145 protein-coding genes and 2 other annotated features (2 of these 147 running past the window's edge) are annotated in these 109,617 nt (G+C 43.1%); of the genes, 49 read left to right on the top strand and 96 right to left on the bottom strand.

Annotated elements, in window-relative coordinates; translation table 11 throughout:
- The 4 genes from JOD21_RS07025 to JOD21_RS19625 all read right to left on the bottom strand — a co-directional run.
- Nucleotides 1-138: the 5' end (the start) of a nucleoside/nucleotide kinase family protein gene (locus JOD21_RS07025; protein WP_204728926.1), read on the bottom strand. It extends 414 nt beyond the left edge of the window; only the first 138 of its 552 coding nucleotides appear in the window; its start codon is at nt 136-138; its stop codon lies off the left edge, out of view.
- 108 nt (nt 139-246) lie between these two features.
- Nucleotides 247-600 carry a nuclear transport factor 2 family protein gene (locus JOD21_RS07020; RefSeq protein ID WP_204728925.1) on the bottom strand — a complete coding sequence of 118 codons (354 nt, stop codon included), beginning with the start codon at nt 598-600 and terminating at the stop codon, nt 247-249.
- A 77-nt stretch (nt 601-677) separates the two neighbouring features.
- Nucleotides 678-2,531, bottom strand: a complete 1,854-nt coding sequence (abc-f, locus tag JOD21_RS07015) for a ribosomal protection-like ABC-F family protein (protein ID WP_204728924.1) — start codon at nt 2,529-2,531, stop codon at nt 678-680.
- 106 nt (nt 2,532-2,637) lie between these two features.
- On the bottom strand, nt 2,638-2,754 hold the full coding sequence (locus JOD21_RS19625) for an RAxF-45 family protein (protein WP_380269510.1): 117 nt from the start codon (nt 2,752-2,754) through the stop codon (nt 2,638-2,640).
- 177 nt (nt 2,755-2,931) lie between these two features.
- Here JOD21_RS19625 and JOD21_RS07010 point away from each other — a divergent pair, with 177 nt between their 5' ends.
- Nucleotides 2,932-3,336 (top strand): DUF4279 domain-containing protein, encoded by a 405-nt coding sequence (locus JOD21_RS07010; protein WP_204728923.1) that lies wholly within the window; start codon nt 2,932-2,934, stop codon nt 3,334-3,336.
- Nucleotides 3,337-3,436: 100 nt separating this feature from the next.
- On the opposite strand, the gene JOD21_RS19435 is transcribed toward JOD21_RS07010, so the two are convergent.
- From JOD21_RS19435 to JOD21_RS06990, 5 genes are all read right to left on the bottom strand, one after another.
- Nucleotides 3,437-3,562, bottom strand: a complete 126-nt coding sequence (locus tag JOD21_RS19435) for a hypothetical protein (protein WP_275579574.1) — start codon at nt 3,560-3,562, stop codon at nt 3,437-3,439.
- Nucleotides 3,563-4,819 (bottom strand): MFS transporter, encoded by a 1,257-nt coding sequence (locus tag JOD21_RS07005; RefSeq protein WP_204728922.1) that lies wholly within the window; start codon nt 4,817-4,819, stop codon nt 3,563-3,565.
- Nucleotides 4,820-4,940: 121 nt separating this feature from the next.
- A complete protein-coding gene (locus tag JOD21_RS07000; RefSeq protein ID WP_041121612.1) occupies nt 4,941-5,156 on the bottom strand; it encodes a helix-turn-helix domain-containing protein in 216 nt (71 codons plus the stop codon).
- Between the two features lie 11 nt (nt 5,157-5,167).
- A complete protein-coding gene (locus JOD21_RS06995) occupies nt 5,168-5,647 on the bottom strand; it encodes a DUF2975 domain-containing protein (protein WP_041121613.1) in 480 nt (159 codons plus the stop codon).
- 159 nt (nt 5,648-5,806) lie between these two features.
- Nucleotides 5,807-6,133: a hypothetical protein gene (locus JOD21_RS06990; protein ID WP_204728921.1), complete on the bottom strand. Its 327-nt coding sequence runs from the start codon at nt 6,131-6,133 to the stop codon at nt 5,807-5,809.
- 137 nt (nt 6,134-6,270) lie between these two features.
- On the opposite strand from JOD21_RS06990, the gene JOD21_RS06985 reads away from it, so the two are divergent.
- Complete coding sequence (locus JOD21_RS06985; protein WP_204728920.1) at nt 6,271-6,507, top strand: DUF3953 domain-containing protein; 237 nt, start codon at nt 6,271-6,273, stop codon at nt 6,505-6,507.
- Between the two features lie 20 nt (nt 6,508-6,527).
- Here the strand turns inward: JOD21_RS06985 and JOD21_RS06980 are convergent, their stop codons facing one another.
- Genes JOD21_RS06980 through JOD21_RS06970 form a run of 3 tightly spaced genes read right to left on the bottom strand, consistent with a single transcriptional unit; the run spans nt 6,528 to nt 7,981 of the window.
- Complete coding sequence (locus tag JOD21_RS06980) at nt 6,528-6,719, bottom strand: hypothetical protein (protein ID WP_204728919.1); 192 nt, start codon at nt 6,717-6,719, stop codon at nt 6,528-6,530.
- Between the two features lie 18 nt (nt 6,720-6,737).
- Nucleotides 6,738-7,529: a phosphotransferase family protein gene (locus JOD21_RS06975; protein ID WP_239581461.1), complete on the bottom strand. Its 792-nt coding sequence runs from the start codon at nt 7,527-7,529 to the stop codon at nt 6,738-6,740.
- Nucleotides 7,526-7,981, bottom strand: coding sequence for a GNAT family N-acetyltransferase (locus JOD21_RS06970; RefSeq protein ID WP_204728917.1), 456 nt, complete (start codon nt 7,979-7,981; stop codon nt 7,526-7,528). The genes JOD21_RS06975 and JOD21_RS06970 overlap by 4 nt, the downstream gene beginning before the upstream one ends.
- Nucleotides 7,982-8,091: 110 nt before the next feature.
- Here JOD21_RS06970 and JOD21_RS06965 point away from each other — a divergent pair, with 110 nt between their 5' ends.
- The 4 genes from JOD21_RS06965 to JOD21_RS06950 all read left to right on the top strand — a co-directional run bounded on the left by JOD21_RS06965 (nt 8,092) and on the right by JOD21_RS06950 (nt 11,170).
- Nucleotides 8,092-8,430 (top strand): NIPSNAP family protein, encoded by a 339-nt coding sequence (locus JOD21_RS06965; RefSeq protein ID WP_204728916.1) that lies wholly within the window; start codon nt 8,092-8,094, stop codon nt 8,428-8,430.
- Between the two features lie 129 nt (nt 8,431-8,559).
- Nucleotides 8,560-9,783 (top strand): dicarboxylate/amino acid:cation symporter, encoded by a 1,224-nt coding sequence (locus JOD21_RS06960; RefSeq protein WP_204728915.1) that lies wholly within the window; start codon nt 8,560-8,562, stop codon nt 9,781-9,783.
- Nucleotides 9,784-9,906: 123 nt separating this feature from the next.
- Nucleotides 9,907-10,734 (top strand): metallophosphoesterase, encoded by an 828-nt coding sequence (locus tag JOD21_RS06955; RefSeq protein WP_204728914.1) that lies wholly within the window; start codon nt 9,907-9,909, stop codon nt 10,732-10,734.
- 13 nt (nt 10,735-10,747) lie between these two features.
- A complete protein-coding gene (locus JOD21_RS06950; protein ID WP_204728913.1) occupies nt 10,748-11,170 on the top strand; it encodes an NUDIX hydrolase in 423 nt (140 codons plus the stop codon).
- A gap of 27 nt (nt 11,171-11,197) precedes the next feature.
- Here the strand turns inward: JOD21_RS06950 and JOD21_RS06945 are convergent, their stop codons facing one another.
- Nucleotides 11,198-11,758 (bottom strand): hypothetical protein, encoded by a 561-nt coding sequence (locus JOD21_RS06945; RefSeq protein WP_204728912.1) that lies wholly within the window; start codon nt 11,756-11,758, stop codon nt 11,198-11,200.
- Between the two features lie 186 nt (nt 11,759-11,944).
- Here JOD21_RS06945 and JOD21_RS06940 point away from each other — a divergent pair, with 186 nt between their 5' ends.
- On the top strand, nt 11,945-13,237 hold the full coding sequence (locus tag JOD21_RS06940) for an APC family permease (protein ID WP_204728911.1): 1,293 nt from the start codon (nt 11,945-11,947) through the stop codon (nt 13,235-13,237).
- Nucleotides 13,238-13,283: 46 nt separating this feature from the next.
- Here JOD21_RS06940 and JOD21_RS06935 read toward each other — a convergent pair whose 3' ends face one another.
- The 3 genes from JOD21_RS06935 to JOD21_RS06925 form a co-directional block, all read right to left on the bottom strand.
- Nucleotides 13,284-13,598 carry a type II toxin-antitoxin system RelE/ParE family toxin gene (locus JOD21_RS06935; protein WP_041121623.1) on the bottom strand — a complete coding sequence of 105 codons (315 nt, stop codon included), beginning with the start codon at nt 13,596-13,598 and terminating at the stop codon, nt 13,284-13,286.
- The gene (locus JOD21_RS06930) at nt 13,595-13,849 is read right to left on the bottom strand and encodes a type II toxin-antitoxin system prevent-host-death family antitoxin (protein ID WP_041121624.1); all 255 of its coding nucleotides are present in this window, start codon (nt 13,847-13,849) and stop codon (nt 13,595-13,597) included. Before JOD21_RS06930 ends, JOD21_RS06935 begins: the two co-directional genes overlap by 4 nt.
- Nucleotides 13,850-13,977: 128 nt before the next feature.
- On the bottom strand, nt 13,978-14,304 hold the full coding sequence (locus tag JOD21_RS06925; RefSeq protein ID WP_041121625.1) for a four-helix bundle copper-binding protein: 327 nt from the start codon (nt 14,302-14,304) through the stop codon (nt 13,978-13,980).
- A 152-nt stretch (nt 14,305-14,456) separates the two neighbouring features.
- On the opposite strand from JOD21_RS06925, the gene JOD21_RS06920 reads away from it, so the two are divergent.
- Nucleotides 14,457-15,770: a sensor histidine kinase gene (locus JOD21_RS06920; protein WP_204728910.1), complete on the top strand. Its 1,314-nt coding sequence runs from the start codon at nt 14,457-14,459 to the stop codon at nt 15,768-15,770.
- Nucleotides 15,767-16,441: a response regulator transcription factor gene (locus JOD21_RS06915; protein WP_041121627.1), complete on the top strand. Its 675-nt coding sequence runs from the start codon at nt 15,767-15,769 to the stop codon at nt 16,439-16,441. The genes JOD21_RS06920 and JOD21_RS06915 overlap by 4 nt, the downstream gene beginning before the upstream one ends.
- Nucleotides 16,442-16,487: 46 nt before the next feature.
- On the opposite strand, the gene JOD21_RS06910 is transcribed toward JOD21_RS06915, so the two are convergent.
- Entirely contained in the window at nt 16,488-17,099 is a 612-nt protein-coding gene (locus JOD21_RS06910; protein ID WP_041121628.1) for a YdhK family protein, read from the bottom strand.
- 298 nt (nt 17,100-17,397) lie between these two features.
- Between JOD21_RS06910 and JOD21_RS06905 the strand changes: the two genes are divergently transcribed.
- Nucleotides 17,398-17,649 (top strand): hypothetical protein, encoded by a 252-nt coding sequence (locus JOD21_RS06905; protein ID WP_204728909.1) that lies wholly within the window; start codon nt 17,398-17,400, stop codon nt 17,647-17,649.
- Nucleotides 17,650-17,699: 50 nt separating this feature from the next.
- Here JOD21_RS06905 and JOD21_RS06900 read toward each other — a convergent pair whose 3' ends face one another.
- From JOD21_RS06900 to JOD21_RS06875, 6 genes are all read right to left on the bottom strand, one after another.
- Nucleotides 17,700-18,212, bottom strand: coding sequence for a GNAT family N-acetyltransferase (locus tag JOD21_RS06900; RefSeq protein ID WP_204728908.1), 513 nt, complete (start codon nt 18,210-18,212; stop codon nt 17,700-17,702).
- A 10-nt stretch (nt 18,213-18,222) separates the two neighbouring features.
- Nucleotides 18,223-18,627, bottom strand: a complete 405-nt coding sequence (locus tag JOD21_RS06895; RefSeq protein ID WP_204728907.1) for a hypothetical protein — start codon at nt 18,625-18,627, stop codon at nt 18,223-18,225.
- Nucleotides 18,624-19,370, bottom strand: coding sequence for an AAA family ATPase (locus JOD21_RS06890; RefSeq protein WP_204728906.1), 747 nt, complete (start codon nt 19,368-19,370; stop codon nt 18,624-18,626). Before JOD21_RS06890 ends, JOD21_RS06895 begins: the two co-directional genes overlap by 4 nt.
- A 43-nt stretch (nt 19,371-19,413) precedes the next feature.
- The gene (locus JOD21_RS06885) at nt 19,414-19,779 is read right to left on the bottom strand and encodes a YybH family protein (RefSeq protein ID WP_204728905.1); all 366 of its coding nucleotides are present in this window, start codon (nt 19,777-19,779) and stop codon (nt 19,414-19,416) included.
- A gap of 9 nt (nt 19,780-19,788) precedes the next feature.
- Nucleotides 19,789-20,508: a hypothetical protein gene (locus JOD21_RS06880; protein WP_204728904.1), complete on the bottom strand. Its 720-nt coding sequence runs from the start codon at nt 20,506-20,508 to the stop codon at nt 19,789-19,791.
- A 170-nt stretch (nt 20,509-20,678) separates the two neighbouring features.
- On the bottom strand, nt 20,679-21,335 hold the full coding sequence (locus tag JOD21_RS06875; RefSeq protein ID WP_204728903.1) for a uridine kinase family protein: 657 nt from the start codon (nt 21,333-21,335) through the stop codon (nt 20,679-20,681).
- Nucleotides 21,336-21,485: 150 nt separating this feature from the next.
- Between JOD21_RS06875 and JOD21_RS06870 the strand changes: the two genes are divergently transcribed.
- The 8 genes from JOD21_RS06870 to JOD21_RS06835 all read left to right on the top strand — a co-directional run bounded on the left by JOD21_RS06870 (nt 21,486) and on the right by JOD21_RS06835 (nt 29,747).
- The gene (locus JOD21_RS06870; RefSeq protein ID WP_204728902.1) at nt 21,486-22,433 is read left to right on the top strand and encodes a hypothetical protein; all 948 of its coding nucleotides are present in this window, start codon (nt 21,486-21,488) and stop codon (nt 22,431-22,433) included.
- A 23-nt stretch (nt 22,434-22,456) separates the two neighbouring features.
- Complete coding sequence (locus JOD21_RS06865) at nt 22,457-23,548, top strand: serine hydrolase (protein ID WP_204728901.1); 1,092 nt, start codon at nt 22,457-22,459, stop codon at nt 23,546-23,548.
- Between the two features lie 101 nt (nt 23,549-23,649).
- On the top strand, nt 23,650-25,260 hold the full coding sequence (locus JOD21_RS06860; protein ID WP_204728900.1) for an ATP-binding protein: 1,611 nt from the start codon (nt 23,650-23,652) through the stop codon (nt 25,258-25,260).
- Between the two features lie 12 nt (nt 25,261-25,272).
- Nucleotides 25,273-25,947, top strand: a complete 675-nt coding sequence (locus tag JOD21_RS06855; RefSeq protein WP_041121639.1) for a response regulator — start codon at nt 25,273-25,275, stop codon at nt 25,945-25,947.
- Nucleotides 25,948-26,118: 171 nt separating this feature from the next.
- A complete protein-coding gene (locus tag JOD21_RS06850) occupies nt 26,119-27,126 on the top strand; it encodes a tripartite tricarboxylate transporter substrate binding protein (protein WP_041121640.1) in 1,008 nt (335 codons plus the stop codon).
- Between the two features lie 69 nt (nt 27,127-27,195).
- Complete coding sequence (locus tag JOD21_RS06845) at nt 27,196-27,654, top strand: tripartite tricarboxylate transporter TctB family protein (protein WP_204728899.1); 459 nt, start codon at nt 27,196-27,198, stop codon at nt 27,652-27,654.
- Between the two features lie 15 nt (nt 27,655-27,669).
- Nucleotides 27,670-29,160, top strand: a complete 1,491-nt coding sequence (locus JOD21_RS06840; protein ID WP_041121642.1) for a tripartite tricarboxylate transporter permease — start codon at nt 27,670-27,672, stop codon at nt 29,158-29,160.
- A 221-nt stretch (nt 29,161-29,381) separates the two neighbouring features.
- Entirely contained in the window at nt 29,382-29,747 is a 366-nt protein-coding gene (locus JOD21_RS06835) for a GNAT family N-acetyltransferase (protein WP_204728963.1), read from the top strand.
- A 40-nt stretch (nt 29,748-29,787) separates the two neighbouring features.
- Here JOD21_RS06835 and JOD21_RS06830 read toward each other — a convergent pair whose 3' ends face one another.
- Entirely contained in the window at nt 29,788-30,312 is a 525-nt protein-coding gene (locus tag JOD21_RS06830; protein WP_204728898.1) for a dihydrofolate reductase family protein, read from the bottom strand.
- Between the two features lie 77 nt (nt 30,313-30,389).
- Between JOD21_RS06830 and JOD21_RS06825 the strand changes: the two genes are divergently transcribed.
- Complete coding sequence (locus tag JOD21_RS06825) at nt 30,390-31,289, top strand: helix-turn-helix transcriptional regulator (protein WP_204728897.1); 900 nt, start codon at nt 30,390-30,392, stop codon at nt 31,287-31,289.
- 37 nt (nt 31,290-31,326) lie between these two features.
- On the opposite strand, the gene JOD21_RS06820 is transcribed toward JOD21_RS06825, so the two are convergent.
- Nucleotides 31,327-31,977, bottom strand: a complete 651-nt coding sequence (locus JOD21_RS06820) for an SDR family NAD(P)-dependent oxidoreductase (RefSeq protein WP_239581460.1) — start codon at nt 31,975-31,977, stop codon at nt 31,327-31,329.
- 106 nt (nt 31,978-32,083) lie between these two features.
- Entirely contained in the window at nt 32,084-32,455 is a 372-nt protein-coding gene (locus JOD21_RS06815; RefSeq protein ID WP_204728895.1) for an iron chaperone, read from the bottom strand.
- Nucleotides 32,456-32,661: 206 nt separating this feature from the next.
- Here JOD21_RS06815 and JOD21_RS06810 point away from each other — a divergent pair, with 206 nt between their 5' ends.
- Complete coding sequence (locus JOD21_RS06810; RefSeq protein ID WP_338032881.1) at nt 32,662-33,117, top strand: HIT family protein; 456 nt, start codon at nt 32,662-32,664, stop codon at nt 33,115-33,117.
- Nucleotides 33,118-33,285: 168 nt separating this feature from the next.
- Nucleotides 33,286-33,918, top strand: a complete 633-nt coding sequence (locus JOD21_RS06805) for a PP2C family serine/threonine-protein phosphatase (protein ID WP_476733795.1) — start codon at nt 33,286-33,288, stop codon at nt 33,916-33,918.
- Between the two features lie 64 nt (nt 33,919-33,982).
- Here JOD21_RS06805 and JOD21_RS06800 read toward each other — a convergent pair whose 3' ends face one another.
- From JOD21_RS06800 to JOD21_RS06790, 3 genes are read right to left on the bottom strand one after another with little or no spacing between them, the layout of a single operon-like run.
- A complete protein-coding gene (locus JOD21_RS06800; RefSeq protein ID WP_041121649.1) occupies nt 33,983-34,279 on the bottom strand; it encodes a hypothetical protein in 297 nt (98 codons plus the stop codon).
- The gene (locus JOD21_RS06795; protein ID WP_204728894.1) at nt 34,267-35,340 is read right to left on the bottom strand and encodes an anti-sigma factor; all 1,074 of its coding nucleotides are present in this window, start codon (nt 35,338-35,340) and stop codon (nt 34,267-34,269) included. The genes JOD21_RS06800 and JOD21_RS06795 overlap by 13 nt, the downstream gene beginning before the upstream one ends.
- Nucleotides 35,333-35,830, bottom strand: a complete 498-nt coding sequence (locus tag JOD21_RS06790) for a sigma-70 family RNA polymerase sigma factor (protein WP_204728893.1) — start codon at nt 35,828-35,830, stop codon at nt 35,333-35,335. Before JOD21_RS06790 ends, JOD21_RS06795 begins: the two co-directional genes overlap by 8 nt.
- 211 nt (nt 35,831-36,041) lie before the next feature.
- Between JOD21_RS06790 and JOD21_RS06785 the strand changes: the two genes are divergently transcribed.
- Nucleotides 36,042-37,241 carry an EAL and HDOD domain-containing protein gene (locus JOD21_RS06785; protein ID WP_204728892.1) on the top strand — a complete coding sequence of 400 codons (1,200 nt, stop codon included), beginning with the start codon at nt 36,042-36,044 and terminating at the stop codon, nt 37,239-37,241.
- A gap of 32 nt (nt 37,242-37,273) precedes the next feature.
- Here the strand turns inward: JOD21_RS06785 and JOD21_RS06780 are convergent, their stop codons facing one another.
- On the bottom strand, nt 37,274-38,491 hold the full coding sequence (locus JOD21_RS06780) for an MFS transporter (RefSeq protein WP_204728891.1): 1,218 nt from the start codon (nt 38,489-38,491) through the stop codon (nt 37,274-37,276).
- On the bottom strand, nt 38,488-39,387 hold the full coding sequence (locus tag JOD21_RS06775) for a hypothetical protein (protein WP_204728890.1): 900 nt from the start codon (nt 39,385-39,387) through the stop codon (nt 38,488-38,490). The genes JOD21_RS06780 and JOD21_RS06775 overlap by 4 nt, the downstream gene beginning before the upstream one ends.
- Nucleotides 39,388-39,712: 325 nt before the next feature.
- Between JOD21_RS06775 and JOD21_RS06770 the strand changes: the two genes are divergently transcribed.
- The gene (locus JOD21_RS06770; protein WP_204728889.1) at nt 39,713-40,141 is read left to right on the top strand and encodes an NUDIX hydrolase; all 429 of its coding nucleotides are present in this window, start codon (nt 39,713-39,715) and stop codon (nt 40,139-40,141) included.
- A 25-nt stretch (nt 40,142-40,166) separates the two neighbouring features.
- Nucleotides 40,167-40,358, top strand: coding sequence for a hypothetical protein (locus tag JOD21_RS06765; protein ID WP_204728888.1), 192 nt, complete (start codon nt 40,167-40,169; stop codon nt 40,356-40,358).
- Nucleotides 40,359-40,459: 101 nt separating this feature from the next.
- Here JOD21_RS06765 and JOD21_RS06760 read toward each other — a convergent pair whose 3' ends face one another.
- The 6 genes from JOD21_RS06760 to JOD21_RS06735 form a co-directional block, all read right to left on the bottom strand.
- Nucleotides 40,460-40,834 carry a hypothetical protein gene (locus JOD21_RS06760; RefSeq protein ID WP_204728887.1) on the bottom strand — a complete coding sequence of 125 codons (375 nt, stop codon included), beginning with the start codon at nt 40,832-40,834 and terminating at the stop codon, nt 40,460-40,462.
- Nucleotides 40,835-40,918: 84 nt separating this feature from the next.
- Nucleotides 40,919-41,359, bottom strand: a complete 441-nt coding sequence (locus JOD21_RS06755; RefSeq protein ID WP_204728886.1) for a GNAT family N-acetyltransferase — start codon at nt 41,357-41,359, stop codon at nt 40,919-40,921.
- Between the two features lie 48 nt (nt 41,360-41,407).
- Entirely contained in the window at nt 41,408-41,641 is a 234-nt protein-coding gene (locus JOD21_RS06750) for a hypothetical protein (protein WP_204728885.1), read from the bottom strand.
- An 11-nt stretch (nt 41,642-41,652) separates the two neighbouring features.
- Entirely contained in the window at nt 41,653-41,808 is a 156-nt protein-coding gene (locus tag JOD21_RS06745) for a hypothetical protein (RefSeq protein ID WP_204728884.1), read from the bottom strand.
- A gap of 124 nt (nt 41,809-41,932) precedes the next feature.
- Nucleotides 41,933-42,160, bottom strand: a complete 228-nt coding sequence (locus tag JOD21_RS06740) for a hypothetical protein (protein ID WP_204728883.1) — start codon at nt 42,158-42,160, stop codon at nt 41,933-41,935.
- A 41-nt stretch (nt 42,161-42,201) separates the two neighbouring features.
- Nucleotides 42,202-43,704, bottom strand: a complete 1,503-nt coding sequence (locus JOD21_RS06735; protein ID WP_204728882.1) for a S41 family peptidase — start codon at nt 43,702-43,704, stop codon at nt 42,202-42,204.
- Between the two features lie 370 nt (nt 43,705-44,074).
- Between JOD21_RS06735 and JOD21_RS06730 the strand changes: the two genes are divergently transcribed.
- Nucleotides 44,075-45,292, top strand: coding sequence for an MFS transporter (locus JOD21_RS06730; protein ID WP_204728881.1), 1,218 nt, complete (start codon nt 44,075-44,077; stop codon nt 45,290-45,292).
- 69 nt (nt 45,293-45,361) lie between these two features.
- Here JOD21_RS06730 and JOD21_RS06725 read toward each other — a convergent pair whose 3' ends face one another.
- Entirely contained in the window at nt 45,362-45,931 is a 570-nt protein-coding gene (locus JOD21_RS06725; RefSeq protein ID WP_204728880.1) for a hypothetical protein, read from the bottom strand.
- A 458-nt stretch (nt 45,932-46,389) separates the two neighbouring features.
- Here JOD21_RS06725 and JOD21_RS06720 point away from each other — a divergent pair, with 458 nt between their 5' ends.
- The 3 genes from JOD21_RS06720 (at nt 46,390) to JOD21_RS06710 (ending at nt 52,442) form a co-directional block, all read left to right on the top strand.
- A complete protein-coding gene (locus JOD21_RS06720) occupies nt 46,390-47,763 on the top strand; it encodes a vWA domain-containing protein (RefSeq protein ID WP_204728879.1) in 1,374 nt (457 codons plus the stop codon).
- A gap of 247 nt (nt 47,764-48,010) precedes the next feature.
- Nucleotides 48,011-48,249: a binding site (T-box leader), on the top strand.
- Between the two features lie 60 nt (nt 48,250-48,309).
- A complete protein-coding gene (locus tag JOD21_RS06715; RefSeq protein WP_204728878.1) occupies nt 48,310-49,533 on the top strand; it encodes an MFS transporter in 1,224 nt (407 codons plus the stop codon).
- Between the two features lie 119 nt (nt 49,534-49,652).
- On the top strand, nt 49,653-52,442 hold the full coding sequence (locus JOD21_RS06710) for a sensor domain-containing phosphodiesterase (RefSeq protein WP_204728877.1): 2,790 nt from the start codon (nt 49,653-49,655) through the stop codon (nt 52,440-52,442).
- Nucleotides 52,443-52,597: 155 nt separating this feature from the next.
- Here JOD21_RS06710 and JOD21_RS06705 read toward each other — a convergent pair whose 3' ends face one another.
- The 3 genes from JOD21_RS06705 to JOD21_RS06695 all read right to left on the bottom strand — a co-directional run bounded on the left by JOD21_RS06705 (nt 52,598) and on the right by JOD21_RS06695 (nt 57,522).
- Nucleotides 52,598-53,083 carry a GNAT family N-acetyltransferase gene (locus JOD21_RS06705; RefSeq protein WP_204728876.1) on the bottom strand — a complete coding sequence of 162 codons (486 nt, stop codon included), beginning with the start codon at nt 53,081-53,083 and terminating at the stop codon, nt 52,598-52,600.
- A 687-nt stretch (nt 53,084-53,770) separates the two neighbouring features.
- Nucleotides 53,771-56,845 (bottom strand): isoleucine--tRNA ligase, encoded by a 3,075-nt coding sequence (ileS, locus tag JOD21_RS06700; RefSeq protein ID WP_204728875.1) that lies wholly within the window; start codon nt 56,843-56,845, stop codon nt 53,771-53,773.
- Between the two features lie 48 nt (nt 56,846-56,893).
- Nucleotides 56,894-57,134 (bottom strand) — a binding site (T-box leader).
- 139 nt (nt 57,135-57,273) lie between these two features.
- Nucleotides 57,274-57,522, bottom strand: coding sequence for a hypothetical protein (locus tag JOD21_RS06695; RefSeq protein ID WP_204728874.1), 249 nt, complete (start codon nt 57,520-57,522; stop codon nt 57,274-57,276).
- A gap of 156 nt (nt 57,523-57,678) precedes the next feature.
- Here JOD21_RS06695 and JOD21_RS06690 point away from each other — a divergent pair, with 156 nt between their 5' ends.
- The 3 genes from JOD21_RS06690 to JOD21_RS06680 are packed head-to-tail and all read left to right on the top strand — an operon-like array spanning nt 57,679 to nt 59,479.
- On the top strand, nt 57,679-58,233 hold the full coding sequence (locus JOD21_RS06690) for a DUF4256 domain-containing protein (RefSeq protein WP_204728873.1): 555 nt from the start codon (nt 57,679-57,681) through the stop codon (nt 58,231-58,233).
- 40 nt (nt 58,234-58,273) lie between these two features.
- Nucleotides 58,274-58,933, top strand: a complete 660-nt coding sequence (locus JOD21_RS06685; RefSeq protein ID WP_204728872.1) for an alpha/beta hydrolase — start codon at nt 58,274-58,276, stop codon at nt 58,931-58,933.
- Nucleotides 58,934-59,479 (top strand): GNAT family N-acetyltransferase, encoded by a 546-nt coding sequence (locus JOD21_RS06680; RefSeq protein WP_204728871.1) that lies wholly within the window; start codon nt 58,934-58,936, stop codon nt 59,477-59,479. It abuts the gene before it with no gap.
- A gap of 41 nt (nt 59,480-59,520) precedes the next feature.
- Here the strand turns inward: JOD21_RS06680 and JOD21_RS06675 are convergent, their stop codons facing one another.
- The 5 genes from JOD21_RS06675 to JOD21_RS06655 form a co-directional block, all read right to left on the bottom strand.
- Nucleotides 59,521-60,435, bottom strand: coding sequence for a methyl-accepting chemotaxis protein (locus tag JOD21_RS06675; protein WP_204728870.1), 915 nt, complete (start codon nt 60,433-60,435; stop codon nt 59,521-59,523).
- A 222-nt stretch (nt 60,436-60,657) separates the two neighbouring features.
- The gene (locus JOD21_RS06670; protein WP_204728869.1) at nt 60,658-61,209 is read right to left on the bottom strand and encodes a DJ-1/PfpI family protein; all 552 of its coding nucleotides are present in this window, start codon (nt 61,207-61,209) and stop codon (nt 60,658-60,660) included.
- 54 nt (nt 61,210-61,263) lie between these two features.
- On the bottom strand, nt 61,264-62,139 hold the full coding sequence (locus tag JOD21_RS06665; protein WP_204728868.1) for a hypothetical protein: 876 nt from the start codon (nt 62,137-62,139) through the stop codon (nt 61,264-61,266).
- 34 nt (nt 62,140-62,173) lie between these two features.
- The gene (locus tag JOD21_RS06660) at nt 62,174-62,704 is read right to left on the bottom strand and encodes a GNAT family N-acetyltransferase (RefSeq protein ID WP_204728867.1); all 531 of its coding nucleotides are present in this window, start codon (nt 62,702-62,704) and stop codon (nt 62,174-62,176) included.
- Nucleotides 62,701-63,114, bottom strand: coding sequence for an NUDIX domain-containing protein (locus JOD21_RS06655; RefSeq protein WP_204728866.1), 414 nt, complete (start codon nt 63,112-63,114; stop codon nt 62,701-62,703). Before JOD21_RS06655 ends, JOD21_RS06660 begins: the two co-directional genes overlap by 4 nt.
- Before the next feature lie 80 nt (nt 63,115-63,194).
- On the opposite strand from JOD21_RS06655, the gene JOD21_RS06650 reads away from it, so the two are divergent.
- Nucleotides 63,195-63,893: an aspartate/glutamate racemase family protein gene (locus JOD21_RS06650; RefSeq protein ID WP_204728865.1), complete on the top strand. Its 699-nt coding sequence runs from the start codon at nt 63,195-63,197 to the stop codon at nt 63,891-63,893.
- Nucleotides 63,890-64,297 (top strand): hypothetical protein, encoded by a 408-nt coding sequence (locus tag JOD21_RS06645; protein ID WP_204728864.1) that lies wholly within the window; start codon nt 63,890-63,892, stop codon nt 64,295-64,297. Before JOD21_RS06650 ends, JOD21_RS06645 begins: the two co-directional genes overlap by 4 nt.
- 2 nt (nt 64,298-64,299) lie before the next feature.
- On the opposite strand, the gene JOD21_RS06640 is transcribed toward JOD21_RS06645, so the two are convergent.
- The 9 genes from JOD21_RS06640 to JOD21_RS06600 all read right to left on the bottom strand — a co-directional run bounded on the left by JOD21_RS06640 (nt 64,300) and on the right by JOD21_RS06600 (nt 69,875).
- Entirely contained in the window at nt 64,300-64,584 is a 285-nt protein-coding gene (locus JOD21_RS06640; RefSeq protein WP_204728863.1) for a hypothetical protein, read from the bottom strand.
- 16 nt (nt 64,585-64,600) lie between these two features.
- The gene (locus tag JOD21_RS06635; RefSeq protein WP_204728862.1) at nt 64,601-65,062 is read right to left on the bottom strand and encodes a DUF4181 domain-containing protein; all 462 of its coding nucleotides are present in this window, start codon (nt 65,060-65,062) and stop codon (nt 64,601-64,603) included.
- Nucleotides 65,063-65,074: 12 nt separating this feature from the next.
- Nucleotides 65,075-65,524 carry a DUF4181 domain-containing protein gene (locus tag JOD21_RS06630; RefSeq protein ID WP_204728861.1) on the bottom strand — a complete coding sequence of 150 codons (450 nt, stop codon included), beginning with the start codon at nt 65,522-65,524 and terminating at the stop codon, nt 65,075-65,077.
- 11 nt (nt 65,525-65,535) lie between these two features.
- A complete protein-coding gene (locus tag JOD21_RS06625) occupies nt 65,536-66,141 on the bottom strand; it encodes a histidine phosphatase family protein (RefSeq protein ID WP_204728860.1) in 606 nt (201 codons plus the stop codon).
- A gap of 304 nt (nt 66,142-66,445) precedes the next feature.
- Nucleotides 66,446-66,598 (bottom strand): DUF3934 domain-containing protein, encoded by a 153-nt coding sequence (locus JOD21_RS06620; protein WP_204728859.1) that lies wholly within the window; start codon nt 66,596-66,598, stop codon nt 66,446-66,448.
- Nucleotides 66,599-66,663: 65 nt separating this feature from the next.
- On the bottom strand, nt 66,664-67,107 hold the full coding sequence (locus JOD21_RS06615) for a MarR family winged helix-turn-helix transcriptional regulator (RefSeq protein ID WP_204728858.1): 444 nt from the start codon (nt 67,105-67,107) through the stop codon (nt 66,664-66,666).
- Nucleotides 67,108-67,117: 10 nt separating this feature from the next.
- Nucleotides 67,118-67,591: a glutathione peroxidase gene (locus tag JOD21_RS06610; RefSeq protein ID WP_204728857.1), complete on the bottom strand. Its 474-nt coding sequence runs from the start codon at nt 67,589-67,591 to the stop codon at nt 67,118-67,120.
- Nucleotides 67,592-67,672: 81 nt separating this feature from the next.
- Nucleotides 67,673-68,872, bottom strand: coding sequence for an MFS transporter (locus JOD21_RS06605; protein WP_204728856.1), 1,200 nt, complete (start codon nt 68,870-68,872; stop codon nt 67,673-67,675).
- A 1-nt stretch (nt 68,873) separates the two neighbouring features.
- Nucleotides 68,874-69,875 (bottom strand): ROK family protein, encoded by a 1,002-nt coding sequence (locus JOD21_RS06600; RefSeq protein WP_204728855.1) that lies wholly within the window; start codon nt 69,873-69,875, stop codon nt 68,874-68,876.
- A gap of 158 nt (nt 69,876-70,033) precedes the next feature.
- Between JOD21_RS06600 and JOD21_RS06595 the strand changes: the two genes are divergently transcribed.
- A complete protein-coding gene (locus JOD21_RS06595; RefSeq protein WP_204728854.1) occupies nt 70,034-70,438 on the top strand; it encodes a hypothetical protein in 405 nt (134 codons plus the stop codon).
- 26 nt (nt 70,439-70,464) lie between these two features.
- A complete protein-coding gene (locus tag JOD21_RS06590; RefSeq protein ID WP_204728853.1) occupies nt 70,465-70,980 on the top strand; it encodes a hypothetical protein in 516 nt (171 codons plus the stop codon).
- A 24-nt stretch (nt 70,981-71,004) separates the two neighbouring features.
- Here JOD21_RS06590 and JOD21_RS06585 read toward each other — a convergent pair whose 3' ends face one another.
- From JOD21_RS06585 to JOD21_RS06575, 3 genes are all read right to left on the bottom strand, one after another.
- Nucleotides 71,005-71,712: an ABC transporter permease gene (locus tag JOD21_RS06585; protein ID WP_204728852.1), complete on the bottom strand. Its 708-nt coding sequence runs from the start codon at nt 71,710-71,712 to the stop codon at nt 71,005-71,007.
- Nucleotides 71,709-72,560 carry an ABC transporter ATP-binding protein gene (locus tag JOD21_RS06580; protein WP_204728851.1) on the bottom strand — a complete coding sequence of 284 codons (852 nt, stop codon included), beginning with the start codon at nt 72,558-72,560 and terminating at the stop codon, nt 71,709-71,711. The genes JOD21_RS06585 and JOD21_RS06580 overlap by 4 nt, the downstream gene beginning before the upstream one ends.
- Before the next feature lie 144 nt (nt 72,561-72,704).
- Nucleotides 72,705-73,628 (bottom strand): LytTR family transcriptional regulator DNA-binding domain-containing protein, encoded by a 924-nt coding sequence (locus tag JOD21_RS06575; protein ID WP_204728850.1) that lies wholly within the window; start codon nt 73,626-73,628, stop codon nt 72,705-72,707.
- Between the two features lie 275 nt (nt 73,629-73,903).
- On the opposite strand from JOD21_RS06575, the gene JOD21_RS06570 reads away from it, so the two are divergent.
- Nucleotides 73,904-74,110, top strand: a complete 207-nt coding sequence (locus JOD21_RS06570; protein WP_204728849.1) for a helix-turn-helix transcriptional regulator — start codon at nt 73,904-73,906, stop codon at nt 74,108-74,110.
- A gap of 18 nt (nt 74,111-74,128) precedes the next feature.
- Complete coding sequence (locus tag JOD21_RS06565) at nt 74,129-74,518, top strand: hypothetical protein (protein WP_204728848.1); 390 nt, start codon at nt 74,129-74,131, stop codon at nt 74,516-74,518.
- 206 nt (nt 74,519-74,724) lie between these two features.
- Here the strand turns inward: JOD21_RS06565 and JOD21_RS19300 are convergent, their stop codons facing one another.
- The 4 genes from JOD21_RS19300 to JOD21_RS06550 all read right to left on the bottom strand — a co-directional run bounded on the left by JOD21_RS19300 (nt 74,725) and on the right by JOD21_RS06550 (nt 78,508).
- Nucleotides 74,725-74,835, bottom strand: coding sequence for a putative holin-like toxin (locus tag JOD21_RS19300; RefSeq protein ID WP_239581459.1), 111 nt, complete (start codon nt 74,833-74,835; stop codon nt 74,725-74,727).
- Between the two features lie 143 nt (nt 74,836-74,978).
- Nucleotides 74,979-75,596: a hypothetical protein gene (locus JOD21_RS06560; protein ID WP_204728847.1), complete on the bottom strand. Its 618-nt coding sequence runs from the start codon at nt 75,594-75,596 to the stop codon at nt 74,979-74,981.
- An 18-nt stretch (nt 75,597-75,614) separates the two neighbouring features.
- On the bottom strand, nt 75,615-76,223 hold the full coding sequence (locus JOD21_RS06555; RefSeq protein WP_204728846.1) for a DedA family protein: 609 nt from the start codon (nt 76,221-76,223) through the stop codon (nt 75,615-75,617).
- A gap of 242 nt (nt 76,224-76,465) precedes the next feature.
- The gene (locus JOD21_RS06550) at nt 76,466-78,508 is read right to left on the bottom strand and encodes a S9 family peptidase (protein WP_204728845.1); all 2,043 of its coding nucleotides are present in this window, start codon (nt 78,506-78,508) and stop codon (nt 76,466-76,468) included.
- A 170-nt stretch (nt 78,509-78,678) separates the two neighbouring features.
- Between JOD21_RS06550 and JOD21_RS06545 the strand changes: the two genes are divergently transcribed.
- Nucleotides 78,679-78,810, top strand: a complete 132-nt coding sequence (locus JOD21_RS06545) for a lipoprotein (RefSeq protein WP_204728844.1) — start codon at nt 78,679-78,681, stop codon at nt 78,808-78,810.
- 169 nt (nt 78,811-78,979) lie between these two features.
- Complete coding sequence (locus JOD21_RS06540; RefSeq protein ID WP_204728843.1) at nt 78,980-79,591, top strand: hypothetical protein; 612 nt, start codon at nt 78,980-78,982, stop codon at nt 79,589-79,591.
- Nucleotides 79,592-79,729: 138 nt separating this feature from the next.
- Here JOD21_RS06540 and JOD21_RS06535 read toward each other — a convergent pair whose 3' ends face one another.
- Together JOD21_RS06535 and JOD21_RS06530 are read right to left on the bottom strand one after the other, a co-directional pair.
- Nucleotides 79,730-80,170: a hypothetical protein gene (locus tag JOD21_RS06535; protein ID WP_204728842.1), complete on the bottom strand. Its 441-nt coding sequence runs from the start codon at nt 80,168-80,170 to the stop codon at nt 79,730-79,732.
- Entirely contained in the window at nt 80,170-81,537 is a 1,368-nt protein-coding gene (locus JOD21_RS06530) for a PepSY-associated TM helix domain-containing protein (protein WP_204728841.1), read from the bottom strand. The genes JOD21_RS06535 and JOD21_RS06530 overlap by 1 nt, the downstream gene beginning before the upstream one ends.
- 130 nt (nt 81,538-81,667) lie before the next feature.
- On the opposite strand from JOD21_RS06530, the gene JOD21_RS06525 reads away from it, so the two are divergent.
- Nucleotides 81,668-81,907, top strand: coding sequence for a hypothetical protein (locus JOD21_RS06525; protein ID WP_204728840.1), 240 nt, complete (start codon nt 81,668-81,670; stop codon nt 81,905-81,907).
- 88 nt (nt 81,908-81,995) lie between these two features.
- The gene (locus tag JOD21_RS06520; RefSeq protein WP_204728839.1) at nt 81,996-83,000 is read left to right on the top strand and encodes an NADP-dependent oxidoreductase; all 1,005 of its coding nucleotides are present in this window, start codon (nt 81,996-81,998) and stop codon (nt 82,998-83,000) included.
- Nucleotides 83,001-83,060: 60 nt separating this feature from the next.
- On the opposite strand, the gene JOD21_RS06515 is transcribed toward JOD21_RS06520, so the two are convergent.
- From JOD21_RS06515 to JOD21_RS06505, 3 genes are read right to left on the bottom strand one after another with little or no spacing between them, the layout of a single operon-like run.
- Complete coding sequence (locus tag JOD21_RS06515; RefSeq protein ID WP_204728838.1) at nt 83,061-84,197, bottom strand: YjzC family protein; 1,137 nt, start codon at nt 84,195-84,197, stop codon at nt 83,061-83,063.
- On the bottom strand, nt 84,194-84,334 hold the full coding sequence (locus tag JOD21_RS06510; protein ID WP_204728837.1) for a hypothetical protein: 141 nt from the start codon (nt 84,332-84,334) through the stop codon (nt 84,194-84,196). The genes JOD21_RS06515 and JOD21_RS06510 overlap by 4 nt, the downstream gene beginning before the upstream one ends.
- Nucleotides 84,335-84,357: 23 nt before the next feature.
- Nucleotides 84,358-84,618, bottom strand: coding sequence for a hypothetical protein (locus JOD21_RS06505; protein WP_204728836.1), 261 nt, complete (start codon nt 84,616-84,618; stop codon nt 84,358-84,360).
- 155 nt (nt 84,619-84,773) lie between these two features.
- Between JOD21_RS06505 and JOD21_RS06500 the strand changes: the two genes are divergently transcribed.
- Nucleotides 84,774-84,962 (top strand): YfhD family protein, encoded by a 189-nt coding sequence (locus tag JOD21_RS06500; protein ID WP_204728835.1) that lies wholly within the window; start codon nt 84,774-84,776, stop codon nt 84,960-84,962.
- Nucleotides 84,963-85,375: 413 nt separating this feature from the next.
- Here JOD21_RS06500 and JOD21_RS19555 read toward each other — a convergent pair whose 3' ends face one another.
- The 9 genes from JOD21_RS19555 to JOD21_RS06455 form a co-directional block, all read right to left on the bottom strand.
- On the bottom strand, nt 85,376-86,218 hold the full coding sequence (locus JOD21_RS19555) for a DUF2268 domain-containing putative Zn-dependent protease (RefSeq protein WP_204728834.1): 843 nt from the start codon (nt 86,216-86,218) through the stop codon (nt 85,376-85,378).
- Between the two features lie 217 nt (nt 86,219-86,435).
- On the bottom strand, nt 86,436-86,723 hold the full coding sequence (locus JOD21_RS19290) for a GNAT family N-acetyltransferase (protein ID WP_239581458.1): 288 nt from the start codon (nt 86,721-86,723) through the stop codon (nt 86,436-86,438).
- Nucleotides 86,716-87,426 carry a class I SAM-dependent methyltransferase gene (locus tag JOD21_RS06485; RefSeq protein WP_204728833.1) on the bottom strand — a complete coding sequence of 237 codons (711 nt, stop codon included), beginning with the start codon at nt 87,424-87,426 and terminating at the stop codon, nt 86,716-86,718. The genes JOD21_RS19290 and JOD21_RS06485 overlap by 8 nt, the downstream gene beginning before the upstream one ends.
- 57 nt (nt 87,427-87,483) lie before the next feature.
- The gene (locus JOD21_RS06480; RefSeq protein ID WP_204728832.1) at nt 87,484-87,870 is read right to left on the bottom strand and encodes a group-specific protein; all 387 of its coding nucleotides are present in this window, start codon (nt 87,868-87,870) and stop codon (nt 87,484-87,486) included.
- Between the two features lie 19 nt (nt 87,871-87,889).
- Nucleotides 87,890-88,423, bottom strand: a complete 534-nt coding sequence (locus JOD21_RS06475; protein WP_204728831.1) for a GNAT family N-acetyltransferase — start codon at nt 88,421-88,423, stop codon at nt 87,890-87,892.
- A gap of 48 nt (nt 88,424-88,471) precedes the next feature.
- On the bottom strand, nt 88,472-88,906 hold the full coding sequence (locus JOD21_RS06470; RefSeq protein WP_204728830.1) for an 8-oxo-dGTP diphosphatase: 435 nt from the start codon (nt 88,904-88,906) through the stop codon (nt 88,472-88,474).
- Between the two features lie 81 nt (nt 88,907-88,987).
- Nucleotides 88,988-89,914 carry an NUDIX domain-containing protein gene (locus tag JOD21_RS19550; protein WP_204728829.1) on the bottom strand — a complete coding sequence of 309 codons (927 nt, stop codon included), beginning with the start codon at nt 89,912-89,914 and terminating at the stop codon, nt 88,988-88,990.
- 13 nt (nt 89,915-89,927) lie between these two features.
- On the bottom strand, nt 89,928-90,941 hold the full coding sequence (locus tag JOD21_RS06460) for a S66 family peptidase (protein ID WP_204728828.1): 1,014 nt from the start codon (nt 90,939-90,941) through the stop codon (nt 89,928-89,930).
- 13 nt (nt 90,942-90,954) lie between these two features.
- Complete coding sequence (locus tag JOD21_RS06455; RefSeq protein ID WP_204728827.1) at nt 90,955-91,455, bottom strand: GNAT family N-acetyltransferase; 501 nt, start codon at nt 91,453-91,455, stop codon at nt 90,955-90,957.
- 91 nt (nt 91,456-91,546) lie between these two features.
- Between JOD21_RS06455 and JOD21_RS06450 the strand changes: the two genes are divergently transcribed.
- Nucleotides 91,547-91,984, top strand: coding sequence for a PH domain-containing protein (locus JOD21_RS06450; RefSeq protein ID WP_204728826.1), 438 nt, complete (start codon nt 91,547-91,549; stop codon nt 91,982-91,984).
- 9 nt (nt 91,985-91,993) lie between these two features.
- Here the strand turns inward: JOD21_RS06450 and JOD21_RS06445 are convergent, their stop codons facing one another.
- Genes JOD21_RS06445 through JOD21_RS06425 form a run of 5 tightly spaced genes read right to left on the bottom strand, consistent with a single transcriptional unit; the run spans nt 91,994 to nt 93,976 of the window.
- Nucleotides 91,994-92,317, bottom strand: coding sequence for a hypothetical protein (locus JOD21_RS06445; protein ID WP_204728825.1), 324 nt, complete (start codon nt 92,315-92,317; stop codon nt 91,994-91,996).
- Nucleotides 92,318-92,345: 28 nt separating this feature from the next.
- Nucleotides 92,346-92,846, bottom strand: coding sequence for a GNAT family N-acetyltransferase (locus JOD21_RS06440; RefSeq protein ID WP_204728824.1), 501 nt, complete (start codon nt 92,844-92,846; stop codon nt 92,346-92,348).
- Nucleotides 92,839-93,312, bottom strand: a complete 474-nt coding sequence (locus JOD21_RS06435; protein WP_204728823.1) for a site-2 protease family protein — start codon at nt 93,310-93,312, stop codon at nt 92,839-92,841. Before JOD21_RS06435 ends, JOD21_RS06440 begins: the two co-directional genes overlap by 8 nt.
- Nucleotides 93,313-93,357: 45 nt before the next feature.
- On the bottom strand, nt 93,358-93,681 hold the full coding sequence (locus JOD21_RS06430) for a DUF3784 domain-containing protein (RefSeq protein ID WP_204728822.1): 324 nt from the start codon (nt 93,679-93,681) through the stop codon (nt 93,358-93,360).
- A 28-nt stretch (nt 93,682-93,709) separates the two neighbouring features.
- Complete coding sequence (locus JOD21_RS06425; RefSeq protein WP_204728821.1) at nt 93,710-93,976, bottom strand: hypothetical protein; 267 nt, start codon at nt 93,974-93,976, stop codon at nt 93,710-93,712.
- Between the two features lie 343 nt (nt 93,977-94,319).
- On the opposite strand from JOD21_RS06425, the gene JOD21_RS06420 reads away from it, so the two are divergent.
- The 5 genes from JOD21_RS06420 to JOD21_RS06400 all read left to right on the top strand — a co-directional run bounded on the left by JOD21_RS06420 (nt 94,320) and on the right by JOD21_RS06400 (nt 96,286).
- Nucleotides 94,320-94,589 carry a hypothetical protein gene (locus JOD21_RS06420; RefSeq protein ID WP_204728820.1) on the top strand — a complete coding sequence of 90 codons (270 nt, stop codon included), beginning with the start codon at nt 94,320-94,322 and terminating at the stop codon, nt 94,587-94,589.
- A gap of 14 nt (nt 94,590-94,603) precedes the next feature.
- Nucleotides 94,604-95,230: a nucleotidyltransferase domain-containing protein gene (locus tag JOD21_RS06415; protein ID WP_239581457.1), complete on the top strand. Its 627-nt coding sequence runs from the start codon at nt 94,604-94,606 to the stop codon at nt 95,228-95,230.
- A 69-nt stretch (nt 95,231-95,299) separates the two neighbouring features.
- Nucleotides 95,300-95,842, top strand: coding sequence for a ribonuclease FAU-1 family protein (locus JOD21_RS06410; RefSeq protein ID WP_204728818.1), 543 nt, complete (start codon nt 95,300-95,302; stop codon nt 95,840-95,842).
- 13 nt (nt 95,843-95,855) lie between these two features.
- Entirely contained in the window at nt 95,856-96,062 is a 207-nt protein-coding gene (locus JOD21_RS06405; RefSeq protein ID WP_204728817.1) for a hypothetical protein, read from the top strand.
- A 41-nt stretch (nt 96,063-96,103) separates the two neighbouring features.
- On the top strand, nt 96,104-96,286 hold the full coding sequence (locus JOD21_RS06400; RefSeq protein ID WP_204728816.1) for a hypothetical protein: 183 nt from the start codon (nt 96,104-96,106) through the stop codon (nt 96,284-96,286).
- Between the two features lie 101 nt (nt 96,287-96,387).
- Here the strand turns inward: JOD21_RS06400 and JOD21_RS06395 are convergent, their stop codons facing one another.
- The 9 genes from JOD21_RS06395 to JOD21_RS06355 form a co-directional block, all read right to left on the bottom strand.
- Nucleotides 96,388-97,608 (bottom strand): MFS transporter, encoded by a 1,221-nt coding sequence (locus tag JOD21_RS06395; protein WP_204728815.1) that lies wholly within the window; start codon nt 97,606-97,608, stop codon nt 96,388-96,390.
- Between the two features lie 58 nt (nt 97,609-97,666).
- Nucleotides 97,667-98,239: a metalloregulator ArsR/SmtB family transcription factor gene (locus JOD21_RS06390; protein WP_204728961.1), complete on the bottom strand. Its 573-nt coding sequence runs from the start codon at nt 98,237-98,239 to the stop codon at nt 97,667-97,669.
- Nucleotides 98,240-98,514: 275 nt separating this feature from the next.
- Complete coding sequence (locus JOD21_RS06385; RefSeq protein ID WP_239581456.1) at nt 98,515-99,264, bottom strand: class I SAM-dependent methyltransferase; 750 nt, start codon at nt 99,262-99,264, stop codon at nt 98,515-98,517.
- 153 nt (nt 99,265-99,417) lie between these two features.
- Nucleotides 99,418-99,768 (bottom strand): DUF2200 domain-containing protein, encoded by a 351-nt coding sequence (locus JOD21_RS06380; protein WP_204728812.1) that lies wholly within the window; start codon nt 99,766-99,768, stop codon nt 99,418-99,420.
- 25 nt (nt 99,769-99,793) lie between these two features.
- Entirely contained in the window at nt 99,794-100,333 is a 540-nt protein-coding gene (locus JOD21_RS06375; RefSeq protein WP_204728811.1) for an AAA family ATPase, read from the bottom strand.
- A gap of 55 nt (nt 100,334-100,388) precedes the next feature.
- Complete coding sequence (locus tag JOD21_RS06370; protein WP_204728810.1) at nt 100,389-100,616, bottom strand: type II toxin-antitoxin system Phd/YefM family antitoxin; 228 nt, start codon at nt 100,614-100,616, stop codon at nt 100,389-100,391.
- Between the two features lie 215 nt (nt 100,617-100,831).
- Nucleotides 100,832-101,698, bottom strand: coding sequence for an AraC family transcriptional regulator (locus tag JOD21_RS06365; RefSeq protein WP_204728809.1), 867 nt, complete (start codon nt 101,696-101,698; stop codon nt 100,832-100,834).
- Between the two features lie 92 nt (nt 101,699-101,790).
- Nucleotides 101,791-103,743, bottom strand: a complete 1,953-nt coding sequence (locus tag JOD21_RS06360; protein WP_204728808.1) for an ABC transporter permease — start codon at nt 103,741-103,743, stop codon at nt 101,791-101,793.
- Nucleotides 103,733-104,497 (bottom strand): ABC transporter ATP-binding protein, encoded by a 765-nt coding sequence (locus tag JOD21_RS06355; protein WP_204728807.1) that lies wholly within the window; start codon nt 104,495-104,497, stop codon nt 103,733-103,735. Before JOD21_RS06355 ends, JOD21_RS06360 begins: the two co-directional genes overlap by 11 nt.
- A gap of 246 nt (nt 104,498-104,743) precedes the next feature.
- Between JOD21_RS06355 and JOD21_RS06350 the strand changes: the two genes are divergently transcribed.
- The gene (locus JOD21_RS06350) at nt 104,744-105,622 is read left to right on the top strand and encodes a helix-turn-helix transcriptional regulator (RefSeq protein WP_204728806.1); all 879 of its coding nucleotides are present in this window, start codon (nt 104,744-104,746) and stop codon (nt 105,620-105,622) included.
- Nucleotides 105,623-105,733: 111 nt separating this feature from the next.
- On the opposite strand, the gene JOD21_RS06345 is transcribed toward JOD21_RS06350, so the two are convergent.
- The 6 genes from JOD21_RS06345 to JOD21_RS06320 all read right to left on the bottom strand — a co-directional run.
- Nucleotides 105,734-106,294 (bottom strand): PepSY domain-containing protein, encoded by a 561-nt coding sequence (locus JOD21_RS06345; RefSeq protein WP_204728805.1) that lies wholly within the window; start codon nt 106,292-106,294, stop codon nt 105,734-105,736.
- 121 nt (nt 106,295-106,415) lie between these two features.
- The gene (locus JOD21_RS06340) at nt 106,416-107,159 is read right to left on the bottom strand and encodes an ABC transporter permease (RefSeq protein ID WP_204728804.1); all 744 of its coding nucleotides are present in this window, start codon (nt 107,157-107,159) and stop codon (nt 106,416-106,418) included.
- Nucleotides 107,160-107,172: 13 nt separating this feature from the next.
- Complete coding sequence (locus tag JOD21_RS06335; RefSeq protein ID WP_204728803.1) at nt 107,173-108,087, bottom strand: ABC transporter ATP-binding protein; 915 nt, start codon at nt 108,085-108,087, stop codon at nt 107,173-107,175.
- A gap of 23 nt (nt 108,088-108,110) precedes the next feature.
- Nucleotides 108,111-108,521 (bottom strand): DUF3021 domain-containing protein, encoded by a 411-nt coding sequence (locus tag JOD21_RS06330; RefSeq protein ID WP_204728802.1) that lies wholly within the window; start codon nt 108,519-108,521, stop codon nt 108,111-108,113.
- Entirely contained in the window at nt 108,514-109,011 is a 498-nt protein-coding gene (locus JOD21_RS06325; RefSeq protein ID WP_204728801.1) for a LytTR family DNA-binding domain-containing protein, read from the bottom strand. The genes JOD21_RS06330 and JOD21_RS06325 overlap by 8 nt, the downstream gene beginning before the upstream one ends.
- Nucleotides 109,012-109,311: 300 nt before the next feature.
- On the bottom strand, nt 109,312-109,617 hold the 3' portion of the coding sequence (locus JOD21_RS06320; RefSeq protein ID WP_204728800.1) for a PepSY domain-containing protein. 282 nt of this gene lie beyond the right edge of the window; the window shows 306 of its 588 coding nt (coding positions 283-588); the start codon falls outside the window, past its right edge; it ends in the stop codon at nt 109,312-109,314.

Below are 109,617 nucleotides of genomic sequence, written 5' to 3'. Positions count from 1 at the left end.
TAAATCTTCAGGTGCTTTTTGAAAATCTATTTTGTCAAAATATAAGGCAGCTGAGTCCGATAAAGATTGCAGCAGACCGTTTGTAAGGGTGGTTTTCCCTCCTCCGGATACTGCTGCAATTGAGATAACGATTGTCATGATTGATTCTCCTTTATCGATTCGTCTTGTTTGTGGGCTGCGGCGACCATTTCTTCAATTTTGAAGTCACTCCTTCAGACCGCGCTCACCACCATATTTCACCCCGGTTCAACTCGAAGCAGCCACTGTCCCCTGATGAAAAATCATCTGCCAGCCTGCCTTCTCTTTCTTCCAGATCGAACAGCGGTTAGCAACCTCTCCAGTCACTTGATAACAGGTCTGAAAGAGAGCCTGAACAGTGTCTTCTGACAGCAATCGGATATCGTAATCAAGGATCTCCACATCAATCGTTCCTGCCCCGCCTTCTGTCATCAGATCTGCTTTCATGAACCTGCCGCCTGATTTACCAAATTCAATGAACTCGTCATGAATAAGACGATCAAGATCCTCAAGTGATAACCGCTTTGTATTGTCCAGCAGCTCTTTTTCATGAAACAATATGATTTCTTTCAAATAATCCATTTCTCTCCCTCCAATCATAAAACGCACTGCCATTTCAATTAATTGTAAATGACAGTGCGCTCATATGCTATCTATTGTTACGATTCCTGCATCAACCATTCCTCATACAGCTGATCAAGCTCAGTTTGCAGATTTAGCCTTCCGTTATTAAGCCTTTCATAAGCCTCCCAGTCCTCACCAACTGACTCGATTTCAAGATCCATAGCTTCAATTTGTTTTTCAAGCATGGCAATCTGCTCTTCGGTATCAGGCGCCTGTTGTTCTTTTACAACAGGTTTTGCTGCTGAAACAGGCTTTTCTTTTTTCTTTTCCACAACAGGCTGCGGCCGCTTTCCTCTTGCCCAGTCATAAGCACCTTCATATACCGTGAGCTTCCCATTTTCAATCCAGGCGGTCCGGTCAAAGATTGCGTTCAGGAAGTAGCGGTCATGAGATACAGCAATGATCGTACCTTCAAACTGCTGCAGTGTTTCTTCAAGTACTTCGCGCGATTCGATATCCAGATGGTTTGTCGGCTCATCCAGCACCAGCAGATTAATCTCATCATGCATAAGCTGCGCCAGACGCAGGCGCATCCGCTCTCCACCGCTTAAGTTCTCCACTTTTTTAAAGACGTCGTATCCATAGAATAAAAATCTTGCCAGCACATGACGGGCATCTCCTTCAGTCATTGAGACATGCTCCCTGAATACATCAATAACGCGCAGACCAGGGTCGCTGTATGAAAATAACTGAGACAGATAACCGACTTTTACATTGCTGCCAATGCGGCAGACACCTTCGTCAGGCTGTATATCTCCTGTGATCATTTTAATTAACGTGGACTTACCGGCACCGTTTCCGCCTACAATCCCTATATGGTCCTGCCATCTGACAGACAGGTTCACACCTCTGAACAGCCATTGATCATACCGCTTTCCAACCGCTTCATAAGTGACTGCATCTTTCCCGCTACGGTCAGCTGCATCAAGCGTTAGCGACATCTTCTTAACAGTCACAGGTTTTTTCACACGCTCCATCCGCTCAAGTGCTTTTTCCATGCTTTTCGCTTTCTTAAAAAGCTTTTCATTAGGCGGGTTCGCTTCATTCGCCCATTGTCTCAGCCTGCGGATCGCTTCCTTCATCTTTTTAATCTTCTTCTGCTGCTCTTCGTACTGGTGAAATTCCTGCATAATCCGCTCTTCTTTTGCTTTAACAAACGCATCGTAATTCCCTTTATAGCTGTAAGGCTCGCCGTCCTCAATTTCCACAATGCGGGTCGCTGTCTGATTAAGAAAATGACGGTCGTGCGACACCATAAGAACAGCGCCTTTATGTGATTTGATAAACGTTTCAAGCCACTCAATCGCGTCCATATCCAGGTGATTCGTCGGTTCATCGAGCACCAGCAGATCAGGATTTGTCAGCAGAATGGTCCCAAGCATAACCTTTGTCTGCTCACCACCGCTCAGGTTTTTAAAGGGCATCGCGACAAGTCTGGTGAGCTGAAGTCCATTGATTACAGCCTGAACTTTCGCATCACGCTCATAGCCTTCAAGCAGTGCAAACTGCTCCTGCAAATCACCATACTGACTCAGTAAGCGGTCGAGTGTCTCCGGTGAAGCAGCAGCCATCTCCTCCTCCATTGCCTTCATTTTCATTTCAACCGCCATCACTTCTTCAAAAGCCGTCAGCAGGACATCGTTTCCTGTCCAGCCTTCAGGAAAGGATGGAATCTGGTGAAGATACCCAAGTGTAAGACCCTTTTTCTTAATGATTCTTCCTGTATCCACTGGTTCTTTTTCAGTCAACAGCTTGAGCAGCGTTGTTTTTCCGCATCCATTCGGTCCTACAAGCCCGATGATTTCCGAATCCTTCACTTCAATTGTCATATGTTCAAATATCGTATTACCGCCCATCATTTTGGCGATACTCTCTGCTTTTAATAACATATTCCGTTCCTCCAGGTTATCAGCTGTGGGAACATCTTTTTAGACACAAAAAAGACTGCCTGATCAACAGACAGTCTCCCCGCGCATAGCGAAAAAGAATGGTTCATCAGCTGGTGTATTTTTGATTTTTACTAAAAATGGACAGACTTCTCCCGTATTTGGCAAAATCAAAAATTAGCGCACGTGAAAAATACAGACAGCTGATTCGCTTTTCACATGCCATTCCAGCAGATTGATTCATTCCCTTTCACCTCCGATCAGATTAGTTGTCGTAATTGTAGCACAATTCAAAGCTGATTTGAATAGAGATTTTTATTAGATTATAAAAATTTCCATCATAAAAAGGAATATAAGGTTAACACAGTGAAGTAACTATTAAGGCATATCTAGGAGGATTAAATTGGATAAAACTAAAACAATGATTTACTTTGAAATCACTGCACCAGACCTGGACACGGAAGCTGTCACAAAGCAGCTTAATATGACACCATCAGAAAGTTACCATAAAGGGGACTGGGTTGAAGACTCCTTTTATCACTACAGAAAGCGCGGTTCCTGGAGCATCAGCAGCGGTTATCAGGAGGATCTATTCATGGACGAAAGCTACAAAAAAGTCATTGACCCGCTGCGTGAAAAAACTGCCCTGATCAATCAATTACGCACAGCGTATGATGCCACCTGCCGCATTGTGGTCGTCAGCGAAATGTTTAACGGCCAGGCACCTGCGCTCTTCTTCCCTGCTGATGTTGTGCAATTCGCAGCTGCCGTTCATGCTGAAATTGATCTCGATTTATACCCCTGGTAATATCAGACGTGAGAAAAGGCACTGCCGCTTGAGCAGTGCCTTTTCCTATTCAAGCTCTTCTTCATACAGATCAGGCAGTCTGAAAACAAAGTCTCCATTATTACTGCCGCTCCTCGGTGTCCTGCTTTCGATAAGTTCTGGTCACTAAAATCACCAGTACAATCCAGGCCAGCAGGTTAGTGATGATACTGATCACATTCCAATCAACATTAAAGTTCACATTCATTTATTTTTCTCCTCCGCCGATATTGATGGGCTCCAGGCTCTCTACAGCAGCCCCCCGTTTTTTGAAGAAACTCATATAGATTGCAGGCAGCAAAAGGACTGCCGAACCCATCCCCAATGCGACTGCAGTATTTGACAGCTCAGGAATAAACCCTGCTAAAAATGTTCCTGCAAGACCGGATAATCCGCCGATCACATAAGCGGCACTGCGAATCCGTGTCAACACATCATCCGGCGTAATACCCTGATGAGCCGCCCCCTGTATAACAAATGCCATTGATAATGCGCCATCAAATATCAGCACGCCAAGAAATGCCATCCAAAATGAATCTGATAGGAATACGATCAGCACGCCAATTCCGGACAGTCCGAGCAGTACACTTAACAACAGAATCCAATTCGTCTGCTGGAAGTATTTTAATAACAAAACGCCGATGATGTTGCCAACTCCCGCTGCCGACAATAACAATCCTATTTGAGCGGCGGATAGATTCATTACTGTCTCGCCATGAATGACGACAAGCAGCATAATATAAACCGTTGAAAAGCTTAATACAGAGATTGCGAGTGCATGAATGCGCTGCGGAACACTTGAGAAAAGATAAGAGAAGCCTACAGATGCTTCTTTGAAAAATCTGTTTTTATGTATTTGATTTGTCTGGTCAGATAAATCCGTTGCAGACTTAAAGCTATATTCACTTTTCAACCTGAACAGGAAAAGTGACGAAATACATGACAGGCAGGCACAAACAACCAGCGTGGCAAATGACCCTGTATATGTATATAACAATCCTCCTATCACCGGTCCCGCTAACGTGGTCACTGCGTCTGCAGCCTCAAGACTCGTATGGGCTGGCATCAGGTTTTTACGTCCGGCAACAGCCGGAATCATCGTGTTAAATGCCGTCCGGCTGATCAGTGCAAGCAGTCCCATCACAAATAAAGTGAAAGCGACCAATACACTGCTTTCAAAAAGGATGAAAAAAGCGAGAAACAATAGACCAATCGCATACAAAAAGTTTGCCACAGCCGCAATCAAAGGTTTATTTCTTTTTTCTACCCAGACGCCAACCGGCACAGCAAATAATAGTGCACCGAGCTGCTGCGACATCACGACAAGCGCTGTAATGAGCGGGGAACCTGAAAGTCCCAATACGATTAACGGAATCACAATCTCCCTGAATCTGTCGCCCAGAATGGAAGCGGCATTTGAATACCACATTTTTGCAAAATGTCTATTAATGAACATTGCTTTCATACGCTTCTCCTTAACATGTATGCTTTCAATCACCTAATGATTAACAGTATGAATCAACTTCCTTTTTTTATCAAATCAATCAAAAAAGCTGACACTGCCATTTGCAGTCTCAGCTTTTCCATCAGGTGTTTTCATCCGGTACATACTCAATGATATCTCCAGGCTGGCAGTCCAGCGCTTTACAGATCGCTTCCAGTGTCGAAAAGCGGATCGCTTTTGCTTTTCCGTTTTTCAAAATAGAAAGGTTTGCCATGGTAATGCCGACTTTTTCAGTCAGCTCTGTCACACTCATCTTCCGCTTTGCCAGCATGACATCAATATGAATCACGATCGCCATCTATATTCACCTCAGACCGTTAAATCATTTTCGATTTTAATATCGATTGCATTTTTTAATAATTTTTGAAGAACGTATGCGAATACAGCAACTACGAAAGATGCAAAAATGATCGCCATTCCAATAACAATCACACCTGGCGCATCATCATATTCCCCAATCATAAAGAAGAAGGGCATCGTTGCTGTATAGATCCCGCTGACTGCAAGCGCAGCGAACTTAATCATTCGTAATGCGACGACAGCTTTATCTGAAAAAGCATTGTTCCGGTCAATCAGATTCAACAGCTTGAATGACTGATACAGTGCGAAGTAAAAAGGAATCCCTGATACATACATCCCTATAATAATACCACGTACCCAGTCAGCAAACATCTCATCCCCTGCCACGCCTCTCCAAAGTGCCGGCAGTAAAAACACACAAACTGCAAGTGCAGCCAGAGCAAGCACGACTAAAACAAATTTCAAAAACATCGTTGAACTTTTACTCATATCAGACACCTCTCACATTTCAATACTCGATTGTTAATGAAATTCTAGCATGTTATATATTGAAAAACAATAAATTTTTACTGTTTATTAAATAAAAATAGTTCTGATGAACCTTTCCTTAAGAATAGGCTCATCAGAACGCTTAAATACAATAATTGCTCAAACCATACTTCTGCGCTTTTCAGTTAATCCCTTTATCCACCAGCCCAGCAGCATACAATACCCTGCAACTGAAAAAATCGTCCAGGCAGCTCCTGTCTGCAATTGTGCCAGAAAGAATTCAAATTCATTCTGCTCAATCGGCCTGTCGGAGTCAAAACTGAATAGAAAGCCGACGATTGGGATAGCAAACACAAAGAATAGAACCAATATTTCTATTATGAATTTCTTCTTTCTTGCTAATCTGACTACCGCTGTGATGAAAATGATTGTTAAAAAACTATAGTATATCCCCCAAAACAATATAGGCAAGGTCTCCCAGTACATATATATCCTCCTTCATCTAAACCGTTGAGTTTTTAGCAGTTAGACTGATGTGAGAAGAAAAGGTTTCAGAAGAAAATGGAATTTTTTATGTGGTATAATAAATGTAGAAAAATAGCTAAATGAACGGGGTTGAATACATGACGCTAAAAATCCTGAGTATGGGCTCGGCCTTGCTGACTTTTGCATTTGCCATGCACGGTCTTATCACAGACAGCAATATGTTTCTGGGCTGGATGATGCTGTCTTTTGCTATGATGATTCTGTTAATGGGAATTGAAGAAATTCAAAAAGATAAGAAGTGGATTGGTTATATAAGCTTTGGCGCTTCTATTCTGATTAGTATCTCTGCATTTCAGGAAATACTCAGACTATAAAATAAAAAGCAAAACCCATGCTATGCCAGCCATGTGTTTTGCTTTTTTGATGTTCTCGCTTCAACAATTTGCCGTCTTTTTTCCCGATAAGTCCACCACAGCCCAAACCCTGTCACTGCTGTAAATAAAGGAATTGTGATGAAGTCACTAATTGGTGTAACAGCTCCAAAAACAAAGATTGCAAAGCCTAAAATTACAAAAAAGACACCCATTAATTTCGCCCCTTTTCATCAAAAAAACTCATACAATCCGTTCTCAAAATAATTAAACTCTCTCGAACTCAGACGAAACAGTCCGTACCCTTCATAAAAAGCCTCCGTCAGTTCACTGTCAGCCATTACTTTTCTAATCGCGAGCGCCACATCATAGCGGGGATCTCCAACTGTCATTCCGGCTACATCAATAAACAGTCTCACTTCTCCGTCCCTGACCATGACGTTGTCTGTTGTACAATCTCCATGAATAACCGTCTGTTTAACTTCAGCAAGTCGATTCGCCTTCAGTTTTTCAAGCAGTTCCCTGTCCCCGTCGCACTCCCCTGCCTCAAGATAACGCTCTGCCCTTTTCAATTCTTCTTCAAGCCAATCACCGGTAAGTTCAAAGTGAGCAGTTTCTGTTTCATGAAGCCAGTACAGCAGCTGACCGAAGCTTTTCATCAGCTGTTTTTTCTCATCATGACTGACAGCTTCCCTTAACGCTTTTGTCAGTGTCATCCCCTCTTCATAACTCATTAGTAAGTGGTTTCGTCCCGTTTCTTCTATGTAATGCACATACTCCGGCACAGGAATCTCCTGCTGACTTTTAAGTTTCTTAAGCACCTCTGCTTCTGTCTTCAGCCATTCACGGTATTTTTCTTTAAATGAACTCTTTAATATATAGGTTCCGTTTACTGCTGAGATCTTATGGACTGCTGATGTCCACCCCTGTTCATCAATCATGTGAGCACGATGAATGCTGCCTGTAATGACCTCAAGCTTATCAAGTAAATCTTTATCTAAGTTAAACTTTAATCCCCTTGTCAACGATGTCCCTCTTCCCTTGCTTTCATATATCCATAATAAGCACATGTCCCATTTTGAGACAGGTCCTTCACTTCAAAGCCGCACTTTTGATAAAACGGAAAGTTATCCGCTGAGGTATGAGCAAACCAGTCGCCGTGGGGCAGTTTTTGCACACAGAGCTCTACTAATTTTCTGGCCAGTCCCCTGCCGCGATAATCACCCGAGACAACCAGATCCATGATGTTAGCTGCCATCACCTGATCTGAAATTACTCTGATCATGCCAACCATGTTGTCTTCATCCCATACTGTAAACGCCCATGTCGAATGTTCGAACATCAGCGTGTATTTCTCTTTTTGCCAGTCTGGAATCCTGCGGGCCCATCCTGCTTCCTGAAACAGCTTTTCCACTTCAGATGCCGGTATTCCTCCCGTTCCTTCCCTGATCACCAGACCATTAAAATACTGATACATTGTCATCCCCCCCTGTTTCAATTCATCTTATTCTCTATTCATGCAGGAATCTCCTTGTTTTTAACAGAAAGAATCATAGAGTCTATTTCTAAAAATTGGAGTGAACGCATTTGTTTTACAGAAGAAAGCATTATATCGTCAAAAATTCATTTATCGAAACGTTTAATGATCATTTCAACCAGACCAATCTGCCTAATCAGCTGAAGCATGGCACACGCCTTATCGGACGGTGGATGCGCGATCAGAAGGATGGGACGACTGAAGTGTTTGCGATCTGGGAGTATGACAGCTACGAAGATTATGTGGAAATCGAAACCAGAATTAAAGGTGACCGTGAGCATGTAGCACGGATTCAGGAATGGTATAAGAAACAAGGTGGAAGAGATCGAGTATTCAGCGAGTATATTCTTGAGGTGAAAAATGAAGCGCTGGAGGATACAGTGGGATGATTCGGCTTTGATGAAATTTCATCAGGCAACTCCTTTGACAATCTCTTTCTATTATATTACCTTTAATCCCGACCTGATTAATGAGACTTTAAGGTGTTAAAATATAAATTAATTACAGGAGGGATTCCATTGAAAAAGATCTGGAAAGGGTATTTGGATGCTTCGCTCATCTTAAAAGTAACGATTGCCCTGATCATTGGTGCATTGGTCGGATTTATTTTCGGAGAAGACGCATCTGTGCTGACACCACTTGGCGATCTGCTGATGAATCTGTTGAACTTCTTAATTCTGCCGTTGATCTTGTTCACATTAATTGTAGGTGTGAACCAGACAAAGCTGAATTCACTTGGCCGCATGGGCGGGAAGGTATTTCTTTATTATGCGGGAACGTCAGCACTTGCAATTGTTGTCGGACTGACTGTAGCTTCGCTGTTTTCACCCGGTACAGGCATGGTACTCGATACAAGTGAAACATTTGAAGCGCCGGAAAACCCGGGAATCGTCAGTGTGCTGCTCAGTATTGTACCATCGAATATCGTGACAGCATTCTCAGAATTCAATCTGCTCGGCATTATATTTACAGCGATTGTCTTCGGTATTGCAATTTCCTATCTTCGCTCTAAAGAAGAGACACAGTTACTTGGTGAGCAGGTATACAATGTTGCGAATGGAATGAACGAAGCAACGATGTTCGTTGTGCGCGGTGTGCTGCAATATGTCCCAATTGGTGTATTTGCTATCGTTGCGAACACAGTCGGAACGCAGGGTACAGGAATCCTGCTTGAGCTTTGGAACGTTGTGATGGTGCTGTATGTGGGAATCGCTGTACAGATCTCACTCTATATTTTAGTCTTGTTACTTTTTAAAATCAGCCCTGCTGCGTTCTTTAAGGAAGCCAGAACACCGATGCTGACTGCATTTGCCACCCAAAGCAGTTCAGGTACGCTCCCACTGACGCTGAATGCAGCCAAAAATCTTGGACTGTCTAAAAGCTTATACGGCTTCAGCCTGCCGCTTGGCGCAACGATCAATATGGATGGTGCTGCGATCCGGATTGCAGTCTCTGCAGTGTTTGCTGCTAACGTAATTGGTGAGCCGCTCAGCATCACTGAAATGCTGATGGTCGTACTTGTCGGAACGCTTGCTTCAATCGGAACAGCAGGTGTACCTGGTGCCGGCATCGTCATGATCGCTACAGTATTTGCCCAGATCGGTCTGCCGATGGAAGCTGTCGCACTGCTTGCAGCGATTGATGTACTGGTCGGAATGGGTGCAACGATGCTGAATGTCACAGGTGACCTTGTAGGCTCCAGCGTGATTAATAAGACAGAGGAAAAGAAGAAAGCTGCTTGATGCAGGAAGCTGCCTTATAGATGGGGCAGCTTTTTTTTATTCGCTAAGCCTATCCCTCAATTTGAAACTTATTCAGCTGTTTTTCGTATACTTCACTATGTAACTCTTAATCAGGAGGGCCAAATGAAAAACAAAAAATGGCTGATTATCTTGCTGACTGTACCGATATTGGTTGTCTTTTTTAATTACCAGAATAACGCACTCACCACCAGCTCATATACAATCACTTCTGAAAAATTACCCGAAAGCTTTGAAAACTATAAGATCATTCAGCTGTCAGATCTCCACAACAAGTCTTTTGGAGAAAATCAGGAGAAGCTGGTTGATCAAGTCAAGCAGGCAAAACCGGATATCATCGTCATTACTGGTGACATCATTGATTCCAGGCGGTACAATGAAGAACCTGCCCTGACACTTGCTGAAGAAATGGTTCAGCTTGCTCCTGTGTATTATGTGTCAGGTAATCATGAAGAGCGGTCCGGCAAGTATGATGGCTTAAGAGAAAAGCTGATTGCGACTGGAGTGAAGGTGCTGACGAATGAGACAGTGACGATTACATACGAAGAAGATTCCTTCCTATTAACCGGCGTTGAAGACCCAGTTATTTCTGATGCTACAGCAGCTGAAGAAAATCTGCAGCAGACATTCAGTGAGAGGGATACTGAACAATTTACGATCTTGCTGGCTCACAGACCTGAATTGTTTTCACTTTACCGTGAATACGAATCAGACCTGATTCTCTCAGGCCATGCTCACGGAGGACAGTTCAGAATTCCATTTCTTGGCGGAGTCGTTGCACCAGATCAGGGGTTGTTCCCTGAGTACACTTCAGGTATCTATGAAATGGATGGATCCACCCTACTCGTCAGCCACGGTCTTGGCAACAGCATCATTCCATTCCGGATCTTCAACCGGCCTGAAGTAGTGGAAATCACGTTACAAACTAATTAACTGGAGGCTTACAATGAAAAGAATCGATGTTGTATATTCACTCATTTTTGACGAAACGAACGAAAAAGTATTGATGGTTCATAATAAAAAGTACGATAACTGGTCACTGCCTGGCGGGTCTGTTGAGCCCGGTGAAACACTTCATGACGCAGCAGTCCGTGAAGCCGAGGAAGAAACCGGCCTGAAAGTTGAGCTCGGCCGGATCCTGACAGTCAATGAAGCGTTCATGACGAAAGAACAGCACCATGCCATTTTCATCACTTTTTCCGCAAGCATAGCAGGTGGGGAAATCGCTATTCAGGACACTGAAACCATAGCAGATGTGAAATGGATGACTTTCAGGGAAGCTGATCGCTGGGTGCCTTATTACAGAGACGGCTTAGAACAGTTAGCGAAGTCGTCCGCTCCTTATGTATTTCAAGGGGATGTGAACTGAAGACACAGAACTCTAAGCTTTGTGAGGTCACCTCACTTTTATCTTCAGTTCTTCTATTTCTTTTTTCCCGTCCATCATGCTCAGTTCAACAATCCCTTTTTCCTTAAATGCGTAACGTGCAGCGCGATATATATCTTTTATTCCATACCGGTCACGCAATCCTGATATGGAAGCTGATGCTAATGAGGTTAAATCAGCTGTCCATATCTCTTCTTTTCCTGACGGATACTGAACAATGATTTCCGCTCCATTCAGATCCTCTTCCTCCCAGGAGACAATATGTAATTCAGTTTCTTTGCCCTGATAAATTAAATTACTGGTGTAATAACCCATATCCCCGATATCACCAAAGATCGTATACTGCTGACCTCCCAACTGAACATCCAGAAAAGGCGGCTGATTGGTCACTTCGTAGTAAATGCCATACGATAGTGCCAGAACCATTGCTGTTGAGAGGATCGTAATAAGTTTTTTAAACGACCCTTCTTTAAAATCATTCATGAACTCTGAATAAGGTTGAAATTTGCTGATCAGTAACAGCAGGACAATGATGATAAAAGCCATTCCTCCAAGAACGATATAGAACAATTGAATCGACTCCTTTAATAGGTATTTACGGATGAAAAGTCCATCGGTTTCCTATTTAAGGAATATATCTTATATCAACGCCAAATATGTCCCGCTAATCTTATACAAAAACCATTTCAATTTCTCCACACTCTGCATCTATTCTGCAAACTTTGAGGGTAAAGACACTACAAAGGAGTTGATCACATGAGTGAGTATAAGAAAAATAGTATTACACTAACCGGGGCAGTTGGCCTTGGAACCGGTGTGATGATCAGCGCCGGTATTTTTGCCTTACTTGGTCAGGTTGCTGCACTATCAGGAGCATGGTTTCCACTGATGTTTATCGCAGGAGGGATCGCAACAGCATTCAGTGCCTATTCCTATATCAAGATGAGTAATGAATACCCTTCTGCCGGCGGAATCGGCATGTTTCTCGTGAAAGCATACGGCGAAACGACTGTTACTGCCGGGGCAGCCTTATTAATGGCATTATCCATGGTGATTAATCAGAGCCTGGTTGCTAGAACGTTTGGTACATACACACTTCAGTTATTCGGTACGGATTCGGGAAGCTGGCTTGTACCGGCATTGGGTGTAGGCTTACTAACCACTGCCTTTCTCATCAATATTGCAGGTAATTCGTTTATCCAGACGTTTACTTCCATCATGTCACTGTTAAAAATCGCAGGTCTGGCTATCTTTGCAATTGCAGGTTTGTGGGCAGCAGGCTTCTCTTTTGAAGCAGCCGAACCAGGTGGCAATCCGCCTGACCTTTCCCCTGCAAGCTACATCGCAGCCATTGCACTAACGATTCTTGCATTCAAAGGATTTACAACGATTACAAACAGCGGTTCTGAAATTAAAGAACCGAAGAAAAATGTAGGCCGGGCGATTATGATTTCAATTGCTATCAGCCTGTCTGTCTATGTGCTACTGGCATGGGCTGTATCAGGGAGCCTGTCAATTACTGAAATCATTGAAGCAAAAGATTATGCGCTGGCTGAAGCAGCAAGACCTGCTTTTGGAAACGCAGGCGTCTGGTTTACAGTCATCATCGCCATCCTTGCGACTGTTTCAGGAATTATCGCCAGCGTCTTTGCCGTATCAAGAATGCTTGCCATGCTGACTGATATGAAACTGATTCCTCACAGACACTTTGGCATGCCGGGTGATATTCAAAAACATACGCTTGTATACACCATTGTGTTTGCAATGGCCCTGACGATCTTATTTGATTTAAGCAGGATCGCAGCGATTGGCGTCATTCTTTATCTCATTATGGATATGATTATTCATTGGGGCGTGTTGAAAAAGCTGAAAGGAAAAGTTGAAGCAAACCGCAGTATTGTCACAGGCGCACTGATCATAGATGCAATTGTGCTAACAGCTTTTGTTTGGGTGAAGTTGCAGCAGGATTGGCTGATTGTAGCTGTTGCTGTGGGGATTACAGTGTTTACTTTTGTTGGGGAGAAGTTGTTTTTGAAATCAGCAGAATAGAATTGAATTTGAGGAAAGTGCTGTAAAGATTTGTTGATTTTATCAGTCATTCTTTCTCAAACAGAATTCTGATGAAATCTCTTTTTGAGGCAATAATACGATAAATGAATATAAAGTGATGGTCATACTTATAGAAGACCAGATAATCATTGCATATTAAATATCGATAATCTGTTGGTATAGAAATTTTTAAGGCGAGTTCCATCCCCGCTAAGTGATATGACTTTAACGTTTCGTAGCATTGAATGATATCTGACAGGAGTTTTTGAGCAGCTTCGGGGTGGTCAAACTCAGAAATAATGTAATTCTTAATTTCTAATAAGTCATTTTTAGCAATGGGGCTGATTTTAATGTTTCTCATTCGTTCAGCCCCAGTTCTTTTTTAATCTCCTCATCCGATAACCAACTGTTATTTTTCTCCACTGACTTTTCCGCCTTTAACAATTCAGTTAAAAGTTTAATGGTAGCCTGACTTTTTTCATATTCATTAATATCTACAATTGCAAATCTCCCCCGTCCATTTTTAGTTAAAAAAACCGGAGCCCCTTCACTTATATCTTTCAATACCTCGTTGTAATTTCTTAAGTCTGAAACTGGTTTAATGTTAGGCATACTGACTTCCTCCTTTTGAAAAATTATATCACAATCCTACATAAGATATTACTTAATATATTACTTCATTTATTGCGCATAGTAAAAAGCCGGTGCAATATACATGCACCGGCTTTCTATTCTTTATATTACACCGCCATCTTACGGCATTCCTCCGCACATTTACGGCACGCTTCTGCACATTGCTGACAGTGATCATGGTCATGCTTGGCGCATTCATCTGCACACGATTCACAAATCTCTGCGCACAGTCCACAAATCTCACGTACATGTGGGCTGTTTGACTGCATGGCAGTGATAGCAAGTGCACACACATCTGCACACTCACGGTCTGAGCGGATACAATCCGCCATCATCTTCACATCTTCTTCACTCAGGCAGGCATCAAAACAATGGTTACAGGCTTCCAGACACTTCTTGCAAGCCTCAAGACAATCCTGATATTGCTGATTCATTTGGAACTCCTCCTTTATGTAGGTTCTATTATTATCTTTCCCGATCACATTTCTGCCAAACAAATTTAACCATATTCATTAAAAAACCTGGAATTCTGCATATTTTCTGCACAAAATGGTCTTATACTCGTTATATGAGATGAGGTGCGGACATGAGTAAGTTATCTTTAAAGATCAATCTTTTTTACCTAACCGGCATTGCCATTATTCTGGTGGTGTCATTATTCGTGATGCATAACCGGCTTGTAGATCAGCAGGTGCAAAATGAACTTAAAAGTCTGCATCAGCGCGGCGATAGTCATCGTGATGTATTGTCTGAGAATATTGACCAGCGGACGATCGAGCATGTTGTGATGATGGAAGAAAAGGCGATAACTGATGTTGTCATTCTTGATGAAAGCGGTCAGGTTGCAGGAGCTTCCAACCAGGCAGATGAACATGTATCCCAAGACTGGCTGGACGCGAATGAAGGAATTGCAGAAGATGATTGGCGCAACGAACCCTTTCTTGCAAGTATCAGTCTGATCGATGGCGGTGGCAGGGTGATCATGCTTGAACCGACAGAACAAATACAGTCACTGATCAGCGACTTAAACCGCCATTTTTTGATTGCAGCATTGCTGACTGGTATTTTTTTAGTTTTGAGCCTTTATTTCCTGAGTCACCTCATTACCAGACCGCTGCTCTCGATCAGACAGGCCGCCGGCAAGTTAAGTGAAGGTGCTGTGATTACTGTTCCCGAAACAAAACGGAATGATGAGATAGGGGAGCTTGCACTGGCTATTACGAAAATATCCGGTGATCTGCATCAGATACAGAAATCACGCAAAGCATTTTTAACCTCCATTGCCCATGAATTAAGAACACCTATCACCTACATCAAAGGGTACGCAGGCCTGTTAAGAAAAGAAGAGTCTGCATATGGTGAAATTATTTATGAAGAATCAGAGCGCCTCCATAAGCTGATTGAAGATCTATTCGAACTTGCAAGAATGGAGGAACACAGCTTTACAATCGAACCGGAACGAACGGAAATGACAGCATTTATAAAAGGGATCATTGACCGGCTGCAGTTTGTGTTTGATGAAAAACAAATCACACTGCTGTTCACTACACCCCATACTTTTACGAAAAAGATTGACCGTAATCGATTCGAGCAAGTCATCATTAATCTGATGGACAATGCGTTGAAATACACACCTGAAGGGCAAACAGTTCAAATCACTGTCAATCAAGACCGCATAGTGGTTATTGATGAAGGGCCAGGCGTCAGTGAAGAAGCCCTTCCATTCCTATTTGACCGTCTTTACAGAGTTGACACATCAAGGAATAGAGAAACCGGTGGCACGGGACTGGGTCTGACTATTGCAAAAGAAATCGTTGAAGCTCACAACGGAAAGATCACAGCTGAAAATACGTCTTCCGGCTTAAGCATCATCATTGATTTGAAAGGAGTCGCCTCATGAAAAAAATCGCACTTGTAGATGATGAAAAGCGAATGCTTGATTTATTGGAACTTTATTTGAAGCCACTCGGCTATGAATGTATAAAATTGCGCAGCGGAGAAGAAGTTGTGGCACTTGTAAGAAATGAAGAACCTGATTTAATCATTTTAGATGTGATGATGCCAGTAATGGATGGGTTTGAAACGTGCAGAATGGTACGCAGATTCTCAGATGTGCCAATCATTTTGCTGACAGCACTTCATGAAAAAGAAGATATTGTGAAAGGCCTGCAAGCCGGGGCAGACGATTATATTATAAAACCGTTTGATGAGGATGAACTAGTGGCCAGAATTCATGCAGTCTTCAGAAGAACATCAGATGATTTTGCCAGAAGAATAGAATGCGAGGGACTCATATGGGATGAATTTTCTCACGAGCTTTCCTTTGACGGGAAACGAATAAAAGTGACACCAAAGGAATTCTCGATCCTTGGTCAGTTTTTGAAAAATCCGGGGCGCGCCTATTCAAGAGAACAACTCGTAACAATCATCTGGGGATATGAAGCCTGGACTGATGGCCGGACAGTTGATTCCCATGTGAGAAACCTCAGGGACAAGCTGCGAAAAACAGGCTTCCCTTTAGATAACCACCTGCAGACCGTCTGGGGCGTCGGGTATAAGTGGGTCAACTGATAGACGAAAAAAGCTGAAGGAGATTATATACTCCCTCAGCTTTTACTTATTCTGCAGATAATTCTTCTTCTGTTACCCACTTATGATTCGTTACTTCTTCACCTGATTCCAGCGTGAAATCAATCATATAGACTGTTGTTTCTTCCGCTGAATCAATCGTAGCTGTGGCACCGTTCATTCCTTCCATATGTTCAGCCTCAACCTGTACTTCATCACCTTCAGTATACGGTTCCTCTGAAGCTTCTGTAATCTCTTCGTGAATGATCCACTTGTGGTCTTCAACGCGTTCTCCTCCATTGGCAGGATCATAGGAAATGCTGTAAGCTACTGTGTCGTATGCACCTACGATCGTTGCCTCTGCTCCTTCCATCCCCTCCATGTGCGCTTCAGTAATAATCGCTGTATCGCCTGCTTCAAAAGCTGGATTTTCTGCTTCTTCCAACCCTTCAGGCACTTCGCCCGAGCCAGACATGTCCATGCCTGAGTGATCCATACCGTCCATTTGTTCATCCATGTTTTCTTCCATATCTTCCATTTGTTCATCCATGTTTTCTTCCATGTCCTCATTCATGTTGTCATCCATTTCGTTGCCGCCACAAGCTGCCAGTCCAGCACTAAGCGTAAGTGCGATCGTTCCCATCATTAGTTTGTTTCTCATCTGTTTTATCCCTCCAAATGTATGATTCTTATTTAATCTACCCAAAGAATGTGCAGAACTTTTGCAGAAAAACAGTTTTTGCTTGTTGTCACAGAATGTTATTAATGTTGGAGGGTGAAGATGATTATGACAGAGGTTTGTTAGAGGCGGAAGGCCGGGCTTGGCACAACGACCGAATGATTCCATCAATGTTAAGACTAATTCCTTCACCAGCCCATCCACCGAACCCGCTTTTTTACTTCCCCCACCACGTCCACTACAATAAGAGCAACAAGCCTCATCTCAGGGAGTGATTCCATTGAATGAAAAGACCTCACCACTGATCGTGATCGGGGCCAATATAGCAGCTGCGATCGTTTTCATTTCTCTTATTCTCAGGTCACAGGATGGCTACGTATTAACAGATTTAATCATCATGCTCCTCATGCTGGCAGTCATTATGTATATTAAAAAACTTGAACAGGATACACTGTCTAAAAAAATGAAACGATATGCAAATACCGGTTACTATATTGCAGCATTGGTTGCTGTCATTGTTTTTTATTGGTAAACGCACCAAAAAACCAGGAGCATTCACTCCTGGTTTTTACTAGGCCTATTTCAAAGAAATTTCCCCATCAAAAGCTCATCTACATAACGATCCGGTCCAAGCTTCACATGCCGCACCTTACGTCCTTCCTCAACAAACCCCATCTTTTTATATAAATGAATCGCGCGATCATTATCCGCAAATACCTCAAGTGAAATTTTCTCCACTCTGTCGTCCTGTTTTGCCCAGTCAAACAACTGTTCAAGCAATCTACGTCCGATCCCCTGATTCGTATAGGCTTCCTGAATGCTCATACCGAACAACCCCTGATGACTGAATTTTTCAAGTGAAGATAACCGGAACTTAATCATTCCAATAATCATTCCATCAATTTCTGCTGCAAATATTACACCCTGTTTTTCATGTGATCGGATCCATTCTATTTCTTCTTCAATCGTTACATTAAATTCATTCAGTGAAGTTCCCATCCTGTCAGCATTCTCAATCAGTACTTTTCTGGCATGGTCTCTTAACTGCTCTGCATCAGCTGTAGTTACGCGTCTGATGATTATTTTATGATCCATGTTTTCTCCCCTATTCCATGACGCCTCTCGCTTCTTCATCATAAGTCACCTCAAAAGACTCCTGCTGTCCATCCCACTCAACTTCAAACTGCAGAACATCATCTTCTTTCAGTGTCTCACAGTCACTGCAGCCCCCGCCGGCTCTGATTACATCAGTGTGACTCAGATCAGCAGATCCTGCAGACGTTGCACCTGAACCTAAGTCGATGCTGTATGAAACCTCCCCTGGATTTTCGTCTCCGATATAATAAATCCAGTAATCGTTTTCTACTCTGTCTTCTTCTGACTTCGCAGATATATAGTTCACACGCCAGTTTTCCGATTCGCCTGTAAAAACAAAAACATCCGATTGTTTACCTATACCTGCACAACCGGTGAGTATCATCATTGCTACGATCAAAAACCATTTCTTCATTCCTCATCCTCCTCCGCAAACAACTGTTCAAGCATCCGCTCCCTGTGCTGTAAAAAGTAACTTGTGATCTGGTAATGATCGGTCATTTCGTATGCCATAGACTGAATCTTTCCTTCATCAAAGCTTAATATATCAGCATCCGGGTATCCGAGAAGAATGGGCGAATGAGTCGCAATGATGAACTGACAGCTTCCCTGTTTTTCAAGGTCATGCATGATTTTTAACAGAGCAAGCTGGCGCTGGGGAGACAGTGCGGCCTCAGGCTCATCAAGCAGGTAGATCGCTTTTTGCTGAAAACGGTTTGCAAACAGTGACAAAAATGATTCTCCATGGGACTGCTCATGAAGAGACTTTCCGCCATAGGACTGATAGGTAAGTCCCTCCAGATCATCCTGATCCAGTTCATCTAAATGAGTTGCAAACTGATAGAACGATTCCGCGCGCAGAAAAAATCCATTTGTCACTTTAGGCATCCACGACAACCTGAGGTAAGGTCCAAGCGCCGACTCTGAGGCATGAAGGTTATATGTATTATTTCTGCCGCCACCAGCAGGATTGAACCCGCACTGGTCAGCAATAGCTTCTAAAAGCGTTGATTTTCCCGAACCGTTTTCCCCCACGAAAAACGTGACATTCTTATTGAAGTTTATTTCGCTGAATGATCTGATCGCAGGAATATGAAATGGGTACTCACGTTGGTCATTGATCTCTTCCCGTTTTAGCGTGACTCTTTTCAGAAACATTCTCTTCACCTCTTTGTATAGGTACGGTTCAGTCTGGGAAATGTTACGTCAATTTGCTCAGGTGCTCGTGAATGAGCTTCCATCCGGCGTCTGTCTTCTTAAAAACATTTGTTGCACGGCCGCTTCCTGACACCAGCTGCCCTTCATAGTAACCTTCGTATTGATAGACGTACACACAGGAAGCGGAAGTGTCATCAGCATGCAGCCATCTGATATCAATGGCAGAGTAGGCCTCTTCTTTAATCACTGCCCACGTACTTTCAAAATACACCTGAATTTCGCTATGTGTCCTGCAGGTCTGATTGGTAAACCAGAACAATGCGTCATCATGGAGTACCTGCCTTACGTTTTCAAAGTCATGCGTGTTTGTTGCTTCTATGTAAGCTTGAAGCGTGTCCTGAGCGTTCATGCTATCCCCTCACTTTTTTAAAATCGTCTCACTGATGATCGTGCTCAGCTTTAACCGGGTAAACCATATTTCCGCTTCCTCTTCAGACTTGTTCGGAGCGTTAATTGACTCATGATATTCAAGACCATTTACCTGAGTAGCACTAATATGAGCACCTGCTTTATTTTTCGCGATCATCATCCATTCCGCGTCTGTCATTTTCGCTTCTGAATGTTCAGCGAGCAATCTGGCGATGTTTTTAGAAAAGGCACATGATCCCGCTGTAATATCTATTTCCTGTTCCAGTGCGAGTGAACAAATTTTATTTGTAATCTTCTCCGTTTCAATCCAGCTTTCAGGATGAGTAGCCATCGCACGTTCTGTCCGGCCAATCACTGTATAATCCTGACCGGGAATTTTTTTAACAAGCAACTCAAGCTCTTCCGGGTAATGGTTCATCCACGTCAAGAGCCGGTCCAGATCACAATAATGGTAATGTGAACACGCTGACTCCCGCCCGAATGACACGACCTCTCTCCTGGCGTTGGCTGCACCACTTTTTGGAATCACCACAGCATTAAAAGGACTATCCTGAATTAAATAATGAATCAGCGCTTCAGATGATTCATCGCTCACTGTGATCCAGCATTCATTGTAAAGGCTGGTCAGAGCGTTTTCATGCTTTTTCAAATAGGGTAACAACTTAGCCTTCGGATCATGTGTCACTGATAATAAGTCAACTTTGCTCATGATAGGGTCTCCTTGTGATGTAGTCTTCCTCCGATTTCATCTCTATCCGCACACTTCTACAAAAAATCCTATATTCCCTTTATATCTATGTGATTAAATGAAATACATTGATGGGAGTGGAAATATTAGACTGGTCCGGCAGCAGTCACATTCCATCTCATTACACTTCTTCAATCCTCACCGCCAAACCCCTCATTCTTTTCAACCACAAACCCATCCCCAGACGTATTCACCACAACATCAAACGATTCACTGTGCGCATGCATAAATACCTCGTATTGCACCCGCCGCTCATCATGTGACTGTTTCAGATATGCAAGCTCCATACCACGCTCTTTAATATCACGGCCGGATCTTCTTAAAAACTCCGTCTCCCCGTCTGTATAAAAATAAATACTCAGATCAAATAACGACTGATCCAGAAAAGCAACGCTCATGCCTTCTGCGATCGTCACTTTCTTACTCTCTGAAAGCAGTTCACTGGGCAGCCAGCCGGTATCAAGGGTATATAAATCCATCCCTTTTTTCAGCATCTTCATATCTCTTTCAAGTGACGGCATATGATGTGCAGCTGGATGACAGGCAGTCATTTTGAACGTATGCTCCTTACCATTCCAGTCATATGTAATCATTGTGTTTTTTCTGACTGCAGAGTCCGTAATATAAGGGTCTGTATTCAGGACATTCACCCTGTCAGACCCAATCCGCCCGGCAAGCTTTTGTGTAAATGTCGTTTTTCCTGCTGCACCGTGTCCGGATACACCAATCAGGAATCTTTTATCTTTCTGATTAATTAATACCAATAAGTCTTCTATGAACCGATCCATCTTCCCACCCCCCTTTACTATTTTCAGGAAACTTCATCATACCTTTTACAAGAAAAGAATGGTACTCAAGCATCCAATTTTTTAAAATTCCCCGGAACTTCCAGGCCGATTCATCCGTATGCATAGTAACAAAACATTGGAGGGGTTCACGTGGAAAAGACACTTGAGAGAAAACAGCTGGATTTACGAAAAAAACTGGATGAAAAACGAAAGCTTGAAAAACGGTTAGTGAATGTACGTTCACAGCTTGTTGAGCATGAACAGAAAAAGAAGGAGCTTGAACAAAGCCTGTCAGAAGAGCAGCTTGATCTGCATAAAATGGACCGTTTCTCTTTGGTGAACGTCGTACGAAAATGGAAAGGTACACATGAGGAGCTTCGTGAAAAAGAGTATGACGAAGCGGCAAAGGCTGAACTGAAACTGAATGAACATGAAAAGATGCTGAAAGATCTGAAAGGCGATAAAACAGAACTTGAACATGCCCTGTCTGCTTATACAACCGTTGAAGATGACTGGGAGAGCTTTCTCAAAGAAAAGGAACGCTGGATTAAACAGAATGATGGAGAAACGGCACAGGAAATTAACCTTCATTTAGATCATTATGCAGACCTGGGTGCATTGCTCACTGAAATTGATGAAGCGATTTACGCGGGTCGCAGTGCAGAATCTGCTTTAGAAACTGCACTGTCAAAACTGAGATCTGCATACGGGATGTCCACCTGGGATACATTTCTTGGAGGCGGTATGATTGTAACCGCAATGAAGCACAGTGACCTTGACCAGTCACAGGATGCCCTTCATCGTGCCCAGCGGAACCTGCGCAAATTCGAATCGGAACTGAAGGATGTGAAAGAAGGGTCTGCTGAAACGATGAATGTAGAGCGAGGGTCATTTATCACATTTGCCGATTATTTTCTTGATGACATTTTCTCCGAGTGGACGATTCACAGCCGCATCAACGAATCAATCAGTAAAGTGGAAGACACGAAATATAAAGTTGCGCGTGCAGTCGGCAACCTGCAAAAAGAACGCGGTCAGATTCTGCACCAGCAGGAAGAAGTATGGGATCGCTATCAGCAATGTATAGAACACAGATGATTTTGTAATCGGGAGTGACGATCGTGAACTGGATTTTGATTGGCTCTTTACTAATTGCACTACTAATTGGAGGCGGAGCAGCCTTCTTTGCTTATAAAACAAGAAAAATAAAGCCTCATGGTTTTATAGAATTGATCAGACAGCATCCTGATTCCACTGCACTCAAGGTGGAGCGCAATGGAGAAGTGCTTGCTGCGCATCAGGAAGATCTCATGCTGCCGCTTGCGAGTACGGCAAAGCTGGTTATTGCTGTCGAGTACGCAAAACAGGCTGCTGCGGGTACGCTTGACCCTCAGGAAAAGGTCTCTCTTTCAGAACTTGAGCCCTTTTACTTCAAACGGACAGATGGCGGTGCACATGCAGCATGGCTGAAGGAAATTAATCATCAGGACCCTGTCACCCTGGCTCAGGTGGCAGAAGGTATGATGAATTACAGTTCCAATGCCAATACAGATTACCTGATACACAGACTTGGACTGGACAGGATCAATGAAAGCTTGGAAGAAATCGGGCTCATGGATCATGAGCCAATCTTTCCTTTTGTATCAGCGCTTGCGGTACCTTATACGCTTATGACAGAACAGAACCTGACGCATGAAGGTGCAAATGCTGAAGTACGTGAACTGTCAAAAGAAGAATATCGAAATATGACTGTCATGATAATGAACCGGTGGCTCAAACTGCCTCTGACAGACGCCGAAAAGCAGCAGGTATTGAAAACCCTGAACGCTCCTGCGCAGAGAAACTGGTCTGATCATCTGACACGCTCTAATGCCAAAACGTATACCGCATTTATGGAAAAGTTGAACAGCAAAACGTTCTTTTCAACAGGCGTTCACAGCCATCTTGATCCACTGCTTGAACCGCTTATGGAAAGTCCTCATAACCAGGAATGGCTTAAGCACGCCGGACAAAAAGGCGGTTCAACGCCGCACGTGCTGACTTTTTCACTGTATGCAACTGACCTGGAAGGAAACCGGACTGAAATCTCGTTCTTTGCAGATAACCTTGTGCTGCTTGATCAGATGAGACTCTCAAAATCAATGAATGATTTTCAGAAAGCAATATTAAGAGATGAATCATTTCGGCGTGATTTGACTGAATCTCTGCGTTAAAACCTCTGCCAAACAGGCAGGGGTTTTTTATTTACTGATAACCTTCCAAAAATACTGGATCCCATTTAGAATAGAAAAAAGCGCTTTCTTAAGGAGCACCTATGAAAACTAAACGGAGAAGATTATCACTTGCAGCGAAAATCATCAGTCTGAATATTGTCAGCATTCTTTTAGTGATGCTCGTTTTTCTCGTTATCTCTCTAGTAATTGAATACAAACAGATCGAGCGGCAGATGGGGACCCAGGCAATGCAGCTTGCGGTAACTGTATCTGCAATGCCCACTGTTATTAATGCCTTTGAAGAAGATGAACCCTCCACCGTGTTACAGCCGTTGATCAATCGGATTCGTGAGGAAACCGGTACTGCATTCATTGTGATTGGGAATACAAAAGGTGAGCGCTATGCCCACCCCGATGCAGAAAAGCTTGGGAAGTTAATGGTTGGGGATGATAATGCGCGCGCCCTTGAAAACGGTGAATTTTATATTTCCAAGTCTGAAGGCACACTTGGTCCGTCTATCCGCGGGAAAGGTCCGATCCGGAACGCTGAAGGTGACATTGTCGGCATCGTGTCTGTTGGTTACCTCACCTCATCTATTATTGACAACGCAATTGAACGTGGTTCAGTCATTACGATGATCTCACTGATTGTCATCATTTTTGGCATTCTTTCAAGCTATCTGCTTGCCAGGAATATCAGAAAAATGACGCTGGGCCTAGAGCCTGATGAGATGACTTCCCTTTACCAGGAGCGTCAGGCGATCCTTCATTCCATTAAAGAGGCGATTATTTCTGTAGATGAAGATGGCTATATTAAGATTTTGAATCAGTCCGCTATGGATCTTCTTAATGTTGATGAGCGTGTGCTGAATCAAAAAGTTGAATCCATTCTCCCTAATACAGGCGTCTATGAAGTGCTCGAAAGCGGTTCTCCGCAACGTGATGTGGAGACTACTTTGCGTAATCGACATGTGATTATTAACCGGACGCCCATCATCAAAAATGGAAAAGTAACAGGTGTAGTATCCACTTTTCGTGACAAAACTGAAATGAATAAAATGATCGAAACACTCTCTGAAGTAAAGAGATACTCAGAGGATCTAAGAGCTCAGACACACGAGTTTTCCAATAAGCTTTATATTCTGTCAGGACTTCTTCAGCTTGGAAAATACGATGAAGCAATTGAGATGATTCAGGCGGAATCTGATGCCCAGGATCTTCAGAATAAAGTTATTTTTGAGCAGATCGAAGACCCAAGGATTCAGGCATTACTGTTAGGTAAGGCCGGAAAAGCTTCTGAAAAGAAAATTGTTTTTAACATAGAAGAAAATAGCAGTCTTCACATATTATCAGGAAAAGCTGTCAGTGAAGTTGCGTCTATTATCAGCAATCTTGTTGATAATGCCTTCGATGCTGCAGAAAGAAAAACTGAGCCTGTGGTGAACTTTTTTCTGACGGATCTAGGAAACGATATTGTGATTGAGGTTGAAGATAACGGAGAAGGCATTCCTGAGGCGAATCTGGACCTTGTTTTTACAACAGGCTATTCAACAAAAGGTGAGACTGACAGAGGCTATGGACTTTCGATTGTAAAGCAGGCTGCTGAAAACCTTGGCGGCAGTATTGAAGTACATTCCGATCACGGTCGTGGTACAACATTCTCAGTTTACCTGCCTAAAAACATGACATACAGACAGAAAAAAACATCCTGATGGGAGGAAAACCTGATGAAAGTTGCAATCGCAGAGGATGACTTCCGTGTCGCCTCCATTCATGAACAATTCTTAGAAAAGCTTGACCACATAAAAGTAACAGGCAAAGCACTGAACGCGAAAGAAGCACTGGAACTGCTTGAGCAAGAAGAAACAGATCTCCTGCTTCTCGATAATTACCTTCCTGACCGGACAGGTCTTTCCCTTTTACCGGAAATCCGTGAAAGATGGCCCGGAACTGACGTTATATTAATTACCGCTTCTACTGAAAAAGAAGTCGTGGAGCCAGCCGTCCGTTACGGTGCCGCTGATTATATTGTGAAGCCAGTTACATTTGAACGCTTTAAGAGTGCGATTGAAAAGGTACGAAAAAGAAAGCAGCTGATTGATTCCAATCATGAACTCACACAGGCGGTCATTGATCAGATGTTTTCGAACCAGCGGCCTTCAGAGACTATGCCAACCCTGTTGCCAAAAGGGATTGATCCGCTGACGCTGCAAAAAGTAAAAGACATGATGCGTACACTGGACAAAGGAATAAATGCTGAAGAGCTTGGCCAGAATATGGGCGCTTCGAGAACAACTGCCAGACGTTACCTTGAATACATGATTTCATCAGGGGAAGCAAAAGCAGAACTTGAATATGGGATCGTCGGCAGACCTGAACGGAAATATTATTTAGCATAAATGTATAACACCTCCCTTCATTGCGGAGGTGTTTTTTCGTGAACAAAATGAACAATATCCCCTAAAAGTTCTTTATGAAGGTTAAATTGTAAACGGTTACATTTTGAATATTCTCATTTAACATAACGCCAAAGGATACAATCATTCAATCACAAACAAGGGGGAAATATCATGAAAAAACTATTCGGAACAGCAGCTGCTTCACTTCTATTGGTTACAGCAGCCGGATGCGGAAACAGTTCTTCCGGTGCAACGGACGAAGACGGCAACTGGACACCTACTCAACCTATTGAGATCACAGCACCTGCAGGACCAGGAGGCGGCTGGGATACTACTGCCAGAATGGTGTCTCAGGTATTTGAAGAAGAAGAGATTATTGATCAGCGCCTGCCTGTCGTGAATAAAGCCGGCGGCGGCGGTGCCATTGGCTGGGCGTATATTGCAGGTCAGGAAGAAAGTCCGCACCATATGTTTGTAGGCTCTCCACCTCTCATTCTGGTTCCATTGAACGGCCAGTCAGAATACAGTCATGAAGACTTCACTCCACTTGCCAATGTGATTGCTGATTATGGGGCATTTGTTGTAAAAGCAGACGCTGAGTGGGATAACCTGAATGATTTATTTGATGATATGAAAGAAGACCCTCAAAGTGTCAGTATTGTCGGCACCTCTTCACCTGGAAGCATGGATCATATGCAATTCGTTAAAATTGCAAAAGCTGCGGGTGTTGATGTGACTAACCTTAAATATATCTCTGATCCGGAGTCAGGTGGACTGACTTCAGTGCTGAATGGCAGTGTAGATGTTTTCACAACCGGTGTAGCAGAAACGATTGAGCAGGTACGTGCCGGAAAAGTTAAAGTACTTGGCATTACAGCTGAGGAACGTCTGGAAGGTGAAGTACTGTCAGACTTCCCTACCGCAATTGAACAGGGAATTGATGAAACATTTATTAACTGGAGAGGCTTCTTTGGGCCCCCTGGTATGGACGAAGCAGCAGTCACTTATTATGAAGAGAAGTTCAAAGAGCTGAATGATTCGGAAGCATGGATTGAGATTCGCGAAAAGTACGGCTGGGGTGAAATGTACATGGACAGCGAAGAATATGCTGCATTCCTTGAGGAAGAAGCAGAATCAATGCAGGCATTACTGGATGAGCTTGGATTGGCGAGAGAATAAATGTTCAGAGGGATAGCATGACGTGTGTACTGCTATCTCCCTTAAATAGAAATGAGGTGAACAACGGCTATGCTGGCAAAAACAAACCAAAAAGCGGCACTTGTAGTCGCAGTCATCGCAATCGTATATCTGCTCTTAAGCTTTAACCTGCCGGGTTATTCCAATGCGCTGATCGATGCAGACGTTATTCCAAAAGGACTCGGATTCCTTCTGCTGTTCTTTGCATTATTGCTTTATCTAGATAAGAAAAATGAAACAGAAGCTGATAAGGAAAAAAGAAAAATCTCCAAACAGCATGTGATAAATCTTCTCGTTGTTGCCGGGATGATTCTCATTTATATTTTCCTGCTCGAAATGATAGGTTTTGTAGTCATGACAACCGTTTTTATTTTTGTCTGTTCCCTTTACCTTGATTATAAGCACCATGTTACAAACGTGATCACTTCTGTCGTATTCTCACTGGCCATTTACGGACTGTTTAACTACTTACTCAAAATCAATCTGCCTGCGGGCATACTTCCATTTTAGAAAAGAGGTGACAGTATGGATGCATTCTCCGGTCTAATGTCAGGATTTCAGGTAGCCTTCAGTCTTGAAGGATTGTTATTTGTATTTATCGGTGTATTTGTCGGTACTTTTATTGGAATGATGCCAGGGCTCGGACCGATCAGTGCGATTGCCATTATGATACCGATCACTTATTCAATGGACCCTTCGATTGCCCTTGTCATGATGGCAGGTGTCTACTACGGTGCAATTTTTGGCGGTTCAAGCTCCTCTATTTTATTAAATGCACCAGGTGTAGCAGGAACAGTCGCAACAGCCTTTGATGGTTATCCAATGGCCAAGCAGGGAAAAGCCGGCAAGGCACTTGCGATTGCAGCGATCGCTTCATTTACAGGGGGAACAGTGAGTGTTGTATTACTGATGCTCTTCACCCCGCTTCTCTCAGCAGTAGCCATTTCATTCGGCCCCGCTGAATACTTTGCACTAATGTTTCTTGGATTGACCGCCATTGCGAGTCTTGCTGATGGGTCAGCCATTAAAGCTTTTATTTCAGCAACACTCGGCTTTATGGTTGTCACAATCGGAATTGATGCACAGACAGGGACAAGCCGCTTTACTTTTGGCAATCCAAACCTTTTAGAAGGGATCGATTTCCTTGTTGTTGCACTTGGACTGTTTGCACTTGCTGAAGTGTGTACGCTTGTTCTGAACAGAAATGAGAAAGATGATGGACAGAGTAAAAATATCGGCAGTCTGCGTCTTTCTAAGCAGGATATAAAAGAAATGAGTGGACCCGTCTCCAGACAGTCATTCCTCGGCTTTATTATCGGGGTGTTACCTGGTGCAGGTGCAACCATTGCGTCATTTATTGCTTACATCACGGAAAAGAAAATTGCAAAGAATCCCGAGGAATTTGGCAAGGGGTCTATCAAAGGTCTTGCTGCACCTGAAACAGCCAATAATGCTGCAACGAGCGGCGCGTTTGTTCCATTACTCAGTCTTGGAATTCCAGGGTCAGGTACAACAGCTGTTTTACTCGGAGCCTTTCTCGTCTTAGGGGTTCAGCCAGGCCCTCTGCTAGTGCAGGATCGCCCGGAGATTTTCTGGGGAATTATTGCGAGTATGTATGTAGGGAACATCATTCTGCTGGTCTTGAACCTGCCACTGATTCCATATATCTCAAAGATCCTGAAAATCCCACGCCCTCTTTTGATTTCACTTGTCATCATCTTCAGCTTAATTGGTGTATATGCGATCAGCTTTAATACTTTTGATCTTTACCTGCTTTTAGCTTTTGGTGTCATTGGGTTCTTCATGAGGATGTTCTCATTCCCGGCTGCCCCTTTCATTCTGGCATTCATACTTGGTGGTATGATGGAGCAGTCACTCAGACAGACGCTGACCATTTCAAATGGAAGTTTTGGCATTTTCCTTGATAAACCTATTGCGCTCTCGCTTATCGCAGTGGGGCTGCTAACGATTCTTTTCCCTCTTTTAAAAGGTCGGAGAAAGTATAAGGTGAGCTAATAAAAATCCGGATCGCATCAAACAGCGATTCGGATTCTTTGTTTTATCAATTGTAATGAAGGAATATTGCATTTTATGAAGAATGGTATCTATAACCCTGCGTCTGGAGGTCTTGATTTTGCTACTCTATAATTGATTTTTCAGCTTCTCCTATCCAATGACTAAAAAAGGAGCTGACTGAATTGAATTTTTATTATGACACAAACGGCATTACACCAAATATGCTCGAAGGATTTTTTGACGGATGGCCTGATCCACCGTCACCACAGAAACATCTGGAGCTTTTAGCAAAAAGCAGTCACATCGTGGTTGCAACTGACGATGCGAAGCAACAGGTCATCGGTTTTATCACGGCAATCAGTGATGGCGTCCTGTCTGCTTATATTCCACTTCTAGAAGTGCTGCCTGCTTACAAACATGAAGGTGTCGGCAGCGAACTCGTTCGTCTGATGCTTGAACAATTAAAAGATTTTTACATGGTTGATCTCTGTTGTGATGACGAACTGGTTCCTTATTATGAACGGTTTGGTATGCACAAAACGAATGGAATGATTGTGAGACACTATACAAAGCAGTCCGGCATTTAACAAAAATTGAACGCTTAGAACAAAGCGGAATGATTAATCCTCATTCCGCTTGTTTTTTCACATAATGCAGCATCACAATCTGATTATAGATTTCGGTTCCTTTTAACTTTAATTCCGTATACTTTGTCCCCTCAGGAAATAGCGGAATACCTTCACCCAACACCACAGGAATGACCGCGATATAATATTCATCAATACTTTCAGACGCCATGCACGCCTTAATTACCTCTCCACCGCCAACGACCCAGACCGGGCCATCGTGCTTTTTTTGGAGTTCAGGCAACAGTGTTTCTACCGGCTCTGAAGTAAATGTCGCATAACCATCCTCCTTCACCGTTCTTGATAGCACGTACACAGGTCGATCCTGATAAGGCGGTTCGTCCATCATTTTCAACACTTCCTGATAGGTCCGGTTCCCCATGACCACCGAAGAAATTCCGCTGTAAAAGTGATTATAGCCGTTATCCTCCTCACCTTCAGCTTTCAACAGCCAATCAAGAGAATGATCCGATTTTGCGATCATACCATCGAGACTCATTGCGATGTATAAAATGTTTTTACTCATGTGATTCATCTCCTTTCACCATTAAGTTTATAATAGAACTATGACAATATACGTCGTAATTGAACGGAGAAATAATCATGAATAAAAGACAGCTGACTTTAATGCGCATACTTGAACCCAACAGGAAATTTTCTGCTTCAGAACTGGCCACACGTTTTAACGTTTCTACCAGAACCATTCAACGTGATCTCGACAAGCTGCAGAAGATTGGTTTCCCTCTCTATTCTGAACCAGGGAGATATGGTGGGTACAGAGTGCTGCCGAATAGATTACTGCCACCTCTTCAGTTAAATGAAAACGAAGCGATAGGTCTTTATTTGATGCTTCACTACCTTGAGCAGGTTCCTGACCTCCCCTTTGGTGAAATCAGAAGCCACCTTGCTGAACATTACTTTGCAGAGTTGCCGGAGTCAACGAAAGAGAGAATCAGATCTGTAGAAAGTAAAGTCGCCTTCCATGCGTCATATGCTTCAGGCAACAGCCAGTGGACCACAGTGATTTTGCAGGCGGCGCTCGAACAGAGGGAGTTAGTGATGACGTATGAATCTTCACGGGGGATAAGAAAGGTAAATGTGTTCCCTATAGGTCTGTACTTTGATCAGACTTGGTATATGCCTGCCTTATACAAACGAAAGATTCTACTATATCGCGCTGACAGAATTCATGCTGGAACAATTGGCGAAGAACGGCTTGAACAGCTTCCCTCACTATCCGAATGGCTCAGGCAGCCTGAGGAACGACCATCAGTCCGGACAGTTCTGGCTTTTACTGCTGAAGGAGAACGGCGGGCAAAAGCAGATCCATTTTTCAAAGATGTATCAGATGGGGTATGGAAAGGAGATATTCCTTATGAAGAATTATCATATACAGCATCACAGCTTCTTTCTTATGGCACTCACGTAAAAGTGTTGGAGCCTGAAGAACTAATTAAAAAGGTAAAAGGACATTATCAGGAGAGTTTGAATCAATACGAATAACATAACCGGAGACGGTATATGCCGCTCCGGTTTCTTTTCATTTCCGATCAAACGTCCACTCCACACCATCCCGTGCCACTGCCATCTCATACATCTTCTCAGCAATATTATCAGGCGAAAAATACGTATCCGGTTTCACAAACCCATTAATCGTCAAAGTGCCGACATAAATTCCTTTTGACTTCAACTCCTGATGAAGCGTCATCGCAAGAATCCGCATCGCAGCCTTCCCAACAGATACAGACGCAAAGTTCTTCATCGGCTTCACACCAAGTACACCGCCTGTCAGAAGAATCGTGCACCCTTCTTCCATAAAGGGAAGTGCAGCCTGAACACTAGCAAGCGCACCGACAGCATCCACCTGAAGGTCATTCAACAGATCAGCCGGATCGAGTTCAGTTGGCGGGCCCTGCCGGAATGTATAGGCGTTATACATCAGAATATCAATCCGTCCGTAAAGGTCATGCACATATTTGATTGCGGCTTTCAGACTCTCATTGGAGAACGCATTTGCATAAAACGATTCAGCTTCAATGTCCAGTTCCTCCAGCCCATCCACTGCTTCAAGCAGCCTGTCCTCATCTCTTGCGACCAGCGCAATCGTATAGCCTTCTTTTCCAAATCTTTTCGCTGTGCTCAATCCAATCCCCGGTCCGGCACCAATAATGACCATCACTTTATCCGCCATCAACTTCCCTCTCCTTTTACATGAAAATAGAATCGCACCTTTGCTCTTAAACTAGCACGCTTGAAACAATCGATTCAATTTTCAATATTCAGGAAAGTTTTTCAGATTATTTACGCCAGAAAGTCGTACATTCTGCTTTGTCCTTTAAATTAAACTCAATCATCTTTCCAAGCAGCTCATAATCAACCTGCTGATTCCACGGAAAACGCACTAGCATTTTACTGTGATCATGTCCTCTATCTTTGATTTCATCCATAAAATAATCAATGCCTGCTTTTTCAGGAGAGACTGCAAGGTGCTTTTTTGATGTACTAAACGCAATGATAAAAGTTCCGTGATGCGTAAACATCGGCTGATTCCAGGCTACTTTTTGAGCCAGCTCAGGATATTTTTCTTCCACCCAATCCAGTACTTCTTTTGTTTGTGCTCTGTGCTCTTCATTGTCAATCGTATCGAGAAATTCCTGAAAGGTTTCCATTATGATCCTCCTTGGTTGGTCGTTCGTTCTAATAGTGATTATTCTTACATTCTGCTTCTTCAATCATCCCGACATTTCCTGCGAGTTCCGATTATATAATTGAAAATTTCTAAGCGGCATCTGACATGAAGTTTGTTTTTAGAAAAATGTACCATTTAATGACCCACTGTATTATAATAATTGGAATCTAAGAAGCTGAGGTGTTGATGATGGGAGACTGTTTTATATGCGACAAGCATGCGGGAATAATGAAGACGGCTGGCAGTACTATTTTTGAGGATGACTTTATATCGATTGGTCATATAGATGGAAATGGCAATCCCGTCTATCTCGGGCACCTTGTAATTGACCTTAAAAGACATGCGCCCGGGCTTGGTGATATGAACCCGGCCGAGGCATCAGCTTTTGGTGTGGCGATGTCAAAAGTAAGCAGAGCTCTGATGGAAGTTGAAAAAGCTGAGCACATTTATTCTTTTGTGACTGGTCACGCTGTCCCGCACCTCCATATGCATATTGTCCCCCGCTATCCCGGTACACCTGAAAAATACTGGGGACCAAGTGCAGTGTATGATTGGGAAGAGGCTCCCATGAGAAACATCAGTGACGTGCAATCACTTTGCGACCGCTTGAAAAAATATATGGACACGCATCAGCATGCCTGAGGAATTCAAGTGGGCCGGCAGTGAAACAACCTTTATTGATCAGCCCTTTATAAGAAAGCTAAACATCTGACCATTGGCCTCTACGGTGGCAATTCAGATGCCGGACAGACTAAAAATGAAGATGGCTGTCTGATCTGGTCTGACCCTGAAGGCGATTGGGAATTTGTCATGTTACTTGACGCCCATCATACTGCTGAAAGCACAGACCTTGTGTTAAAAGAAATACTGAATGCCAAGCAAAAGTTGATTACAATGTTAACTACTCAATTAACTCAGGACACATTTACAAATTTAGAAAAAACCATTATCTCTATCTTCTCTGACGACAGCTTTCTCTCTGCCTGTCAAACGATTAATGGGGAAACGGCCTGCTTAATCACTGTAAGGAAACATCAATATATCTGGTGGTTTTCAGTCGGGGATTGTCTGCTTTACTTATTTCACGGGGAATTGATGAATATGGGACAGGTTCAGTTGAATCAGAGACAGTTTTTTGAGTGGATCGGTAAAGCGAACACTTTTGATCAATTGGTGTCATGCTACAGCACTGGCAGAAGAGAGTTAAGATCAGGAAACAACCGTCTCTTTCTTACAACTGATGGATTAATTGAATGCCCCGGAGAACCTTACGCTGACTCATTAGATATATATCGGGCATTTAACGATTCAGCAGATCAGACTGCTGTTGAGGGAATGTTAAACCATATCAGATCTCATAGTGTAAAAGACAGTACCACACTCGTTACCTGGGAAGTATGGAATAATCGCACTGCCACCCGGCCTGATGACACGAACAAATAAAGGCAGAAGAACCTCAGCCGTCCGGTCGGGTTCTTCTGCCTTTAAGTGCATTCTGCCTATCCTATTACGGCTTCGGATAAATCGTAAACGCACTAAAAAAGATCACTACAATCGAAACGAAAATAAACGCATAGATCAGCACGCCCCACCAGCCAAATGTACGGCTGTAGCCTTTTTGAAAAAAACTGGCGATAAACAAAATCAAGCTGATGAAAGGAAGGAGCATATAGAAAAAGCTGAATCCGTTGAGGCTCTCCTGAGTCAGTAAAAAGATATTCAAATGCGCCAGTGAGATCAGAGAGATGATAAAAGCCGCAGCGCTGAGTCTTGACTCACCCTTCTTCTTTTTTACCAGTTCCATAACCTCACCTCCCCTGTCCTGATTGCTCTGACATCATCGTTGTCCCTCAGCTTTAATAATTCCTTAGCCGGACCCGTGACCACACCGCCATACGCATTCAATCCATTCTCCTCCAGAAAGGCAATCCGTTCATCCAGCTCAAGCCATTTTGCTCTTGCAATCATGGTAGCCTGTTCCTCATATTCAGCTAAAAATTTCAGACTCTCCATGAACTGCTCATCATTTGGCGCCTGAAAGTTATAAGGCGACCAATTGTTTCCTGTCTGCGCTGGATAACCGATTGGCGGTAGGTATCCGGTGTGTTCTCCACTCGCCTCTGCATCGAGCCCCGTATCAATGGCATACCAGAGCCACTTGGCATCGATATCATTGATCACACGATTTAACTCATCTACAGGAACAGTTCTTTCAAGGGACACATATACCTCTGCCACAGTGCCCTCCGGTAAGTTTTCAAGTGTATCCCATCCCCCATTCTGTGAATTACTTAACCCCGCATCCGGATGGTATAACAGTCGCTGATCAGGCTGAGGGATTTCCTCAGGCGGCTGATCGATCGTATAGTTTCTCTCAGGGAAATCCGGCTGATTATAACGGAAAGGCACCACCCATTCACCCTGCTTAATAGTTGCGTTACCTACCTGTTTGTATATATCCATATAGACATCAAACGTAAAGAGTCCCAACTCATATTCAATATTGAATTCATCCACACTTGCATTTGGCTCAGTGATATAGACAGTTGAATATGCAACATCTATCAGATTATTAGCTCGTTCGATAAAACCATAGTAGACATAACTCCCAATCATTAGAACCGGATAGATCATCAGAAGAATCATCACTACATATCCGATAACCGTCAGCCTCGCTCTGCGCGAACTTCTCTTTAAGATCTCTCCAACCTTCCCGGGTGGCAGTTCATCATGTTCAAAGGTTTCATTCATTACATCCTGATACGCTTCTGCCTGTTGAATTTCCTGTTCAACCTTTGCTGCTTCCTGATCTGAAAGCTCACCGGCATAATATTTTTTCAGCCTTTGCTTGAATTCATCACTCAATTTGTCCACGTCCTTTCCTGATCAGCATTTTCAATTTTCCTCTGCCGCGAAACAAATATGACTTTAATGTATTAACCTTAATCTCCATCTCGAGCGCAGCTTCTTTTAAGGAGTACCCTTTTAAATCACAAAGCACAATCGCCTGCTTCTGTTCATTTTTTAGTAACGCCAGATGCTCATACAGATAAGCTGTCTCTTCCTTTCGAACAAATGACTCTTCCGCTGAAGCCTCAGATTCCATATTGTTGATGACCTCCGGAGGGGCTGACTGTGTATGTTTGTTTTTTCTCAAATAATCGATGAATGTATGATAGGCAACCTTGAATAGCCAGGCTTTTATAGAGTCGGGCGGGTTATAATCAAAGGCCCCGAATACCTTAATAAATGTCTCCTGCGTTAAATCTTCAGCCAGTTCACGGTCCTTTGATAGCGAGAGAAGGTAACGGTATACATCATTCACATATCGCTGATAAATCTCTTGAATATCCACTACCTTTCCCCCTCTCGTGTAAGTAACGGATAAGTATGGAATAAAGTTGCAGTTCCCAGAAAATTTTTTTCATCATTCTACAGATATTTGGTTTTATAAATGATTATCAGACTATTATGGAATGTTAAAAGATTAACTTTATTTCTTGCATTGTCATCATTAGGTAAAATATACTAAAAGTAAGTATAGTATGATTTTAGGAGAGATCGCTATGTTCATTGCCAGACAGCCTATTTTCAAACGGGATTTGGATACTTATGGCTACGAGTTATTGTACCGTTCTTCTCAGCATGCGGCCGGTTATGACGGAACAGATGCCAATCTGTCTACTACTGCAGTTTTGCAGGGACTACTCGAAACCGGCGTCGGGAAGATCAGTGACTATTCCCGCGTCTTTGTTAACTTTACAAGAGACATGCTGCTCAGTGATTTTTTAGAGGTGATTCCTCCGGAGCATATGGTGATTGAAATTCTGGAAGGAACTATACTCGATGACACATTGATTCAGCGTGTACAGGAATTGAAGAAAATGGGTTATAAAATTGCACTGGATGACTTTGACTCTGACCTTAGTAAATACGAATTAATGAATGACTCAGACATCATAAAATTTGATATCCGCTCTACTCCCCTGGACGCTATCACTACACAGGTGGCAGAAGCTCATTTCAGAAAAAAGACGATACTTGCAGAAAAGGTGGAAACACTTGAGGAATTTGAACATGCGAAGCAAATGGGCTTTCACCTGTTTCAGGGGTACTTTTTCAGCAGGCCGAACATCATTACAAGAGCTACATATAAACGGCAGTACAAACATACTTATTTACGGGTCTTACAAGAATTAAAAACACCCGAACCTTCCTATCAGAAACTAACTGAGATTATTGAAACGGACGCTTCACTCAGCTACCGTCTGATGAAAATTATCAGCCATAGCAATAAAGATCAGCTATCTTTTTCCATTAAGCGCGCACTCGTGCAAATGGGGATCAGAAACTTTGAGAGATGGATCAATATTCTGATGCTGCAGGATCTTGCTGAAGATAAACCTGATGAACTGCTGAAAATTTCCCTTGTGCGCTCTAAATTTGCAGAGCAGCTTTGCGGAGCAAGTCACCTGCAGGAAAGAAAGATTGATGCAGCCGTCATGGCGCTATTCAGTACGATTGACGCGATTCTTGATGATCACATGGAAACCGTCTTAGCAAGCGTACCTCTGTCCACTGAAATCAAAGCAGCTTTGATCAACGGGGACAGCTTACTTGCCCCTATTTACCACGCAGTGCTTTGTTATGAAAAAGGTGACTGGGCGTGTGTGGAGAAATGGGCTGGCGAATTGAATATTGATACGGCGATTTTGCATGATATGTATGTTCGGGCAGTGGAATGGGCGAATGAGGTTTATCAATAAAAAGAGGCGGAGAAAATTATTTCTTCGCTTTTTTATGATTCCTCAGCAAAAGTCTCTTCCCTACCCGGCTTCCACAGAAATGCACAGAAAATGCATGATAAGATCAGCATAAGCAGTGCAGCCGTCACAATCGCCTCTCTCAATGAAAAGAAATCAGCTGCCGCTCCAAGCAGCAGAACAAATAATACCTGAAAAGCACTCTGACCAAGTTCAAATACACTTGTCACACGTCCCATCAGCTCCACCGGGATATTATTTTGATAGAAAGTGGACATACCGGTATTTAAAAATGAGTTAAAAAAGCCAAGCAGGATGAAGCCTCCAGCAATACTTGCAAAGGACCAGGAGAATGCATAGATTACATAACCGACTGCCATCAGCAGCAGACCCGTTGTGGTCATCATCCTGATAGACAGTCTTTCGGATAATACGGATAATACGAGCGCTCCTGCGATTGATCCAATCCCGGTAATACTGATCAATAAGCTGTATTCAAGCTCCGATAAACCTACAACCTCTCTTGCAAACACCACTTCCTGCGCATCCATCGCAAATGTAAACAATAAAATCGCGATAAAAACGCTGTACACAACTACTACATATGATGATTTTTTCGCAAAGTCAAATACAACTGTAAAATCCTTTTTCACCTGCTGAATGGTCAGCTTTGGAATAGAAGCCTTTTCTATCTTTTCGATTTCAGGCAGGAACAGCATTGCAGCTGCGGCAGCCACAAAGAAGAAAGCATTAACCCAAAGCGCCCAGTCAATAGATGTCAGCAGAATCAATGTACCCGCCGCTGCGGGTCCGGCAATAAAAGCCCCTGACGATGTAAAAGACCTGATTGCATTAAACCTTTTCCTCATCGGCTGCGGCACGATCATTGTGATGTATGTAACAGAAGAAGGGTTAAAAAACGATTTTGCCACACTGAGCAATATAAGAATGGCATAGATCAGCCAAACGTTTGGCGCGAATGGAATGAATGCAATTAAAACAGCTCTTGCAAGATAGGTCGCCATCATGACCTTTCTTTTACTTCTGTAATCAATGAAGCTCCTTGTCCAGAATTTCATCACAATATTTGTGATTGGTGCGACAATCCAAAGACCCGCAACCGCAGCCGCAGAGCCTGTCATATTCAGCACGATCAGATTAATCGCAACAAGGTAAATAAAGTCCCCGATCGATGCGATACCTGTTGAAGCCAGCAAAATGCCCGGGTCCTTCCAATGTTTAAGTTTTTTCATTTTGGGTCTCCTTTATGAAAACTCAGTTGATATGTATTCAGGGCAGGCTCCTTTTTCAGATCAGTCAGACTGAACAGTGACATAGCAAAATGAGATGTTGTATCCACTTCAGGTGTGACCTTAGAAAAGCCCCTGGTTTTCAACTCTATGAGCTGCTTTTTCATGATTTGTTGTAACAAACCGAGATCCTGTGACTCCCCAACGCCGGCCCACCCCACTTCTACTTCCTGTTCACTAACCGGGTGGAGCATCACGTATCCTGTAACCCGGTCAGTAAATTGAATATAACTGCGCTTCAGATCAGGACTATCATCAAGCAGCGTCTTTTCCCATACTGCAAGTGGCTCTTCAGCGACCGGGCTGTCCAGGTGGGTAGCTGTATAATTTTCTTTGATCAGCTGGAATAATGCCCGTTTTAGTTCAGGCTGCGTGATGACTTCTTCTAAAGGGATCAGATTTTCCGCTTCGTCAACCTTATTCAAATCCTCTAAAACACTTTCTATTTGAAGCACAGGCATATATGTTATTCGTACGAGTTTAAAATGGTTATGTACGGCGACTTTATTGAGTATGTCGTTATCTCCATTGAATGACCACATTGCATGAGCGTAGCGCTCAGTTTGAAGGTGCCGTTTTAGTTTATGAAACAGGGATTCTGTGAGCTCTTTCTGTTGCGTAATGTGTGGGTCAGTTATGATCGCTATTCTCTCACCGTGGGGGTGGAACTCGTTGCCCCAGCTGATTCCGATTCCAACAATCGTTTGTTTGAAAGTTGCCGTGCAAAGATGATGATATGATTTCTGTCTGAGTAAACCTGACACTGGTGATAATGCTTCACGAAGTGCGTGATTGAGCTTATCTATGTTCAGGGTCTCTGGATGCTCGATTTGGAACATGGTTCACCTCGGTTTTGATGTTTTTGTATGGAGCAGTTTTGGTTTCAGGTGCGGGGAGCGAGCTGGTGTGGTCTGCCAGGGGGCGGGCGACGGGAAAATGCAATTCCATCATTTCAATAAACTTTCCCTTCAATGATCGTGGCAATTCCCTCAGAGTGAGAGTTGATTCCAATAATCTGAAAATCATTCCTTCAGCACTAAAGATCACGCTTACTGATGGTTTACCCCTATTTCTGCCAAATTTTTTGACCTTACCCCTACCAATACCATTTTATGTTAACATATTAATAATTGAATTTTTCAAAAACAGAAAGGAGACACCAATTTGACACAACCAACTGCTCAATATACCGTACCAAAGCACATCATTTCAGCTGCAACCATTGTAGTGAACGAGAAGAACGAATTGCTATTAATTAAAGGTCCAAGAAGAGGATGGGAGATGCCTGGAGGCCAGGTGGAAGAAGGAGAATCTCTTGAAGCTGCCGCAATCAGAGAAACAAAAGAGGAATCAGGGATAGACATTGAGATCGTACGGTTCTGTGGGGTTTTCCAAAACGTGGAACGGTCGATATGCAATACATTGTTTCTTGCAAAACCTGTAGGCGGTGTATGCACGACGTCACCTGAAAGCCTGGAAGTCGGGTTCTTTCCAATTGAAGATGCACTGGAGAAAGTGACAGTGAGTAACTTCAGAGAGCGGATCGAGCGCTGTCTTGATCATGATAACAAAGCATTCTACGTGGCTTTCTAATACAAGATATAAAGGAGTCGACGCAATGTACCCTTACGACAGCTTCATAGATATATTGTTAAATGTATCTGTCTGGTGGTTGATCCTGTTCATACTTAAAAGAGTGTCTAACCGCTATCCTGAGCCTAATCCATTGAAAAAAGACCTGGTGATCACTCTACTGCAGAGTATAGGAATCATCGCTTTATTTCCTGTTATTGCTTACTTCCTGCCATAAGTGCAGCTCAATTTTATACATATAGTCAGGTCTTAAGGGGAATTCATCTGCTGAGCAGTAAATTTGATAAGAATTAGCTTAAAAGCCAACAGGGACAGATCTCATTCAATACGAATAAGATCTGTCCCTGTTTGATCTCCCCCCTGATTTGCCGAAGGAGGCAGTGAAATCGTAAGCGACTCTATATTAATAGAATAGGCCGGTGCTGATGTTCCATTAGAAGTGGCAGACATAACAATCTGTGTTTTCAGGTCATCGATTTGTGCCTGAATATCTGACAGTGTCTGCTGTAATTCATTCTGCCTCTTTTGATCTTCAAGATTACTGATTTCTTCTTCCCGAACCGCTTTGACAGCTGCAATTGTTCCTATGGCATCGGCAACTGTGGTAAGTGCTGCCGCAACAACTGCAAGTCTCGAAGCCGAAATTCCGCTTCCGTTTCGATTTTGGCCAGCGTATACATACGGATCAGCCATAAGCTTCGCCCTCCCTATTCATCCGGACAAAACTGTAGTGATTAATGTAGTAAATGCAATAGAGAGAAAATATGTGACATTGACTTAGATGCTCAATTCATAATGTAAAAACGTTTCATCCTGCTTGTAACCATTCCGCTCATACAGGCGCTGCGCATTCACATTATCAGGTGCAGTACTCAGGCTGACACTGGCTGCATCCGTCTCTTCTGCAAACGCTTTGACTCTCTGCAGAAGCAGTTCACCCACTCCTCTTTTTCTTGCAGTTTCGTTTACAAACAAATCATTTAATACCCATGCCCGCTTCATTGAAATAGATGAAAACACTGGATATAGCTGAGTGAAGCCAAGTAGCTGATCACTTTCCCTGACAAAAAAGATCACTGACTCTTCTTTTGACAGCCTTTCAAATATATATTGCTCTGCACCCTCTAAGTCAGGTGCCTGTTTGTAAAACTGACGGTACGCATTAAATAATGATGCTATTGCAGCGCTGTCTTTTGCCGTGGCCTGAATGATATTCACATCGTTTCCTCATTTCTGTTAGTAAGTCTTATCTTCAAATCAAACCTTCTATCCTTCTATCCTTCTCATCCATTCTCCTGCAAATGGAAAAGCGATCACCAGCACAACCGTAACCAGCCCCAACTGCATCAATGAAACTTTATAGTCGTCTGTCTCAAGCATTTTCCACTCAAGAAAAATTTGAATCAGCTGCCCGGTATAGAACATCGGGACTAACATAAGCGCCGGCGTGAACGATGAACCTGAGAGTGCTGCGATCACCATGTAAATAATTGCACTCAAACATATAAAGATCAGGTTGAAAGCTGTATGGTAGCCATTAATTGTCTGACCACGATTTTTCTTGTTTTTAGATTAAATGATTTGATGATGACTGCAGCTGAGATTTTATCGAGTACTAAGAGCGTAATAATGAATAGAATTGCAATCAGTGTAAGCGCTAAAAACATGCTTTCCCCCTTTGTCTATTTACGGAGCACCATATAATATACTTCTCTATTGACTATAAAAAAGCCTGTCGATTATCTCGAATCCTCCGAGAGACTTAATCGACAGACTGGGCAGAACAAAATGTTATGAACCCTCCGCTTTAGTATCAGCTTTTTTTATATAGCTTTGGAAATAAATAAACAAAAGGATAAAAAACAATAATTGTATCACTCTGGTGAACAGACTGATCGTGATATGGGTATCTATACCGAAGATCATCATATTCTGTTTAATATTAAAGTCGAAAATGATATGCAGTAAGCAATAAATACCTGTCAGCCAGACCATGCTGAGTAGAACTTTCTTCTTCATATTTTCTTCGTCCTTTCTCTGCAACAAGAACTGCACTGATTTTATTCTACATGCCTCTCCTCAATCCATTCAGCCGCCCGCTCCATCGCACCACTCCCTGACAGCCAGATATCCGGTTCAATTCCAATTGCTTCGCGCTCAAAAGAATAGGGACTGACATAGAAACTGCCGGGCATATGAATACTGATTCCGGAATTCGGCAGGTAAAAAAGCGAACCTGCATCACTAGTGAAAACACCACGTGTAGCCGTACCCATCAAAGTCGTCTGATCGTATTCAAGTAAATCAGAAATGAGAATTTCAGAGGCCGAACCTGAATTTTCATTCATCAAAATATAGAGTGGTGTCTCAAGAGAAGGTGATTCTGAGATGTCCACACCAGTATCTGTCCACTTTGTTTCAAACGTCTCAACCCCTGCATCAGGTTCATCAGGCAACTGGAATTCTTCATTTGGGTCGGGCAGAAAAAGGCCATAGTCCTCGTAAAATGTTTTATAAACCTTTCCTTCCTCTATACCCTCTTTAACCTTTTCAGCCATTAAAAGATTGATTGTCTTTGTATCAAGCCAGACACTCTCAGTACTGGATGGCGGGGATCCTGTCAGGTCATGAACAAAACGTGTACCAAATCCGCCCAGGCCACCCCCATTATCACGCAAATCCAGAATCGCTGCTGGCGCATCTTCAATCGCATCAACCGCCTCAAACATATCATCAAAAGTAAAATCAAGATCATCAGTGAGCGCAAAGGTACCAAACCGGATCACAGGAATCCCTTCATCCGTTTCGCTAATGTCAAAAAGCGAATCTGCTTCATCCGGTTTTACTGTCATTTGAAAAGAAAATGCCGTGTACGTATCATCAGCAGTCTCAAGCGTCCACTGACCTGCCCCGTCTTCTGACATGCTGACAGCGCGGTAGATTTCCTCCCCGCCCTCTCCTAATGATGGTTGCATAAACGCTTCTGCATCTTCACCATTAACCGATACAACCTCTTCACCTTCGTAAAAGTATGTATCTCCCTCTTTGGTGAATATCCAGTCTTCAACACTGTGAGGGATCACTTCTTTCATGTATGGCTGAACACCCGCGATCCCAAAATGCTGATCTTTAATAAACGAATAAGCATCGCTCAACTTTCCGTTGAATGTAACCGTACTGACAGACTGGTCCTGCGAATCAATCCATTCATTCAATTCACGCTCAGCCGCAAGGAACGCCTCATCCCCACCATAAGCTTCATAAGGACCGTACCCATAGCGCATCGCACGCAAAAACGTATCCACATCCTCACGCATCTCATCTGCAGTAACAGTCTCAGACATCGGCCGCTCTACTGCCAGTTCTTCAAGCGTCTCAACAGGCAGTTCCTCTATATCAGTAGCCGTAAAATCCGGCACGTAACCTGACGTCGCAGGCGGATCGGCATACTCTTTCTCTTCAATCACAAATCCAGCCGGCTCACGCTCTGTCTCAACAGCCTGTTCGTCGTCCATGCAGGCTGTTAATAGTAAAAACGGTAATAGACATACATATTTTTTCATATTTTCCACCCCTCATAGTGGGTATACGGGTGGAGGATCAGGAAAGTTTCGGCTGTATGTGTAAATGGCACCAGAGTGATGATGGGCAAGATCTAGTTTGAGCCCCGTGTGGCCGGGATTTCCTTCACCCTCACCACCCCAATCAGAAACCCAAATTCCTAAAAAACCCACCACACCCAGACCCCATATGGTAAACTATTGACAACTAAAACACGATCGGAGAACAGACGAGTGTAGAATGCGACTTCCACCTTTATCAAATTGAATAGAGAATACAGGCGACTCGTTCACCCCGGAGACAAAAAGGTGAATTTGTGCGCTTTTTTGTCTTCTCAGAGAGCGGTCCGCCTTTTGAAAAAGGAGCAGGAAGATGAAGAAGCATTCGTTTCGTTATTTACTGACAGGTCAGTCAATGGCTAACCTGGGAGATGTATTTTACATTGTATCGCTAATTTCAACGATTTATTTGCTGACGGGATCAGCATTTTATATGGCACTGCTGCCGTTTTTTAATATGAGTGCGCGATTTCTCGGAGCATTCGCAGCACCACATGTGATGGACAGATTCCCACTGCCGCAGCTGCTTGCTTATTCACAGGGGTTGAAAACTTTATTGTTACTGGCGCTCGCTGTGAGTTACCAGCAGATCACTCAGGAAACGATCCTGCTGACTTTTCTGTTTGTGACAGGGATCGCTTTTTTAGATGGTTGGGCTTCCCCTGCTAGTCATGCATTGATTCCAAGACTTGTGGAACGTGATCGTCTGGTGAAGGCCAATGGCTATATGGGTGTAGTGACACAAACCATTCAACTTGGAGCCTGGCCGCTCGGTGGCATATTGGTTGCGGTCAGCTCAGCTGAAATACTGATATGGATCACGGTTGGTTTGTATATCGCCGCAACTCTTTTAGCAGGCGTTCTCTCCCGGTTATTGCACATCAGCCTTGAAGAAAACAATCCTGCTGAAAAAGATCGGCGTGCAGGGTGGAGAGCCATTATCCGGAGTCCGTTTCTGAGAGTTATTACACTAGCAGAAATAATTGAGGTTAATGCAGGTGTTGTCTGGATTGCAGCCATTGTCTATGTGTATGTAGCTGAAGTGTTGCAGGCCGGAGAACCCTGGTGGGGTTATATCAATTCAAGCTTTTTTGCAGGACTCATTGCTGGCGGACTGATCGCGATCAGAGCGGATCAGCTGTTACAACGCCGTGCAAAACAGTGTGTCATCATAACCGCCTACACTGCAGCCCTTGCAACAATAGTGTTCGGACTGATTTCCAACCCCTATCTTGCCCTGTTATTATCAGTACTGTTTGGTTTTGTCACACAGCTTAAAGGCATCACGCTTAACACATTGGTACAGACAAATGTAAAAGAACATCTATTACCAAAAGTGTATGCAGCTCAGGAAGCAGCATCTTTTTCAACTTATGCTGTGACGACGCTGCTGGCCGGACTTCTCGTGGACCTGGCCGGGGTCAGAATCGTGTTTATTACAGCAGGCCTGCTGTTATTCTGTTCAGGCATCGTGCTGACAGTGTGGCAAAAAACACTCCATATAAAAGCAAGTGCAGGCGTAACAGGATAAGTATCATCAAAAAGCACAGATTTCTTCTCTGTGCTTTTTGCTTGTATGAAGAACAGCCTCTCATATCGCTTATTGTTCGGCTAACCTTTCTTTATGACGAATCATTTCACTATAAAATGACGCAATGAAAACAACCTTCAGCAATAATAGAACGGCCATCCAAACTTGCGCAACTCCCGGCGTCATTTGAAACAGGAAGTAGCTTAATCCTGCTAAAACGAAAACCGTCATCATGGCTGCACATATCACATTCAGTCTTCTTACGTAAAACTGAGCCCCTGCCCCGTGTTCAAATACTCTGAGCAACTGAGAAATCACCACAAAGATCATGAACATCCCTCCAACTACAAAGACCAGCCCGGCGGCAGCAAGGATTGCCGTATAAGAATCTATCGGGATTTCTAAAGGGGAATTCCCGGTAGCATTTAATAGAAATAAGGTCACACTGTGCAGGATCATGAGGATGACAACAGACTGAGCCCTTGTAATGACTTCATATCGCCTCTCGAGCTCCTTAAGGCCGAAAAAGATCATGATGTATCCGATCAGATTGGTCAGCGAATAGACAATTCCAATATCTAAAAAACTGGTGTTAGTTTTAAAAAACACCAGAAATATTCCGAATAACACCTTATTCATGGATAACCTGCCTTCCTAAATAACAATTTAATTAATGAGCTTCTTGCTATTCATACTTCTGGTCTGAAACACATAACCCCTCTAAAATATGTAAAATAAATCTCACTTTATCTATCCGGAGGTAAAAAGTGAGATTTCTCTTCTTTAGCCCAAAACGGTCCTATAGTCTTACAAACTGTAATGAATGTCATATATAACCTCTTAAGAAATGATTTCTCCTCTCAAACCAAACCTTTTTCCTGCCTGGTCAAAAGAATGATCCGGTACAAACGAATCTATTTATGACACCTTACACAGACCAATGTCTCTCCTCCGTAACACATAACCAATCCACTATTTGACAAAAACCTCTTTCCCTAATAGAAAAGTAGTAGTTTAACAATTATTTGAAACGTATGTACAGGTTAAACGTATAAACATTTCATAATCTAATTTTCCCGAATGAAAGGAGCAGTCAGATGAAAAAGAAATCATGGCTTTCTATATTAGCGCTTAGTATGGCGCTTGCAGCCTGCCAGAATGAGGAACAGAGTGATACATCCCGAGCTGAAGAGGAACCAGTTGAAGAGGCGGAGCAGCAGGAAGAAGCCGCAGCCGAAACTGAAAGTGTATTAGCTGAACTTGAAGAGATGAACCTCCCTGCTCTGCCTGAAGAACCGCAGGATTTTGTACAGCAGGGTAATGGGTTGCTGCAAAGTGAAAAAGAAAATGGCAATGAAGAAGTTAAATTTTTAGAGCTGTTTGGTGACGTTCCGGCCCTTCCTGAAGATGCGACGCAGGAAGAGATGGAACTGTATTATCAGTACATTCACAACATCACAAGAGTACAGCTCCCTGATCCGTCTGGCGTACTGGATATGGCCCGCTTTGACATGGAGGGCATGCCGGAAGCAGATCCACGCTATGAATTTAAGGAAAACTATAATATCGAGGTCATTCTGGATGCGAGTGGCTCAATGGGTGCTGATGCCGGCGGCGAGACACGTATGGAGCAGGCAAAACGTGAGATTCAAAGCTTCCTCTCTTCTGCCCCAGAAGAAGCGAATGTATCCCTTCGCGTCTATGGACATGAAGGAACCGGGGATGACGCTGATAAAGAGATGTCATGTGCTGCCATTGAAGAAGTATATGAGCGCGGACCTTACGACGAAGCGGCATTTCAGGAAGCGCTCGATCAGTTTGAACCCTCAGGCTGGACACCGGTTGCAGGAGCACTTGAATCAGCAGCCGAAAGCTTTGAAGGACTGGACGGCGAGGAGAATACCAACTTGATCTACCTGGTCAGTGACGGAATTGAAACGTGTGACGGCAACCCGGTTGAAGCAGCAAAGAGTTTTGCCGGAAGTAATATCTCTCCGATTATTAACGTTATCGGATTTAATGCAGACTCTGAAGCACAGCAGCAATTAAAAGACGTAGCAAAAGAAGCTGGCGGCGCCTATGCGAATGTCAATAACGCAGAAGGGTTGCGCAGTGAATTCGAAAGAACAGAGGATATTTTGCAGGAGTGGAAACAGTGGCGCGTAGGCGCACGGAATGACCGCAACTGGACAAGTGTGCATGCCACGATGGACATCAACAATTTCAGTATTGCCTGGCAGAATAATGCCAGAGCCCAGGTGAATTCAGAATATAATGCGATGTCTCAGCTGATGGATGAAGGCAAAATTACTTACGATCAGCTTGGACCGATGAAAGATCTTGCTACTGCAAACTTTGATCTGGCACGTGAAACAGGAAGCGCCTTTTATGAAGAGCTTCAGCGGATGAAAGAAGAAGGTGTGGAAGGCATGGATCAGATGATTGAGGATTCGAAGCCGGATGGGGAATAACTTTTCCCATGCGCTTCGACTGTCTTTCAACCGTTAATGGACGCGTTGATAAGATTGGTGGTCGTATTTGCTTCGGTGAAGGTCGGATACACCCGGGTTTGTGGTCGTATCAGCTCTGGCAGTGGTCGTATCACCCATATTTATCGTCGTATCCGGCCTTGGCGATGGTCATATCCACTCCCGCTACCCCCACATTTAAAAAAATGATGGCAATTCCATACAAAACAGTGCTATAATCATCTGACATTTACATGCGACGAAGAGAACAGTAGATGATCCGAACCCTTAACAGAGAGCTCCGGTGCTGAAAAGGAGCAGGTGGAAGATCATCGAATCAAGCCTCAGAGCATTCTGCCGAATCTTTAGGTGATGGCAGAACGGATGCCCCCGTTAACGGGCTTGGGTATAGATTTTGTACCTGAAAAGGCTGGTATGGTGACATATCGGCAAACTGAGGTGGCACCACGAAGGAATCTCGCCCTCAGGACAATTTGTCCTGGGGGTGAGATTTTTTATTTTGCACAATCAAAATAAGGCGGTGTCATGATGAACAAATCAGCTTTTCTGTTATTATCTTCAATCGGAATCACAAGTATCGGATCATGGATATATTTTATTGCGCTTAATCTGATGATTTTTAATGAGACTGGATCTGCCGCTGCGGTCGGGCTGCTTTATATCATCCGTCCTGCAGCTGCTCTTTTAACTTCATTCTGGTGCGGCAGCCTTGTTGACCGCGTTCAGAAAAAACGGTTGATGTTTTGGCTTACACTATTACAAAGTGTGCTGGTCACAGGAATCGGCATACTTTCCGACACACTATGGGTCAGTTATTTATTCGTGTTCCTCCTGCAAATGTGTTCTTCCATTTTACAGCCTGCGGGCATGAGTTTTACAGCGCTCCTTATACCTGGAGACAAACTGCATCGCTTCAATGCCATCAGAAGTCTGCTGGATTCCGGCGCATTTCTTGTTGGTCCGGCAATTGCCGGTTTGCTGCTGATGAATGGCAGTGCTGTTACAGCTATTTTTATCAATAGCGTCGCTCTGGCAGGGTCAGCCATGTTGATCTCAGCCATTTCATTCAAAGAAAATACAGATTCTTTTGAAACACAGGAAAAATCATTTTCAATCAAAACAGACTTAATGGCTGACTGGAAAAGCACATTACAATTTCGTAAGACAGATAGGCAGATGTGGGTCGTCTATTTTTTATTTACACTTTTTATCGTATTGCAGACTGCAGTGGATTCGCTGGAAGTGGCATTTTCAAAAGATGCCCTTTTAATGACGGATACACAGTACGGACTACTGGTCAGCTGTGCAGGAGCCGGGATGATTATAGGAGCAGCTATTAATGTAGCAGGGACAGCAAAATGGAGCACGTCCATATTGATCGGAGCCGGTTCAATCATGACTGCATCAGGCTATCTGATCTTTGCAGCTTCTCCTCACTTCCTCATTGCGTGCGCGGGGGTAAGTCTTCTCGGGGCAGCTCTTGCTTTTGCAAATACAGGTTTCCTTACCTTGATCCAAAAAAGGGTTCCTGTTGAATACATGGGACGAATCACCAGTTTCTTTCACTTTATAGAATCTCTGCTTGTGATCACTGTAACTGCCTTTTTCGCCTGGTCAGCCTCTCAATTCCCGATCAGATTGACTGTTTTAACGGGTGTCTTCCTGATGGTTATGATCACTGGATATTTATCTTTCAGGTTATTAAAGGAAAAACGAACCCGGGACATAAGGTATGGTCATACTACTCTTTGAATAAAATATAAATACTTTACTCCTATAAAAAGAGGAATTACCTGTTAATTCGGCGAATCAATACAATAATTTACATCCATGTATGTGATGGTATTACAAAAGGAAAAGGTGGGATAGCCATGCATCATGACCGGTATACCAGGTTAGCTGAAATCACAAAAATGATTCACCTGAAGTTAGACAAGCGTTCAGTGTTAGAGCAGGTTGTAAAAGCGATTTCTGAAGAGATTGTGCGTTGTGATGCGGTAGGCATCTACCTCCCGATCGGCCCGGAGCATTACCAGGGATATGTGGGGAAACCTGATCACTTCAATGGAATCACGCTTGATAAGATGGTCATCGATCTTAATAAGGATCGTTTTGCTGCTGAGATTGTCAAGACGAAAAAGAGCATTTATATTCCTGATACCAGCCAGGATGACCGGCCCGATCCTGTCCCAATTGAACTGTTTAAGATTAAGTCTGTTTTCGGGATACCGATTTACTACGAGAAATCCCTGTATGGGCTTGTTTTCCTTTTTGACTATAGCTCTCCACTCCACCTTAATAAAGAAGAGCTCGAAGCAATTGAGTCATATATAACGATGGCTGCAGTCGCACTTAGAAATACAGAGTTATTCAAACACTCCAAAAAGCTGGTAGAAGACAAGCAGCTTTTGCTGAATGCCACCAGTGATCTCTCACGCTGTACGACTGTTAAGGGAGCACTTGAAACAAGTTTCAAATATATTAAAAAAGCGCTGAACAACCCGAATGTCGGTGCACATCTCAAAGATATCCGTACCCAGTTCACTTTACCCCACAAGCTGTCACCTGAAAGTGAGTGGGATGAAGAGGATTGGAAGAGAGTGCATAGTGAGGCAAAAATTAATTTTCAGAAGGATCCTGTTTTTTTGGAAGTCATGCGTACGAAGCAGCCTGTTTTAATTGAGGATGCCATTAATGATCCACGTCCGAATAAGCAGGCTATTGAATGTTTCGGAATTAAAGCAATGTATATGCTCCCTATGATCTCACGCGATGAAGTGCTCGGAACACTGGCAATTGTTAATTTCGATCATCAAAAAACTTATACAGATGCAGAACAGCAGCTGGCGATTTCAATCGCTGATGCAACTGCCGGTGTAGTAGACAACTTAATTCATTTAGAACATCTCGAAGACATTATTGAACACAGAACATCTGAATTACAGGAGAAAAATGAAATTCTTGAAACGATGAATGAAGACCTTCGTCAACTCAGCAAAAAGAATGAATCAATCCTGAACTCTGCCGGTGAAGGGATTTACGGTCTGGATAAAAATGGTGTGATTACTTTTTGCAATCCTACTGCTGCAACGATGCTTGACTACGAGGTTGATGATCTGGTCGGCAAAAAACAGGATGAAGTGGTGGCTCACTTTTCAAAAGAAATGGAGCAATATCAGCAAATGAGCTCGCCAATTCATGAGTCACTGGCAACCGGTGAAAAAGCTTATTCTGCTGAAGAGAAGTTTGCCGGAAAAAGTGGTGAACTCTTTGATGTGGAATACGTCTCTACCCCTATTCGCAATGGAAGCAGTCATAGCGGAGCAGTTGTGACATTCAGAAATGTGACTGAACGAAAGGAAATGGAGAGAAAAATCCATACGCAGGCTTATTATGATGTGATCACCCGTTTACCTAACCGCAGCTATATGACTCAAAAAATTAAAACAGCTTTAACAACTGTTTATGAAACAGATCGGTTAGGCGTATTGTTTTTAGACCTGGACCGCTTTAAGCTGATTAATGATTCTTACGGCCACGCAGTTGGTGACCGGGTGCTTTATGAAATTGCAGACCGGTTCAGAACGCTCGTTTCTTCCCGCATCACTGTATCAAGGCTTGGCGGAGACGAGTTCATGGTGCTTGTTGAAGATGTGGAACGGATTGAAGAGCTTGATGAAGTCGCCATGAAACTCCTCAGCTGCCTGACAGAACCAATTCGAATTGGCAATCATGAGCTTTTTACCGGTGCAAGCATTGGCATCAGCGTCTACCCGGATGATGCACAAAATGAAGAAGAGTTAATCCGTAATGCTGATACCGCTATGTACGTGGCAAAAGAATATGGCAGTACTTATCACTACTTCACCCGATTACTGAGAGAGAAAAATGTTGAGCGCTCAAATCTGCTGAATGCACTGCATCAGGCACTGGAGAAAGATGAACTTGAAGTGTATTATCAGCCAAAAGTTAATTACTACACAAAAGAAATAACTGGTGTGGAAGCTTTGCTGCGTTGGACTCACCCTGAATTCGGTAAAGTGCCGCCAGACAAATTCATTCCGCTGGCAGAAGAGACCGGGCTGATCCTGAAGCTTGGCAACTGGGTGCTGCGCGAAGCAATACATCAGCTGAAAGTCTGGCATGTTGAAGGGAATCTGATTACCATGGCGGTTAATTTCTCGATTCGCCAAATCCAGCACCCGCGAGTTGTTCAGACTGTCCAGTCAGCTTTAAATGATGCAGGGATTGATCCGAAATATCTTGAGATTGAACTGACAGAACACACACTCATTCAATCACATGACGCAGCAAAGATTCATGAACTGAAAGATCTCGGACTAACAATTGCACTTGATGACTTTGGAACGGGTTACTCCTCTTTAAAGTACATTAAAGATTTTCCAATCGACTGCATCAAGATTGACCGCTCATTTGTAGATGGGATGACGCATGTTCCGCATATCGCAGCTCTGAATTCAACAATCATTCATCTGGCTAAACAGCTTGATTATGAGGTGGTGGCAGAGGGTGTGGAAACGCAGGAACAGATTGATATGCTGATGAAAGAAGGCTGCTATTGTATACAGGGATATTTCTTCAGCAGACCGGTGCCGGCGGCTGAACTGCAGGAGTTGTTTGATAGAGGTATTGGCGGATAGTGCAGAAACGGGAAGCTGGGTGAACAGCTTCCCATCAGCATGTCTGATGATGGGGGCTAAGACGGCGGGTGGCGTGGTGAAGGAATTATCCGCTGAACTGAAGGAATTCCACCCGTCGCTCACCGCCTACTGCACCACACTTCAGACGTGTCACCTTACACCTGTTTCATCACAAAAAACTGAATGTTTCTTTCCCCAGCCTGATTCACAAAAGACCCAGTCTTTTCAAACCCTGCCTGTTCATAAAGCCTGATCGCTCTTTCATTAAATCCCGCAACGCTCAAACGGTACTTGTCAAACCCATATCTCTGAATCCCGAACTTCATCCCTGCTGTCAAAAAATCACGGCCTCTGCCTGAACCAGTCAATGCCGGATGCAGTCCCAGTCCAATGTCTGTGTAAGTATTGTCCTCATAATATAGCTCTCTTTTCCCGGCAGGAACCTGGGCATGTTTCCCGTAGCAAAAATACCCGGTCAACTGATCATTGGCATAGGCAGCAACGTAACTTCCATCCATCAATTCCTCCAGATCATCCGGATCGCCTGACATACTGTAAAGACTGTATGGCTCCGCATATGTCCATTCATTTATTTCCTTTGCCGCTTCAAGGGTCATGTCTTTGATTAAATACGTTGTCATGATCTTTCTCCTTTTGTGAATATAAAATTGAAACTATTTCTTTTTCGGACGTAAAAATAAAATGACTATGAATAAGAAATTTTTCTTTTTTATGTCCTGTTTAATCATGGGAATTCTTTTATTAACATTATCCAAGACTATGAATATTGAAGGGTGGACACTTGGTCTTATAATTGTTACAGCAATCATATTAAACATGACAGCTACAGCAGGGATGTTCAATATCGTGTCTCAGCAGAAAGCTGGTCAGGTGTAGGTATATTTTCTTGACGCTATACTTTATATTCACTATACATTTAGGGATTTGTTCAATATGATTAAGTTTATAACCTGGACAACTATTCTATTTTGTAAGATTATCAAACGGCGGTGAATGAATTGAAATTTAAAATTAAATCTAGCGAGCAGAATTCACACATCAAGCTTCACAAAAAGGTTTTGAGTCAAATCAAGAATGACCAGAGAAGTTCAATCAAGCTCCGACTTAAAAATAACCATTCAGTCTTAGTTAAATTTAATACAATACAGTCATTTGAAAATACAGATGGGATTGATCAAGAATTTCTGGAAGGGTTAAGAGATCTATTTGACCGATATGATGATACGTTAAAGAATCTTGCAGATCGCTAATTGACTAAAAAACAAATACCCAAAACCGGCTGAAGAATCACCTTCAGCCGACTCCACTCATTCAACCGCAATCCCAACCTCTTCTCCATCAAACTCCAACCGCTTCATACCTTCCTTCTTCCCGAACTTCAGCTCACTGACCAGCAGATTTTGCTCCAGCAGTTCTTTATACTGCGTCACCACTGAACGCATTTTTTCATTTGCATCAATCACCAGTACTACACGCTGATCAACCGGCAGATTCAGTTCTTTCCGGTACTGCTGAACACCGCGAATCAGTTCGCGGGCGAGGCCCTCTGCCTTCAGCTCTTCTGTTAATACGGTATCAAGCAGCACGGTATAAGTTGCATTTGATGCTAACTCAAGCCCCTCATCTGCCTGCTGTCTGATTTGGAGGTCCTCCGCCTCCACTCTTTCACCTGCAACTTCAGCAAATCCCTGCTGCGCAATTTTCTTTGCTTCTTCAGATGACAGCTGCTGTAATGCCTTCTGGACTTCGCCGATCTTTTTACCAAGCTTTGGACCGGCAGTCGGGAAGTTCAGCTTCACTTCGTAGCGCACAGTATCTCCCGCTTCCTGCTGCAGGTTCACAGCCTTCACATTAATTTCATCCATTACAATCGTTTCGTAACCCTTGAGCGGATCCGTTTCTTCTTTTGAGCCGATGACCGTTACACTTGCAAGCGGCTGCTTCGTCTTCAGGTTTGTGGCATTTCTCAACTGACGGGCAAGCTCCACTACCTGAAGCACACGATCCATATCCGCTTCGAGCTTCTTATTTTGCAATGACTGATCCGCAGTCGGGAAGTCCGCTAAATGAACGCTTCTTCCTGTCAGATCAAGATGGACCTCTTCAGCAATAAACGGTGTGAATGGAGCCAGCAACCTGCTTAACGTGACCATCACAGTACGGAGTGTGTGGTAAGCAGCGAGCTTATCCTTACTCATTCCCTCACCCCAGAAACGGTCACGGGAGCGGCGGATATACCAGTTACTCAATTCATCAACAAACTCTGTCAGTTCCCTGGCGCCATCAGTAAAGTTATAGTCATCAAGATGGCCGCTCACTGCTTCTGTCACTGAGTTCAGACGTGACAGCACCCATTTATCTAAAAGCGTACGCTCTCCCATTCCGTGGATAGCCGGATCAAAACCGTCTATTTTTGCATACATACTGTAAAATGCATGCACGTTATGCAGTGTATCAACCAGCTTTGATTTTGCCTGGCTGACCAGATTTGCTGAGAAGCGCTTATTATTCCACGGTGCACTGTCTGCCAAAAGTGCCCAGCGAAGCGCATCTGCACCATACTGCTCAACCAGCTCCATCGGATTAATCACGTTCCCTTTACTTTTAGACATCTTTTTGCCGTCTTCATCAAGTATATGTCCGAGTGATAGCACTCTTTTATAAGGTGCTTTTCCGGTAAACAGCGATGAAACTGTCAGCAGACTGTAGAACCAGCCGCGTGTCTGATCCACCCCTTCAGCAATCACATCAGCAGGGAATTGCTTGTCAAAGAGATCTTTATTTTCAAATGGATAATGATACTGGGCAAACGGCATCGAGCCACTGTCAAACCAGACATCAATGACTTCCTTCGTCCGCGTCATTGTACCGCTACAAGATGGGCAATTAAGCTGAATCTGATCCACATAAGGTTTGTGAAGATCCAGATCTTCCAAAGTCGCGTCCTTCGCATGCGCCTTCAGATCCGCCACGCTATCCGGTGCATGCTGATGCCCGCAAGTCTCACAAATCCAGACATTCAGCGGTGTCCCCCAGTAGCGGTTACGTCCCAGGTTCCAATCAACCATCCCCTCAAGGAATTTTCCAAAGCGTCCGTCTTTCATATGCCCCGGATGCCATTCAACTGACTGGTTATTCGCAATAATTGACTCTTTGATCGCAGTTGTTTTGATAAACCAGCCCTCCATCGCATAATAGATCAGCGCTGAATCACAGCGCCAGCAGTGCGGGTAGCTGTGCCCGTATTTTTCCTTATCGAATAACCGTCCGTTTTCTGCGAGCAGCCTGATGATCGCTACATCCTGGTCCTTTGCTTTCTCACCGGCAAATGGGATCACTTCCTCTGTATATCGTCCGGCTTCATCAACCACCTTTACAAAATCCAGTCCTGACTCTTTAATTGCCTGGTAATCATCTTCACCGTGTGCAGGCGCAAGATGAACAATACCAGTACCGCTATCTTCTGTGACAAAGTCAGCCGCAATCACTTCATGTCCACGTTGAAGTGTTAAATAATTGAGCGGTGGCTCATACGATAGTCCGGTCAATTCACTCCCCACGTGTTCACTGATTACTTCATACTCTTCTTTGAAGACTTTTGCAGCAAGGTTCTTCGCTACAATATATACTTCTTCACCCTGTCTTGCTTTTACATAAGTCAGATCACGATTAACTGCCAGCGCCACATTTGAAGGCAGTGTCCATGGTGTTGTTGTCCATCCAAGGAAATATTCATTGTCTGTGTTAGTGACCTTGAACTTTGCAGTAACAGAAAGATCCTTTACGTCTTTATAACCCTGCGCCACTTCATGCGAGCTGAGCGAGGTCTGGCAGCTCGGACAGTAAGGGACAACGCGATGCCCCTGCTCAAGCAGGCCACGCTTGTGAATCGTTGAAAGGATGTGCCACACACTTTCGATATAACGGTTTTCAAGCGTCACATATGGTTCATCCATATCCACCCAATAGCCAATTGCATCGGTAAATGTCCGCCATTGTCTTTCATAATCAAAGACGCTTTTCTTACATTCCTCAATGAATTTTTCCACGCCGTATTCTTCAATCTCACGCTTTCCTGAGAGTCCAAGCTTTTTCTCTACACCAAGCTCTACTGGCAGACCGTGCGTATCCCAGCCAGCTTTTCTCAGGACCTGATAACCGTTCATCGTTTTATATCGCGCAACAAAATCCTTTATGACGCGTCCAAGCACATGCCCTGCATGCGGTAAGCCATTCGCAGTCGGCGGTCCTTCATAGAAAACAAAAGTTTGATTTCCTTCGCGCTGATCAATCGATTGCTGAAAGATCTGTTCATTTCTCCAAAATGCCTGTACCTGCTTTTCCCGCTCAGATGCTGTTTTCTGTCCCTGCGCCTTTTCCATTAGACTTCCTCCTTTTTCTACATACAAAAAAGCCCGCCCCTAACAACCGTTAGGGACGAGCTCAGCCCGCGTTACCACCCTGATTCTCAGAGAGGAAAATCCCCTGAGCACTCAAATCTACGTACCATCATACGCGTTCCTTGTAACGGCGGAATCCCGGCAGCACTTAAATCGTTTCAGCACTGCTTCTCAGAGAGGATCTTCACAGCCGCCTGAACACTGACTCGCACCACCCGTCAGCTCTCTGTGCCTCAGCACGCCTGTTACTCTTTCTCGTCATAGAATGTTAAAGATTGGGTTTTGTTAGAGATAGCTTATGCTAAAGTGTGGAGAATTGTCAAGGGAATTTGGTGCGGAGAGAGGCGGCATGGGTGCGCGGGGTCAGAATCCTAAAATCGCCCGAGACCGATCCCCCTCGTTCCAGTCGCCTAACCAGTCAAACTAAAATAGTAATACCCAAACCCCATCACTAAGAAGAAGCTGAACATCACAAATACATTCGCGACAACAAGCAGCCAGTTTCTCGCCATCCCTGCAAATACGACGCCAATTGCCCCAAAGACCATAGACAGAAGTGTAAGCGGCGTTCCAAAATCCAGAATTAAGTTCGGTAACCATACCACTATTCCCAACACAAAAAATACCGCTGAAATGTTCATGTACTTATGATTGATCATGAGCGATCACCCCTTTATACATCTTTGAGAATCATTTCCATTTAAACTTCCCATCAACCTTACCACAGAATGGATGACTTTTACAGATAATCTTCTGAAAAATGGAAGAAGTTCGATTATAATATAACCAGATGAATAAACGATGGAGGTTGTAAAATGGCACTTCTAACAGAGGAACAGCAAGCAGAACTTTTAGCAAATTTAAAAACAAGATTCGGGAAAAATACGTCCCGGCATCCTAATACTGACTGGCAGAGTGTAGAGAAGAAGCTGCTGGCTCATCCTGAAAAGCTATGGTCACTGAATGAAATGGAAGCCTCACAAGGGGAGCCTGATGTGGTCGAGCTGGAAAATGAAAGCGATGGGTTCGTGTTCGTCGATTGTGCCAAAGAAAGCCCAAAAGGCCGCCGAAGTGTCTGTTATGATCATGCTGCTCTTGAAGCGAGAAAAAAATTCCCGCCTGAAGACAGTGCGATTCATATGGCTGATGAGATGGGGATTACATTGTTAAGTGAAGATCAGTATCGCGCCCTGCAAAAGCTCGGAAGCTTTGATCTGAAAACATCCAGCTGGGTGCAGACACCTGAAGCCATTCGCAGCAAAGGCGGCGCGCTATTTTGTGATCGGCGCTATGATGCGGTGTTTGTCTACCATAATGGTGCGGACTCTTATTATGCTGCGAGAGGATTTCGTGGTGTGCTTAAGATTTGAATGACACCATTTCTACATAAACCATTTAAAGGAGAAAAAGATGAACGTTCTTAAGAATACTATAGATTCTACTGAATACACACATATCCAATCAGGATCAGATACCATTTGCTTTATGTTTTCGGGGGCCGGATATAATTATGATAAGCCGCTGTTTTACTATTCAACTTTACTGATGATTGAGAAGGGAATCGACGTTGTACAGATCCATTATTCTTTTGAGCAGGGCTTTCTAAAAAAGCCTTTAGATGAAGTCATTACGGAGATGATGCGGCAAATAGATCCTATCCTGTCAGAAGTGCAGACAAAGCATGAATATTCAAATCTTATCTTTCTCGGAAAATCATTAGGTACTATTCCTATATCATGCTCACTTATGCAAAAAACTGAATATAACGATACAAAAATGATTTTATTAACACCGCTCTTAAAACTGAATCCTGTTTTTGAAGGCATTCTTCAAAGTAAGCATGAAAGAATGCTTGTCATCGGTGATCAGGATCCACATTTCGATCATGGTAAACTGGTTGCTCTTAACCAGACAGCCTCACATACCACAGTGATAAAGAACGCTAATCACTCATTGGACATGAATTCTTATGATACAACCGAATCTATTGCAGCGCTCCAACAAGTGATGAAGGAAATTGAAGGTTTTTTACTTGAGTCGCATAAGGAAGCTGAGCGGGGGAAAAATTAATTGGACTTATCACACAAACCCACAATTACAGGAAAAAAGATTACATTGCGACCATTTACTAGAGAAGATCTTCCAGCCATCAAAAAGTGCCTGACAGACCCCGAAGTCATCGAGCTTACTGGTAGTTCAGGTGATTTTGACGAAAACATCGTTACCACCTGGTATTTGACCCGTAATGAACAGACTGAGCGTCTGGATTTGGCAATTGAATCCCACGCTTCAAATCAGGTCATCGGAGAAGTTGTGGTAAACGAATACGATGAACAGCTGCACAGTATGAATTTTCGCATCATGATTGGTTCAGAGGGAAGAAATAAGGGTTTTGGTAAAGAAGCTTTAGCGCTCCTTGCTGATTATATGTTTGTCAAAACTCCATTGAGTCAACTGACATTAAGCGTCTTATCAATTAATCACCGGGCGCTTCACATTTATGAACAAGCAGGGTTTTTGCCCATTGCTACTGAGAAAACAAAAGTAAATGGGCAATATACAGATGAGATTCTAATGGTTTTGAGCAGAAAAAACTGGCTGGAGAAAAACAAATAGCATGGGAAAGCTTTTCCCATGCTATTTTTGACTAGTTATCCTTAAACAGTACTTGTAATCACCTTTGACTGCTCATCCAGCTTTTTCGCCGAGGTACCAATCACCTCGAAATCTTCTACAGTCGTCTGGATTTGGGCATGGCTATCGTTCACACGCTTCATCACTGAGCCTGTTCCTGACGTGATTTTGTCAACTTCATTGGTGATGGAATCCACCGTCTCTTTGACTTCACTGATTGACTGTTCCACACGTTCCGACAGCTTTCTGACCTCTTTTGCTACCACATCAAATCCTCTGCCATGCTCACCGGCTCTTGCAGCTTCAATTGTAGCATTCAGTGCCAGCAAATTGGTCTGGCTTGCGATTTCACGAATCGTTTTAACCACGCCATTGATTTCATTTGTTTTTTTGTTTAACACATCAAGTGTCTCAGCATTTTCTTCTGATGTGAACTTAATGCCGTCAATATGCTCAAGCAGCTCTTTACTTCTCTCCATCCCCTGCTGTGACCGTTCATAGAGGTTTTCAGAAACGCTTCTTAGCTCTGATGCCATTTCTTTCGTTTTTGTATACTTTACCGTTACATCAGTTGCAATCTTTGTTACACCGATTACTTCACTTTGGTCCTGATTATATACAGGCATGTACGTAGCATCCAGCCAAATTGAATCACCGTTTTTATGCTTTCGTTCGATTTTATCCTGAAACGTTTTACCCTCGAAAAGATCTCTCCAGAACAGTTCATATTCACTACTATTAACAAAATCAGGAAAACATAAATCACGATGCTGCATACCTTCAAGCTCTCTATTGCTGTAACCGACCGTCTCTGCAAAATTATTATTCACATAAGCGACCCTGCGATTTTTATCGAATCTGATTATGGCTAAATTGTCCTCAATCGCTTTAACGACAAGATCATCTGTTACTGCATCTTCTGTATAATGCCCGGTCATATTGATCCCTCCAATGTTAAAATGATGGTAAATAATTTATGTATATAAAGTTTTGTTAAATCAAAATACTTAATCAAGTAATGCTAAAGTCACGCCTTTTTAAGTTCAATACCTCACTCTAAAATCCCTTTAATTTCTAAAAAATAATTTTTGATACTAAAAAAATCTCTTACTTTTTGTAAGAGATTTCAAATGGCGCCTGGATCTGTCCCTGTCTGTCATCTATCTCTGAACGTACCAGTTTTTTTGAAAGTGTAATTGCAACAATTCCCCGTACTTAAAAGCAAAATCAACGAATGCTGAGCCTCTTGCAGTTACAATCTGCCCATCAACAACGGTTGGTGCGTCAACAAAATACGCATCAGTAAATCCCCCTAAGAATGCTCTTTGCTCAGCCGTTAAGCCTGTCGTATATTTTCTATCACATAACACCCCACTTTGAGCAAGCAGGTAAGGCGCACTGGATATCGCTCCAATGATTTTCCCCTGAGCATTGATCCTTTTGATAAAAGCTGAAAGCTCCTTATGGTCAACCAAGTGTTCAAAATCATCAACACCAGGCAGTACAATACTATCAAGCTTTGAAATATCAACTTCCTGAATGGTAGTCTCAGGTATGCAAGGAAGGCCCGCTTCCCCTTTCACCACCTGATGTTCTAATCCTATGTAGAGTACTTTTTTTCCACCCTGCTGCAAAACTGATAATAGTACTGATAATTCGTACTCACTAAATCTTGGATACAGCAGAATCCCTGTGTATGTAGTATCGTTCAAAAAACTTCACCTATATTCTATGTATTTTTGGTGGAGCGGTCAGGGCTGTTCCGCTTATCGGCGATAGACTCTCCTGTTGAACGCACCCCATTCCCGCTCTAATTCATCATCACGAACAATCTTCCATGGATTGAAGCAAGTCTGACCATTTTTATTAAAGTAAAGCGAATCGCCGAGGTAGAAAGCAGCGTGTTGTATAACGTCCTGTTCATCAACCCAGGTAACAATATCTTCGGCCAGTTGACCATCATGCGTCAGTTTGTATTCGGATTTGTTCAGTGCCTCTGCGAATTGATCCTGCTTCATCCAGGTATGAATGACAGTTTCATCACCTGTCGCACTATAAATTGCAGCAGCAAGACAGTTAGCACCGTGCTGATCACTGAAACGATTAGCATAATTTTTCAGGTGAGTGGGAGAGTTTGAAGGGAGCGGATCAGCTTGCCACGCATCCCATAACTGCGCATAATTCATCATTACGTCTTTTCTGACTTCCTCACCAAAAGAACTCCAGAGTGCTTTTTGAATAACGACATACCTTTTATTTTGCACATGAAAAATATGTTCTTCAGGTATAAAGTTAATCGAAGGAAACATCTCTTCCGGGAAAATTAATCCTTTGCGGTTATGAAGCTGACATTCAAGCAACTTCGCTTTTATTTGATCAGGCAGAGAATTTAGCCATAATGGATCAGCAACAATTACACTGCTGACACCTTTTTCTAATGCCCAATACATATAACTATTATTTAATTGAATCGTGTTATAGTCCGAATTCGAAAAAAACTCCTTACGCGTATATAGTTTTACAGCTAATAAATGGCCTTTTAGTTTTTCTAAAACAACTTCATCTAAAAAGAAAAAATCCTGAGGTGGAACATGTGTATCAGCCCATTCTTTTAATTGTATGTCTGTTGGTTTTATCTGCATATGTAAGTCCTCCTTTAACTATTCATCTACAAACCTAATATGGCTCTTCATCGATCCTGATAGACCTGATGGTTCCATTTTTCCAATCCTCAAGCGTCGCCGCATAACAAAAAGCATCATAGACCTCCCCGTTATCGCTTTCCCAGGCATTTCGCAAGTAACCTTCTTTTACAAATCCACTTCTCGTAAATGCTTTTCTCATACCAATATTATCAACCCGTGTATAAGCCTCGATCCTGACCTTTGGATTTGGACGGTCAAACAGATAAGTTTTCAGCCACTCCAAAACTTCAGAACCTATTCCATGGCCTCTGCAGCTCTCTGCCAAGCGCAGATCAAATAAAGGAATCGTATCTTCAATATCATGAATAATCAGTAACCCGCAGATCTGGTCCGCTCTTATTACCCAGAAAGTCTCACGGCCATCCTCGTACCATTTTTCAAGAACAGCCTTTCTAATATCCTTTTCCGATACCGCAACTTCTGCATGAAACGGCCACTCGCTCTCGACCAAAAAAGTAATTAACTCATTTAACTCATTATTGAATTTAACCAACGAAATCATGTTTTTTCCTCTTCCGATGCCCATAAGTCCATAACCTTCACTCCCACTTCTACCGGCTTCACATTAATCACCGCCAGATCACTCAGATCTACCCATAACGGTATATAATCCCCTCGGCTTTGGGGCACTTCTGTATACTCTTCACCCTGTCCTGCTCCGAATATCCCGCCAATGATATGCGCATGAAAGAAATACTGCGTACCTTGATACTGAACCTTTGCAAAACACTCCCCAACATCCACTTCCACGCTCAGCTCTTCAAAAGCCTCTCTTGCAGCTGCTTCCACAGGTGTCTCGCCAGATTCGATTCCGCCTCCCGGAAACACGTAATACACTTCGTGATCTCTGACTCTTTTAATCAGCGCAACTTGCCCGTTTTGAATGATCACCACTGCACTTCTATCTCTCACTGATTAATACCTCCACTTACATGAGCTTTTTACAACACGATAAAAATAGTATACTTGCATGAACAAAGGAGTGATTGGATTTGAAAACAATTGGTCTGATTGGCGGGATGAGCTGGGAGTCCTCAGCTTCTTATTACCGGATCATCAATGAAAAAGTGAAAGCTCGGCTTGGAGGTCTGCATTCTGCTAAGTGCGTTTTGTATAGCGTGGATTTTGATGAGATTGAACGTTATCAGGCAGAAGGTGACTGGGAATCGGCAGGTAAAAGACTGGCTGAAGCAGCTGTTTCACTGGAGAATGCCGGAGCTGATTTTGTTGTGATTTGTACAAATACGATGCACAAGGTCATTGATGACATTGAGAAAAAAGTAAATATTCCTGTTTTACATATAGCAGATGCCACAGCAAAACAAATCCACCAGGCTGACATTCGTAAAGTCGGTTTGTTAGGCACTAAATACACAATGGAGCAGGACTTTTACAAAGAGCGACTAACATCACAGGACATTCATGTACTAATACCAGATCAGGACGCCAGGCATCAGATCAACCGGATAATTTTTGAGGAACTCTGTCTGGGTCAAATCAGGCCTGATTCACGTGACTATTACAAAGCAGTGATTCAGCAGCTCATCAATGATGGTGCAGACGGGATCGTGCTTGGCTGCACAGAAATCGGCTTGCTGATTAGTCCTGAAGACGTTACTGTGCCAATATTTGATACAGCAGAAATCCATGCAACAGAAGCTGTGAAAATGTCTTTAAGAGACTCAACATGAAAATAACTTTTCAGGCATTACTCATCACATTGACGATCGTCACGATCGCGTTTACACTGATTTTCCCTCTTCCGTCACTTGATCTATCTATCATGATCTATTATTTCTATTTTGCAGCAGGACTTCTCCTGACAGCTTTGCCGCTGTCAATCATTGCAAGGCTGATGAATCTCTGCACCTCAGCCCGCCTTGCTTTATACATGGCAGGCGGCTTTGCAGCTGTAACTGCAGTTCTGGGTGCTGATTTCATGATTCCGGTCTTTAGTGCAGTCATCTGCTTCTGGCTGATTGAATCAGTGATGATCCGATTTTCATATAAAGAACAGTTAATGAATCGCATTTCAAACCTATTTATCTTATCTAACGGAGCAGTTATTTCATTTGTTTTTTTCTTTACTTTGTAAGATTAGACAGACTGGATCAGCTTTATGAGTTGATCCTTCTCTTTTTCATCCTCTAAAATTCTGGTGACGATATCATCCTGGAACAGATACTCTCTCAACGCTGCATTTTGATAAATTTTTTCATAGTAAAGTCCATTCTGCTCTATCCTTTTGAACCACGGTTCTTTTTTCAAGCGTTTGATGTTTTTGCGGAATTTGATATCATCAAGATCAATGCCCCCGCCAAATATCAGCCCCAGCACGATGCTTGCAACCAGTCCGGCTGACAGTTTTATCACTTTTAACATGATACACCTCTTTTATTTACATTGGTTTTAAAAACCCAGGCTCAAATGCGCCGAAAAGGCCGGTTGGAATAATGATAACTGCAAGCAGGATAATCAGTCCTGTCTCAAGCAGTGTCAGCTTATAGTTTCTCCGGTTTTCTTGGTGCTTCCATTCCAGATAAGTTTTAATACACTCATCAATAATAAGTAGAACAATAATCCATGGCATAGGATCCAGATACCATTTCAGTTCTCCATCATTAAAGATGATTGGCACCTGAATCACAAAGACTACAATGACTACCGTCAGAATTAAAAAGAACATAATCCGATCAACTTTTTTATGTGTATCATTTATGTAATATCTCTTGAAAGAAGTGTTTTGTGGGTCTACACCCATCGTTCTGCCCACCACCGGGCGAAACAGTAGTAAAACCCCAAATACCACTAGCAACGTCAAGAAAATTCCAAACCCGCCTGCTCCACTTAAAAAATTCACCTAATTCCCCCTTTAAAAATTCAATTCAAAAGCACCAAAGAATCCTGTGCTGAAAATGACAACAGTTAAACATGCAAGAAATCCGATTTCACTCAACGTCACCTTATAATTATTCCCGTTATCTGCATGCTTCCACTCCATGTAGGCTCTTAACAGCTCAGTTAAAGGAAACATGACAAATAACACTGTGTACGTTGCCAGATACCACTTTACTTCTCCACCATTCTTTAGCATGGATATTTGAACCCCTGCCAAAACAATAATTAAAATGATTCCGGCACCTCTAATCATCCAATCAATGATTTTATGATTTTTATTAACGTAGCCGTAGCCCGAAAAAAATTTCTTCTTATCAGCACCGAGTATTCTTGTTATCATCGGACGAAATGAAAAGGCTAAAATGATCGTGACAATCGCTGCGATAAGAAGCACTAACCCACTTGCTCCTTCTAAAAAATTCATCTAATTCCCCTTTACTCATATCTTAAGTGCTCCTGCCTGTTTAAAAACCTCACTATCTTTTTCTCCGCAGTTATTTCCACTAAATGCACTCCGGTGTCACCTGTAGGAAAAGCCGCCTGCGTGGTGATGGGCAGCTCCAGAAAAGACTTCAACAGATTGGAAATCATTCCACCGTGTGAGACGATCGCGATCCTGTCGTACTCCATATAATCATTACATATTTTATGTAATGTCTTTTCTGCTCTCATCCGGAACTCCAGCTCGGATTCTCCTCCTTCAATCGGCACATGGATCGGCCTGCCGCCATCAGGGATCGGATATTTCCTCAGAGCCTCTTCTCTTGTCACTCCTGCAAGCACCCCGTTATTGAATTCCATCAGATCGTTCTCAATCAATAATTCACAGCCTGTATATTCTCTTAAAATAATCGCAGTCTGATGCGCCCGTTTTAACGGACTTGTTATGATCAAGTCAGGTATGAAATTATCTGTGACATATTGGGACATCCTGGCTGCCTGAACCTCTCCGGTTTTAGTTAAAGAGAAATCCGCTCTGCCCTCATGAACATGAAGCAGATCAGCCTCAGACTGACCGTGCCTGATCATTAATAACTCCATACGTCTTCCTCCAACTGGTAATTTTCTATTTTTTCAAACGATTTACATTAATTATAGCAAAATTTGGGTACAGGTGTAGAGAGACTGAAAATATAAACCATCCATTAATTTATCTGATACAACCATCAATAAGCCTAATACTACACTCACAGGTCTGGATAAGACCATTAACCCGGGTGTATCCGACCATCAGCGCGCCAGACACGACCACTAGCAGGCAACATACAACCACCAGCCCTTCCCACCCCTTCAACCACATAAAAAAAGCCCAACCATCCACTATCCTGAATGATCGGGCTTTCACTTATTTGTCTGTGTCCTGATTACCTGAAGGACCTTTTGTTCCCTTACTTGTGTAAGGTTTAAAGCTTTTCGCTTTTTTAGCTTTTGACTGCCAGCGGTTCCAGCCTTTTTTGCCGGTTCCCTGACCTACGCCGCTTTTTTTCGATTTTGCCATCTATTTTCACTCCAAAGAATAGAATACCACATAACACGTTAGTGACTTAAGATACCGGAAGAGCGCTACTGTTCAATCCGGCTCCTCTTCATCTTATCACGAACTGAACCAAGAAGCTTCATCAGCTCGAAATATTCCTCCGGATGAATGCCACATCGTTCAATTGCTTTTTTGATCGCAAGCGCAATCTCATGCTTGGTATTTTTCGCCTGTTCAGTGAGTGAAATGACGACACTTCTTGAGTCGCCTGAAGACCGGTCTTTCGTTACCCAGCCATTTGCAGCCATCCTTGTAATCATCGGATTCAGTGTACCAGTCCCCAGTCTTACCTTTTCACCAAGCTCTTTTTGAGCGGGACCGTCATTTTCCCATAACGCCAGCAGCACTAAATACTGCGGGTAGGTCAGGTTAAATGGTTCGAGCGCTTTCGTATACAGCTTATTGAATTCACCGGATGTTTCATACACTGCAAAACACAATTGCTGATCCAGTGAGAGATAATCGTTCATGCATGCCCTCCTATAATAATGACTTAATATCCTCCTCAATCTTATCAGGAGGGGTTGTTGGCGCGTAACGCTTTACGACGTTACCTTCTTTATCAACAAGAAACTTCGTAAAATTCCACTTAATTTCTTTCGACAGCATGCCTTTTTGCTGATTTTTAAGGTAATCAAACAATGGATGTGTCTCTTTTCCATTGACCTTAATTTTACCAAACATCGGAAAGCTCACACCATAATTGATCTGACAGTGCTCAGTCGTTTTTTCAATATCATCAAATTCCTGATTGTTGAACTGATCACATGGAAAGCCCAGCACCTGAAGACCCTGATCCCCATATGTTTCATGCAGTTTCTGTAAACCTTCGAACTGCGGGGCAAGACCGCATTTGCTCGCAGTATTGACAATCAGCATTGGCTTTCCTTTAAAAGCCTCCATCGTCACTTCTTCGCGATTCGGTTTTTGAACAGTATAATCATAGACAGTCATTTCATTTGCCTCCTCGTAAAATATATATCGTGTACGATCTAATTTTACTTTTCTTTCATAATAGGGACAAGTTTTAATACGTTATGCAGAGACTTTTTCACGTTGAGTCCTAAGTGAATGTAACAATTTGTTCAACCATTCAGAACTCAGGAGCATAGCTGCTACAAACAGAACGACCACTACCGGAAACAGACCAATGGTTGACTGTGCAGCAATCAATCCGAACAGCGGTGGCAAAAAGGTACTGCCAGTGTACGCAACCGCCATCTGATAACCCATGATTGTCTGAGAATGCTCTCTACCGAAGCGGGCAGGCGTTTCGTGAAGCATAGATGGGAAAATCGGTGCGAGACCCAGCCCAACAAGAATGAATCCTCCCAGTGAAAAATAAAGTGGCAACGGTAGAACGAGCAACAATGCCCCTGCCAACGCGATTGCCTGACCCGATCTGATCATGGTTTTATTATTCAATCTAAACGTAACGAACCCTGAAATAAATCTGCCTGCTGTGATGCCTGCATAATACAAAGATACCCATTGGGCCGCAGTAGCAGCCGGCAAGTCCTTCATATTAACAAGAAAGCTTGCGCCCCAAAGTCCGACCAGTGCTTCCACCCCGCAATAGAAAAAGAACGCGGCAAGGGCCAGCTTTACCCCTTTGATTCTAAGCGGGCGCACGCTGTCAAGTTTCTTCTCAACCGTTTCAGACGCTTTCTCAGCAAAGGGTTTTGTCTTCACCTTTCCCCATAAAGGAAGTGTCAGAAATAGTACCAGCACTAAGACAAACTGGATTCCTGCAATCATCAGATACCCATTTCTCCAGGCAGGATCTCCTATGATGAACTGAGCCATAATCACAGGACCAAGTGTTGCCCCGACACCCCAGAAGGAATGAAGCCAGCTCATATGATGCGCATGGTAATGAGTAGCCACATAATCATTCAGCCCGGCATCAATTGCACCCGCCCCAAGTCCAAGCGGAACAGCACATACAAATAACCAGACGATCGATGGTGCGAAGAAAAAGCCGCTAAGCGCCAAAGCTGTCATCAACGTGCTGACAGCAGCTACTTTTCCTGTTCCAAATCTTTTCAGCAACCTGCCGCTGACCAGACTTGAAACAATCGTGCCACCTGCAATCGTCATAAACAGCAGACCTGCCATCTCAATCGGCACATTCAGATCAGGCTGCATAACAGGCCACGCCGCCCCCAGAATGGAATCAGGGAGTCCCAGACTGATAAATGCAAGATAGATAATCAGTAAAAGTAATGTTGCCATTTTATTGTCCTCCCTGCAGTGTTAATAAAAGATCAATCCCGAGCTTCTGAAGTCCATTTAAATAGTCCTGTTCCCAGTTGCTGATTTTCAGCTCAGGCAGATGTTCAGCAGGGATAAACTGTGAACTTGCTGACGTTATTTTCTTCAAGGACTCTTCATCAATATCGTCCTGATTAAAAATGACCGCATTCGGGTTAATCATTGCTGTAAAAGCTGCCACCAATCTGCTGACAGCATCAATCTGTTCATTTGATGTGATCTGACCGCCACCCAGATTCCCACCAAAATTATGGCCGTTATGCTGTGGAACAAAGTATATTTCTCCGGCAAAGTATGTACTTCCACGGACAACTTCCCCATTAACTAAAACACCTGACCCAGGCCCATTTTGACCAGCATAGAGATAAACGAGAGATTGCTTTTGATCTGCATGCTGATAACCCAGTACAGCAGCATTCATGTCATTTTCCACGACAGCCTTCACAGGAAAACGCGCTTCCAGCTCCTGTTTCACATTCATATTTTGAAACTGGTCATAACCCGGAATAAAAATAACCCGTCCCTGATCGACAGCCCCAGGCACACCAACTGAAACTGTTTTAATAGCTGAAAACCGATCGCACATTTTCTCTATAAATTCAGCCAGAGGCTCAATCCCGTTCCCCTTTAAAAAGCTGGCACTACTGCCCTCATCCTTCACCTCACCTGCGCAATTAAATACTGTGTAACGGGTTTCATTCCCTTCCATCAAAACCGCCAGACCAAGCATATAGTCAGCGTTATACACGTAACGCTCCGCCCTTCTGCCACCACTTGACGCATCAAGACCCAGAGACCCAATTTCTCCGTCCTTTTCCATTTCAGCTATCAGTTTACTGATCGTCGGAAAACTGGCATCCACTGTTTTATTTAATTCAACCTTCGTCGCACCACCTGATTGAAGCAGCTTTTTTCTTATAGCAGTTTTAGCTGCTGGCGCAAGGTCGGATGGTTGCTGATACATAAAATCACCTCATCAATACTTATTAAATCATTTAAATAAGTTCTTAAAGTACTATAACACTTATTTTATTCTGTGAATAGAAAAGCCGGGATCGGTTTCATGACCACCTTTTAAAATGCTACAATATGGATATTATGTATCTATTGGAGGTGACTAACTTGTCACAAGAATCAACCCCTCACATTCTTCGCCAACTGCCATCACAACTGATCTCTGCTATTATTACAGCTATCTTATTCACACTCATATTGAACGCGTTTTCTATGTTCCCGGGCAATGATGTGGCTGCGATCTTTTTCACCTTTACTGTAGTTGGACTCATTACAGCAGGCTTGCCCGCAGCTGTGCTGATCCAATGGCTCAAAGACAGGAACCGCCGGAAACCGGGTGAAATTGTAACTCTTCTAATGTACCTAGCTGCAGGTGCGCTTTTTGGTCTGATTTTAGTTGGACTTTTCCGGACACCTGAGCAAATAGTGTTCTTTCTATCTCTTTCAACAGGCTGTGCTGGGCTATTTTATTTGATAGATCGCCTTATCAATCTGTTGAAATCTAAGTTTTAAAACTTTTTACATAAGGAGCGAAGATGATGAAGAAAATCATTATATTGCTGACGATCCTGATAACAGGTGTCGCCGGTTACAGCTATACATATGCTGCTTCCCCAACTGAAAAAGAGACTGATTTACAAGTCGCAGTCATTTCTAACTTACAAGGGGAAAATGGAAGGCAGGCTGCAGTACTGCATTTTACCGTCAAACTGAATCAGGATCAGATACTTGCTAAAGACCACGGCTTTGTCATTGAAGGAATTGAAGGCTGGAAGCCGGATGGTCATTCACTAAAACAGGACGGCATATATCAGGAAATTGATTATACAGGGAATGTAAAAGAAGGATTGACAATTGCGGTGAACCCGTCATTACATACTTCAGATGATGGTTACATCGAGGGAAAAATTGATCTGATACAAACAGAAGGGCAATCGTCTGAAGGCGCTCTGCGTGCAGCCGCTTCAGTTTCTTTTCATTACCGGAGCTATGTGAATGATTTTACGATTACCGATTCCGTCAGTTGGGAAAATAAAAGCGCAGAGGAGAGCTGATGAGGCTCCCTCTGCGCTGTTTTACTACTCATCTTTCATCCGTTTTTTGAATAGTATACTTGCTACTGCAAGCGTGATTATGGTCCATACTGTGATCACTGCCAGGGCAATACCAACATCTGAGGTTTGACCTGCTGCACTATACTCCTCAAGCATAATTAATTGAGCACTTGGCAGCCACTTCAGCACCTCAAGTACAGGATATGTCTCAGCAAGCCCCCTCCCAAGCGGCCCAAGTGAGAATATAACCATGACCGGAAGAATCGCGACTGATGCCTCCATCACTGTTTTGGTAAACAGGCCGCAGATAATTCCAAGTCCGATATAAAAAACAGTTGAGATCATTAGTGCTGATATTAAAATAAGTAGATTTGCAGGCGTGAACCCGAGAATGATCATCGTCAGCGCAACCACCGCAAGTGTAATCGAAAAAACAAGTGCACTTTTACCGATCAGAATATCCGTCATAGATGCCGGTGACATCATCAGACTGCGCAATGTGTTGTTTTCCTTTTCTTCAGCAATCAGGCAGGCCTGAATAAATGTTGTAACAGCGGCAAATGTCATATTAATGGGCAGGAAATAGATATCTAATGTAGACGCACCTGCACTCTGATAGAAGAATGCAAGAAACAGCGGCATCAGCACCATTGTAGATATGGCATAGTTCCGCGAAAACTCCTTATAATCTTTGATAAATATGGCTCTCATTCTTTTAACTGAAACGTTCATCGTAAATCCCTCCCTGTGATCTCCATAAAGATATCGCCAAGCGTCGGTTCATTTGACCAGATTCTCTGAATAAGCTGGTTTCTCATCCACTCTTCAAGCTTACCTGCTGTCGTCAGTTCATTGAGTGGAAGCGTGTGCTGTTCACCACTTGTTAATTCAACGACCATGGACTGGTCACTGTGACGCAGCCTCAGCTCTGAAGGTGTACCAATCGCTTTGATCTTACCTTCATGCAAAAACGCTACGCGGTTGCACAATGTTTCTGCTTCTGCCATGTCATGCGTTGTCAGGAAGATGGTTGTCCCCATCTCATTGAGTTTACGTAACCCTTTATAGATGTGATGAGTGTTGCCAGGGTCCAGTGCAGAGGTCGGTTCATCAAGAAACAAGAGTTCCGGCTTATGCATCAGCGCCCTTGCAAGCGTCACACGCTGGATCATTCCTTTAGAAAGCTTTGAAACCTTCTTCTTTCGTGCATCCCGCAGATTGACAAATGCCAGTGCTTCATCAATCGCATGATCAGGAAGCTTATACAAATCTTTATAGAGACTGAGGTTTTCTTCTACTGAAAGTCTTTTATAAAGTCCACTGTTGTCCGTTAATAGTCCAAAGCGTGATTTGTGATCAGCACGCTTCATTTCATGTACCGGTATGCCGAACACTGAAGCCTTTCCCTTATTATGATCGAGCTGTGCTGTCAGTATTTTAATGAGCGTTGTCTTACCTGATCCACTTGGACCGAGGAATCCGAAGATCTCTCCTTTTTGAACTGAAAAAGATACGTCATCTAATGCGGTAAAGCCTTTAAATGATTTTCCAATATGTTGTACATTGATTTCTGCTGTCATGTTGGCAGCCTCCCTTGTTGATGTCTAACCTAAGTGTAGTCAGATCAACAAAAGTACGCTTTACTATCCGGTTCAATTGTAGAAAAATAACGGCGAACTGTACCAGGAAATCCGTGAACTGCTCCCAATATTCCCCGGGAAATACTAAGAAACGCCAAGAAGTTCTTTTAACTCGGCAAGCTTCGCACGGGATAGCGGAATGACACTGCTTTCTCTGTCGTTGAGCTTAAGACTGTAGCTGTTTTTCGTCCATGTAATGATTTCCCGCACCTTTTGCAGGTTCACAATATATGACCGGTGACAGCGGTAAAAGCCATATGGGCGCAACTGTTTCTCAAGCTCCTGCAGGGTCAGTGTACAGTTATAGCCTTTGCCGGCAACATTCACCTGAGCAGTCCCATCCACGCTTTCTACATAATCAATTTCAGGCGGGTTAAATAAAATCGTTTTTCCTTCATGCTTTGTCTGAACTTTTTCAATTCTGATGACAGGCTGTTCCTGTTCGGCAGGTGCAGCCGGCTCTTCATTGAAATCCATTTTGTGGAATCCGGTCTGATCGATTCGATAGATATCCTCTGTTACGAAAAGCAACTCTTCAAGGTTGTAGCCCAGCAGTAAAATGGTTTTTTGTTCATCTGCCAATCTGTTAATCAGTTGAACCATGATCTGTCTGCCTTCTTCATCCAGTCTGTCAAAAGGTTCTTCTATTAAAAGAACGTCATTCGAATATAGAAATGGCCGGAGGAAAGAGAGACAGTTCCTGTGACTCTCTGAAAGATCCTTTACCCTCGCCTTTTTTACGTGCTGCAGACCGAATAATGCAATCATCTCCTGGAGTGGCCCTTGATGTCCGGAAAGGTCACGGTGGTAACGAAATGTTTCTTCCACTGTCAGTCGTGGTGACAGTCCTTCATTTGTACAATGAAGATAACTTTTATCTTTCATCTGGTCCATGATGACCTGCGTTCGCTTAATGTCTGTATAGAGTCCGGTCAGGCCGGCTTCAAATGAAAAAGAAGGAACAACTGTATGGCTGCCTTCTTTGACTTCACTGATTTGAATATTCATTGGTTGACTCCTTTGTGTCTTAAGTTCGTCTGCTTCTCTCATTATTCTACAACCTTTTTGGTATGTCCTTCGGGTTTTTACAATTTATTTACTATATGATGGGATCTCAAAATGTCACGAGGCTGTCAGGGGTGAGGATTCTGGTCACATCTTTGAATTTACAGGTCACATCACTTTCTTCTGCAAAGCATAAAGAAATTCAACCAATAATGTAAAGCACCCTTCACGTAAAGGGTGCTTTACATTATAATCATAACCAGAGGGGAAGGTAGCGTATGAAAAATCGAATCAAAGAGCTAAGGCAGAAAAACGGGATTTCCCAGGAACGGATGGCAGCGATGCTTGGGGTTTCAAGGCAGACCATCATTTCGATTGAAAAAGGTCGCTACAACCCTTCACTTCCGCTTGCTATTCAGATTGCACGATGTTTTGACACCTATGTGGAAGAAGTATTTTTATTAGAAGATGAACAGGACACATGATAGTTGGAGGGGTTTTTTATGCAAATGAGCAGTAAAGCAGGAAGAAGAACATTTGTTATTTTTGGACTGATTTTTCTTTCTTATAGTATCCTGATCAATTTCGCAACGATTTCTACAGGGAATTTCTTTGCAGGTCATGAAGCAGTTTTTATTGGCACGACGATTATGTGCTTCTGTCTTGCGTATCTTTATCCTCAATTTAAAGAAAATGATGAGCGTTCTAAGAGAATTAAAGAAAAAGGCATGTTTTTCAGTTACTTTTTTATTTTGGGCTATATGGTAATTCTGATCTTTCTATTTCAAATCGACGGCTTTATGCTCGATGGACTGCAGACAGTCAGCCTGCTGGCAGCATTAACGATCAGTACAGTTTTTATATCTTTTGTAGTGCTGGCGAGACGTTATTAGTAAAAATCATTTTTGACATTAGAAGTACTCGAGTAAGTGTACTTTCGGTATATTCATGGTAAACTGTAGATATAATAAAAAAGACCAGGTGCGGTCAACACCCGGTCAATGCAGCTGTCATCCGCATGAAGTGCGGTTGACCAGTAAGAGCCTTTAAGTGTTACAAAGAGTAACCACTCAGCTTCTTAGTCGGTAGCGGAGGGTGGTTACTTTTTTTTATTGGTGTAAAGAGCAATCATAGCTACAATAGCTGTTGTTGCTGCTGCAATAAACATCCCGAATTGAAACAGCATGTTCATCGCCTCATAAGTCACCATATAAACACCCCCTTTCTCAGGGAGTGCCAACCGCCCATCCGCTTTAGATAGCTGCACCCTCTATTCTAACATTCTCTGATCATCTGAGTAAGGTTGTGCTACTAATACTAAATTATATTGGTCTACTATTAACTTGCTTTACTTCAAACCCTTTCCTCCAGCAACTTGATCAGCTTTTCAACTTCTTCAGGATCTCCTGTCTCAATATAAACTTGCACTGTATTTTCTATCAACTTCGTATAAAACTCATTATCTTCCACAGGATACACGCCATCCCAGCGTAATGGAACATTGTACACATTAACTGTGCCATCTCCATTTCCGCTATATGTAACTGATCCATCGACGAGTCGTGAACCAGCTAATTGGATCACATCTTCAGGATACACACCACTCGTTTCATCTTTTGGATTAAGTGGTGTCCCGGCAGGAATGTGATGCACGTTTAATTCGTCAATCTCCTGATTTGCCCCGAGCTGCAGCCAGACGCGTGCGTATTCAATCTGCTCGGCAGAATACTGAGAGAGTCCTTCCTCTACTTCAGTTTCATCGCTTTCCTGTACACTACCATCAGATTCTTCCGTTTTCATTTCTTCATTCTGCTGGTCTACCTCACCCGGTGGCGCTGACTCCTCTAACGTTTCTGTGTCAGCAGCATTTCCCGACTGCTCCGTTTCGTTTTCATCAGCTGTGTTGGCAGAGCAGCCTGCGATTAATAATAGCAATAAACTTAAATGGACGTATTGTTTCACTAATTTCATTCTGATAGACACCTTTCTTTAAGCTTTTTTCAACCTTTTAGCAAACTTGAACCCTACAAAAATAACAATTACCAGAAGGACTGCGTAAATGATTCTGGAGTAAACCTCCATATACTCCACTACAACGTCCCAGGAGTTTCCGAGTGACGCGCCCAGTGACACGAGAACAATATTCCAGATCAGTGTCCCAATCGCTGTCAGTACCAGGAATAGCGGGAATTTCATATTGGACATCCCCGCCGGAATGGAAATCAGACTGCGGATTAAGGGCACGAACCTGCAGAAGAAAACCGTCCATGGTCCGTAGCGGTCGAACCAGGCGTCTGCCCGATGGATATCCTTTTTTGTTATGCGCAGGACATATCCCCATCTGTCCGTGATTTTCTCCAGTCTTTCTACATCAAGCTGTAGGCCGATCCAGTACAGGAGAACCGCTCCAATCACTGAACCTGCTGTCGCAGCTAGTACGACACCTGGAATCGTCATCGTTGATTCAACCGTCATAAATCCGCCGAACGTCAGAATGATTTCTGACGGAATCGGCGGGAAAATATTTTCAAGTGCAATCAGTAACAGCACACCTATGTATCCATATTCACTCATGACATCAGTCAGCCAGTTTTCCATCATACCCCCACCTTCTGTCAATTAGTAGCAATAGAATTGAAAATGTTACAGATAATTTTTAAATGAATGATAAAATGAGCAGCCTCCACATCTTTATGTACGATGTGGAGGCTGCTCACTATATGATTTAAGGCTTTTTTATTGTATATATGCAGCATGTGGTGTGCGAAAAGGAGTTTGGGTTTTGGGCCCCATCAGCGTGACACAGATTTTTTGAGTAACTTCTGAGTCTGTCCCCACCTTTACTCCACCAAAATTTTATCCAAAATAAACGCATAGCACTCCGCAGCTTCTTTCAAATGATCAAATCTCCCAGATGCACCGAAGTGCCCCGCACCCATATTGGTTTTCAGTACGAGTGTGTTGTTGTCTGTTTTCATTGTACGCAGTCGTGCAGTCCATTTTGCAGGCTCCCAGTAGGCAACACGCGGATCGTTTAGCCCTGTTGTAATGTACATATGCGGATATTCTTTTTCTTCCACATTGTCATATGGGCTGTAGGATTTCATGTAGTTGTAATCCTGTTCGTTCTGCGGATTGCCCCACTCATCCCACTCAAGTGTCGTCAACGGAATCGTGTCATCAAGCATCGTTGTCAGCACGTCGACAAACGGTACTTCGGGTACAATGACTTTAAATAAGTCTCCTGCCATATTTGACACGCCACCTACAAGCAGACCGCCTGCACTGCCACCCCGTGCAGCCATTTTGTCGGCTGTTGTATAGCCTTCATCGATCAAAAAGCGGGCTGCATCGATGAAGTCAGTAAATGAATTCCGTTTGTGATGTGTCTTACCTTCTTCATACCAGTGACGTCCCATTTCACCACCGCCACGCACCTGTGCTGTAACAAAAATGACGCCTTTTTCAAGGAGCGGCAGACGGTAAGCACTGAAGTAAGGATTGCTGTCAGCGCCATAGGATCCATAGCCGGTTAAGATCAGTGGTGCAGGACCGTTATCAAGCGCACCTTTTTTATAAATCATCATGAGCGGCACTTTGGTTCCATCTCCCGCAGACGCCCAGAGCTGGTGCTGGCAGTATTGCTCAGCATCATATTCGCCGTTTACAGAGGCTGTATGAATTACCTGCTTTTGACCAGTTTCGATGTGAATGCTGTAAGTCGTGTCCTGTGTGACAAGTGATTCGTACTCAACTAAGAGTTCGTCTGCATCATAGCTCTGTCCGCCTACAATAGAGAGCGTATAAAGCGGCTCATCCCATCCAAGCTGCTTCAATTCTTTATCCTCGAGCACCCAGATCTGTGTCAGCCCCTTCTCACGACCGAAAACAAAGAGTTTGTTCTCCGTCGGATATACCGCCTGAAGGTAACGGTTTTCATCGTAAGCTGTGACTTCTTCACGATCAGAAAGATTCTTTTCAGAACAGCGCAGCAGCTTGAAATTCAACGCATTTTCATTTGTTAAAATCAGCAGGTCATCTCCCCAGTGATCAACATCATACTTGATGCCTCTGCGACGCTCATCCACCAGTTTCACTGGCTCAAGCGGCTGCTCAGCATTGATCAGGCGGACCTCCTCAGTCATCGTTGAGCTCGAGTGAACTGTAATATATTTTCCACTTTTCGTTTTTGAAATGAATAACGCAAACGTCACTTCCTGCTCTTCATACAGCAGCTCATCTGACTCAGTGCTCCCAACCTCATGACGCCACAAACGGTAAGGACGCTGCATATCATCAACCGTGACATAGAAAATATATTTTCCGCACTGACTCCACTCCATGCTGCCGTAAATATAGACATTTTCTATTTTGTCAGAAAGTAACTCTCCAGTTCTCAAGTCTTTAATATAAATCGTATATCGGTCTGAACCATCACGATTCTCAAGGTAAGCGAGCTTTGTCTGTTCCTTATTCAAACGCTGCAGTGTCACGCTTAAATAATCGTCATCTCCTGCCAGCTCATTCAAATCCAGAATAACCTCCTCTTTCACCTGATCCAGAAGTTCACGGCTCGCAGCTTTTTTACGGGCATAAATCGCATACTGCTTGTCCTTTTGCTCCCGTGAATAATAGAAATACGGGCCATTTTGAACCGGTACCTTTACTTCAGCTTCAGGCACACGGGCAACCATACCCTCAAAAATCTCATTCGCCTTTTGCTCAAGCGGCTTCATCACTTCTTTAAAATACTCATTTTCAGCCTCCAGATAAGAAACCACTTCAGGGTTCGTCTTATCTTTCATCCAGTAATAATCATCTTCCCGTATATCATTATGTATATTGTGCGTAAACGGTACGCGCTTTGCGATCGGTGCTTTCATTAAAATTCTCCTCACTTTTTAAAAATGATGCTTCCCTCATCTATGTTATCGAAACAGAAGACAAGTAGCTATCCAAAAGACAATCTTTTCAAAAAATTCAATCTTTAAAATTGAAACTTATGTAAAAAATCACCGTATAGATACCATGCTAACAAAAGGAGATGACAACGATGAAAAAATTCTTATTACTGACAATCGCCGCTGCACTTTTAGCAGGATGCTCATTTGAAATCAAAGAAGCTGATGAAGAACAGGAAGATGCAAAGACTTTTGAAATTTTCACTGAAGAAAATGAGGAATAATGCTGCTAACCAGACAGTTCCCTGGTCAGTAATTCAATCGAATTCATCATATCCAAACTTCAATTGAATTGGTATAAAAGGTGAAAAAAGATAAATTGTTAGAAAATTGAAACCTTTCCATTGGTTCATTCGTATATAGGGTACATACAAATCAAAAAGGAGGCAAACCATGAATACTTATCACGAAAACAAAACAATGTTAAGCAAATTGGCCGGTATGATGTTTTTTGTCCTCTCTGTTTTATTAATCACAGGCTGTTCAGATACAGGAGCAGCTGAAGAAACTGATAAAAGTAAGGAAGCCATTCAGGCAGTGATTGAAGAAGAGTTCAATGGCCCTGATGAGACATACATTGAATTATCCAATACTGCCATGGAATTACAGCAGGAGGCTCAGAATCAGGAAGAATATGATGCTTACCTGCAGAGTCCTGAAAATAAGAAATGGGAAGATTATATGGCGGATACGTATGCGTCTTATTTTACTGAGGATGGATATGAGGATTTTATAACTATCACACCTGCATATGGTTATAGTCATTATGAACACGACTATAACATGAGCACTTCTGACCTCGAAATCACCCGAAGTGAAAAGAATCCAAAAATATATCGTTTCACTTTTACAGTTGAATACGAAAGTGGTAACAGTGAACCGGAGCAATACGACCTTAAGGGTGAAGCCATTTTAACTGAAGAAGGAAAGATTGAGCGGATCATATATGGGGATCGCGGAGAATTAAGACAGAGGCTTTCAGATGACTCGAACAGCCAAAATTGATGGCTGATGGGCAGGTGAGGTAATACATTCAACGCTGTCTGTATGTCCCGCTTTCATCTCCGTCCACCACCTTTTCCTGCCAAACATCACACGATCAACATAATGAAGCCGGAGAGCACCCGCTCTCCGGCTTCTTTTTTAATGATGATGTCCTCCTGAAGATTGAGCAGCATTACCCTCAAGCAGCGCTTCTTCTTCCGCAGTCAGCTGTCCGATTCCAATATATTTCGCAGGTGTGATAAGCTGTCCATCAACTTCTACAGACATTCTCACTTCATACAGACCATCTTCGAGCCCGGTCAGCGGAACCTGATACAAACCGGGGCTCACATATTCAGCCTCCTGTGTCAGACTCTCTCCGCGATAAATCACTTCAACTGCTACATCAAGATCGTCCAACGGTTCATCCCCCCGCTGTACATAAAACTGAAAAGCATTCTCTCCGCTGCCGGCATCTCCAGCATCAATATTCACGCTGATCCGCTCTGTTATATGATAATCTTCCACATTATCAGGTGTATCAAGGAGACACCCGCTTAGGAGAAACATCGATAAAATCAGTGTCAGTACTTTTTTCATCACTGTTCCTCCTGTCGTATATTAAAAAATTTGCGCATCCATGCGACTCTTTTCAGCAGCAAGTAGTCCAGTAGAAAAATAACAATCACTGACAGTCCCACAAGTGGGAAGAATAGTGAAAAACCAATCAGAATCACAAGCGTCCATTTGATTCTGTGGATCGCTAATGCTTTTGGCGCGCCCATGCTGTCTGATGGTTTTCTCATTAACCACATCCAGAGACCTGAAATCACGATTAGCAATAATCCAATACAAATCGCAAGTCCCGCCATCTGGTTCCAAATCCCATATTGAAGCCCCTTATGAAGGGTAATCCCAATGGCCATTACTTTACCAAGCGGTTCATACTGATCAAAGCGATAATCGGCAAGCACAGCGCCCGTATACTGATCCAGGTGAATCGTCGCTTCATCCTCAGCTCTGTCAGGAAATGCAGATAAAGTATATACACCCTCAGGTCCGCTTGGGAAGTAGACCTGATAGCTTGAATGAACGCCCAGCCGGTCTGCCTGTGCAACAACATCATCGAGTGTCACGGGTATGTATGCTTCCCCAGTGACAGATTCCGGTACAGGCAATGTCTCTGCGGCCCAGGCTACTTCTGCTACATCTTCAGTCACTATTTCAGAAACAGGGGCGTCACCTACCCAGACTGATGGTGGATAACCGACTCCTGCATTTGTTGTGATGCGCTGAACTCCGTCTCCCCAAAATCCTGTCCAGAGCATACCTGTCATCAATAGGAAGACTAGACCTGCAGAGATCCAGACAGCCGGTACAACATGAATATCACGAATCAGCATGCGCCTGTTCTTTTTAAGACGCGGCAGCAGCGTCCCCCACAGGGTGAATTTTCCCCTTGGCCAGAACAGGTAATAACCTGTCACAACAAGAATGATTGTCCAGCCTGCCACGAGCTCAACAATACGGTCACCCATCGTACCTGCCATCAGTTCACCATGTATTTTTTCAATGATATCCATAACCCGTTCTTCATCGTTTATTTCTCCGACTAAATATCCGTTATACGGGTTCATAAATACCGTTTTGGAAACGCCATTATCAGAGATGCCAATTTCCACAGATCTCTCAGCAGATTCTCCAGGACGGTAGCGTGTGATTGCTACGTCTTCTCCATATAAAGCCTGAACATTAGATACGAGTACAGAAGGTGACGTCTGCTGTCCTTCCGCTTCAATCTCATATAAGTCCTCATACAAAAAATCTTCAATATTCCATTTAAATAAGTAAATCGCTCCGGTTACAGCAAGCACCAGCAGCACAGGTGCAATGATGATTCCGGCGTAAAAATGCCAGCGCCAGATCGTCTGGTATGCCTTTGCGGATTTCTTTTGATGATCAGCCATCCTGATTCCCCCTCACCAAAATAAAATTATAGCGGATGAATGTGAAATTAATGTGAGGTGTTGTAATTAATTTAGCTAAATGCGAAACTTCTTATATTTCAGACCGTATTGACACTTAAGGAGGGAAAATATGGATCCAAAGAAAGTTATCTATGCGACATATCATATCATCGGACCGATTCTTTTCGTCACGGCATACATAACCATGCAGTATTTCAAAGGAGCCCCTATCGGAGAGGCAATGACTGATGCGCTCTCAATTACTGCACTCTATTTAATCAGCGTATCAATTCTCTGGCTGTTCACAATGGAGAAGCTTGACCGTGCAATTGAGGCTGATCAGAAAGCAAAGCAGGCGGATCAGAATTGAAATGCCAAAGCAGATCATTATATCCACATGTTCAATCGCGTTACAATATGGGTATTGTAAAAAAGACATTTACTGGAGGGATTAGATCATGCAAAATACCATTCAATTAATTAACCGACCAAAAGGTACACCAACACATGATGATTTCAAGTTTGTAGAAGCGCCGATCGGTTCACCTGAACAGGGTCAAGTACTGGTCCGCACGGTTTACATTTCCGTAGATCCTTATCTTCGCGGCAGAATGAACGAGGGCAAATCCTATATTGAACCGTTTAAGTTGGATGAAGTGCTTTCAAGTGCTGTGATTGCGCAGGTTGAAGAATCCAAGTCAGACCGCTTTTCAAAAGGTGACGTTGTCATCGGTTCACTTGGCTGGCAGGAATATTCTGTTGTAAAAGAAAATGAAATCCGCAAAGTCGATCACAAGCAGGCACCTGCCTCCGCTTACTTAAGCGTACTCGGTATGACAGGCCTGACTGCGTACTTCGGACTCCTTGATATCGGTAAGCCTAAAGAAGGCGAAACAGTCGTCGTATCAGGTGCTGCCGGTGCAGTTGGTTCTGTTGTGGGGCAAATTGCTAAAATTAAAGGTGCACGTGTAGTAGGAATCGCAGGATCTGATGAGAAAATCAGCTACCTGAAGGACGAGCTTGGCTTTGATGCAGCGATTAATTATAAGACTGAAAATGTTTATAAAGCACTCAAGGAAAACTGCCCTGATGGCATTGATGTATACTTCGAAAACGTAGGAGGCGAAATCGGCGATGCCGTACTGCCGCTTCTGAACAACTTTGCCCGTATTCCTGTCTGCGGTGCAATCTCAGGCTACAACAAAGCTGAAAGGGACATGGGTCCGCGCGTTCAGGGTTATCTCATCAAGACCAGCTCACTCATGCAAGGCTTCACAGTCGGCAATTATTCCTCACGCTTCAAGGAAGGTGCAGAAGCACTTGCAGGCTGGCTTAGTGAAGGAAAGCTGAAGTACGAGGAGACTGTAACAGAAGGCTTTGATCATACAGTCGATGCTTTTCTTGATTTGTTCGAAGGGAAGAATCTTGGTAAGGCAGTTGTGAAGGTTAGTGAGATTAAATAATATCCAAGCTCCCTGTCCATATGCGGACAGGGAGTTTTTCACGCTTAAGAATATTTGACATCAAGGCTTACGCTTCGGCATCCAGACCCGATTATGATTTTTTGTCTCAGGAAACTCTTCCCCTGCTTTCAGCTTGATCTGACCCGGGTCTTTCACCTGGCTTCCGGTTTCTCCGATCTCTACATAATAACCATTATTCGGCGCTTTTTGACCGGGTTTAAACTGATGGTTCTGTCCCATAATCCTCACTCCTTCACTCTTGTTAGTATGACCGCGTTCATTACATTTATCTTTTAGTGCAAGCAGAGATGCACCTGCCCTGACAACTGTTAGTGTTAAGACATATCGGCTGGTGATATCGAACCTTTCAGGTAGCTCGACTGCTTCAAAGTACGGAAGTGCATCACCACGTCGATACCAATCTTCATCTTTATAAATGTGTTCTTCATTTTCCCATGCAGCATGACATTCAGGACTAAAAATACCCCTGCTCTGCCTTGAAGAAAATACGTGCGGCCAATAGTCCGATCTCGACCCTGTATGAGTTTTACTCTTAACAAAACGCAAAATGTTTTTCAACTGGTAAGGGGAGGCATACAGCATGCCATACAATTTCTTACCAAGCTCTATTCTTTGTTCGAGTGGAGCAAAATGACTGACGTTCAATCCGATTACTTTCACACGTTGATCCACCTCATAAGGAAAAATCACATGGTTCAGATGAAAAAATTCCTGATATTTAAAGAGTGAAGATTCATACACATGCGTGCTGTAATAAGCATTCGATATCAGACGCGATTCGATATAATGCTGTTCATTTATAATCAAGGCAATCGTTAAAAGCTTTGAATGTTGATGTTGCAGAAATGTTTGCCAGGCTGGCTCCATAAAAGTAGATACACCAAATTGAGGAAGCAGGTGCATATAGTTCTTATTCTCTTCCTTGCTTTTTTCATATAACAGCAGCTGCGGATAGGCGTCATGAAAAATAAAGGCATTGGCTTTCTCTAAAAAACTGAAAAAGTCTATTCTGGACTGTGCTGTAAAAACATGTTCAAGAAGACTGCCCTTTAAATCGGTCATATTCCAGCCGCCGTTTCTCGATACCAGATGCGCAAGTAGAGCCCAATGAACCTCGGGGTGCTTACAATAAAATTCAAAATACGCTTTCGTTCTGGTTACATTATTGAGGTTCAATAAGGCGACTTTTTTTTAATATCTGAAACGATCGCCTCTTCAACGGGAAGCGGATGAGGTGCTGATTCAGCCTGCTCTGCCCAGAGCCTGATACATTGTTCTTCTTCTTTTGTGATCGTTAATTTGCCGGTAGACATCGATTCAGACCCTTCTTTCATAATTAATGAAGTTGATTCAGCGCATCTTTATTTTTATTCAATCTATCCTGTAGCTCCTGCACCGGTTTACTGTCTCCTCTCGCTTGCATTGCATTCGTACAGCTGCGTTCCGCTTTTTCAATCTTTTCCAATGCCTCCTTAATTCTTTCTTCTACGGGGTTTGTTCGCGCCTGTCTTACTGCTTCTTCTGCATTTTCAACTGAATTGTGAAGCTGTATGATGACTTGATCTTCTTTCCAGCTAACATCTGTCTGCTGATCCATTTCTGATCCCTCCACTGTTTTGTATTTATTACGATGGCTGTCAGTAATCATTTTTATTCGTCAGGCTGAAAAATCTGGATGGCAATATGATAAATAAAATCAGCAAGGCAGTCCATATTAGTAAGGTACCTTATGATATAAAGGAGGTTTTTCTGTTGAGTCGTTCGAATCATCAAACGCCATCAAAAAACAAAAGATCTCTTCCCCAGACGCCAAAGGGAATGAAGGTAGATCCTGAAAGAAACAGGACTGAGGAATTTGCTCAGGAACTGGGTCTGTATGATGATACTGATTCCGGTCGCGGATGTGGGGTAAATAAGGACAAGCAGCATAGTAAGAGGTAAAGCAAAGAAGTCAGGTTTCGGCCTGACTTCTTTGTTTTAATAAAAGCTTTCTAAGGTTTATAATTTTCCGGAATGAATATTAACTATTCGATACTCGTTAACAGTAATATTTACTACTGATATAATGAAGATAATAGTACCCACCACGCCTCTTAATCATGCGAACCAGGGTGGGTCATTTATGTATATTTGAAAAGAAGAACGTTATTTATTTAAAGTTAAATGATCAGGCTCATTTCCTTACGAGGGATGGGCCGTTTTTGTAGGTTTGATTAACATTTAACTGTTTAGCAGTACGGTTTATCTGGTTTATGCGTGATGGGAGTGCTGTGATGTAAGATGAGACTGATTATTATCAGTTAGGTTCAGAGAAGGTGGAAGAATTAAAAAAGCTTTTAATGAAAAAATTGATATTAGTATCTCTGAAAATAAAGGAACCAAATCTCTTCCGTCTTTTTATACGTAAGCTCCTTCAAGGAAAAACCACTCTGCAATAAAGAACTGATGATCATCGTCCCGTAAAAATAACCCGCTTTTGCTGGAAGGTCTGACTCTTCATTTGCCATGAAATATGTTGCGAACAATTCAGGAGACAACTTGCGGTCGAAGTCTTTCGTAATCTGAGTTCTGATGAATTCTTTACTGACTTGTAAATCTTCATACTCTTTTGCTGTAACCATTAACGCTTTTGCCAGATGCTCACTTGATAGTGGCTGTTGATGCATAATCAACGGTGTGAGTGTGGCAAGTCCTTCAGCAATGATGAGCTGTCTAACAGTTAACTGATTCATATTTTCCAGATCCTTAAGGTACTGAAAGCGGCAAAGATGATTGAATTCATGAGGAATCAGTATGTTCAGGTCAGAATCATTCATCCGCTCAAGCCCGAAAAATAAGAATGGTTCATCTGAAATCGGGGCAGCACCATCAATTCCATCCAGTCCGACAAGCATAAAGACATCAAATGATTCATCATAGCCAAAATACCTTATACAATCATCTACTATATTCTGAATTCGTGTAACCTGATGTTTATTCAGAGAGGATTCAGCGCGTCTCAGCATATCTTTAAAAGAAAGCGTATTAATATAAGGACGCAAATCACTTAAACTGCTCATGTATAGCTTTTCAAAAAGCACATCAAATACATGATGATATTTTTCATAATAAGGAAGCCAGGCCTCATAATTATTATCAGGTGATGTCTGATTGTAAGTAATCACTTTGAACTCGTTTAATCCAAGGTTTATATTCACAGCCCGCTCTCCCCTTTTAAATATCATTCATATAGTCTTGTAACGTTAAGAAGCCTCTATAAAATTTTCTCAAAAAAAGAAATCGTTAATTGCGCATTGATTGTTGATTCTTTCACACGCTGAAAACCATTTTTAATGTAAAAAGCAATAGCAGGTTCATTATTGGATGCAGTAGCTACTTTGAATGACTTCGCTTCAGGATTGGCTTCAATTTTATCTAAAAGTTTTGGGCAATACCCTGTCTGAAATAAGCCGGGCTTACTATAAGTCTATGTATATCTACTTCTTGCTGATCCATTTTAAAAGATACGACGCCTCCAAGGTCCTCTCCAACATAATAACCATAAAACATTTCGCCAGAATGCTGCAGATCAGCCGCAGACTCTTTGAGAGGAGGTAAATCCTCATTGCCAATGATTTCAGCTTCGATTTGATAAGAAAGCAATTGGATTTGAAGAACTCTTTCAGCGTGAGCCGGATCGGTTATATCAATCTTTTTAATCATTTGACTCTCTCCTGGCTACATACGTAATCGCACTCGTCTTAAGTAAAATCTTTCTTTCACCGCGAACAATCTCATATTCAAGCGGCTTAACTACTTGTCGAAGCACTTCCCAGCCATCATATATTCTCTCCAGCTTACTCATCATTTCAGCTGTAGATAGATTCACTTCCAGCAGCACTTCAAGGTTGTCTCCAGTTGTCAGATCGATTTCTTCCATAGATGAATTAACAATCAGGCAGTTGATGCCACCTTGCTTTGTGCCGGCAGCCATTTGTCTTAAAGCCTGTTCGAATTCCGTCTCAGAAGCCGTATGCTCAAGTGCTGAAACTGCGAGGATTAAATCATATTCATTTCTGATGATTTGATATTGTCCGATATCCTCCTGATGCAGCTCAATTTCTTCTTCCACATCGTACATTTTGCGATACTGATCCAGTTTTTCAATCGCTGAGTTCAAGAGGTCTACACATATGACTTTTCCGTTATATGCTTTGACTGCCTGTGCTATCGGAATACTGTTTCTGCCAACACCACAGCCCAGATCTAATACACGAGGATGGTCCTTTTCGATTAAGGGAAGCAGGTCTATGACTGTTTGAACAGGCTTATAAAGCCAAGATCCCTGCTCGAATAATTTGTACTGGTCATAGCAATAATCGTGATATTTCTTTTCTTCGCTTCTGATGTGATGAAGTCTGTTCAAGTGGTGGACCTCCCATGAAGATAGTTTAGTATGATTGATAGACGAACACACTGATACTCAGATATTTGCAACCACTGTCTCTACCAATTCATCCAATGTACCAAAACATTTTTTAACTTCAGGTAAATGATAAAACGTACTTGTGGTGTCAGGGTTGTTTATACTTTCATCTGGTGAATAAAGAAAAACCCCCTTGCTGTGACTGAGTGCCATGCCCATCTCAATATGACTTCCTTTCCCGCCCGGAAGAAGAACCACAAGGAAGTCCGCTTCAATGACTGCATCTTTTTCTTTTTGACCAATTAATTGCAGTTCTTCAATAGTTGAAGCTCTCTCATTTACCGTCCAGTCATAAGTTAGTGTATGGCCCTGCTTAATCAGACGATTACTAATATAACGCACATTTTCTTTATTAATTAAGCTTGATGCAATATAGAATTTCATAACTTCCCTCCAATGATGATCACGATTCTCTGAGAAATGTCTCCTGGAAAATACCCATCAATATCACACTGTGCCAATCCCCGTCACGAAACAGCTGATCACGCTGCTCTCCTTCTATTTCGAAGCCAAGCTTTTTATACAAACGGACAGCACGTTCGTTAAATGAAAATACGCGCAGATAAACCTTGTGCAGGTTCAGTTCCTCAAAAGCATACGCCAACAGTAATTGCATAGCCTCACGTCCAAAACCCTTCCCCCACTGCTTCTGCTCTCCAAGATCAATCACACACTCAGCATGTCTGTTTTTGTAATCAATATGAATCAGTGAAATAATGCCGATTGGCTGAGATGTTTCTTTCAACTCAATCATATAGCTCTTTGCATCACTTGCTCCTGAAATCATCTGTATAAAAGCCGCCGTATCCGCTTTTGTGTACTGATCCATTGACGGACTGGTGTTTTTCATCACCTCAGGGTTGTTCCGCCAGCTGTGATAAATCTCTGTATCTTCTTCAGTCACTTTGCGTAAAGTCATTCTGTCAGTTGAAAACATCGTAAATCCCCCTGTGTTATAACTATTCTTACAAATACTCCACAATCTTCACGTTCTCCTGACCGTCATCTTCCCTTCCTGATCCCTTTCGTTATCCCATTCCACCTGAACCTCAAAAGTACCCTCTTCAAAAAACAAAGGAAATCTTCTTCTGATGGAATCCATCATAGGAAGTTTATAAGCCTCTTCAATCGTCACCCATACAGGTTTACCTTCAGGCGAATGCTCCAGCAATTCACCTGTAAAGCTTTTAGATAGATAGTTAAAAATCATATACCGGTCATTTCTCTCAGGATTCACATATTCATAAAGCCCCTTATAAACAAGGTCGCTCACTTCTAATCCTGTTTCTTCCTTCACTTCTCTGATCGCAGCCGCTGTAAAACTCTCAGGAAATTCAACCTTTCCGCCAGGCGGAATAAAACCTTTAAACTGGTCGTGCTGTCTATCAAGCAATAATACAGAATCTCCATTCTGCACCATACACACCGTCCAAAATTTATAATTTATGTTATCCACTTTATTCTCACCTCAAGTAGCACCCGTCTGATCCCAGGAGAACAATCAAAATAACTCAGGTAGATATTCAGCAGTCAAAAAAGTCCTCAGTTCATGATCAACACTGATCAGCTCATCCACTTTAATCCACCTGTATTCAAATACCGCCCCGGCATCTTTATCCGCTCCTGAAACCTTATGGATCCAGACATCCTGCGTATCAGCTTGCGCCAACAGTAAGTAATCATGCCTCTCAACCATCTTTTGAATAAAAGGCTTGTAGTATGTAGTGTCGCCTAACTTTCTTATAAGCTGTAAATCTGACAACCCTGATTCTTCATGAATTTCTCTGAATAAAGCAGCCTGAAGCCACTCTCCCCGCTCTACTCCGCCTCCCGGAACACGCAAGTCTGATCCGGGGAATGAATGAACCAGAAGCTCATAGGTATCATCAACTGATTCACGCAAAATGAACGCTACCACCTTTATTCTCTTATCTTTTTCTATGATCTTCTCAGCACTTCGCCATGCTTCTTCATATACTTCATTCCAGCCATTAAAATCCTCAGCAAGCTCTTTTATCCCGACAAACTTCCGGTCTGTGGCTTCAAACTCAGCTGAAAATGGATGAAGCTTCGTAATATCCATCCTGAAAAATACCTGATAGCCAACCTGCGGATAGCGCCCTGACGGATCCCAGTGTTCATTTTCTCGATGGTCAACTGTGATATAGCCGATCATGCGGCAGTCACCCTCCACATAACCTTCCTCCATCACTTCTCTTTTAAAAGCTTCGAGTGGCGTCTCACCTTCATCCACATGGCCGCCCGGGAGATCCCAGCCTCTATGGTTAAGATCTGTCATCAGCATACGGCCTTCATGAAAACAGAATCCATGTACACTGGTGATACGCCTTTCATCAGGCATTACACTGCTTTCTGTCCAGCTGAGCCTGACCTTTGCTTCTCCCCATTTCACATACGTTGTTGTCATGCCGGTCCCCTCTTCACCTGAAGTGTTGTACAACTGTTCCTTTGCCGCTTTTCACTTCCACCTCAGCATACGCTCCGTTTATCAACGTGACCTGCGGCGGCATATGACCGCAGTCAATATCGTAAATGACTGGAATCTGCAGTTCTTCTGATAAGTCTTTGTACACATCTTCAGCGGTATACCCATCGACTTCATGATTTGCAGCACTTCTGCCGAACATCATACCTGAGCAATGCTCAAACCACCCGGCAAGTTTCATTTGCATGAGTGACCGCCTTAAGTCAGTTGTGGACAGTTCGCAGTTTTCAAAGAACCAGAGAACCGGCTCATCCTGAATATATGTGTTGCGAAAGGCTTCCACGTCTCCATAAGGTGTTCCGATTAGGTGTCTGACTACATCTATACAGCCGCCAAGCAGACGACCCTTCATTGTCTCAGGGTTTCCGGATACAGTTTTCCATTCTGTCTCTTCTGTCAGATCGAAAATATGCGGCGTTGGATTTTCAAAGTCCCATTTTTTCTGATAGAGCGCTGAGGAATGCTGCGTAACAGATTCGCCTGCTTTTGTGAGAAGAATCTTCTCCCACATAGCAGTCGTCTCATCCATCGATTCTCCTCTCAGGTCAACGAGGTTAGTGCCGTGCGCAGTCGCAATGCCTTTCGTCAGGGTGATCGCGAGCAGCAGGACACTTGTATCTGAATAACCCAGTATCCATTTAGAAGGAATACGGTTAAAGTCCAGATGCTCAAGCGTCTCAACCAGCAGCTCGCCACCCCACGGCGGGATGAGGAAATCTACTTTGCCATTCTGAATGATGCTGTGGAAATCTTTTGCACGGACGTCTGCAGGTGCTGACTTTGCCTTGTGCTGTGTCCATGCACTTTCACCGAATATCAGCTGATAGCCTCTCTTCTGCAGACTCTTTTCGGCTCCTTTTAAAAGAGGGTGCAGCGCTTCCGGCACGCCGGATGATAGTGCTGTGACACCGATGGTTGCTGGTTTATGTAGTGATGGATATTGGATCATATGAAAACCTCCATTAGTTTAAAAGCTTTGACATATAATACTCGTCAAACATGCTTCCGTTAATCTTCAGCGACTGTCTTTTCGTCCCTTCAATGTCAAAGCCCTGTTTTTGATAAAGCGCCAGTCCTGCTTTATTTTCTGTCACAACCGTTAATTCAAGTCTTGAAACGCCATGCGCTCCAGCCCACTGCTCCATCTGCTGAAATAATTGAGTGCCAATACCTTTCCCGCGATACCCGGGCAGGATGCCGATGACAAGATATGCAGCGTGTCTATTCCTCATCGCACTTCCACCTATGGCAAACATGTATCCAATCAGCTGACCCTGTTCTTCCGCAACCAGCACAGTAGAGTTCTCCTGTTTTTTAAGGCTCTCAATCTGTTTTAACTGCTGTTCAGTGGTCGTTTTTCGTTCTCCCGCCTCCATCATCATGAAGTCAGCCTGGCTTTCCACCTGCTGGATCAGCAGCCTGAGATTTTCTGCGTCTTTTGGTTCTATTTCTCTAATAAACAAACGGATCAACTCCTCTGGATATGATAAATTATTTTTAAAGATGAAACGTGACCTGGATGTAAAACGTAAATTGACGAAGGAGTGTGATCATATGTACTTCAAATCCAAAAGAGACCCCTGGATGACCGTTCTGCTCTGGGCCTTCGCAATCGCGTTCATCTCATTTCCGATCTTCTTCCCGAAGTTTGGTGTGTGGATGACACCCGGCTTTTTAGATCAACAATGGATCAAGATTGCAGCCTTATCACCAATTGGCTTTTTGTGCTTATGGATCTGGTTTGAAACGGGTTATACGGTTAATGAAAATGTACTTAAAATAAATTATGGACCGTTTAAAAAGCTGATTAACATACAGCAGATTAAAAGCATCAGAGAAACGAAAAATCCATTTACAGATCCCGCTTTATCAATGGATAAAATTGAAATCAACTACTCCGGTTTTAAAACCATTGCCATCTCACCTGAAAACAAGAATGTGTTTATCAGGGAACTGATGAGACATCATCCTGAGATCCAAATCAAAAGCTGATCGCAATATCTATGAAGTGGTTGAACGATAATCTCTTTTCCTGCTGATAGAACGCAGCACTGCTGCACCAACCACCAGAAATACAATATACAAAACAACTGCAGCTGCCATATTGAACAGCCATGGGATAGTAGGCGTGTAAGTTACCTGCACAGCGCGGGTGTACCACATGAAGTGAAGAATCATCAGAGCAAAGCTGAGTAAGGTCATCGCATAAAATCCTGCAGAGCTGAGCCTCGTTTTTTTCATCGTAAGATAACCGGTTGTGAAACTGATCAAGCCAATCAATAAAAGGAATACATAAAACAAATTCGCAACAGTCTGGATATCCAATTTGCAGCCCCCCCTTGATTATCAGGATTCACATGATGATATATTCCATCAGACTCATCTCGCTATTTATGTCCATCGCCTTCTGAAAACCGCATTTCCCATAGCTTTTAATCGCCCTGATATTATTGTTTTTCACTTCTAAAATAACTTTTGATACACTCTCATTTCCAAGGTGATTAAGCATTAACTGTATAAGTGCTGTCCCGATTCCTTTTCCCCATAACCCTGGATCGCCGATAAATTGATCAATGCCATACACATTTTGATCCAGGCCGTATGTATTCAAGTCAGCTTCCTGAATCGGATAATATTGAATGTAGCCAATCGGCTGATTCTTGTACATTGCGATACAGGGCGTCACGTAATGTGATCCTTCTATTCTCGGTTCGTATTTTTGACGGATTCTTTCAAGGTCAGAAGGAGGCTCCTCGTAAAACTTCAGCACCTGCGGATCGTTCAGCCATTTCATCATAAGTGCGAAATCACTGAATTCCATCCGTCTTATCTTCAGATCGTCTTTTTCAATCATCAGTATTTTCCCTCTTCCATATCTCCGCCAGCCACTTTCCATCACTGTCATAGCCCGTAGAATATGTAACCGGGATTAATGCTGAAATAATCAGCACAGCTGTAAAACCGAAAAAGTACCCGTCCAGAAAGTGGTGATGATTAGTGTAAACCTTAAAAATGATCACAATCGCAATGGAGAGTAAGTTAAACAAAACGCCACCAAGCGCAACGAAAGATAACCTGATTTTATGGCGATCCTGATCCAGATTATTGTCATAGCGCAGCATGCCCATCATAAAAAACACTTTATTTACCTGTATGTATTTGCCCACCGCAAAAAGCGGATCACCAATCCCTATCTCAATCTTTTCAACCTTTCCACCAAACGCCCTGGCAAAAGCGGCATGACCAGCTTCATGAATGAATACATTCAATGGCTGAAAAAGAAATAGTGCTACGATATAACCAACCAGCATTTCAAACATATCAGCCACCCTTTCCAGAACGTAATTCAACCCTGCTTAAAAGAGTTACAATCCTTTTTTAAAACGATCTCCTGTGTTGCTGTAAACGACTGCGAAGATGATTAAAACAAATAGGAGTACGATTCCCACCCCAAACAAAAACGGGATATCTAATATCTCACTCAACCCAAACAGCAAAAGACTAAAGCTTACTCCGTACATGACCTTGCCCATAAACTTGCACAGGGCAACTTCATCGTACTTTTCTTTCTCATCTTCAGGCAGGGTATTATAACCTGCAATCAATGAAGCACCTTTGCCTCTGGAAAATACAATACCTATGATCAAAAAAGACACCATCAGCACGAAGTTAATGATTGCCGCTTCCATTTCAGTCACCTCCACTGAAAAATCATTGCTATGCGATCGTTTTTCTCTTACTAACTTTTTGTTTTATATACTCGGTGATCAGAACTGCAAGAAAAGCGAGCGAAATGATTTCCAGAAACATAACAGCTCCTATGCCGGGAATTAGGCTGAGTAAAAAAGCTGCGATAGAGGATATGGCATATGCAATCAGGTCTTTAACATCTTCACTTTTGAACAGCTTGTTCAAAACATAATGCGCTATTAATTGACCTGCTGTTGCCGTGATAATTAACAATATTAGGTTATATAAAATCATGACTCCTCCTGTAGTTATGCCTGCTAGTACCTCTTCCGCACTGCTGACCGAAACCCTCCTAACTCAACAGTAGGCTTTTCTCTATTGGAAACTGAATAAAAGCAACCAGCACGGTTAATCCAAAAACAATCTAGCCAATCATCTTCAGTAATGAGGCAATTTTGTTTTCCCGAGGCATGACACGAACATTCCTTTAAATTTCCAACTATGCTTATACTTCTCAGTTTAACTGAACCGAAATACCGATTCTACTAAACTGTGGATTTTTTCTAAAAATTCTCATTATGAAGTGTCTGATCGTATTTATTAATGTTAGGATATGTTTCGAAGGAGATGATACATAATGGAAAAATATCTGCTGGCATTTTCAATCATGTTTTTGGGCGTATGTATTGTAGCTGCCGCCTGGATTGTTTCCCAAGAGACAAATGGAGATGCAGTTCCGGTTAAAAGTGACGGCGAATCCAGATATGAACTGATTTCACCGAATGAAAATAACCTTATTATTTTCGATCATGAAACCGGCGAATACTGGAGAACATTTATCGAAGCAAATGAAGGGCCAACCAGCTGGGAGAAGGAATATTCCCCGGTTGAGGAGCGCGGGGAATAGGAGAAGACATGACTATGCAAACAGATCATTGGAAATCGTCTTCAGTCAATGAGATTCAAATCCTATTTCAAGGTGCGCACATCCAGTGGTGGATCGCAGGAGGATGGGCACTGGACTTGTATCTAGGATGTCAGACACGCGAGCATAGCGATATTGACGTTGTGATTTTGCGCGATGATCACCTGACATTACATGATTATCTGAGACGTGATTGGGAATTATTCAAAGCTCACAAAGGAGAATTAATCCCATGGAAACATGGAGAATCTCTTCCTGAAAAATTCGATAACATATGGGTAAAGAAAAGCGGTGAGCTTTTTTGGTCCTTTCAGGTAATGATTCTTGATACTGAAGATCATCAATGGATCTATAAGCGACATAGGCAAATCAGGAGAAGCTTACAGGATATCGGGCTTGAATCTGCGGACGGGGTTCCTTATTTAAAACCTGATATACAACTGCTGTATAAAGGCGGAAGTTCTGTGATTCGGGAAAAAGACCTCATTGATTTTGAACGCGTTTGTTCTTTGATGGACGTTGAGAGCTGCAAATGGCTGAAAAATGCCCTTCTTGTTCAGTTTCCTGAAGGACATCAGTGGGTTGACCGATTGGATGAACGGATGAGAAAAGGTAGTACCTGACATTCACTTAGATAGAAAATATTCTTCATGGTAAAATAAGTTAAATAAAAATTTGATTTGGAGGACCTCATGCTAAAAAGAAAATACGGAAACCGTCCGGACTGGCAGCGGATTATCACGAGAAAATCTGCCACTGCAATTGAAGATACAGATCGTTTCAGAGGAGACTTAACTCTCCTGCATGCAGTGAAAGTCACTGCACCGGCATCTTTTACATACGGTGAAAAAGAAATATGTATCATTGACGACGGCTATACCTGGCTGCAGCAATTTCCTGCTGATGCTAACCATTCAGTTACGACCATGTTTGATGCGGACGGAAACGTGGTTCAATGGTACATAGATATTTGTCTTTCAAATGGGAAAGATGAGCAGGGCCCCTGGATGGATGATCTGTTTTTGGACCTGATCCTTTTACCTGGCGGTGAGCTGATTGTAAAGGATGCGGATGAACTTGATGAGGCATTGGATAATCAGGTCATCGATCAGAAATTGTACGACCTTGCATGGAAAGAAGCTGAAACGCTGATTGACTTGATCAAGAAGGAACGCTTTGAGCCGGTTCGTCTGTCTTATTATCATAAAGATAAGCTTGAAAAAACGTTCAGATGAGGAGTTGGCCATTATGATAAACGGGAGTAAAACACTTCTTTATGCCGGATTGGTTTTAACAATTCTGCCTTTATTGTTGATTGTAACCGGTGGCATAGCGGCAATCGCAGGATCTGAAGGCATCGCTTATTCACTTGTACTTGGTTGTATTATTCTGGTGCTGATAGGTGTACTGATGCTGATTGGATCGGTGATTGGTAGTATTGCACAAAGATTTTAGAGAATGACAATCGCATTAAAACTAATGAGGAAGTGACCTGCATGTTCAAGTCTGAAAAACATAATTTAATTGCGAATATTCTTGTATGGATTTTAGTTCTAATTGTCGTGTTCAATACCATCCGCTTTGATCCGCCTCTATGGTTTAATATACTTATGCCCGCCATTACAGCTATACCAATTTTCAAGAGCATTTATAAGCTGCGCAGAGGAGATGAAGCCTGATGGCTCGATCAAGCTCAATTGTGCGGGGCGATCGGAATTTCTTCAATCTGATGAGTTTCCCCTTCAGCTTTACAGCTTTCAGCCCCCAACCCAGACCAGTCTCACCCGGCCACACTCTCCTTCCTCAGCCGCCTTACCGACCAGCGAAAATTCACCATTTTAAAAGCAATAAAGAAAAGTAGAGCAAATCCAATATAAGTGCTTCCAACAATCACTGATGCATGAAGCGGTGAGAACCATTCCAAAAGAAAACCGGCACCAACCATAGAAAGTCCCATCGACCCATTCTGCACCATAGACAATGTGCCAAATAATGTCCCACGTTTTCCAGCAGGAAGTACTTTCATTAGCACGGTATCAAAGCAAATATTGCTCACGCCGGCAGTCATTGCAATGATTGTCGCAAAGATCAGTGCCTGCCAGAAGGACTGAGACTGACTGAGCACCAGATGCCCGCCCCCTTCAAACATAATCATCAATACACCCAGCAGAATAAAGCTCCCTTTCAGCCTTTTCATCACTACAGAACTCAACATTAGACCAGCGCCAAGAGAGGCATAGATCAAGCCGACACCCAGGTCTCCCTGTTCAAAGACATCCAGCGCAATCAAATTGAAAATGACATTATCCACTCCATTTGCAATTGGCATTAAGAGCATCACCATGAGAAAAACGCGGAGCAGCGGCACCTGCAGAATCAGCATCCCTGTTTCTCTAAATGCAACATGTCCTCTGTCCGTATCTGACTGTTTCACTTGAATCCCAATCAGTCTCTTAACAAACAGCGCAGCGACACCCAGGCAGATTGCATGAATGACAAATAACACATAGACACTTGTCAGAAAGGAAATCACGCCTCCTAAAAGCGAACCAATCACGAGCGTGAGACCAATGACATTTTGCTCAAGGCCGTTCACTGCAAGGAGATTTTTACGCTTTACTATATCAGGAATAAAGGAATATCGCGCAGGCTGATAGATCGCTTCCCCAACAGCCAGAACAAATGAACTGATATAAAGCAGCCAGATAGAATCAGACGTCATAGCAAACAGCGGCAGGATTGCAAAAGGCGTTCTTAAAAGATCTGTATAATATAAAATCCGCGCTTTATCATACCTGTCAGCCAGCATACCGCTGATCGGAGCAAATATGATTGTCGGGAGGATCCTGACTGCCATTAAAGAACCTAAAATTAACCCCGATTCCGTTAACAGATAGATCAGTGCATATACGCCTACCTGTGAAAAACGTGCACCAATCCCATTGGTTAAAGCACTCAGAAATAAATAACGATAGTTTCTTTCTTCATTTAACAGTTTCATTGTCTTCTCCAATCTAATTAGATACTTATCGAATTAGTAAACAAAATATGAAGCCTGTTTAAACAGGCCACATTTCCGGTGGATTCAACTCATATATCCTGTCCTGACGGTACATGAACTGCGCCATGACAAACTCACGTCGTACAGTTGCGAAGTCCGGATGAAATTTCTTGATATGCTCATTCAACTCAGCTTCCTTATAGCTCCTGCCGGCTTCAAGATCTCTCAGCATATATTCCAGCAGAATCAATTTCTTTTTACGCTGGGCTGGAAGAGACTTCAGCGTACCATCTGCATTCGTAAAGTTTTTAATGATCTTAGCTTTTTCGCCTTCATCAAGCTCAAAGGATTCAAACATCTCATCCCCACCAAGCCGCACTACTGAACTGACCATCTGTTCAAGCTTCCGCTCATTCAGATAAAAATAAATCGTATTCTTCTCTCTTCTCTGATACACCACATCAATTTCTTTCAGTTTATTGAGGTGATGCGTAATAGTAGGTGGCTTCAGGCCGAGCTTTCCCGCAATTGCCTGCCCGTGAAGCGGACCATTTTTGAGAAGGACAATAATCCTGATGCGGGTTTTATCACCAAGTGTTTTATAAAAAGAGACCAGTCTGATTAATTGAATGGGAATTACCTCCCTTTTATTTTATCTAATTAGATGGTAATCGAATTAGATGGGTTGTGCAAGGTTTTATTTTGCGAGCGGGACAGGCGGGGTAGCTGCAGTCGGGATTCCTTCAAGCTGGTGAGTTTTTCCTTCAATCAGGAGGTGATTCCATCATTCCAGTACGCATTCCCTTCAACACTGCACCTCTCACGCCGGCCAGCCCACGCGAATCGCACCCGGCCATCAAACTCCAAACCAAAAAGCCCCCCGCAATCAGCAGGAGGCCTCTCAACCTAACTATTCTCAGCAACAATCAAAAACCGATGCTCTTTAGACTCAACATAACCTTTTTTCTTAACCATTCCGTGCAATTCCATCAGCCGCTCCAGCTGCTTCTCAACTGAAAATCCGGGAAACTCCCATTCAATGATTTTAGCGTAATAGACGATTGCGCCTACATCATAGAAGCGCAGATAAGGAAATGCTTCCTGCTGTTCTAACATATTAAAGCCCGCTTCACAAAACTTCTCCGCTTCATTCACAAGCCCAAAACCGTCATATTCAGACTGATAACCTGACATTAAAAACGATGACAACCACTCATTATTCCGGCCACCGACCTGCTGGGTAATGAACAGTCCACCCGGCTTCAGAATTCTTTTAACCTCCAAGATATCATACGCTTCATGGCGGTTAATGATCAGGTCAAATGTGCCATCTTCAAACGGCAGAACAGCATCATCAAAAACCTGCTCCACCTGAATGCCAAGCGGCTCAAGCTTCTCCCTGCACAATGCCACATTCGGCTCCCATGCTTCTGTGACAGCAGTCTTTTCATACGGATGCCCAAGCGTCAGCAAAAATTCTCCGCCTCCTGTTCCCATATCAAGTAATTGCATGTCCTTCTGCAAAGCATTCACCACAATTTTTTTGTAGTCCCAGGGAATAGCCTGTTCTTTTGTTCGTCCCTCAAGTCTGGAAAAATCCCACCCCGAGAAACCTGCTTTTTCTTCCTTTAACCAATCTTCAATATATGTTTTCATCATGACCGCTCCTTTTTCATTTAGTGATTCAATGAAAATGGTGCAGCCATTCGGATAGCTCTAATTACAGCCTGGCACAATCCGCTATCAGAATGTCTGCACCAGGCGGTTACCTGTTTTTAAGTTCATGAATAGGTCACCCCTTTCAACGTGTTACGTCCGTAAAATTTTCTCCATCTTTTTCCCCTTGGCCAATTCATCAATCATTTTATCCAGGTAACGAATCTCCTGCATGATCGGCTCTTCAATATCCTCCACCCTCACACCGCAAATCACACCTTTGATCGCTTTTCGGGAAGGGTTCAGTTCAGGCGCCTGTTCAAAAAACGTTTCAAATTCAGTTTTCTTCTCAATCTCAGCCTCAAGTTCTTCCTGACTGTACCCTGTATGCCAGCGTATGATTTCATCAACCTCTCCTTTTGTACGGCCTTTTCTCTCTGCTTTATTAATGTAATGAGGATAGACACTGGCGAAGCTCATTGTGTAGATTTTGTGTTTAGTCATCATGCTTCATCCTTTCTGTAAGCTTTTATAAAAGCGATAAGTACATGAATGCAGAATTGCTTTTGATTTCTTTCATTACCTGTTCAAGATTAGATAGATTTGTATGCGTCGTATCATATAAATAACGCTGCTTTACGCCTTTTTCTTCAAATTCCTGCACCAATTCCAGGCACCTGTCACCCATTTGGTGATCTTTGATTCTCTCTGCGTCTCTTTTCAGCAATTCATCACGATCCGCCCAAAGCACAACATACATGATCTCTACGTCTGGCACTTGGCTGGACACACACTGCGAAAATAATTCAACTTCTTCCGGAAAAGCTACATAATCAATGACGACATTTTTACCAGCCTGAATAAAATTAATGCTGAGGTCCGCAATATTTTTCCAAACCAGTTCCAGCGAGGCTTCACTTTCCCATGGAGGAAGGTACCCGCCGACCACCATATGATTGATCACATCACCTTCAATATAAGCACTATTTTCAAATGACTCAGCAAGCATTTTCGAGGTTGTCGATTTCCCGACCCCTGCTGGTCCGGATATGATATAGATTCGCTGCATAATGTTCACCTGCTTTGTTGATGTAAATATATTGTAGCAAAAAGGACGTAATTTCTTATTCATTTATCTTAATTTGTTCAATTGACTCAATTAATTTGATCGCATTCTTTGGATTGCGCATCAAATAAATTGTTTCCATCAAACGATTGTATCCCTCTTCCGAAATTACAACTGCATTTTTACCATTGTTTCTTGAAATGACTATAGGTTCACTGTTTTGATGAACCTGATCAAGGACTTTTTTAAAGTTTTTTCGTGCATTGCTGTAACTCATTACTGCCATACATGACAGCCTCCCTGATTCATATTCATATTTTAAGGGCATTATGATCGAGCCAGCTCAGCCAGCCGCGTATGGTCAAAATAGCTTCCACCATTAATCGAAAACCATTCCTTCATGACTGTAACCTTCTACTTTGATGTAAGAATCCCTGCCAATTTTCTACACTTTTCCAAAAACAGACCTGACCGAAAAAATGGCCAGGTCCGTTTCATTCATCATCTCTTTTTAACAGGTACCCAAATCTCACTCCTGAAGTCGGGTGCCGTGGTATCCGGCTGCTCATTCCATAGAATTTCAGGTCCTTCTGTCTGCTCGTATTGATTGGACGGGAACCACTCTGAATAGATTCTGCCCCAGATATTCTGCAGTGTACCAGGGAACGGGCCGACCGCTTCAAATACCGCCCAGCTTGAAGCCTGAACCTCCAGACAGTCAAAATGATCAGGACAGACTTCAGTTGAGGACACGCCTATATAATGATCAAGCCCGCCCTTTTCTTCCATTCTGCCTTCTGAAAAGTTTACAGAGGCACTGATCATTCCTTTGGGTTCAATATCCGAAAGCTGTTTCAGTTCCTGAATATTCTCTGCAGTCAGGCTGTGCCACATTTTTTCAATCTCCGGGTTCACGCCATTGAATACGATCGGCACCCTCTTTTTCAAACCAATCATACGAAATGCATCTTTTTCCACAATGCGTACATTCATATTGTCTCCTCCTCTGATTGTCAGCTGGAAGGTCATTGGAGAGAATGATTTTAACGCTTGATTTGTTGTTCTTGCTTCTGCAGGTGTGACGCCGTGATAGCTCTGAAACGCTCTTGAAAAAGCATCAGCCGACTGGTACCCGTATTTCACTGCCAGATCGATGACCCGATGATCCTGCAGGTCAGAAACAGCAAGTGTCAGCCGTCTGAAACGGATATATTCAGATAACGAGACACCCGCTAGAAATGAAAACATTCTCCTGAAATGGTATTCAGAACACCTCGCCCGCCTGGCAGCTTCTTTCATCTCAATCTCATCTGTCAGATTTTCTTCGATGTAGCTGACAGCTTCGTTAAAATGTTTTAATGTATCCATTCTCATGACCTCCTTGTGAAAAAGAATAACAGTATGTGAATGATGTGATCCGACAATTCATGCCGGATTTGATCTGTCAGACTCCGGTCTCACTAAAACCCCTTCACCACAGCAGCTACCATTCTCCACTTCGAATAAAAGTAAAAGCCAATCTGCAGGATAAAATAAACCCCCGCTATCACTGCAAAGTTGACCAGCACATCAGGGTTCTGCAGAATCCCTCCAATATCAGTGGCCATGGCAATCATGTATAGCAATGCCAGCGTGATACCTGTAAGTGTCGGAATAAAAAAGACAGGAATAAGTTCCTTCGCTATCGCCTTTTTGATTTCAGGAACGGTTACGCCAATTCTGTGAAGATTGCTGAATCTTAAGCGCTCTTTTTCAATATTTGAGAACAAGTTTAGATAGAGAATGACAAATGAGCCGATCAGAAATAAAACGCTGAGAAAGGATATAACAAAGAAGGTAAGGCCATCTGTCTGCCGGTTGATCGCAGCATCCTCCATTTTTGAGGCAACGCTGAACAGCCGTTCGTCTGACGTACCTTCATCGGCTTCTGATGTTACAGACGGTGTGCGCTGATTAACCGCTGCAAATGCAGCTTCAAGATTCCTAGTCACTTCAAAAGCTGATTTCCAGTCTGCAACATTGATAAAATTCATCGTTGCATCAAAGCCGTTCAGGTGAGTTTTCAGAGCATCAAAGTCCTCTTCATTGACCAAAATGAATTCCCCTCCGAGATAGTTCAGGGTGCTCTGAACAAATGTATCATCCTGAATATAGGATTGAGCAGGAGCTTTACCTTCAAATTTCAGTTGAAACTCATATGCTCCGTCAGGATCTGCAGCAGGCTGATTGGGATGAAAAATATATTCCCCCGCCTTCACTTCAATAGAATTTGAAGTGATCTGGTTGAACGTCTGAACACTCACTAAATGAAAAGTGCTGATCCAGCCTGCATATTCATCCTCCTGAAAAAATGTGAAAACCGGCAATGTATCATGCGCCTGAACATGATTTTCTTCAGTATCTACAATGCTGTACAGCTGCTCTTCTGTCAGCTGATTCTTCTCAGCGGTTTGTAAGAATGCAAGATCATAAGGATGACGCTCCTCTATCTGACGGGCGGTATCAAGGTAAGTGAATAACACAATCGTGCTATAGAGAACAGTGACCATAATCATGACGCTGACAAGCATAAGCGTGGAGGTTAACTGTTTGAATTTATAGTCCAGGCTGCTTAAGGATAATAAGTTTTTGTAATACATTCTCTTGCTCTTTTTGACCATTTTAATCAGCAGGCTTGAGAGCTGATTGATGCTGAAATAAAGCCCGACCATTGTCAGGATCATCCAGATAAAAATATAGTCATCACCCTGATTTCCTGTATAAGTAAGATAAAGTCCCGCCACAGAAAAAATGATCAGACCGGCTCCTATCCCGCCAAGAAGTGGGCTGTTCAGCTTCACCACCTCTCCGACCCTGTCACTCTTCAAAGTGAGAATCAGATTTTGTGTGAGGATCATGTAAAGTGTTCTTCCTACTGCTGTGGCAAAGACAAGTAAGTAGACCATAATCGTTGCTGCAAACATCTGAACGTTCAGTCCGTAAGAAATCGTCTGTATGTTCAGTACTGTTGTTAATAATGAGAAGAATAAACGGGAGAACAGAAGTCCGCTCAGCAGACCTGTGATAATCGACAAACAAGCGATCAATCCATTTTCCATCACAAGCAGCTTCACAACATCCCGGTTTGTCATACCCAGTGTTCTGAACAGACCAAACTCACGCTTTCTGCTTTTAATAAAAAGGTGATGAGCATGACTGATAAAAAAGACTGTAAAGACGATCAGCGCAATCCCTGGAATAATTAATGCATACTGGATTGTCTCAGCCATCTTCGCTTTTGTGACATCATCGTTGTAAAATAACGCAGCATATATAAAAAACAGCATGACAGCAAGGCTGTTGCAAACTAAGTAAAATATGTACTTTCTAGCGTCGTGTCTGATCATTTTTCGAACCATCTGGTTAAAAGACATGACTGGCTCCTCCAAATGTCCGCTGATGATCAATAATCTGCTTTAAAAATGATTCCCGGCTGCCCTGCTTCTGAATTGAGGAATGAATAGCCCCATCCTGTAAAAAAACGACCCGCTGAGAATAACTCGCGGCAAACACGTCATGTGTCACCAGAATAACAGTTGTAGAAAGCTCCTCCACCACCTTTTCAAAACATTCCATGATCGCAGCAGACGAAGAAGAGTCCAGATTACCGGTCGGCTCATCCGCTAAAATAATCCCTGGCTCATTCACAAGCGCACGGCTCACTGCAGTTCGCTGCTGCTGACCGCCCGAGATCTGATAAGGATACTGATTAAGAATAGATTCAATACCAAACAGTCCTGACAGATAAACAGCTCTCTTATCCATTTCATCAGCTGATTTACCTTCCAGTACCATCGGAAGAATGATATTTTCCTTAACGGTTAAGCTGTCCAGCAGGTTAAAATCCTGAAAAATAAATCCCAGTTCCCTGCGTCTGAACAAAGCGAGATCGTCCCCTTTAAGCTCACTGATCTTCTCATCCTTAATTGTTACAACACCGCTTGTCGGCTGATCCATACCTGAAAGGATATTCAGCAGAGTGGACTTTCCACTCCCGGATGGACCCATAATCGCTATAAAATCACCTTTATTGATAGACAGATCGAGTCCCTTTAACGCCGTGGTGGAATGCTCCTGACCTGACTCCCCATACACTTTTACAATATTGCCGGCCTCTAAAATCGGCATATGGCACCCCCTTGTCTTTTACACACCTCTATATGGATATAATATCCATATAGAGGTGTGCAAAGCAAATGGATTTACAGAAAAGGCTGGAGGGTGTGAGTTTTTTGTGGACATGGTCATTCGACTCTGAGGGCGGATACGAGATCACACTTTGAAGATTGCTACCGGACCTGCGTGCACTTAGCAAAAAAAGTCAAAACTACCTCAAATCAGTCTGCTATCATTTATTCAAAGGCAGGTGACAGAATGACGAATGAAGCGATCATTCAAAGAACGATTCACTGGATTGAAGAGCATTTACATGAGGATGTAACGGCGGAGGATATTGCTGCTTATGCAGGGTTTTCAAAATACCACTTTCACCGGCTGTTTCAGGCGTCAGTCGGCATGTCATTTTCTGAGTATATAAGAAATAGGAGAATGACAAATGCAGCAGTAGCGCTGATCCACACAGATGCACGGATTATTGATATCGCATTCCATTTTTGCTTCGATTCTCAGGAAGTATTTACACGGGCATTTAAAAAGGTATACGGGGTTCCACCAGGGCAGTACCGCAGGCAGATGATGAAATTAGTGGATCATAAGGAGGAATTGCAGATGGAAGAAAAGTTAACAGGCTGGTTTCTAAGCGGCAGCCATCCATTTAATTATGAAGCGGGTGCAGATACTGAAACCGTTCACCAGGGTAAGCAATCCGGTTATTTGAGATCAAAAACGGTGAACCCGGCAGACGGTGAATTTGCGACAATGATGCAGCAGTTCAAGGCTGACAAATATAGAGGGAGACGGATGAAGCTTTCTGCGTTTTTGAAAACAGAAAATGTGCAGCATATGGCTTCTTTATGGATGCGGGTGGACAGCGCGTCTGAGGAAGTGCTGCAGTTTGATAATATGAGTGACCGCCCGCTTCAGAGTACGTCAAACTGGAATCATTATACGATCGTGCTTGATGTTCCTGAAAACAGTGCAATGGTTTCTTTTGGCATGATTCTCTCCGGCAGCGGGTGTATATGGGCAGATTCAGTTACGTTTGAAGAAGTGGATAAAAAGACACCGACTACGAACCTGCAGACTGAATTTGTGGTGAGAGATGAGCCGGTGAATCTTGCTTTCGAGGAGTAATCACGGATTACTGGCGGACAAGCTGACTTTGCTACAGAAGTGGTCTACACTTGAGCCTGCAATTCATTTCCACACAAAAAGCCGGCATCCCAAGCCGGCTTTTTTGCACGATCAGTCCATATCCACTTCAAGAACCTCACCTGTCACAGCATCAATATCAATACTTGCATCATCACCAAATGTGCCCGTATCGATCTCTACTTCATACAAGACTCTTCCGTCGTCATCGTCCAATTTGACGCTATCAAGTGTGCCTTCTACTTCTTCAAGCGCAATATTGATTGCTTCTTCCTGGGAAATGTATTCTTCAGTTGAACCTTCTGGAAGTGCTGCAGAATCATTATCGTCATCGTCGTCACGCTCTTCTTCCGCTCTCAAAATGTCACCTGTCGACGCATCCATATACAGGTCGTAATCCATATCACCATTATCGATGTCAATATCATAGACATACCCGTCACGCTTTCCTTCAAGCTCAATACTCTCAATCACACCGTCATATTCAGCGAGCGCTTTCTCCTGCGCTTCTTCCACACTGATCAGATCTGATGGTTCTGAAGCAGCAGGGTTAACTGATTCGAAGTTCTGAAACCCGTCAGTCATTGCACCTGCCCCAATCGCTCCACCTAAAATTACTGCACCTGCTATGGTTCCCACTACAACTTTCTTCATCTATAATTCCTCCTCAGAAATTAGGATATTTTCTGTTCTTGATTCTATATTATCCGGTCAAGATGAGAGGATAGCATGAAGAAGATTAGAATTTGATGAGAAACACGCAGCCTTCTGCAGATCAGCTTTTTGATAACTTTAAATAACGTGGATAAGCAGACAGTGCAATGCCAATACAGACAGCGCCGTAAGCAATCAGCACAAGCAGCGAAGCCCAAACATCAAGTACATTTCCTCCGTCAAGAATCACCGTCTGGTAGCCCTGAAGCGCCCAGTAATGCGGCAGGAATTGTGCGATATTCTGCATGATATCCGGCATGAACTCTACAGGCATCCAGAGTCCGCCAAGCATTGCACCACCAAGTGCAATGACCTGCGTCAGGGCAATCCCCATATTTTCAGTCTTTGCGATAACAGCCATAGCCATCCCGCATCCTGTTGAGACAAAGGCCAGCGCAACCGAAATCATGATCAGCGCAAATGCGTTTCCAAGAGGCATATCATAGACAGCTACCCCAAATCCGAACAGCACGGCAATCTGAATCAGCACAATCAGAATGAAAGGGATCCACTTGCCCATAAAATACTGCAGCGTCGGGAGCGGGGTGCTCGCAATCCTGGCTGTCATTCCGCTGTCACGGTCTTTAATAAACGCGATCACAATTGAAATCATAATATAGAACGAAAACATCACCGTATAGCCGGGCACAATCTGAACGACAAGCTGCTCGGAATCAGCACCTGTATTGCCACCAAAAATCGAAATGAATCCAACAATAAAAACGATTGGCAGAATAAATGTCCAGAACCACAGGCCCTTATCCTGTATCTTCTTTTTAAACTCCAGCTTTGTAATAGCATTCATAACAGGCTCCTCCTTATCCTTTATCCCTCAGTTGTGTCCCGGTTAGTTCAAAAAAGATACCTTCAAGCTTCGTCTGGCTGAGTTCCAGTCGCGTCGGCTGCAGAGCCTGACTGTGCAGCGCAAGTGCGACCTTTTGAAGTGTGGCCAGTGGGTCAATACTGGTAATGACATAACCATTTTCCCGCTCCATCAATTCTCCGTAAGGCGCAAGAACTTCTTCTGTAACCTGGTCTCCTTCGATAAAGATAGAAGAGTGACGATGCTTTTCAAAAACCTCTTTCATCGTCCCATGTTCAACCACCATGCCCTGATCAATAAAACCGATGCTGTCACACAGCTGCTCAACCTCTTCCATGTAATGACTCGAATAGACAATCGTCTTCCCTTCTGCCTTCAACTCGTGAATCAGTTCAAAGATCGCCCGGCGCGACTGCGGATCCACGCCAACAGTTGGTTCATCGAGGATAATGATTTCAGGCGCGTGCAGCAGAGCACATCCGATATTCAGGCGTCGCTTCATCCCACCGGAAAAAGTTGAGACAATAGACTTCTCACGCTTTTCAAGGCCAATAAGTGTCAGTACTTCACTGATCTGCTCATTCAAACCCTTACCGGATAGACCGTACAACTGACCGAACAGCAGCAGATTATCACGTGCCGTCAATGTTTCCTCCAGACAAATATCCTGCGGCACATAGCCGATCTGACGCTTAATATCGCGGCGGTATTGATGAACCGGTTTGCCTCCGATCTCCACAGTCCCACCAAACTCTTCCAGTATCCCGACTAATATTTTCATCAGCGTGGACTTGCCGGCACCATTTGGACCAACCAGACCGAAACAGCTGCCCTTTTCAATATGAAGATCCGCATGCTGCAACGCCTTAATCGAACCGTAACTTTTACTGACATCACGAATATCAATCATTTTTCTATCCCCTTTCCCTTGTGTTAACGTCGTGTTTGAATGGATTGATTCATCCGTTTTTCGAGCTGTTTGTAATAGGAATGCCATCCGAACCAGTTCAGAATATAAGTGACTGTAAAAACAACGAAACCAATGAGCAGCGCGCGCGCATTAAGCGGAAACCACCCCGTTAACAGTGTAAATACCGGAAACATCAGGATAAGTGATAAGCTGTAGTGTATGACAGTCTGCTTCAGCATGCTCCACTTTTCAATGCTGAATATGAGCGCAGCAACACTAAAGTAAGCACCCGTGAGCATACTGCCCAAAAGGTTTAATATGATCGTCGTAACCTCCACCTGATCAGATCCATCAAAGGACAGAATTAATGCCACCAGCGTAATTAACGCACCAATGCCAAAACCGCCAAAAATACGCAGAATCACATTACTCATCACGCTGTCCACCTCCATCCAACAGCTGCTCCTTCAGGCCATGAACATATTTCCTTGTCACATATTCCTTGCTGCCTGACTTAAAATACACGCAAAGATTCCCATTAAATGAGAGCTCGAAACGGTCAACTTGATCCAGATTGCCAAGAACGGATTTTGAGAATCTAATGAAGCCGTGCGATGACAAAACCTCTTCCAGCTCATAGAGTTTCATTCTCATTTCAAGTGTACGGCCACCTGCCATCGCAAAGACCTTCCGCTTCTCTGCGAAAATATAATCTATCTCTGACGGCTGCAGTAAAATTGAACGATCCTCTTCAAGTGCCACAATCCGTTTCGGCTGAGCGGCACCTTTTGCGTCCGGCATTTCTGACTCATGCTGTCTGAGCATTTTCACAACTGCTTCCACCTCGTCTGTCCATTCTTTCACCTGTATCGTAATGACAGGCGTTTCCTCATGCTGAGGGTCAATGTCAATTTTTATCTTCATTGTGCCTCCCCTTCTTCTACTTCATTATGTAATTTGTCTTTCCAGTCTTGTTCACTTTTTGCATCACATGCAGGATTCAGAACATGAGATGCAGGAAACGATACATGACCTGTATGACTGATGTCTTTCTATTATGATTCTCGGCTTCGGGGGTAGATTCCTTTAGGTCGAGGTAAGGATGATGGGGCTTAGCAAATAGCGGGCGGTGCCGGAGCTTGCGACTGGAGGACATTCCTTCACCCTGCACTACAACACGAAAAAGCCGGCCACACCCGGCCGGCTCTCTCTAACCTATTCAACTTATTCCATATCCATCTCTAAAATTTCTCCTGTCACTGCATCAATATCGAATTCCGCATCATCATCGTCACCGCTGTCAGTATTGATTTCCACTTCATAAATTGCTCTTCCATCGTCATCATCAAGCTCTACGCTCTCAAGTGTTCCTGACACTTCAGCCAGCGCAATCTCTACAGCCTCTTCCCGAGTAATGTAGTCTTCACTTGTGCTGCCTGCAGTTCCATTTGAAGCAGCTGTTGTACTGTTATCATCATTACGATCATCGTCATCAGAGTCATCGTCACGTTCTTCCTTCGCTTTCAGGAT

This window comes from Jeotgalibacillus terrae, from assembly GCF_016908195.1.
Classification (GTDB): Bacteria; Bacillota; Bacilli; order Bacillales; family Jeotgalibacillaceae; genus Jeotgalibacillus; species Jeotgalibacillus terrae.
This window is presented reverse-complemented; position numbering and strand designations above follow the sequence as displayed.

Coding starts and splice junctions, on each gene's coding strand:
- JOD21_RS07020 (WP_204728925.1), bottom strand. CDS start 600: ATGGATTATTTGAAAGAAATCATATTGTTTCATGAAAAAGAGCTGCTG.
- abc-f (WP_204728924.1), bottom strand. CDS start 2,531: ATGTTATTAAAAGCAGAGAGTATCGCCAAAATGATGGGCGGTAATACG.
- JOD21_RS19625 (WP_380269510.1), bottom strand. CDS start 2,754: ATGGCATGTGAAAAGCGAATCAGCTGTCTGTATTTTTCACGTGCGCTA.
- JOD21_RS19435 (WP_275579574.1), bottom strand. CDS start 3,562: ATGAATGTGAACTTTAATGTTGATTGGAATGTGATCAGTATCATCACT.
- JOD21_RS07005 (WP_204728922.1), bottom strand. CDS start 4,819: ATGAAAGCAATGTTCATTAATAGACATTTTGCAAAAATGTGGTATTCA.
- JOD21_RS07000 (WP_041121612.1), bottom strand. CDS start 5,156: ATGGCGATCGTGATTCATATTGATGTCATGCTGGCAAAGCGGAAGATG.
- JOD21_RS06995 (WP_041121613.1), bottom strand. CDS start 5,647: ATGAGTAAAAGTTCAACGATGTTTTTGAAATTTGTTTTAGTCGTGCTT.
- JOD21_RS06990 (WP_204728921.1), bottom strand. CDS start 6,133: ATGTACTGGGAGACCTTGCCTATATTGTTTTGGGGGATATACTATAGT.
- JOD21_RS06985 (WP_204728920.1), top strand. CDS start 6,271: ATGACGCTAAAAATCCTGAGTATGGGCTCGGCCTTGCTGACTTTTGCA.
- JOD21_RS06980 (WP_204728919.1), bottom strand. CDS start 6,719: ATGGGTGTCTTTTTTGTAATTTTAGGCTTTGCAATCTTTGTTTTTGGA.
- JOD21_RS06970 (WP_204728917.1), bottom strand. CDS start 7,981: ATGTATCAGTATTTTAATGGTCTGGTGATCAGGGAAGGAACGGGAGGA.
- JOD21_RS06955 (WP_204728914.1), top strand. CDS start 9,907: ATGAAAAACAAAAAATGGCTGATTATCTTGCTGACTGTACCGATATTG.
- JOD21_RS06950 (WP_204728913.1), top strand. CDS start 10,748: ATGAAAAGAATCGATGTTGTATATTCACTCATTTTTGACGAAACGAAC.
- JOD21_RS06940 (WP_204728911.1), top strand. CDS start 11,945: ATGAGTGAGTATAAGAAAAATAGTATTACACTAACCGGGGCAGTTGGC.
- JOD21_RS06935 (WP_041121623.1), bottom strand. CDS start 13,598: ATGAGAAACATTAAAATCAGCCCCATTGCTAAAAATGACTTATTAGAA.
- JOD21_RS06930 (WP_041121624.1), bottom strand. CDS start 13,849: ATGCCTAACATTAAACCAGTTTCAGACTTAAGAAATTACAACGAGGTA.
- JOD21_RS06925 (WP_041121625.1), bottom strand. CDS start 14,304: ATGAATCAGCAATATCAGGATTGTCTTGAGGCTTGCAAGAAGTGTCTG.
- JOD21_RS06920 (WP_204728910.1), top strand. CDS start 14,457: ATGAGTAAGTTATCTTTAAAGATCAATCTTTTTTACCTAACCGGCATT.
- JOD21_RS06915 (WP_041121627.1), top strand. CDS start 15,767: ATGAAAAAAATCGCACTTGTAGATGATGAAAAGCGAATGCTTGATTTA.
- JOD21_RS06910 (WP_041121628.1), bottom strand. CDS start 17,099: ATGAGAAACAAACTAATGATGGGAACGATCGCACTTACGCTTAGTGCT.
- JOD21_RS06900 (WP_204728908.1), bottom strand. CDS start 18,212: ATGGATCATAAAATAATCATCAGACGCGTAACTACAGCTGATGCAGAG.
- JOD21_RS06895 (WP_204728907.1), bottom strand. CDS start 18,627: ATGAAGAAATGGTTTTTGATCGTAGCAATGATGATACTCACCGGTTGT.
- JOD21_RS06890 (WP_204728906.1), bottom strand. CDS start 19,370: ATGTTTCTGAAAAGAGTCACGCTAAAACGGGAAGAGATCAATGACCAA.
- JOD21_RS06885 (WP_204728905.1), bottom strand. CDS start 19,779: ATGAACGCTCAGGACACGCTTCAAGCTTACATAGAAGCAACAAACACG.
- JOD21_RS06880 (WP_204728904.1), bottom strand. CDS start 20,508: ATGAGCAAAGTTGACTTATTATCAGTGACACATGATCCGAAGGCTAAG.
- JOD21_RS06875 (WP_204728903.1), bottom strand. CDS start 21,335: ATGGATCGGTTCATAGAAGACTTATTGGTATTAATTAATCAGAAAGAT.
- JOD21_RS06860 (WP_204728900.1), top strand. CDS start 23,650: ATGAAAACTAAACGGAGAAGATTATCACTTGCAGCGAAAATCATCAGT.
- JOD21_RS06850 (WP_041121640.1), top strand. CDS start 26,119: ATGAAAAAACTATTCGGAACAGCAGCTGCTTCACTTCTATTGGTTACA.
- JOD21_RS06845 (WP_204728899.1), top strand. CDS start 27,196: ATGCTGGCAAAAACAAACCAAAAAGCGGCACTTGTAGTCGCAGTCATC.
- JOD21_RS06840 (WP_041121642.1), top strand. CDS start 27,670: ATGGATGCATTCTCCGGTCTAATGTCAGGATTTCAGGTAGCCTTCAGT.
- JOD21_RS06835 (WP_204728963.1), top strand. CDS start 29,382: ATGCTCGAAGGATTTTTTGACGGATGGCCTGATCCACCGTCACCACAG.
- JOD21_RS06830 (WP_204728898.1), bottom strand. CDS start 30,312: ATGAGTAAAAACATTTTATACATCGCAATGAGTCTCGATGGTATGATC.
- JOD21_RS06825 (WP_204728897.1), top strand. CDS start 30,390: ATGAATAAAAGACAGCTGACTTTAATGCGCATACTTGAACCCAACAGG.
- JOD21_RS06820 (WP_239581460.1), bottom strand. CDS start 31,977: ATGGCGGATAAAGTGATGGTCATTATTGGTGCCGGACCGGGGATTGGA.
- JOD21_RS06815 (WP_204728895.1), bottom strand. CDS start 32,455: ATGGAAACCTTTCAGGAATTTCTCGATACGATTGACAATGAAGAGCAC.
- JOD21_RS06810 (WP_338032881.1), top strand. CDS start 32,662: ATGATGGGAGACTGTTTTATATGCGACAAGCATGCGGGAATAATGAAG.
- JOD21_RS06805 (WP_476733795.1), top strand. CDS start 33,286: ATGTTACTTGACGCCCATCATACTGCTGAAAGCACAGACCTTGTGTTA.
- JOD21_RS06800 (WP_041121649.1), bottom strand. CDS start 34,279: ATGGAACTGGTAAAAAAGAAGAAGGGTGAGTCAAGACTCAGCGCTGCG.
- JOD21_RS06785 (WP_204728892.1), top strand. CDS start 36,042: ATGTTCATTGCCAGACAGCCTATTTTCAAACGGGATTTGGATACTTAT.
- JOD21_RS06780 (WP_204728891.1), bottom strand. CDS start 38,491: ATGAAAAAACTTAAACATTGGAAGGACCCGGGCATTTTGCTGGCTTCA.
- JOD21_RS06775 (WP_204728890.1), bottom strand. CDS start 39,387: ATGTTCCAAATCGAGCATCCAGAGACCCTGAACATAGATAAGCTCAAT.
- JOD21_RS06765 (WP_204728888.1), top strand. CDS start 40,167: ATGTACCCTTACGACAGCTTCATAGATATATTGTTAAATGTATCTGTC.
- JOD21_RS06760 (WP_204728887.1), bottom strand. CDS start 40,834: ATGGCTGATCCGTATGTATACGCTGGCCAAAATCGAAACGGAAGCGGA.
- JOD21_RS06745 (WP_204728884.1), bottom strand. CDS start 41,808: ATGTTTTTAGCGCTTACACTGATTGCAATTCTATTCATTATTACGCTC.
- JOD21_RS06740 (WP_204728883.1), bottom strand. CDS start 42,160: ATGAAGAAGAAAGTTCTACTCAGCATGGTCTGGCTGACAGGTATTTAT.
- JOD21_RS06735 (WP_204728882.1), bottom strand. CDS start 43,704: ATGAAAAAATATGTATGTCTATTACCGTTTTTACTATTAACAGCCTGC.
- JOD21_RS06730 (WP_204728881.1), top strand. CDS start 44,075: ATGAAGAAGCATTCGTTTCGTTATTTACTGACAGGTCAGTCAATGGCT.
- JOD21_RS06725 (WP_204728880.1), bottom strand. CDS start 45,931: ATGAATAAGGTGTTATTCGGAATATTTCTGGTGTTTTTTAAAACTAAC.
- JOD21_RS06720 (WP_204728879.1), top strand. CDS start 46,390: ATGAAAAAGAAATCATGGCTTTCTATATTAGCGCTTAGTATGGCGCTT.
- JOD21_RS06715 (WP_204728878.1), top strand. CDS start 48,310: ATGAACAAATCAGCTTTTCTGTTATTATCTTCAATCGGAATCACAAGT.
- JOD21_RS06710 (WP_204728877.1), top strand. CDS start 49,653: ATGCATCATGACCGGTATACCAGGTTAGCTGAAATCACAAAAATGATT.
- JOD21_RS06705 (WP_204728876.1), bottom strand. CDS start 53,083: ATGACAACGTATTTAATCAAAGACATGACCCTTGAAGCGGCAAAGGAA.
- ileS (WP_204728875.1), bottom strand. CDS start 56,845: ATGGAAAAGGCGCAGGGACAGAAAACAGCATCTGAGCGGGAAAAGCAG.
- JOD21_RS06695 (WP_204728874.1), bottom strand. CDS start 57,522: ATGATCAATCATAAGTACATGAACATTTCAGCGGTATTTTTTGTGTTG.
- JOD21_RS06690 (WP_204728873.1), top strand. CDS start 57,679: ATGGCACTTCTAACAGAGGAACAGCAAGCAGAACTTTTAGCAAATTTA.
- JOD21_RS06685 (WP_204728872.1), top strand. CDS start 58,274: ATGAACGTTCTTAAGAATACTATAGATTCTACTGAATACACACATATC.
- JOD21_RS06675 (WP_204728870.1), bottom strand. CDS start 60,435: ATGACCGGGCATTATACAGAAGATGCAGTAACAGATGATCTTGTCGTT.
- JOD21_RS06665 (WP_204728868.1), bottom strand. CDS start 62,139: ATGCAGATAAAACCAACAGACATACAATTAAAAGAATGGGCTGATACA.
- JOD21_RS06660 (WP_204728867.1), bottom strand. CDS start 62,704: ATGATTTCGTTGGTTAAATTCAATAATGAGTTAAATGAGTTAATTACT.
- JOD21_RS06645 (WP_204728864.1), top strand. CDS start 63,890: ATGAAAATAACTTTTCAGGCATTACTCATCACATTGACGATCGTCACG.
- JOD21_RS06640 (WP_204728863.1), bottom strand. CDS start 64,584: ATGTTAAAAGTGATAAAACTGTCAGCCGGACTGGTTGCAAGCATCGTG.
- JOD21_RS06630 (WP_204728861.1), bottom strand. CDS start 65,524: ATGAATTTTTTAGAAGGAGCAAGTGGGTTAGTGCTTCTTATCGCAGCG.
- JOD21_RS06625 (WP_204728860.1), bottom strand. CDS start 66,141: ATGGAGTTATTAATGATCAGGCACGGTCAGTCTGAGGCTGATCTGCTT.
- JOD21_RS06620 (WP_204728859.1), bottom strand. CDS start 66,598: ATGGCAAAATCGAAAAAAAGCGGCGTAGGTCAGGGAACCGGCAAAAAA.
- JOD21_RS06615 (WP_204728858.1), bottom strand. CDS start 67,107: ATGAACGATTATCTCTCACTGGATCAGCAATTGTGTTTTGCAGTGTAT.
- JOD21_RS06610 (WP_204728857.1), bottom strand. CDS start 67,591: ATGACTGTCTATGATTATACTGTTCAAAAACCGAATCGCGAAGAAGTG.
- JOD21_RS06605 (WP_204728856.1), bottom strand. CDS start 68,872: ATGGCAACATTACTTTTACTGATTATCTATCTTGCATTTATCAGTCTG.
- JOD21_RS06600 (WP_204728855.1), bottom strand. CDS start 69,875: ATGTATCAGCAACCATCCGACCTTGCGCCAGCAGCTAAAACTGCTATA.
- JOD21_RS06590 (WP_204728853.1), top strand. CDS start 70,465: ATGAAGAAAATCATTATATTGCTGACGATCCTGATAACAGGTGTCGCC.
- JOD21_RS06585 (WP_204728852.1), bottom strand. CDS start 71,712: ATGAACGTTTCAGTTAAAAGAATGAGAGCCATATTTATCAAAGATTAT.
- JOD21_RS06580 (WP_204728851.1), bottom strand. CDS start 72,560: ATGACAGCAGAAATCAATGTACAACATATTGGAAAATCATTTAAAGGC.
- JOD21_RS06575 (WP_204728850.1), bottom strand. CDS start 73,628: ATGAATATTCAAATCAGTGAAGTCAAAGAAGGCAGCCATACAGTTGTT.
- JOD21_RS06570 (WP_204728849.1), top strand. CDS start 73,904: ATGAAAAATCGAATCAAAGAGCTAAGGCAGAAAAACGGGATTTCCCAG.
- JOD21_RS06565 (WP_204728848.1), top strand. CDS start 74,129: ATGCAAATGAGCAGTAAAGCAGGAAGAAGAACATTTGTTATTTTTGGA.
- JOD21_RS19300 (WP_239581459.1), bottom strand. CDS start 74,835: ATGGTGACTTATGAGGCGATGAACATGCTGTTTCAATTCGGGATGTTT.
- JOD21_RS06560 (WP_204728847.1), bottom strand. CDS start 75,596: ATGAAATTAGTGAAACAATACGTCCATTTAAGTTTATTGCTATTATTA.
- JOD21_RS06555 (WP_204728846.1), bottom strand. CDS start 76,223: ATGGAAAACTGGCTGACTGATGTCATGAGTGAATATGGATACATAGGT.
- JOD21_RS06550 (WP_204728845.1), bottom strand. CDS start 78,508: ATGAAAGCACCGATCGCAAAGCGCGTACCGTTTACGCACAATATACAT.
- JOD21_RS06545 (WP_204728844.1), top strand. CDS start 78,679: ATGAAAAAATTCTTATTACTGACAATCGCCGCTGCACTTTTAGCAGGA.
- JOD21_RS06540 (WP_204728843.1), top strand. CDS start 78,980: ATGAATACTTATCACGAAAACAAAACAATGTTAAGCAAATTGGCCGGT.
- JOD21_RS06535 (WP_204728842.1), bottom strand. CDS start 80,170: ATGAAAAAAGTACTGACACTGATTTTATCGATGTTTCTCCTAAGCGGG.
- JOD21_RS06530 (WP_204728841.1), bottom strand. CDS start 81,537: ATGGCTGATCATCAAAAGAAATCCGCAAAGGCATACCAGACGATCTGG.
- JOD21_RS06525 (WP_204728840.1), top strand. CDS start 81,668: ATGGATCCAAAGAAAGTTATCTATGCGACATATCATATCATCGGACCG.
- JOD21_RS06520 (WP_204728839.1), top strand. CDS start 81,996: ATGCAAAATACCATTCAATTAATTAACCGACCAAAAGGTACACCAACA.
- JOD21_RS06510 (WP_204728837.1), bottom strand. CDS start 84,334: ATGTCTACCGGCAAATTAACGATCACAAAAGAAGAAGAACAATGTATC.
- JOD21_RS06505 (WP_204728836.1), bottom strand. CDS start 84,618: ATGGATCAGCAGACAGATGTTAGCTGGAAAGAAGATCAAGTCATCATA.
- JOD21_RS19290 (WP_239581458.1), bottom strand. CDS start 86,723: ATGATTAAAAAGATTGATATAACCGATCCGGCTCACGCTGAAAGAGTT.
- JOD21_RS06480 (WP_204728832.1), bottom strand. CDS start 87,870: ATGAAATTCTATATTGCATCAAGCTTAATTAATAAAGAAAATGTGCGT.
- JOD21_RS06475 (WP_204728831.1), bottom strand. CDS start 88,423: ATGTTTTCAACTGACAGAATGACTTTACGCAAAGTGACTGAAGAAGAT.
- JOD21_RS06470 (WP_204728830.1), bottom strand. CDS start 88,906: ATGGTGCAGAATGGAGATTCTGTATTATTGCTTGATAGACAGCACGAC.
- JOD21_RS19550 (WP_204728829.1), bottom strand. CDS start 89,914: ATGACAACAACGTATGTGAAATGGGGAGAAGCAAAGGTCAGGCTCAGC.
- JOD21_RS06460 (WP_204728828.1), bottom strand. CDS start 90,941: ATGATCCAATATCCATCACTACATAAACCAGCAACCATCGGTGTCACA.
- JOD21_RS06450 (WP_204728826.1), top strand. CDS start 91,547: ATGTACTTCAAATCCAAAAGAGACCCCTGGATGACCGTTCTGCTCTGG.
- JOD21_RS06440 (WP_204728824.1), bottom strand. CDS start 92,846: ATGATTGAAAAAGACGATCTGAAGATAAGACGGATGGAATTCAGTGAT.
- JOD21_RS06435 (WP_204728823.1), bottom strand. CDS start 93,312: ATGTTTGAAATGCTGGTTGGTTATATCGTAGCACTATTTCTTTTTCAG.
- JOD21_RS06430 (WP_204728822.1), bottom strand. CDS start 93,681: ATGGAAGCGGCAATCATTAACTTCGTGCTGATGGTGTCTTTTTTGATC.
- JOD21_RS06425 (WP_204728821.1), bottom strand. CDS start 93,976: ATGATTTTATATAACCTAATATTGTTAATTATCACGGCAACAGCAGGT.
- JOD21_RS06420 (WP_204728820.1), top strand. CDS start 94,320: ATGGAAAAATATCTGCTGGCATTTTCAATCATGTTTTTGGGCGTATGT.
- JOD21_RS06415 (WP_239581457.1), top strand. CDS start 94,604: ATGCAAACAGATCATTGGAAATCGTCTTCAGTCAATGAGATTCAAATC.
- JOD21_RS06410 (WP_204728818.1), top strand. CDS start 95,300: ATGCTAAAAAGAAAATACGGAAACCGTCCGGACTGGCAGCGGATTATC.
- JOD21_RS06405 (WP_204728817.1), top strand. CDS start 95,856: ATGATAAACGGGAGTAAAACACTTCTTTATGCCGGATTGGTTTTAACA.
- JOD21_RS06400 (WP_204728816.1), top strand. CDS start 96,104: ATGTTCAAGTCTGAAAAACATAATTTAATTGCGAATATTCTTGTATGG.
- JOD21_RS06395 (WP_204728815.1), bottom strand. CDS start 97,608: ATGAAACTGTTAAATGAAGAAAGAAACTATCGTTATTTATTTCTGAGT.
- JOD21_RS06385 (WP_239581456.1), bottom strand. CDS start 99,264: ATGAAAACATATATTGAAGATTGGTTAAAGGAAGAAAAAGCAGGTTTC.
- JOD21_RS06380 (WP_204728812.1), bottom strand. CDS start 99,768: ATGACTAAACACAAAATCTACACAATGAGCTTCGCCAGTGTCTATCCT.
- JOD21_RS06375 (WP_204728811.1), bottom strand. CDS start 100,333: ATGCAGCGAATCTATATCATATCCGGACCAGCAGGGGTCGGGAAATCG.
- JOD21_RS06370 (WP_204728810.1), bottom strand. CDS start 100,616: ATGGCAGTAATGAGTTACAGCAATGCACGAAAAAACTTTAAAAAAGTC.
- JOD21_RS06365 (WP_204728809.1), bottom strand. CDS start 101,698: ATGGATACATTAAAACATTTTAACGAAGCTGTCAGCTACATCGAAGAA.
- JOD21_RS06360 (WP_204728808.1), bottom strand. CDS start 103,743: ATGTCTTTTAACCAGATGGTTCGAAAAATGATCAGACACGACGCTAGA.
- JOD21_RS06355 (WP_204728807.1), bottom strand. CDS start 104,497: ATGCCGATTTTAGAGGCCGGCAATATTGTAAAAGTGTATGGGGAGTCA.
- JOD21_RS06350 (WP_204728806.1), top strand. CDS start 104,744: ATGACGAATGAAGCGATCATTCAAAGAACGATTCACTGGATTGAAGAG.
- JOD21_RS06345 (WP_204728805.1), bottom strand. CDS start 106,294: ATGAAGAAAGTTGTAGTGGGAACCATAGCAGGTGCAGTAATTTTAGGT.
- JOD21_RS06340 (WP_204728804.1), bottom strand. CDS start 107,159: ATGAATGCTATTACAAAGCTGGAGTTTAAAAAGAAGATACAGGATAAG.
- JOD21_RS06335 (WP_204728803.1), bottom strand. CDS start 108,087: ATGATTGATATTCGTGATGTCAGTAAAAGTTACGGTTCGATTAAGGCG.
- JOD21_RS06330 (WP_204728802.1), bottom strand. CDS start 108,521: ATGAGTAATGTGATTCTGCGTATTTTTGGCGGTTTTGGCATTGGTGCG.
- JOD21_RS06325 (WP_204728801.1), bottom strand. CDS start 109,011: ATGAAGATAAAAATTGACATTGACCCTCAGCATGAGGAAACGCCTGTC.